Origin of the sequence: Desulfomonile tiedjei DSM 6799, from assembly GCF_000266945.1 — a bacterium.
Classification (GTDB): Bacteria; Desulfobacterota; Desulfomonilia; order Desulfomonilales; family Desulfomonilaceae; genus Desulfomonile; species Desulfomonile tiedjei.
On the sequence record NC_018025.1, the window covers coordinates 3,520,687 to 3,636,029 of the forward strand.

Sequence of the window (115,343 nt, forward strand, 5' to 3'; positions counted from 1 at the left end):
CAACCTCCTTCTTCGGTGAAGTTTTTTGTTTTGTCGGGCCACCCTTGTCCTGCGGAGTAGTCTCTAGAATCGTGCCGGTTTTCACTGCAGGATCGCTTGCACCGTCTGTCGCTTCAGCAACGGCAACTGTCGGTTCCGGAACGCGAGCCTCCACTGATGGACCTTCTTCTGTTTTGAGAGTCGGTTCCCGGTCGCTCGGCAGAATAGGAGCTTCGGCCGTCCTATCATCTGCATGTTGTGTTTCCGAAACGGTTGATGCGCCTGCCGAAACTCCGGGCGGACACGTCTTCGCTTTCGTGGGTCCGTTCGGATCCAAAGTTTTTTCCATAGAAGGGAAAAGGACTTTGGAGGGATCTACGGGACTCTGTCCGACTCCCTTCAGGAGTTTACCGGAAGAAAAAAGGTTGTCAGATTGACTCCGACCGAAGGAAGGCTCCGTTTTCGGGGAGACCGAAGAAGGCGCCCTCATATCTGAACCGATTTTGTAGGCGACGACCACGGCCGCAACAGCGAATCCGACGGTCAGCAGCAGTTTCAGGAGTGAGCGTTTCCTGGAACCGCCTGCCTGGTCCTTTTGGCTCTGCAGATCAGATTTCTCTTGCATGGCGGGCCTCGTGTTGAGTCCGGGGGGACAATAAGCCGAATTCTGTTCCCGAAGAACGGGCGGCGATCATTCCTCTGGGACGACGGTCACCCGTCGCCTCAAGCGACCTACCCGGAAGCATCGGACGGGCCATCCTCAAGCGCTTCCCTATTTGGTCTTGCTCCGAATGGGGTTTTCCAGGCTCTCGTGTTACCACGAAAACCGGTGAGCTCTTACCTCGCCTTTTCACCCTTACCTCCCGTTCGAGAGGCGGTATCTTTTCTGTGGCACTTTCCTTGGGGTTACCCCCACCGGGCGTTACCCGGCATTCTGCCCTATGGAGTTCGGACTTTCCTCCAACATTTTCATGTCAGCGATCGCCTCGTCCCCCCAGACACTGCCGTATATATGATAACGAAGAAGAAAATGCAAGAGATTCGACGTGTTCTATAAAATCCTTGAAATCCGTATCATTATGTTATAGCATCGAAAATCAATTTCGCAGGCTTCTCATCAAGGAAGCGTCTCATGTTTCATCGAAAGCTCTTTATATTCTGTATGATCCTGTCCTTAGGCACGGTCACAGGTACAGCTATCGGATCACGCGGTCCGGATCGGATTTCCAACATTCACATATTTTCCAGACCTGACCCTGCCAGAGAAATGCAGTTGCAGGATATACACGGCAAGTCCGTTGCGCTATCAAGACTCCGAGGAAAAATCGTTATCCTCAATTTTTGGAAAATTGATTGTCCTCCTTGTTCCATGGAAAAACCGGTTCTCGAACGGATTTATCGAAAATATGCATCTCGTGGCCTCGAAATCGTTGCAGTGAACCTTTTCGATCATAAGGACGATCTTCGAGCGTATGGGCAAAGGGGCCGCTTCAGCTTTACTCTGGCATACGATCCTGCTCAACAATTCACGACCAAGAGATTTGCCGTCGGATCCGGGACGCAGACAACGTTTATTGTGAATCAGCATTCACAGGCTATTTATGAAGTGTCCGGAGTGCCGACCACTTATGTAATTGACCGAAACGGAAAAGTTGTAGCCAATGCCGTAGGAATGGTGAACTGGGAAGATCCCGAGGAGAGCGCTTTTCTGGAATCATTGTTACAACCGGGAGCCACAACTGTTGCCGCTGAATCTGTTCAGTCTCCGGAGCTCCCGGGCAGGCATCTTTCCGGAGATGAAGTCACGTACCCGGAGCGACTTGCGCAAATGGAGTCGGATAATGCCGACGTGTTCCAGCAAACGCAGTATCGTGATTCGGAACCCTTTCCACCGGTTATGGCCCAACAGGGTCCGGTGCAGAATCCCACGATGCCATCCGTTACCGGCATACAGCCGCCCCAATCTCCACCCCCTGTCAGAGTTGCTCCTCCTCAGCAAGATACTGAAAAAGCGCAGGGAACGAAGCGCAGGTTGAGCACAAAACAGGCAAAAACTCCTGCTCCGGTGCCGTCCGGATCGAGGAAACCCGTGCCTTATCAGCCGGGAACTGCTCAGAATCAGCCTCCGGTGCAGACAGGGGTTCAGAGCGGATCGTTACCACCGCTGCCAGCCGCAATACCGTACACACCTCCACGAGGCCAAAGACCTCCAGCCCCTCCCCTTGTCCCGGATGCTAATGGAACAGTAACGGCACGAATTCCCGGTGGTTCCGGAACTCCGGAATATGGATCTTCTCTGCCTCCCGCTCAGCCATTAGGCGGAAATCCCATAGGGAACTTCATTCTGGACTCGTTCGGCCATCCCTCCCAGACGTCTCAATCAGCTTCTCCAAGACCTATAGGCGTTGCGCAGCCACCAGCTCAAGAACGTACTCAGCAGCCTGCCAGTCAGCAGCCTGCTGGAGTTATTCAACAGATAGGACAGGATTTTCAGAACCTTGGCGCAGGCATCAGAGATACGTTTTCACGCATATGGCCGGGTCGTTGATTCTGCAATTGCTGTACTGAAAAAAGTAGGCTGACAAATGTGTCTACCCTCATTTGGGCGGACACGCAGGTCCGTCCCCTACAGTTAGGCCGGAAAGCTGATGAGAAAATCGTGCCACGATTCACCATCCGAGTAGGGGCAGGTCTCGTGCCTGCCCTCCCGCGAATGACCGGCACGGAAGCCGGTCACTACCGGGCACCCACGAGGGGCGCCCCTACAATCAGGATGTCAGGATCGACAAGAATTCGTGTCACGATCTGGATGAATTTCGACTTTTGAGACAGTTTCTCTGTGCCGGTACATTTTTAACATGATCCATGATATCAGTATGACGCTACCGATACCCTGTATCGGAGCGTGGGACAAACCTCAGAATTCTCGGCAATCGCTCCAAAAAAAGTGCAATTCATCTAAATCAGCTCCAATTGAGTAGAGCTATCAAGCGTCACAATCACGCTCTGATTGAACATTTGCACTGACAGAGCAAACTGTCGCTCAGTTCGCCCTCTCTTGATCACCCCTTCAATCCCCTCGAGAGGACCTGATAAAATACGGACCCTCTTCCCGGGAACCAACCCCGGTTTCACAATGAGTTCCTCTCCTGAGGCTATTGCCTTGGCCACAGCATCCAGTTCTCCCACAAAGGCCGACTGATCTTCCACTTTGATAATTCTTACGAATTTTTGCGTATCGTACAGCAATACGTGTTTTTCTCGATCCAGAGCGAAACAGATGTAACCGCTGAACAGCGGGACCTCTACTTCTCTGATGCGTTTCAGGCCGCCAACTCTTGTCCTGCGTTTGTAGAGAGGGAGATAATAACTAATGTTTCTGCTCAGAAAATACGATGCGATTTTTTTCTCACAATTCGGTTTGATGTGCATCACCCACCAGGAGCCAAGATCTTCATCAAGGGGTCTCTCCTCCGGGTAACGTGACAGCAGAACGTCTCGAGTCATGCCATTCCCCGATTCGTCGACAATTTTCGTTACATTCAATTTCGTACATAGACTAACAACATGGAAAGCTCGCTGTCAATGTACTGAAAGACGGCCGGCTTTGCACCGACTCCTCCTTTCAGTCTTCGATAGTTTCCAATATTGTATCGATCAGTGAGTTCAGTCCGGAAAAAATTCGAGGGGAGACGGGAAGGTCGCTCCCCTCGTATGATGAGAAATGGGGGACTGGAAGGTCACCGGTGCCCATCAGCACCGGTCGGGGGTTGCTGGTTTAAACAGCGGGGTCATATTTCCAAAGCTCATATCCGTGTCCTGCCCCTGTGCTACCATCGGTAGCCAAGAAGTAGAGATCGCCATTATATGCATAGAAATTCGGGGCAAGGCTGAGGCCATTGTTCGGATTGGCTCCCGGCCAAATATCCTGGAGCAGGGAAGCGGTTCCGGTTGTGTCATCGTATTTCCAAAGCTCATATCCTTGAGCCGCTGAATAGCCCTGGAAATAAAGATCGTTGTTGAAGGCATAGAGGTACTTCACTGCACCCGACGCAGTCCCAGCCCAGGCAAGAGATGAGAATGTTTCGTCAGGTGTCATCATCCAAATTTTCACGCCAGTACCATCATTACCCGCAAAATACAGGTTGCCGTTGAGTACTGTAAGATAACTCGTATCACCGTTGCCTCCCACCCAGAGATCCTTCGCAAGACTTACTGTGCCATTGATGTCTACTTTCCAGAGCTCCGAGTTGGCTGGAGATATGATACTGGAAGCGCTATTGGCCCTAAAATAAAGCGAATCATTGAATACAGTCAAAAACATAGGAGAGCTACTCGCGGTTCCGGCAGCGATATTTGAGATTCTGGTGCCTGTTCCGACAATCTGACCCGGATCCGCATGATATCGCCAGAGCTCATTTCCATTATTGCTGGCAGTATCATAAGCAGCAAAGTACAGATCGCCGTTAAACACAGTCAGGTTTGAGGGATAACCGCTACTCGAACCGACCCAACAGTCGGCAGCGAGTTGTGCCGTGCCGATTCCGCTGACCGGGTCAATGTGATACACCCAGAGTTCAGTGTTAGGGTTAGGAAAAGCCGCGGTATTCGCAGCGAAATACAGATCGTTATTGTACACTACAAGGGAAGACGGATAACTGCTGCCGGTGCCACCATAGATGTCCGTGCACCTGGTGAATGCGCCGCTAGCGCCGTCCATCTTCCAAAGCTCGGTGCCGTACGTGGCGTCGTTTCCAGCAAAGTACAAGTCACCGTCAAATATGACTAGCCCACCCCCGGCTGTGGGACTCCCTGGGACAACGGACGCCAGACCGATGGCCGGGTCAATTTTAAAGAGGTGACCGCCAGTGGCATCTGATGCGGTAAAGTAGAGTTCACCCTGAAATTCAAGGAAATTGCCCGGATTGCTGGCAGCGGTTCCCGGGTTAATATCCTGGAGGAGTGCGGCGCCTGACACTGAGATGCTGAAGGTTCCGTCTACCGGGCTATTACCCTGAGCATCAATTATGTGAGTGGTGACGGTAACATAACCTGCTGTGCTTGGTGTGAAGACCAAGGCATTCAGAGCGCCTTGCACATTCGCCACTGTATCTGTCATGGTCCAGGTGCCGGCTGCAAAGGCTCCCCCAAGACTGGATGCCAGTGTACCCGAGCTCACCTGAACATTCACCGTCACGTTTTCCAGGTCAGCGTCTGTTATGATGATGCCAGTGAACGCAAGAGTCTCGGTGGGACTCCCTAAACTGTAGCTGGAGAGAAATCCCGTCAGGCTCGGGATGTCGTTCACTACGATCTGGAATGCCCCGTCTACGGGACTATTTCCGGAAGCATCCACGATGTGAGTCGTCGCATTCACGGTTCCACCAGGGCCCACTTGACTGTACGTCAAATTGTCCAAGACGGTTTGCACGTTTGCCACGGTATCGGTAATGCTCCAGGTACCGGCGGCGAACGTGCCTGCCGTCGACGCCAAGGTGCCGCTATCGACGAAGATGCTCACCGTCACCCATGGGCTATCCATGTCGCTGACTACAAGATTCTGAATCAAGCTGAATTGCAGGATATCAGTTGGATGGTTGAGATTATACGTATCGGCAAAGCCTGTCAGACTCGGGACGTCAGCTACATCGATCTGGATTGACTGAGTGCTGATGAGTTGCCCGCCCGTGCCGGTGTTTCCGAGATCGTTGATGGTGACATCGAGGTTGTCTGTACCTGCAAAGGCCGGATCACCGGTATACGTCAGATTGGCGAGTGCAGCGTTTATTGCGTCCTGGCTACCGGTGAACACCATAGTTGTATCGTGATTTCCCGTGCCGGTTGTAAACGTCAATCCCGTGACACTGCCAAAAGTGAGTGTGCCATGAGCGACTGAAAGAGTCGCCTCAACATCGTTCAAACCGGCATCAATATCGAGTACTGCAATACCGGAAATGAGCGTGTCAGTATTTTCGGTTGCTGTCTGAGTTCCGGAAACTCCGATTTGAGGAGCATCATTCTCCCCTGCCACCAAATGGTTCTGAACGTACGTATACAATCCATTTCCATAAGTGTAAGTCGTTGTATCCCAGGTGTTGTACTGAAGGATTCCATTCGGGTCGGTAAACGATGTTTGGTACGGTTCCCACGTTTGACTCTCTACCCAGTCAAACCATGTCCATGTGGTGGTAGCGTGGTCTTGCTGCAAATAAAAATGAGTGCCTCCGCTGGGATCGTAGAAACTTGCATTCAAGTCGTTGTACACCTGACCGCCCAGACCATCGGCGAACCATGTCTGGTAAAGTTCCCAGACATTGTCAGTTACGGCATCAAACCACCACATCTGGCCGCCATTGTGATCCTGGTACATGTTATGAAGATCGTCAGTGTAGTAGAAACTTCCATTCCAGTCGTTATAGACCCATGCCCATTCTGTGTTGACCTGATCGGCAAACCATGTGAATGCCGGCTCCCAAATCTGATCCGTCACATCATCCCACCAGAACCAGGCGCCTGTGGAGATTTCGTTGGCCCAATACTGATGGTCGCCATGATACCAGTAGGAAAAATCCCCTGAATTGAGCACCCACCAGCCAGTGTTCTCGTTCCAATACCACCCGGTTGCTTCTTCCCACCACCAGCCGCTGCCGTTGTCTTCATACCACCAACCATTTCCGGTGGAGATCCAGCCGAGGCTATCAACCTGACCTCCGTCGGCTTGTTGAGCAACGACATCCTGAGTGTCGGCGACTGCACCGTCGAGTACAATCCTCTCCTCAAGTTGCTCCAGTACCAGCTCGCGATTGGGAACTCCCAAATCTGTACAGACGTATCGCGTACCCATCTTTGCTGCCTCCAAAAACTGTGATTTATGGTCTGGTAGATTCCGCTATTTGTAGTTAGTTATTAAATAATCCAATACATATTGTTGTTTAATATTATAGCAACCTGAAATATCAGGATAATATTTGGGTTAATGACAGCCTCTCCTGAAGGGGACATCGCAAACATTGTCCAACACAGCGTGATAAAATTGCAGGTCCATATCCGCTCACAACCAAAGATTCAATCGACAGAATCTACACAAGAGGCTGCTTCTAAAGTTTGCAGGACCAGCCGTTTGCCCATTCTTTTGGTCGAGAATTGACCCTTCCAACATCGGATCGATGTCGTTAGCAAGAAAAGGGCCAACCCATTCATACTCTTCCAACACGGCGCTATCACAACCTAATTTAGTTTTTTGCCGACAAGTCGAATCATGATGAATTCAATCAGCTATCTGTCGATCTCTCGGACACTCCAGGTAAATTACTTTTATATTGAGATGTTACCGCGTGTCGTAATATCGGACAGACCACAACAAAAGTGCATAATCTACCCGTTCAACCAGTTTCGACAGAGATATACCCCTGCCTTGCGCGCCAAAAGACACAGTAAAATCCTTCGTCCCACCTTTTTCATTTTGACTTCATCACAGAAGCTGTCATAAGTAAGACTTAGTCGAAATAAGTCCGCTTCGGTAGGGTTATAGTGACTCTCGAACATTATCCAAGACACATGGACATGGGTGAAGAGGAGCAGCAAAGATCTTTATGGTTAAATGCCGTCTTTGCTGTCTCACTCTTCGTGGCTCTATACCTGACGAGCGTTTACAATTATCTCCTGTTCCACAGTCTAGCCGAACTATTTAGTATCGTGGTCGCTTTCGGCATTTTCGTCGTAGCGTGGAACTCCCGTACATTCATCAACAACAATTATCTACTTTTCCTCGGCATTGCATACCTTTTCGTCGGCGGCCTGGATTTGCTCCACATGCTTGACTACAAGGGAATGGACCTTTTCACAACAAATGACGCGGAATCGCCGACCCAACTCTGGATAGCCGCCAGATACCTCCAGAGCATCTGTCTTCTCTCGGCTCCGATGCTTTTCGGCCGCAGACTGCGAATTGACACGACCATAGGACTGTTTACTCTCGTTTTCGCTCTATTGCTTGCCTCTATCTACACCTGGGAGGTTTTCCCGACATGCTGGGAACAGGGTATCGGTCTTACCGTTTTCAAAAAAGCCAGCGAATACATCATCTGTTTCATATTGCTCGGTGCCATAGCAGCTCTTTACACGCAGCGGAGCCAATTCGATAGTGGCGTATTTCGGTTGATCGTGTCCTCTATTGCCGTTACCATTATTTCGGAATTCACCTTTACCCTCTATACGAGCGTTGAGGGGCTCACCAATCTCCTTGGCCACTGTTTCAAAATAATGGCTTTTTACTTGATGTACCGGGCCATTGTTGAGACTGGTTTCAGAAAACCTTATGAGCTTTTGTTTCTTGAGATTAAACGGGAACAAGAAGCATTGAGACGGAGTGCTCGACGATATCGTTCCCTGTACAGCAAGACCCCGGCAATGCTGCACTCCATAGATCATAATGCCCGCATTGTGAGTGTGAGCGATTACTGGCTCGAAAAGCTCGGGTACACAACGAGCGAGGTTCTCGGCAAGAGTGCCGCAGACTTTTTATCCGAGGAATCCCGTCGAGAGGCATTGGAAGTCCACCTGCCCAATTTCTTTGAGCAAGGCTTACTCAAAGATATTCCTTACCAGTATGTGAAGAAGAACGGCCAACTCATCGATGTGCTTTTCTCAGCAATCAAGGTCGATGACTTTGGTGAAAATCCCGAGCGATCTCTAGCCGTCGCAGTGGACGTGACGGAACGAAACAAAGCTGTGGCGGCTCTCGCAAAAGCCCATGCAGAGTTGGAGATGAGAGTCGAGGCTCGTACGTCGGATTTGAAAAAGGCCAATGACATGCTCCTCGAGGAAATCGCCGAGCGCCAACGCACTGAAGAAAACCTGATTCGTCTCTCTCGCAGGCTCGAAGCGTTGCGCCAATTCGATCAAGTCCTGGCCCGCACTAAAGACGAGACCGTTCTTCTTGATGAAGCTTGTAGAATCATTGTGGAGACAGGCCAATATTCCATGGCGTGGATCGCATTCATGAAACATGATGCCCCCAGCACAATCAACTTGGCAGCACATGCCGGTTTGCACGAGAAGAGCGTTCCCGATTTCGGTGAACTCCTGCATGGTACGGATGCAACTCACGATCCTGTCATCAATGCAATGCGCTCAGGCACCACACTTATCTTGAAGGATATCGGCAATGACGCGTCCCTCAAGCATTGGAGTGGATCCATCCTGGAGGAAGACTTTCTGTCGCTGATTATTCTTCCGCTCACGATCGAGCACCGGACTATAGGCGGATTAGCAATCTACTCAAGCCATCCCGATGCTTATAGCAATGAGGAAGTGGATCATTTATGTCACTTGGCAGGAGACCTAGTATTCGGCCTGACGTCGATACGAGCTCGAATGCTCCACGAGATCGCGGAACGGGAGTTAATTGCCAGTGAAGCACGATATCGTGCTGTTGTGGAAGACCAGACGGAGTTAATCTGCCGTTACGCTCCGAATTACGTTATTACTTTTGTAAATGAGTCCTTTTGCAGACAATTTTCGAAAGATCGCCAGGACCTGATCGGGACAAAAGTGTTTGAACTCGTTGCAGAGATTGACCGGGATCAACTCAGGAGTCATCTGGAATCTTTAAACATTGACTCTCTTATCCGTACTCAGGAGCATCGAGTCATGTTGCCGGACGGAGAGATCCGCTGGCACCGGTGGACCAACCGGGCGATACTGGATGAAGAAGGAACTGTTGTCGAGTATCAGTCAGTAGGATTTGATATTACCGATCGAAAGCTGGCGGAAGAAGGATTGGCTCAGCGAACGCGCGAACTCGGAGAGAAGGTGAGACAACTGAATTGTCTCTACGGCTTGACCAAGCTTCTTGAGACTCCCGGGATTTCCGAGGAAATCTTTTTTCAAGTGATTGTCCAGATGATTCCAACAGCCTTAAGGGACCCGCAAAATAGCTGGGCTCGCGTCGTTCTCAACGGTCGTGAATTCCAGAGTCACCACTTCGGAACAGACGGTCACAGGCTTGCCAGAGACATCCTGGTCTCCGGTGCCAAGGCCGGTTCTCTGGAACTTTATTGTATTTCAGATGAAAACCAGAACGATGGGGAAAGGTTCCTTGCGGGGGAGCATGTACTCGCCGACGAGCTGGCACATAGGCTGGGCCGGATTCTGGAACGTTCCGAGGCTGAGGAAGCTCTCAGAGCGAGTGAGGAGCGCTTTAGAACCATATTCGAAGGCGCTGTAGATTTTGTATTCTGTAAAGATGCCAGTCTGAGGTACACGCATGTGAACCCTGCCGTGGAACGATTGTTCGGAATCCCGGCTTCAGAATTTATCGGAAAGAAAATCGAGGATATCTTTGAGCCTCAGGACGCGGCTCACATTCAGGATGCGGATGCTCGAGTTCTTCAGGGGGAATCGGTTGAGGGAGAATACGCCATTAAAGTGAACGACGAGCTTATGATTTTTCACGAAATACGCGCTCCCATGCGAAACCGCTCGGGAGACGTTGTCGGCCTTTGCGGCATATCCCGCGATGTCACCGATTGGAGAGTGAGCGAGTCTACCTCCGTACCCCTCGCCCGGCAATATCCGTCCGAAGCAATGAAAGCGACACTTATGAACGCTCGTGTCGCTGCTGCAAAAGATGCAACCATAGTTCTCCTGGGCGAAAGCGGGAGTGGCAAGGATTATCTTGCTCGTTACATTCACGACCACTCGAAACGAGCCGGGGGTCCGTTCTTTGGCGTTAACTGCGCTGCGGTTGCCCATGAACTTGCGGAATCGGAATTGTTCGGATATGAGCGAGGAGCATTCACAGGGGCTCACGGTCGAAAACGCGGACTTCTGGAGCTTGCTGAAGGTGGAACACTTCTGCTCAACGAAATTGGAGAGCTTTCTATGGCGCTACAAGCTAAGCTCCTCACCTTTCTTGACACGAGGCAATTCACTCGGGTGGGAGGAGAAAAGAGTATCACCGTGAATGCTCGCATTATTGCCGCTACGAACAGAGATTTGGCCAAAGAAGTCTCTGCAGGACGTTTTCGAAAGGATCTCTATTACCGACTCAGCGTGATATCAATAGTCGTTCCGCCTCTGAGGGAGAGACGTGATGACATTCCCATACTTGCTGGGGAGATTCTTTCCCAACTGGCTGTAGAAATGCAACTTGCTCAAATTCCGATGCTGCGCTCATCGCTTGTTGCTTCCCTCGCCGAATACGATTGGCCCGGTAATGTAAGAGAATTGCGGAATGTTTTGGAACGGGCATTAATACTATGGGACGGAAGGCGCTTTGATATCGATATTCCGGCTGAAAACTCACAGAGTCAGGATCTGGCGCTAAAATTGAACTATCACGGGCGAACTCTTCACGATGTCACCGAGGAAATCACTCGCATCATGTGCATACACGCTTTGAAGCAATCCCGTGGAAATAAAAAGGATGCGGCAAAACTCCTTGGGATTGCGCGCGACTCACTGTATCGATATCTCAAGCAGTTTGGAATCCGGTCCGATGTCGAAGAAGGGAAGAGTCATGACTGGAATTGAGAAGTAATCGTTCAGTTACGCGGGGTAGAGAAGATCTTCTCCTGTGATCGCGATACCACTGACTTTCTAAATCCCCCCTAAACCCCCCTTTATTAAGGGGGGAATTGCACGTGCCTTCTTTACCCCCCTTTTCTAAAGGGGGGACGGGGGGATTTTTCCCCCGATATGACTGAATGCTTACATTGAGAAGCAATTAAGAATTCCCTGAGTTACAGCAAGTGTATAAAATAGCGTCCGATTGTGAAAAGCACTGCTCGACAATTGGTGGGTGCCGTGCCCCCGTGCCGGCACGCTTTTCAAGTACAAATCAGCCAGTTCGGGGCGGCAGGGACGCCGGCCCCTACCGTCCTTTCAAGGAACAATGTTGGTCAAAAGGTCAGAAATTATGTCAACGGCTATATATAGTCTGCCGAATCCGTCTTCGGGGGAAACTATTCTTCAATCTATTTTCATTCCGGCCAAGCGCTTGACGATATTCTTCCTGGAAGTGATATCGAATTGTGAAGTAATGGCTATCTGTTCCATAATCGGTGAACCTCCTCCATGAACGCCGGCATAATTGAAAACCGCTCCGGCTGCAGAGCAAGCAAAATCTGTAAAGAATAGCCAGAACTTGATTTGCTCCTCTACGGGAATGTTCGGGTTGCGCCTTATGTACTTATCCAGAAGAGGTTTGAGATCTTCATTGAACAGATCCTGCTCGAAGGGAAATGTCGCGGGCATTCCTCCTGCAAGTTTGCACAGGATTTCCTGCTCATGGTAGACAGAATCTCCTGTCAGGCATCGCCCCACGTTTGCATATATGGAATTGGGGATGTACGAACCTGGACCGTACCGACGCACACCGACGCCCGGAATGAACAGCTCGGGTTTTCCCAACGAGGAAGCGGTGTACCCGGCAGCATATCCTAATTCGGCAATCGTTATGAGTTCCGCGAGATGTTCCCGGACATGGTCGGCTTTTTCAATGCCATTGACTTCGGAAACAAGAGAGGCGAGCCCCAGGAGGATGTCACCGACCGCAGGTTTGCATCCGGAATAGCTGTGGCGATGAAATAAGGCAAACAGCAGCGCACAGATGCCCCCGTGCTGATGCTCTCCACAGAGAAATACTCGCTCCCAGGGAACAAGGACATCGTCAAAAATCACGTACGAATCGGCAGCCCCCCAGTTGAAACCTCGGGCTAGGCGCTGACGCTTCCGGAAATTGTGCGGATGGACTACTTGTTTGACGCCCTCGTGATCCCCGGGAACAGCAAACGCTACTGCATAATCCCCTTCTTCCGGAGTGAGCGCCCGCGTAGGGAGAACAAGAATCTCGTCAGCCACGGCCGCAAAGGTGATGTGCACCTTGCAACCCCTGACCACAATGCCGTCTCTCTTCTTCTCCACAACCCGCAGGTAAGCATCAGGGTCGATCTGCTTGGAAGGCCGTTTCAAACGCTCGCCTTTGGCATCGGTCTGAGCACAGGATCCGACAAGGTCGTTCTTCTGAAAATATTCCAGCCATTTCAGAAAATTCCCGTGATAGCCTGTCTCTCCTTTGTTGCCTCGATCCGCTTCATAGGAAACTGCGTTAATAGCATTCAGAGCATCAACTCCCATGCATCTGCCCACGCAGTAGCCCGTTCTCTGGCATAAAGCGCGAGTCATATCCTGCTTCTTATGAAGATCGTTTGTGTCTTGATGCACATGGCAGAAGCGGTTGATCTTGTCGCCTGTGAGGTGAGAGACTGCGGTGCACAGATCTTCGATCTCGGGATTCCGAGCCGCTTCAAATGTGGCCCCGATAACGTCTACAGAGGGGATGAGGTCTTCGTGATCGCGACCGATCTTCTCTCCCTTGTAGTACAGGTTCCTCCCCAGTTTGTTCAGCCCTGCTATGTACTGCTCCTTGGTTCGCATATCATTTCTCCAATCGTTTCGATTCCGCTGGCGCGGTGATGATGAGAAAGAGCATTCGAGATTTTCATTATCATATACGCGATATGGCGCCCGCCACTTTCCAATGTCCTTGGATCCAGCAGAATCAGACTGACTCAGAAGAAGCGTTTCGCATCTTCCTGTTTCTGAGAAAACTTCACGGCTCCTTGTTCGCTCTCTCCACTCTCGATCACCTGTAATCCCAAACGGAATTCAAGATCCATGGCCTGGTCGAATGGTAAATCGAAGCCACGATACGCTGCCTCCCGGTCGCTTCTGAGGCACCGGTTCGGGTACCGAGCAATCCTGTTGGCAAGATTTTCAGCCTCTTCACGGGATTTCCCCGTTTCCACCACGTAATTAGCCAATCCCATTGACAGGGCCTCTTCAGCGCTCACGGATCTGCCTGTGAGAATCATGTCCATAGCCCGACTCAGTCCAATGAGACGAGGAAGTCTTTGAGTGCCCCCATCTATCAAAGGAACGCCAAACCTGCGACAGTACACTCCCAGAACAGCGTCCTTTTCCAGGACCCTCAGATCGCACCAACACGCAAGCTCCAAACCACCGGCCACGGCAAAACCGGATACGGCTGCAATGACCGGTTTGGAAAGACGCATACGGGTCGGCCCCATAGGGCCGTCTGCAGTCATATCAGTATTCAGCCGATTCCTATCGCCACGAGCCAGAGCTTTTAGATCGGCTCCAGCGCAAAAACAGCCTCCTGCTCCCCAGAGAACCGATACCAGTGCATGGCTGTCGGCTTCAAACGACCGAAAAGCATCTGCAAGCCGATCTGCCATGTTTCTGTCCACAGCATTCTTACGATCCGGACGGTTCATTATAATGGTCCAAACGGACCCGTTCTTTTCGATCACAACATCCATGAAATCTCCTTATACTCATCCTGCCATCACATATAGCAGATGTCAGAATTATTGTCCGATTGCGAAGAGAGGTTCTCTAAAATCGGTAGGTGCCGTGCCTCCGTGCCGGCACATTTTTCATAATGAACCGACCAGTTCGGTCCGGCAGAGACGCCGGACTCTACCGTTCCTTGTAAAAGAAAGGGTGTTCAAAAGGTCAGAAATTATGTCAACTACTATAAAGGAGAAGACCGTCAGTTTTTCCCAGACATTGGCTTATGTCGATTCAAGGACTTTGCGTGAAGAACGATCGAGAAGATTCCTAACGCAATCGGCGTCATACTGTCGGTCTTCTCCTATTCAGTTTTGGCACACCATCATTCATTACGAACCGCTCTTCTATCATACGTATCGGGAGTAACGCCTTGTTCTCGCAACCTGAATTTCTCGATGCGACCGGTTGCAGTCGCAGGGAGAGCGTCCATGAACCTGATGTACCTGGGAACCCAGAAGTGGGGCATGTTTTCTTTTGCATAGGACACGATGGCGTCCGGGCTGACATTCCGGTCAGATGCCGGGACGATCACCGCCATGACCTCTTCGTCTCCAAAGTCTGACTTGGCCGGAACCACCGCTGCTTGGGCAATATCATGATATTTCAACAGAATTTGCTCAACTTCGTATGAAGATATGTTTTCGCCTTTTCTTCGAATGGCATCTTTCAACCGATCCACGAAAAACAAGTATCCTTGTTCGTCAAAATAACCTGCATCACCCGTGTGAAACCAGAGTCCTCTGAAGGCATTTGTCGTAACCTCCGGCATTCCATAGTACTCCATGAAAATCGCCCAAGGCATCTTGGGTCGAACCACAATTTCTCCAGTACGTCCTGTAGGCAACAGTTCTCCACATTCGTTCATGACGCCAACTTCTACATGAGGGCCTACCATTCCACAGGCTCCAGGAGGATTCGCTTTGGTTCTCACGATGTGGTTCGGTGCACTTATCGGGATGCCTACTTCCGTACTGCCGTACCCGCCAGTGATGTTAATATTGAACCGTTCACCGGCAATAACCCAGATTTCTTTTGAGGAATATGCCAATGCCGTAATTGGCCCGTGGTCTTTCTCGAGGGGTGACGGAGGCATTTTCACCAGCATCTCCAAAATGGGACCGACCGCGGCAAAATGAGTAATACCGTATTTTTTCACGTGTTCCCAAAAAACCGCGGGGTCGAATTTCTCCACCAGAACTATCTTGGCGTTAGCGAGCATGGAGAGCAACATTGCCATGTCGAGAGCCATGATATGAAAAAGAGGCAGATACGAATAGTATACGCTCTCACTCGTCACCCCACCCGCATCGATCAAGAACAATGCAGTCGTGATGAATTGAGCGTTGGTATCATATACCACTTTGGACGGGCCTGTGGTGCCTGAAGTAAGAATCATGGCGCTTGGATCGGAAATTTTTCGTGGCACCCTGTGTGCGGGATCGGGCTCAAGGGAGAGAAGATCGTCCACGAACGTATACGCATGGCTCGGAGCATTCTCTGAAACAAAATTATCTTTTCCTATGATGAAGACATGCTTCAGTTCGGGCAAAGACTCTTCAACTGCTTTCAACCTGTCCAGGAGCCTGGAATCAACGATCAGGTACTCGGATGCGGAGGCAGTTAAGTTATAAATAAGGGGCTGCTTCATGAATCCGGTGTTCACCGTCACAGGCACTGCACCAAGCTTCAGAATTCCAAAATAGGAAAAGGCCCACAATGGTGAATTCAGAGCAAACAGGGCCACATGATCGTCCGCTCGTACTCCCAGTTGATAGAATCCCGTGGCCAGGCGGTTACCTAAGTCGTCTGCATCCTCATAGCTGAACGCTCTTCCATCCTGGAATTCCATCCAGATCTTCTTCCCGTTCTCCTTCGCTTTCGTCGCGACGAGATCTGCAACGGTAGGGTAACGCGACAGTGCTTCCTCATACACGGACTGTGCAAAAAATCCAGCATCTTCGTTGATCGGCGGAAATCTGCGGACACTCATGGGTTCCCTCCTCTTTGAAGTTGTGAATCATTCGTTTAACACGCGCCTCAAACGCCTATTTTATATTGAACGTTCAATATAATTCGATGCAAAAAAAAAAGAGGAGGAGCCTTGAAGAAACTTATTCGACGTGCCTTCGCACGAACTCTTTATAAGATTCACCAAGAGCTTCGTGGTTAAATGTATCCGGCGCCAACGTGCACATGATGCCCAACCCCATACCTAACGCTATGAGCAGAGTGTGCAGATCCTTGATCTTATTCTCGGAGAACTGATTGTGAGCAACTCCGTCTTCCAGATATCGGCCCGCATAAGATGTCAAATTGGACAAAAATTTCGTCATGATTCTCTTGATCTCATCGTTATAGGGGGCCTGTCCGAGGAAATTCAGCAGAACTGTGTAAAATTCAGGGTTATCAACTACTACCGCATGAATACTCTCCAGGTGTTTGAACAGCTTGTCTCGTTCAGAGGTTAACGGTTCCACTACCTGCATGACATTTTCGTGGGACCGAGAAAAAGCTTCTTTGATAACATTTAGAAGGAGATCTTCCTTATTCTTGAAATAATGATAGATGATACCGGTGCTCACCCCAGCTTCTTCAGCAATTGCCTTCACGGAAAGCTTGGAGAATCCGTTCTTCGCGAGACAGCGCTTCGTGGCGGATATCACCTCTTCTCTCCTGATTTGTTCCATTCCGATTTTGGGCATGGTGCACCTTTTTTATTATGAACGTTCAGTATAATATAACTGACCTTCATTCACGTCAAGAAAAACATTGGACCGGTGCAACCATTCAGTAATGAGCGGGCACGCCCTGGAAGGGCGGCCCAATAGTAGCCACGGGTGTCAGAAACTGTCTCAAAATTCTCGAATGCAGAACAACTCGTGCCACGATTCCCCATCTGAGTAGGGGCAGGTCTCGTGCCTGCCCTCCCGCAATGACCGGCACGGAGGCCGGTCACTACCGGGCACCCACGAGGGGCGCCCCTACAATCAGGCCGTGAAGATGATGAGAATTTCGTGCCACGATCTGGGATAAATTTCGAGTTCTGACAGTCTCTTGCACCCACGGCTACTGTTGCGTAGCCCCTATGGGGCTGTAGAAACCTCTTTCACGCTTAACTGGATGGATACGTAGCGGTTCCAGGCCCGGATTATTCATAGGAACCGGCCATCCGGTCATAAATTGGAACCTGTGTAGCGAAGCGGATCTGATTACCCGTTTCCATAGGTTCTTTTGGCTCCGTGATTCATGGACAAGTGTTGCAAGATGATGCGCATGATTGTTTTCTATAGAAACATTTCGGGCGGCACGTAAGCCGCCCGCTCCTGGTATACAGCGAATTCCATCGACTCTGCCGGACCACTCGGTGGAATCACATTATTGGCGAAGTGTGACTCAAAATACTTTCTTGAATTCACAAGTACATCAGCCCACTCGTCGCATGTTTGCCAGTCCCGATTCTGCTCCCAAGGACTCTTGCATTTCCGACTGCTCATCTCTCCCGGATATGATCTTCTTCTGAACCAGAGCATCAGCCACGAGGCCTGAGACAAACTGCACCTTCGTATCCAACTTGTAATGATCCATCAAATCCGTGAGTTGTGTGTGGCAATTTTCGCACGCGGTAGCGAGAATGTCCGCGCCGGAGACCTTCACTTGGTCGGCTTTGACTTTGGCGGATTTCATCCGAAAATCCTTATCACCCATTATCACCAAACCGCCACCGCCGCCACAGCACCAACTAGCACGTCGATTCGGCTGAAGATCGACAAAGTCGTCGGTCAGCGCATTTAGAATATAACGGGGCTCTTCATAGATGCCGCCCTGGCGAGCTATCTGGCAAGGGTCATGGTACGTTATACGACCTTTGATTCTTGACTTGTCAAGTTTGATGCGGCCTTCACGAAGGTACTCGGCGATCAATTCCATGAAGGTGATCACCTTGAAGGGGTGGCTGCCCGTCATATGTCTCATGACGCGATAAGCCGTTCCGCACTCGCATATGACGACCTGTTCGACATTCAAGCGTTCGGCTTCATCGATAATGCGCCTGGCAATCTGTTTGGTCGATTCAGGGTTTCCCACGAAAGCGCCAAAATTGACCGCCTCGAAGTAGCTCAGCGACCAATGCTCCTTGGCAGCGTTCATGATCGCGGCAGCCGGAATGATCGAATGCTTTCCCGCAAGCGCGACGTAGAGCACCCTCGCGCCTTTCACCTCCAAGGGAATCACCCCTTCGCCGGCTTCGGTTTGCCACTGTTGGATTACCTCTGACTCCAGACCTCGAACCGCTTCGGCAAAATTTGCCTTGGTGGCTTCAATGTTCTTGCCTTTGGATATAGAGACGTTTGCAAGCATTGTGAGCACCTTCGGCTCCATGTCCGCTCCAATCAGCAAGAGCTTTGCAATCCCTTGGATGAGTTGCGTGTCTATACCGAACGGGCAATACGTCATGCAGCGTCTGCATCCTGTGCACGTGAACGCTGTCTCGTAGATCTTTTCCATCCATGCATCGTCCAGTTCAACGGCTTCGTTCCACCATGAAGCGAATTTGCCCGACGCCTTAAAGTACTTCTCGTAAACTCGGCGGACATTTTGGGCCCGAGCAACCGCGGTGTACCTCGTCTCCGGCATGGATGCGTACACGTGACATGCTTCTATACACACCCCACAGCGAGTGCAGTTGTCCAGGTACAGGCGGGCAGCGCGAGTTAATTTCTCGGAGAACATTTCCAACAGTCTCTTCTTGAGGTTTTCATCCATTGCTAGATTCTCCTGAGCGCAGTTAAGGGTAGTGCGAAGAAACTGTGCATAATTTTGCTGAACGGCAGAACCATGAGAAACAGGTTGGCCAACAGTATATGCACTACGACTACGCTGTAGTGGCCGCCGGAGAGAAGATCACGGGGATCCTGGAAGGTAAACCCGACCAATCCGTTCAGATAGGCCCCAAAGTCCTGTTTGGTGAGCACGAATCCGGATTCGCTCCACGAATTGGCCCAACTGATCACGTCTCCGGTAACGAACACGCAGAAAAGGAGAGCAAGGAGAATGTAGTCGGAAGGCACCGAGAATTCCCTCACAGGAGACCGAAATCTCCGTAACATGAGATAGGCCACGGAAATGGTAAGAATCACACCGACAGCACCATGACCGATCATGTGTGGTGAATCCTTCGCCGTTATTCTCAACTGAGGGATCAAATCCAGGTGAGCGACAATCAAGAAAGCAAATGCTATATGGAACAGCATAAGGAAGAACCAGAGGACCGGCCGATGTTCCCTCACAGTGGGCAAGGTAAGAGCATCGAATACGGCAGCAAGTACAGGACGTTTGGATTCAGGAAAAATCTTTAAGGTGTTGGGATGTCTCGGGGCTTTGAGTATGCCCGCAATTTTTAGACCGATGCCGATGATGCACCACACAAAGGCCAGGTACACCATCGGCACCGTAACGAAATAGTAAATCTTGTCAAGCATTCCTGACCCCCGTACTCTATTTGAGGCGCTTCACAAATATCTGTATCGAGCCGTTTCCCTGTTTTGTCTCGAGAACTTCGTTGCCGGTTGTATCCGCCCATGCAGGAAAGTCGGAAAGAGAACCAGGATCGGTGGTATGCACTTCGATTATCTCCCCGACTGATACGGAGCCAATCTCCTGGCTCATCTTGACTACGGGCATGGGACAGGGGAGTCCTTTGAGATCCAACACTTTAGCTACTTTATGGTCAGACATCGTCATCTCCTTAGATAAAAAGCTGATTGATCGATTTCCTGGAATGGTTCAAGTAGGTGGCCACTCCAACGAATTCCATGTTCGGGTAGTCGATGATTTCTTCGCGCTTGAATCCCATGAGATCCATGGACATCTCGCAGACTTTGATTTCCACGCCGAGTTGAGCCGCCATTTCGAAAAGCTGATCGAGATTGGGGGCGTTCTTCTTTTTCATCAGGCCCTTCATCATTGCCGTGCCCATTCCGCCCATGTTCATCTTGGAGAGTTTCAAGCTGTTGCGGCCTTTGGGCAGCATCCAGCCAAACATCTTGGACATGAAATCCTTACCTTCCACATTGGCTTCCGGTTTGCGGAGTGCAGCGGTTCCCCAGAATGTAAAGAACAGGACCACTTTCATGCCCATGGCAGCCGCTCCTGTGGCAATAATCATTGATGCAAGCAGTTTGTCCATGTCGCCGGAAAAGACGATCATCGACAACTTGTTCTCCTGGGCGGGGCCCAATTCTTCGACTTTCTTTCGCAAATCTGCGATCTGTGATTCGAGGTCCTCCAGATTCGGTGTCCGAGCCTCAGCGGGTAAGCTCATATACGTTCTCCTTTCTTAGCTTCTTCTCACGTTTATGACGCGGTGATGATTGATTCATGAGATTGTCTCCCGTCTTGATTTTCGGGAGCCTGTCTACTGTCAAGATAGATCTATTGCTATATTAAAATACTCTTATAATTTTATACAGGGCTCAGCCGTGAATGTCAACAGAATCTGTCAAGAATTTGTTCGAGCCGATACGTGTTTCCCGATATACTATTATCATAGTAATATTCTGCTGTTGACCACATTTTCACGATACGGGGTTTCGTGAGATCGTGTTCAGACCGTTCGGTCATTACCGCTCAACTCGGTCAAAAGCTGAGTATTTCAGTTAAGAAAAAACCGGTGAGTGACCTTTCCGATTTTGGGAAGCAGATCTCTTAATGGTAGTACCAAAAATTCTGTCGTTTATCCCTCGTGTGAATTACAGGATATTGGATAGGGACCGGCGTCCCTGCCGGTCCATTATAGCGATATCATTGATCATATTGAAGATGTGCCGGCACGGAGGCCGGCACCCACCAATACTCCTATCCTCAACGGACATTAATTCTGGCAATCACTATAATGGCCCGGGAAAGCGTCTTCTAACGACACGTATACATTGCCAATGAGTTGTGTCACCAGTTTTCCCTTAATACCTGAGCCCTATTTTGATGGCCTGAAAAATCTTCTTGACGTTCTCTCTGCCATGGGCGTACCGTTAGTTAGAAGATCTGCCACAAGCCGCGCAAAATAGTTGCAATTAGGGGGGCTCCTCCATGATTAAAGAAGTCGGAAATTCTGCTGCCGTAAGAATCCTGATCTGTGAAGACGAGCTACTATTTGCAGAAAATCTTGCCGCTACGCTCAGGGATCTCGGATACGAAATTATCGGGACAGTTATGACCGGACAACATGCTATTGACATGGTCGAAGAAGTCCAGCCCGACCTGATCTTAATGGATATCGGTTTGTCCGGAGAGATAGACGGAGTAGAGGCAGCGCGGTGCATCCGGGCGCAATTTGACATTCCTCTGGTCTATCTCACGGCTTATGCCGAGGAAAATGTCTTTGACCGAGCCAAGAATACGGAACCTTACGGATATTTGGGCAAGCCATTCAGTCTGGTCGAACTTAAGTGCACGCTTGAGACAACGTTGTGCAAACACCAAATAGACAGAAAAATGAGAGAAAGCGAAGCACGAAGAGCCAAGGCAGAAGAACTGGCAGGCCTTTATAGTTGGGAATGGGATTTTCAGACGGGACGTTTTGTGTGGTCAGAACAATCATATCGCATCTTCGGCCTGAATCCCGATGAAACGAAGCTTGTCTTTGAAACGTTCATCAACTTAGTTCGTCCGGAGGACAGGGATCGTCTCAAAGATGCTCTCCGGGATGCGAAAGACGGGAAACGCCCCTATGAAATTGAGTTCCGTATCGTGCAACCGAACGGTCAAGAACGGATACTCCATAGCCGGGGCGAAATTCGCAATGATAGGAGAGGACGTGCGGTCCGAATGCAGGGAATGACCCTGGACATCACCGATCGCAAGAAAGCCGAGCAAGCCCTTCGAGAGAGTAAGAATCGATATCGCCAGGCCGTGGAAAACTCTCCTAATGCAATCCTCGCGGTTGATGCCGAGGGAACGGTACTGTCATGGAATGACTCCTGTGAGCGGCTCACCGGCTACACCAAAGAGCGAGCCATAGGGAGCAGCGTTTTTGATCTTATTTTGCACCTTGAACGGACCAAAGTTGCGGATATCATCCATAAGGTCTTCGACGGACATTCCTTCAATGAAATCCCGCTGGATTTCTGTGCTGATAACGGCACGGCCCGGAAGATGATATCGCGTGCTTATCCGCTGATGGATGTAAACGGCAGGGTTCTGGAATGCATGCTCGCTAACACGGATATTACGGATCTGCACAACTCTCGGGAAGAATTGCGCAGGAGCGAAGAGCGATACAGAAGAATTGTAGAGACGGCAAATGAAGGTATCTGGGCCATGGACAGCGAATTTCGGACAACCTTCGTAAATCGGCGTATGGCTGATATGCTTGGATATTCTGTACCAGAGATGCTTGGCCGTACGGTTGATTCCTTCATATTCCAGGAAGATCTTGGGGATCATGAAACCAAAATGGAAATGCTTCGTCGCGGGAGAAACCAGGTTTATGAGAGACGCTTCCGATGCAAGGACAATGCAGCTCTGTTGACAACGGTTTCGGCCACTGCGCTTCTGGATGACGAGGGTGCTTTCGCCGGCTCATTCGCGATGTTCACCGATATAACCGAACGTAAGGATACTGAGAAGGCGCTCAGACAAAGTGAAAGCCGCTACAGAGATCTGTTCGACAATGCTCTGGATGTGATCTACACACACGACCTGGACGGAAACTATACTTCGGTAAATGAGGCAGCAAAGCGGTTGCTCGGCTATTCTGAACAGGAATTCTTGAAACTCAATTTCAGAGATCTGGTCACTCCGGAGCATCTGCCGATAACACTAGCCCACTTTCGACGAAAGCTCCAAAACAACCAGGACAGGACCGAACCTTACGAGCTTCGCGTGCGCACAAAGGACGGCTCGCATCGGTGGTTCGAAGTCGTTTCAAGATTGATCAGAGAGGACGGACAGCCGGTTGCCGTTCACGGAATTGCCAGAGATATCACGGATCGGAAGCAGGCTGAAGAGGCTCTCAAAACGAGTGAACAAATACTGGATCGTATTCTCGCGGCTTCACCTGTGGGCATAGGCCTCAGTCACATGAGAAAGATGCGATGGGTGAACGACGCCTGGACACGACTATTCGGATTTGAGAATCGATCTGATTGCAAAGGCCAAGATGCAATGCAACTCTACCCGTCTCGTGAAGACTTCCTGCGAGCAGGAGCCATCCTGTACAAGAATCTTGAAAGCGGAGTTATCAACGCAACTGATGCGAAAATGAGAAGAAGAGACGGCTCCGTGTTTGACGCGTTCATACGAATGGCCGCTCTCGATCCCTTCGATCTGAGTGCAGGACAGATCGCGATGATAACGGATATTTCCGATAGAAAGGCTGCGGAACAGGCTTTAGAAAAAAGTGAGGCAATGCTGAGCAGCATATTACAGGCAGCTCAAATAGGTATCGGCGTCTCGGTCAATCGAACGCTCTCCTGGACTAACCCGATGATTTCTCGCATGACCGGGTACTCGGCCGCTGAGCTTAGCGGTCAATACGCAAGAATGTTGTACCCGAGTGACGAAAAATTTGAGCGTGTAGGTAAGATACAATATCGGGATATTGCGGAACTAGGGATCGGACAAATTGAAACGCAGTGGAAGCGTAAGGACGGAGAAATAATAGATGTTTTTCTGAGTTCGGTTCCGATGGTACCGGAAGATGTTTCCAAAGGAGTTGTTTTCACGGTGCAAGATATAACCGACCGTAAGCGCGCAGAGCGAGCTCTGAGGGAAAGCGAAGAAAAATATAGAGCCACTTTCAACAATGTTGCCGTGGGAATCGATGTGGTGGATCGGGACGGACGATTCCAAAAAGTGAACGGCACCCTGTCCTCTTTGCTGGGCTACAGTGAGGAGGAGCTTCTCGACCTTACATTTTTCGATGTGACCCATCCCAGCGATGTGGAAGAATCTTCACATAGGCATGAAACGTTAATGCGGGGGGAACTGGATACCTATCGCTACGACAAACGATATATCCATAAAGATGGTTCGGTTATCTGGGCAGATACCAGCGTATCGGTAATTCGGGACTGCAAAGGGAAACCGGTTGCCGCTGTCGCGGTGATTTCGGATATCACCAGACGGAGAAATTCAGAGGCAATCAGACTCCGTTTAGCCACAGCCGTGGAACAGGCTGCGGAAACAATCGAAATCACCGATCCCGATGGCACGATTGTCTACATTAATCCTGCATTTGAGCGAATTACCGGGTATACACGTGAAGAAGCAATAGGAAAGAATCCGAGCATCCTCAAGAGTGGACACCATGACGACCGATTCTACCGCACTATGTGGGAGACTATTACTGCCGGTAAAGTCTGGAGAGGTCACTTCATCAACAAAAAGAAGGACGGGACATTATTTGAAGAAGAGGTCTCCATTTCTCCTATTACCGACAAGACGGGAAAAATAATCAACTATGTGGCTGTAAAACGAGACGTTACCAGAGAAAAATCGTTACAGGCACAGCTCTTACAGGCGCAAAAAATGGAGGCCATCGGGACCTTAGCAGGAGGCATCGCTCACGATTTCAACAACTTGCTTCAGATCACTTTAGGTTACTCGGAGATGCTGCTTTCTGAGAAAAAGAAAACCGACCCGGAATATGCCGATTTGGAGAAAATATTTCATGCAGCGTCAAGTGGGGCCGAGCTCGTGAAAGGTCTACTCACTTTCAGCAGGAAAGTCGGACCAAAACCTATCACGCTGAATCTCAATCGGCAGATAACGCAAGTAGAGAAACTGTTACGACGGACTATACCCAGGATGATAGATATTGAGATGAAATTAGCGGACGATCTTGCAGAAATCAACGCTGACCCCGCTCAAATTCAGCAAATGCTGATGAATCTCGTGGTTAACGCCCGTGATGCCATGGCTGACAGTGGTAGACTGAGACTGGCGACGAAGAATGTCATATTGGATGAGGGATTCTGCAGTACTCATGTGGGCATAAACCCCGGAGCATTTGTATTATTGCAGGTGTCCGACACCGGCCATGGAATGGACAGAGCGACCATCGAGCATATCTTTGAACCGTTTTATACTACCAAAGAGGTCGGAAGGGGAACGGGCCTCGGACTTGCTACAGTGTACGGAATTGTGAACCAGCATGGAGGAATCATAACCTGTGAAAGTGAAATTGGACGAGGTACTGCGTTTAGCATTTATTTTCCGGCTATCGCAGCGTATGGGAAATTCGGGATAAATGGGTTCGAATCGGCGGCTGAATCCGGTACAGAAACAATACTGCTTGTTGATGATGAAGACATGGTGAGAGATTTGGGAGCCCGGATTCTGAGAAGAGCCGGGTACACGGTCCTGACAGCCAATAACGGTCAAAATGCTTTGGAGGTGTTCAAGGAAGAATCATCTCTGATCTCTCTCGTGATTCTCGATCTGATCATGCCCGAACTGGGCGGCAAGGACTGTCTTCCGGAACTCCTGAAGATCGATCCGGCGGTCAAGGTGCTAATCGCGAGCGGTTATGCTGCTGACGCAGCAACGCAGGAGTGTATTCGGCTCGGCGCAAAGGGATTCGTGGCAAAACCTTTCAGGTTAAAAGAACTTCTGCAAAATGTTCGCAAGACATTGGATTATGTCTGAATACAAATTTGCATTCAAAATTCCCTCATTCTTCCCTTCAGTAAAGGGGGATTAGGGGCATAGGGGTTAACATAAGAATCCGGCGTAGGATGTCATGACCAAAGCAAACCACATCATTTTTGCCAAGTCGCCTGAATGACTGTCATTGCGAGCGAAGCAAAGCAATCGCCTGAAATTAAGCGCCTGATTCCCAGGCGATTGTCCCGAGAGAAGCGGGATCGCTACGCTCCTCGCAATGACAAGGATTAAGTTAGTTGCTGAATGGTGGATTCCTCGCTGTTCGCGGACGTTCTCCATCAACATGGGTCGGCAGAGACGCCGACCCCCACCAGGAAAGCCGGGAGTGTATGCTCCTATTTTAACGCTTATGGGAATTAGAGAACATTGTGCCACATAATCAGAAAATCCTTGCGAGTTTTGCGGCCGAGCGTCATACGTGGAGCGACCATACACGCAAGATTGCGAGTTTTCTTACGGAGCGCAGCAGGTGAGCCTTCGCGATAGAGTCATCCATTACGGCCCAAAAGCTATGACGTTACCGCTGCGTGTTCTCGCCCGGAAAGTGTGGAGAAAGGCTCTCACCGTCTTTTCGGCTGCATGGCAGCGCAGGCGCGATTTGAACCACCCTCCATATTCTACAGCGGCAAGTCTTAGCACACGCCCCATAGTGCCGCTCGCTTCCCTGGACCTCACCCATGCTGCTTTGCAGGATTTACCTGAAATAGCGGTCTTCTATATGGAGCACCGTTTTGACCTCCTGGGATCGGGTTGGGTTCGTTGGGGCTACGCTGAACCCTCACCCGGTCTGGAAGGCCATACTTACGACATGCGTGTAATGGGGGACCCCATATCTACTCTGCGCCCGGCCCACCGCAAGGAGGCCGAACGACTCAAGGCGCTTATTGACGACCCGAATTATCAACCTATCGACTGGCAAAAGGATGTAAAGTCCGGCTTCCGTTTCGACGAATCACAGTGGTATCGCGATCAGCCCATAGGTACGCATCCAGGCGCTGACATCAAGATGCCCTGGGAGTTGGGCCGTCTGCAGCATTTGCCCCAGATGGCTCTGACTGCAGCTCTCCTTCGCGAAATGAATCCGGAAATGACCCATGCGCTTGCACGGGAGTTTCGCTGCCAGGTCCTGGATTTCCTGGCTATGAATCCCCCATGCAACGGGAGCCAGTGGACATGTACCATGGACGTAGGGATCAGAGCAGCCAATCTTGTCCTAGCCTATGACATTTTCAATCAGTTGGAATGCGCAGATGAAATTGATGATGTTTTCCGCGCGGAGCTGGCTCAGGCTTTGCGCAGGCACGGACAACACATTGTGGCGAATCTCGAATGGACCGAAACCCTCACGTCCAATCATTATCTTGCTAATCTCTGCGGGATGCTGTTTGTCGCTGCGACTCTCGAATCCACGCCCGAAACTGACGCTTGGCTCGCTTTTGCAGCTCAGCAACTGGACAGGGAGTTCTTTCGACAGTTTTGCCCGGACGGAGTTAATTTCGAAGCGTCCACGAACTACCATCGACTCAGCCTTGAAATGATAGTCTTTTCCACAGCGCTGCTGCTTGGGTTGCCTCAGGAACGCCTGCTCGGCCTGATTTCTCCGGACAGTCGTTATCTCCCCAAAGAGCCGCATCTGGCGACAGACTGGCCCGAGAGAGCCGGTGCTGCTGCTCGGGCGAATGACCCCGCTCTTTTGCTGGGAGAAGGTTTTCTCGAGCGACTGACTCGGGCCGCTTGCTTCATCGTAGATATCACTAAACATAGCGGTGAAATCCCTCAGATCGGCGATAACGATTCGGGCCGCTTTTTCAGGCTTACACCGCTTGGAGAATGGATGACCCCAGAGGAGGCCGAGACTCGCTACCTCAATCTGGCAGGGTATACGACTCTCATCTCGACGTACAGGAGGGCGGGGGAACGCTATTTCGACGACAATATACTGAGGCATCATGCTGTAATAGGTGCAGCAGCCGGTATCATAGACCACCCTTCCCTTTCTTCTGGTAGTTCGCTGGAAAAAAGCATCTGTGCTGCGCTGGCACGCGGGCGACATTTCGCCTGTGAAGTATCTCCACTATGGCCCACGGTGCGGCCGAGTTTGTATGTTCCCGAGCACAAGACAACCCGAATAATCTACGAAGACACAGATACTTCCATGCCGTCTCTGACGGAAGAAGGCAGTTGGACACACTATCCGGATGCAGGCATCCACATCTACCGTTCCGGAAGGGTGCACCTGACGGTCAGCGCCGGGCCCAACGGACAGAACGGGAATGGCGGACATGCGCACAATGACAAATTATCCTTTGAATTACAGATAGATGGTGTGGACCTTGTGCAAGATCCCGGGACGTACCTCTATACGGCTGCAGTAGACCAGCGCAATCTTTACCGCTCGACCGCCGCACACAATGCTCCTTGCCTCGCGGGACACGAGCAAAACCGGTGGGAGCCGGGGATCATGGGCCTGTTCTGGATGCACGAAGACAGTTCGGCATGGGTCTCCCACGTATCGGGTGGGACCATCACCCTTGACCTTCGCTTGTCACAAGGATATATTTTTCGCCGGCTTGCAGTGGAAGATCGACGAGTCATCATAGAGGATTTCTCTGATTGGCCTGACCTGCAAGCACGTCACTGCCTACCTTTTTCGAACGGCTACGGCAGAATACTGCGAAGTAAATGATTGGGGAATCCAAATCCCGATTCCGGCTGTCGCATTATCCTTCAACAAAGCTGCCGTGCACCCGGTTATCGACGCTGCATTCGAGCTTTGTTATCTCATGCCGATTTGCATTCAAAATCCCCCCATTCCCCCCTTTAATAAAGGGGGGTTAGAGGAGATTTTCGTTTGACTTTGAACACAAATTGGTGTCAGTCCGTATCTGGGCAGAGAATCGTTGAAATGTCGATTTTCGGGAAATAAACGACTTAGGATCGATCATGCTACAGGTCTTGATAAAGAGCGGTAAGGCAGCACCATCCGAAGTCCCTGCTCCGGTGGTTAATCCTGGCTGCGTTCTCATCAAAGTAGTGAATTCATGTATTTCCGCGGGGACCGAGCTCACAGGCGTGCAGGACAGCGGCAAATCTATAATCCGACAAGCCCTGGAACAGCCTCAGAAAGTTGCAAAGGCACTCAACATGATGCGCTCAGAGGGCATCACACGCACGCTGGCCAGAATAAAAGGACATTTTGAGGCCGGCAGTCCCACGGGTTACTCCGCAGCGGGGTTCGTAATTGGAGCTGGAAAAGGTGTAACGGACCTGCGGCCCGGAGACCGGGTGACCGCGGCCGGTGCGGGATACGCGAATCATGCGGAATTCATCGATGTACCGCGTAATCTTGTGATGCGAATTCCCGATAGCCTGAATTTTCCCGAGGCATCTACCGTGACTCTTGGCGGTATCGCCATGCAGGGAGTCCGTCGAGCGGCTCCAGCACTTGGTGAACTCGTCGTCGTTTATGGTGTGGGCATTATCGGCATGCTTGCCCTGCGTATGCTGGTACTGTGCGGAGCACGTGTCATTGCAGTGGATCTCGATGAGAAGCGTCTGGAGTTGGCCCGAACCATGGGTGCAGAGCTTGTTCTCAATCCGTCGAAAGACAATGTTCTGACTGCAGTCAAGAACTGTACGGATGGACGCCTGGCAGACATCGTTATCTTTTGTGCCTCCACCGGTAATTCGAAGATACTTACGCAAGCGTTTGCCCTGACTCGGCGCAAGGGTCGGCTTGTCATGGTGGGCGTATGGGGTAAGGAACTGGACCGTGACGACATTTACAAGAAGGAAATCGATTTCCTCATCTCCACCTCCTATGGTCCCGGCCGTTATGACGCGGATTACGAAGAAAGCGGCCATGATTATCCCTACGATTACGTCCGCTGGACGGAGAACCGCAACATGACTGAATATTTGCGGCTCATGGCATCCGGGAGACTCGATGTAAAGCCGCTCATTCATGGTGTTTACGATATAGATCGTGCGTCAGAAGCCTATGACGCTCTGCAATCACCAACCAAGCCCATGATGGTGCTCCTGGATTACGGCAAAGATTTACCCGAACTGCCCTTTGAGCTTCCACGTAAGGTGTTTGTGCATGCACCGATGCATTCCCGATCGAAAGGCTCGCCTGTGCGGGTGGCCGTCGTTGGAGCTGGCAGCTATGCTCAGAGTATGCACCTGCCAAATCTCAAAGAACTGAATAAGCTGTTTACCTTGCGTGCCGTATGCAGCCGCACAGGATCCAATGCCAAGGCTGTGGCCGCCCAGTACATGGCCGATTATGCCACTACCGATTACGACGAGGTGTTAGCGGATAAGGAGGTGGATCTCGTTATTTTGTGCACTCGCCATCACTTGCATGGACCGCAGGCTTTGGTAGCTCTTGCAGCAGGCAAACACGTTCTGGTGGAAAAGCCTCTCTGCCTCACGCAGACCCAATTGAACTCCCTGACGGATTTTTATGCCGATAGCGCTAGCGGCAAAGAAAAACCTATGTTGACTGTCGGCTTCAATCGGCGTTTCTCCAGGTATGCCGATGAGATCCGTCGATGCATCGCAAGCCGCAACACGCCTTTGTTCTTGCATTATCGCATGAATGCCGGATATCTTCCTCCTGACCATTGGACTCACGGAATTGAAGGCGGAGGCCGTATTGTGGGAGAAGCCTGTCACATTATCGATCTTTTTCGCAGCTTGACTGGTTCTCCAGTACTGTCGGTATCTGCTGCTTCGCTCCATCCCGACGGGCACAATTTCAGCGGTGCAGACAATAAAATCATCTCGCTGGAGTACGAAGACGGGTCTGTGGGCAGCATAGAATATATGGCTGTGGGAGCAAAGCAGATTCCCAAGGAGTTCATGGAAATCCATTTCGACAGCAAAACAATCGTTATGGAAAACTATCAGTCCATCAAGGGCTTCGGCGTGAGAGTCCGGAATCTAACGGATTCCATTCCCGACAAAGGGCAATTGCCCATGATGAAACGGATCGGCTCATATCTCACAGGCACCGAGGATACCTGGCCTATTTCGTTGCTGGAACTCATCGAAACCACCTCCATTACTTTTGCCGTGAAATAGGAAGATTATGCATACAGACTCGAATACCGGCAATCCGATCTTCTTTTGGTTCTTCGGCAGTCTCATAGGGAATATTGAGAGATCTCTCTTTGGCCGGTCCCGCCAAATCTCCTTCGCTACGAACGGCACGCCCCTACTTCGCTTCGGAGACATGCCGGGACCGGATTTGCTCCCGCCGGTGGGGGGGATTACTTCTTTGAACGCACATTCGTATCAGTCACATGCAAAATCGTTCATTTCATCAATGACTTATCGTTGGGTATTTTTACTTTTCTCGAAAAAACTTTGACTTGTCTCAGCGTATTACGTACTATCAAACACGGGGTGAAGACCCATTTTTTCGAACTGGACCGTCAGGATTATTAAGCTTCGGAGAAGATTTCGCGGAGGGATCGTCACATGGTCAGATCGTTGAGCACGAAGGCATATCTGGCTTTGGCGCTCGGTCTCTTGTTTGTCGTCCTATCGGTTGTCGTGGTGATGCTGGTAAATTCCAGCATGAAACGACTTGCGCTCAACGATGCCGAACATGCGGCCGGCATGCTCCTCGATCACAATCTTGCCATCCACTCTTATTTTTCCCAAGATCTTAAGCCCCGGCTTTTCCATGATTTCAGTGCGCATTTTCCAGAAAATTACTTCGATCCGATCTGGATGTCTTCCACCTATGCCGTCAGAAAAGTTGACAAGTATTTTCATCAATTAAATAAAAACCCCTATTATTATAAAGAATGCGCCATAAATGCCCGGTCTCCTGAAAATGAAGCCGATGATTACGAAAAAGCATTCCTTGCCGATCTCCAGAACGATCCCACACTGATGACGAAAACAGCGATTCGGGTTTTTGACGACAAACCGTTCTTCACCCTCTTACGTCGCGGTGAAGTGATGGAGGAGTCTTGTCTTCGCTGTCATAGTTCCCCGGAAAAGGCGCCCGGAGACATGGTCGCACAATATGGTCCAGAGCGCAGTTTTCACAAGAAGATTGATGAAGTGGCTCAGGCGATCTCCATACGAATTCCGCTTTCGGAGGCTTTTTCGAGTGCTGCAGCATTCTCTTCCAAGCTATCGGGATTATTACTATTGGCCATGGGAAGTGGCGTATTTTTCATGTGGTTAGGTCACAGAAAGCTCATCATAAACCCCTTGTCAGAGATTCAGGAACAGGCGGTACGGATAGCGTCCGAGCACGAACATCTGGGGGACACTATTCCGGAGCCGAAAATCAGGGAACTGCGCGATCTTGTAGCAGCTTTCAACCAGATGTCCAAGGAGCTGCAAAAGACTTACCAGCAGCAAGAACAAACTATTCAAGAGCGCATGGCGGAGCTGACGAGAACAAACTTACGGCTTACTCAAGAAATTATCGAGCGCAAAACTGCTCAAGAAGCACTAAGAAATAGTGAGGAACGCTTTCGGAAGATTTTTGAACAAGGTCCAACTGGTATTGCGATTCTCGATCTGGATTTCAGGTGGGTCTCGGTCAATGCAAAACTCTGTGAAATGGTACAATATACGGAAGAGCAACTTACTGAACTCACCCTTATTGACATTACCCATCCTGACGATACTGAGATTTTTTTCCGAGAGAACAAGAAATTATTATCAGGTGAAATTACATGCAACAAAATGGCAAAACGCTGCATAAGGAAAGATGGGAAAATTCTATGGATTAACCTGACTGAGTCAATTCTTCGTGACGACCAAGGAAAGCCGCTCTACTTCTTGATCATGCTGGAAGACATCTCACACCGCAAAATGGTGGAAGAAGCATTGATCGAAAGCGAAGAAAAGTATCGTCGCTTACATGAAACACTCATAGATGCTTTCGTTTGTGTTGACATGAAAGGCCGCATTCTGGAAACGAATCAAGCGTACCAGAACATGCTGGGCTACTCTGAGGAGGAACTCTGCACACTCAATAATATAGACCTTACTCCTTCCAAATGGCACGCTTTCGAAGCGAATATAGTTCAAGAACAAATCCTGGTGAAGGGATATTCAGATGTTTATGAAAAGGAGTATCGCAAGAAAGACGGCACCGTTTTTCCTATTGAGTTGCGGAGATTCCTGATTCGAGACGACCTGGGTCATCCTTTAGCCATGTGGGCTATTGTTCGCGATATCACCGAACGAAAATTGGCTGAGAAAGCATTACGCGAAAGCGAAGGACGCTATCGCTCTCTTTTTGAAAACATGCTCGAAGGTTTTGCCTATTGCCGAATGCTATTCGAGAATGAAAAGCCCCAAGATTTTGTATATCTCGACGTAAACGATGCATTCGAAAAATTGACCGGTTTGAAAGATGTGATTGGGAAAAAAGTTAGCGAAGTCATTCCGGGAATCTGTGAATCTAATCCTGAATTGTTTGAAATTTATGGCAGAGTCTCTCTCACGGCTACTCCTGAGAAATTCGAAACATATGTGGATGCTCTGGGAATCTGGTTTTCCATTTCTGTATACAGTACAGAAAAAGGTACATTTGTCGCTGTCTTTGACAATATTACCGAGCGAAAACAGGCGGAGGCTGCATTAAAGGAAAGCGAAGAGCATAATCGTTTCCTAGCGGAGGTCATCGAGTTTTCCTCGCAACCGTTTGCATCCGGGAACTCCGATGGTAGCCTGGTATTCTTCAACCGGGCCTATTACGATTTGATCGGATACAGTAGAGAGGAAGCGTGTCGCATCGACTGGATCGAAGACGTCACTCCACCGGAGTACCGGGACATGGAGTATAGTAAGCTTGCACATCTTGCTGAAACAGGTGAGCCTGTTCGATACGAAAAGGAGTACATACGTAAGGACGGCAGCCGTATTCCGGTAGAATTACTGGCTCACGTCACAAAAGATTGTAATGCAAAGCGTCCCCAATTCTATGCTTTCATCACGGATCTCAGCGGACACAAAGCTGTCGAGAATGCACTTCGTACCAGTGAAGCACAATTGTCCAATGCACTGGCAATGGCTCAACTCGGGCACTGGGAATACGACTTCGCTACCGATTTGTTCACGTTCAATGACAATTTTTACCGGCTATTTCGCACCACAGCCGATCAAGTCGGTGGATATACAATGTCCTCAGCCGAATACGTACGTCGCTTTGTCCATCCCGACGATTCACATGTGATTGCTGACGAAATACGAAAGTGCGCAGAAATCTGTGATTTCAGCCCGGACGATCTGGAGCATCGCACTATCTTCGCTAACGGAGAAATCGGCTATATTGTCGTTCGATGCTTTGTGACCAGAGACAATAATGGCAGAGCTGTCAAAACATATGGCGTGAGTCAAGACGTAACAGAGCGAAAGAAAGCACAAGAGAGCATCGAGCGAGAGAAAAACAGGCTCAAGGTGATTCTCGATGTTTTCAATGACGGCGTGTACATCGTCAACGCTCAACGCACTATTGAATACGTTAATCCGGTAATCGAATCCACTTTCGGTCTTGTTAACGGCAAAAAGTGTCACGAGTACATTCATCAATCTCCTAAACCGTGCCCATCTTGCTGGACTCCGGAAATTTTGGCGGGTCAATCAGCGAAGAGAGAACTTCACGTAGAAAGAATCGGAAAAACATTCGAAGTCTTTGAGACCCCTATCAAGAATGACGACGGCTCTGTCTTGAAACTGGTGTTTTTCCACGATATAACAGACCGCAAGCGAGCGGAGGAAGATCGGGTCCGCCTGGTTACAGCAATTGAGCAGGCTGCGGAAACGGTTGTCATGACTGATACCAAAGGAACAATTCTCTATGTGAACCCTGCTTTTGAACGGACCACGGGATATTCAAGCCTCGAAGCAATAGGGAATAATCCTCGCATACTCAAAAGCGGTCAACATGACGCACCCTTCTATGAGAACTTGTGGAAAACGATTTCCAGTGGCGCCGTATGGAGCGGCCATTTCATAACCAAGAAGAAAGACGGCACCTTATTCGAGGAAGAGGCGACTATTTCACCGGTAAAGGATGATTCCGGCAAGATTGTCAACTACGTCGCGGTTAAAAGAGACGTTACGACGGAAGTCTCACTGCAGAAACAGCTTCTGCAAGCTCAAAAAATGGAAGCTATTGGAACTCTGGCAGGAGGCATTGCACACGATTTCAACAACCTGCTTCAGGTAATCTTGGGTTATTCTGAATTGTTACTGCAAGATAAGAGAGAACAGGAACCCGATTATTCGGATCTGAAGAAGATCTTCCAATCAGCCCAGAACGGCGCCGAATTGGTCCGGAGACTGCTCACGTTCAGCAGAAAAGTGGAGCCACAGTTCGCTGTCATGAATCTGAACAGACAGATCATGCAAATTGATAGGCTTCTCCAAAGAACCATTCCCAAGATGATCTGCATCAATCTTCAGTTATCTAATGATATCAACGAAATCTATGCCGATGCGACACAAATGGAACAGATTCTCATGAATCTAGCCGTTAATGCCCGAGATGCCATGCCGGACGGAGGAAAGCTCACCATTACCACAACCAACATCACACTCGATGATGAATACTGTAAGTCTTATACTTCAGCTGTTCCCGGAGATTATGTTTTACTGACAGTTGCGGATACCGGCCACGGAATGGATAAGAAAACCATCGAACACATGTTCGAACCGTTTTATACTACGAAAGAGCTTGGACGCGGAACAGGCCTGGGACTTGCAATAGTGTACGGAATAGTGAGTCAACATGGCGGGCACATAACCTGTTACAGCGAAGTGGGAAGAGGTACGGAGTTCAAAGTCTATCTTCCGGCAATACCTGCGGAAATCCAGCCTAGCACGGAATTGTCGGGAGAAATGCCCGCCTTTGGAACTGAGACCGTTTTGTTGGTGGATGATGAAGAATTCGTGCGTGAACTAGGAGATCGCATTCTGAGCAAGAATGGCTACAAAGTGCTCACGGCCGCCAACGGAATGGAAGCCTTGAAGGCTTACTCTCAACACAAGGATGCCATAGCCATGATCATTCTCGATCTTGTCATGCCGACAATGGGAGGCAAAGATTGTCTCCACGAGCTGCGCAAGATCGATCCGCGAGTAAAGGTTCTGGTTGCGAGTGGTTATTCTGCTGATGCAACTGTACAGGAGGTTCTCGATCTCGGTGTAAAAGGATTCGTCTCCAAGCCGTTTCGGTTCAAGGATCTCTTGAGACAGGTGCGCAAGGCGTTAGACGAACCTTGACAAGATGATAAAAGAGCCGAGCCCTTTCTCCTACAAGAATTGCACCACAATGTCAGGACGCTGCGTATGTCGGCTGATTTAGCCGATGCTTTTCTAGCAAGTGTATAAAATAGCGTCCGATGCGAAAAGTACTGCTTGACAATTGGTGGGTGCCGTGCCTCCGTGCCGTCACGTTTTTCAAATACAAATCAACCAGTTCGGGGCGGCAGAGACACCGGCACCTACCGTCCTTCAAAAGAACGTTGTGATCAAAACGTCAGAAATTATGTCAACTACTACAATTCGGGCCTCGGCTAGCGGCACACCCTATAGAAAAAAAGGCGATAATGAAATTGGCACCTGTGAGCAGTCCGTATCTAATTGGTTGAAAAGTGGCTGTAGAGTGCCATGAGTTTCTTTTCTTCAGTATCCCAATTGTACAGCTTCTCGAAAGCTGTTCGCCCATTCTTTCCCATCTCGAGACATAACTCCCGGTGGTGAACCAAAAAGGCTATCTTCTCTGCGAAAGAATGAGGATCGTCGGGAGTGGCTAACAGACCCGCTTTGGATTCATCAACATACCTTCTGATGGGCGGTAAGTCGCTTCCGATAATGGGAAGTCCGCACGCCATATAGTCAAACATTTTGGTGGGGATATTCTTGTAAAATTTGGGCACCGGCTGCAACGGCACGAGTCCGATATCCGAAGCCATCAGCCAAGGCCCGATCTCTGCTTGAGACAATACTCCGGACCAGGTAACCCTGTCCGTAAGGACGCTGTCTTTTTCTACCACACGCAAGAATTGGGAACAGTCCTCTTCCGAATCGAACCACCCCGCAAGCCTGAGGCGAACGTCAATCCCCTTCTCACTCAGAAGAATTCGCATGATGTCGAGCATAAGCAGATAACCGCGATCTTCATTAAGGTCGCCGATATAGACAAGAGACAGAGGTCCATTATGAAGCGTACTCTCTTTTTTTTGGCTGTTACAAAAATCTATTCTGGGATAATTGTAAAGAGTCAAAACATGAGCATGTATCTTGCGGAATCTCTCCGACACCGCTTCATCAGCGGTGATAATCGCGCTGAACAATGGGGCGACAGTGCGCTCGATCCAGTCAAATAAACGTGCAACGATCTCGCGTGCCCATGGGGGAAGCCATTTCCTGATCCGTATTGTGTCCGGATAATGTTCGTGTACATCGTAGATTACTGTTTTACGTGTTATCAGCCTTAATAGAAGACCTATAGGGATCAGATCGGGATCGTGAAAGTGATAAACATCAGCTCTCTCTTTAAGAGCTAACATCAGAAGACGCCACAGGGAAAAGAGTCGATGAAATCTGGATGCCGGCTTGGGGAGGGACTTTACTTCTATTCCCTGAATGGGCCCGTCCGTTCCATCGTGAGGAATAATGAGGGTTACATGAAAGCCGTTCTTGACGAGCGATGCCGCTTCACGGTGAAAAATGCGAGCATCGAAGACGGGATGAACAGAACTGAGAAAACAGATTTTGATAGTCGAGTGAGATAACATCCTAACAAACCTTATCAATTAAAGTGCGAGTTGCCCACTTCATCGGGCACATACTACTAATCGCAAAAGAGTCTGAAGCAATGCCCCTATTATTTACCTTTACAGGATGTCCTCTGATACCCCCCTCTGTCAAGCCCAAAAGTCTTGTCCTTGTGATCGGAGAAAACTATGTAACCGAGCATTCTCACTCATTTTAACAGAATATCGACAAATATCGTACAGAAATATATTCCGAGTGAAATATTCTGTGTACGGACTGCACACCGATTCATCACACTCTTGTGACTTTTCGGGGGGCGTGTGGAAGATGGCCCCAGTTTCGCTTGACCGACACTGAGGAGATAGATACCTTCCGGGAATGCCTCAAATTCACAGTTCTCCCAGAGCCGCTCCTCGAAGAATGGCATAAACGATTCCACCGCGATACTATAGAAATATGATCAGAGCCGAAGCATGTGCGATTGTTCGCGATTGTCCTTTGCGATATGTGGAGAGCGGATGCCCGGCATAGAATCTGGGGGGAGATATGAAAGCAATCAGAGTTCACGAGTTCGGCGGCCCGGAAGTCATGCGCCTGGAAGAAGTAACGGATCTTACACCAGGTCCGGACCAACTGCTGATTCGAATAAAAGCAGTAGGAGTAAACCCGGTCGATACGTATGTACGATCAGGACAATATGCCAATCTGTCTCCATTACCTTACACTCCTGGAACGGATGCGGCTGGAATCATCGAATCAATCGGCAAAGAAGTACCACGTTTTGCTGTCGGCGACAGGGTCTATGTCGCTGGCACCGTTACGGGAGCATACGCTGAACAGGCACTTTGCCTCAAATCGCAGGTGCACATGCTGCCCGAGGGGGTCTCTTATTCCCAGGGTGCAGCAATAGGCATTCCGTACGGGATCGCTTATCGAGCTCTGTTCAATCGAGCGGTTGCAAAGCCCGGAGAAATCGTTCTGGTGCATGGCGCTACGGGGGGAGTAGGGTTGGCAGCGCTCCAGTTGGCAAGAAATGCGGGAATGATCGTCATCGGAACCGGAGGCTCGGATGAAGGACGACAACTGGTTCTCCAACACGGAGCACATCACGTGATAGATCACCATGCCGCGGACCACTTTAAGCACATCATGGATATAACCGAGGGGCGCGGCGTTGACGTGATCCTTGAGATGCTCGCCAACGTAAATCTGGGGAATGACTTGAAGGTGTTGAGCCGAGGAGGTCGTGTCGTGGTAATAGGCTCTCGAGGAACAGTGGAGATTGATCCTCGTGACGCCATGTCTCGCGATGCTGCAATCCTTGGGGTCCTGATCTTCAATGCTTCGGATCAGGAACTCACCAGCATTCATGCAGCGTTGGGAGCCGGATTGCGGAATAATACAATCCGACCGTTCATAGGTGCGGAAATCCCGCTGGCAGAAGCTCCTCGAGCCCATGAGAAAGTCATGGAGTCTCGCACGTACGGAAAAGTGGTTCTGGTTACATAAATTCCGTTATTGGGCCCAACAAAGAGGGAAGAGATTCCTTTATGTATGTGACAAAATATTAGGAGCCTTTACGGAGGATTCCCGAGGAACCCTTTCGCGCCAAGAAAGATTCCCGCGAAATTCTCTCCAATCACCGCCTCTGTGGTCTCCGATTCTTCTGGTTCAGCTTGCTGCGCTTGCGGCATGTGAATACAGAAATGCTTTTACACAATCGAGAGTCTGCAAGAGAGAATTCTCCTCTCGTAATTCCAGAACCCACCAGTCGCAGAGAGGCAGTCTTTGGAGCAGAAGCAGCCTGTCTTCGAGATCGGAGTCGTTGCTCGGAGGAATGTGACCGGTTGCAGTTTCTTTATGATAGATGTGAGCACTGAGGATTCGTTCAGGATGAGGTAGCGCAAAGTCCTGGACATCGTACACTTGACTTCGCACGGACGGACACACCTGCGCGTGTCCGATATCGAGTGTTCCCCAGCAGTTCGTCTTCCGGATCAATTTTTCGTACAGTTCCGGTCTGGCTGTCCAACCCCAGGCAAGATTTTCAAGACAAAGACGAATACCCGCGGCCCGAGCCTTTACTCTTAAATCGCTTAAGCCGCTGATAGTCCTTTCCCAGGAGACGTCTTCCATGGATTCTCTGCCGAGACCGACATGGAGTGTCGCAAAACGGCCGGCCAGCTTGGAAATCAATGCAAGTGCAGCGGAAAAAACATTGGCAGCCGACAGCGACTTTTCGACGTCAGAATCGCCAACTTCGTTGTCCGGAAAGAACAGATGAAATCGTACTTCCAGAGGCGCAAGTTTCGAAATTGCATGAATGAATCGCTCCTCTTCCTGACGATTTCTCGGCATGTCTTCAAGCCGCAAGGTCCAGTCGATTCCATGAAAACCATGATCAAGAGCGAATGATCTCAGGTGGACTACGTTCGGAAGGAAGTTAGGACACGCCAGTTTTGGACCGTTCATCAATGAACTCTCCTGCAAATACGTTGGCTTGCATATTACATCGTCACCCCCGATATGTCAAATAGAAGTTAACAATATGCGTTTGTTGAAATATGAGGGGCTGAGTTTCGGTCCCTGAGAGAGGACGACGGGCATGCTGCCCTTGCAACACCAAGGAGGCGGACGAAATGTCTGATTCATTCTGTCCCCTCTTAACTAATCGGCATCCATAGCAATTTTTTCCGGGTGAGGTCATCACCGTTCCAGGAGATCGCGTAAACGATTAGAAGACTCAATCAAAGGGTCTTCAGGCCACACTTTCACGTGTTTCAACATTCTCCAGATAATCTGATTGTCAGAAACATGCTCGCCGGGCTGATCAATACCTTGAGGAGGCCAGTCGAGAAATTTCGGGTCTCCGGACGTGCCTTCATCTTGGAGGTTGCGAAGCCGTACGAAAATACGGTCTGTGAACCCGTTCTTTCCGTTGGCATAAAATGTAACTTCTCCCTTTCCGAAGGACACCAAAGCCGACGACGGATCGAACGTTATATCCGGTTTTGAACGTTCATAGCGCTCTGCGAACGTGACGTCGATTACACCTCGAGGAAAAGGGCAACTATAGCGCACATGGAGAGCAAGCCAATGCTTTGACTCCGCGGCAATCTTGCATTTTAGCCAGTTGCCTTGAGACAGAAAAGCAGGGAATTGCATCGGCTCAGATAAGTCGTTTCTTATTGTGTAATTGTGCCGAAATTCGATGGAGCTCCACCTAGTGAACTCCCAGGCGCGTGCTGAGAGTGGTATGCCGAGCACTGCCAGCATCGCACCCGCAACTTTTCCGAGGAACGCTCGGCGGTGCTCACCGGGGACGCTGACATTTTCGATGATTTGTTGGATTTGAGTCTTCGGAATAGCATTGAGCAAGACGGTTTCAGTGTTGGACAATTCAAGCTCAATCTCGACGGCAGCCCCTGAACGCTTTGCAAGCAGGACGGAGCGGAATTCGGGATCGACAGAGGCTTTCTTTATGAGCACTTCAATACCGCGCGGAATGCCCTTGAATAATTCACTCTTTGTTACTGATCGTTCGTCTACGATGGTCGGATCGATTTGAGTGCCCCCAGGAAAATTCCGGTCAGTATCCCGGGAAGAAGAATCCGCCATGGTGGATCTCCTTTTCACAAGGCCGGAAAAGCCTCTCACACATAAACGATCGGAGAAAGAATCATTCTCCTCTTACCACGATATCTTGCAGTACGTGCAGGGGTCAAGGTAATTCCATAAGCCGGCAAAATCACAGAGTCGAACCTTACTCAAGGCAGTCTTCCTACGGATTGGTGATTACATGTCCCTCCAAATTCTTCCACATCATCATCGGTATATTTGATTTGACATATCGGTCTTCCCTTGGTATAGATATTTATGACTTCTTATCACTTGACAGGAGTTCATCCGTGTACCGTTCTTTCGGCTTTACCTGAAGTAGCTCGAATCAAGCGACCCGTGTTTGGTTGGCTCTGAGCTAGGCCGAAAGACTCCCGTCCCCTGCCGCTTTCCCAAATATCAATCGAGGACCTCTTTCAGGCAAGCTCATCGACCTTCTTGATACTGATCGGCAAGCAAAGAAGTAGATCTGGGAGACTCTTTTGAAAGAAACGTTTCCTGAAATCCTTCCGAGACCTTGTAGAATTCCTCTGAATCGCCGTTCTTGCGATGCAAAACCGATGATTCAGAAGAAATGTTAAAAGTTTTTGGAAGGGTTTGGGGAACCTTTTTACAAAAAGGTTCCCCAGCTCTTACTCCTTTCTTACGGGGGCAATGGTGCTGGGCGCCCCGCGGGCTGCAAACCCGTTGGCCCGGTCTCGTAAACCGGGAGGAGGTTCGATTCCCCTTGCCCCCTCCAAAGAATGGACCTGTTCTCAAGCGGACATTACCGGCTAGCAAAGATCTCTCTGACTCTCTGACAGACAAGTCTTCCGGAGAGCTTCTCAAGGATAGCGAAACAGCCATGAATACATTTCTTACCGCAGGTGTTGCAGGACATGTCGATCACGGCAAGACCAGCCTTGTGCGGTTTCTGACCGGAATCGATACGGATCGTCTGAAAGAGGAAAAGCGACGGGGTCTTTCGATTGAACCCAGCGTTGCTCCTCTGAAGCTTCCGTCAGGCAACCGGATCGCTTTGATGGACGTACCGGGTCATAGCGATTTCCTGAAGAATACTATTCGGGGATTGAGCGCTGTGGATATGGCCATTTTGGTGGTGGCAGCGGATGATGGAGTCATGCCGCAGACCAGGGATCACTTGGCGGTGTTGAATTTCGTGAATGCAAAAGGCGGCTTCATTGTGCTCAGTAAGGCAGATCTGGTCGATCGCGAGACCGTAGAACTCGCTGAAATGGAAATCCGGGACATTATACAGGGCTCTTTTTTGGAGAATAAACCGGTAATTCCCTTCTCTGCCTTGGAAGGCAGCGGTCTGGAAGAAGTCTTGATGGCCACGGAAGACGAAGCCGAGCAGGTGCATGGCAAGGCGATTCAAGCTCCATTTCGCCTCTGGATCGATCAGGTCCGGAGTTTCCCCGGTTTCGGAACTGTGGCAAGCGGCACCGTGATGTCAGGGAGTATCACGCGGGATAATACCGTTGAGCTGTTGCCTTCGGGCAAGCAGGCGAAGGTGCGGTTTATTGAAGTTCATCATGAGCGGGTAGACCGGGCAGTGGCCGGACAACGGGTCGGTCTCAATCTGCAAGGCATCCCTCTTGAGGATCTCAAACTGGGAACGGTACTTGCCGCCCCGGGGGTTCTCACCCCTGCAAGCCTGTTCAATGCAGAGTTATCCCTCCTTCCAGGAACTCGGCGTCCGATCATGAATCGTCAGAGGGTCAAATTATATATCGGCACGTACTGTACAACGGCTCGCCTGGTGATGATGGGTCACGAGCGGCTTCATCCGGGAGAAACGGGATTGGTACAACTGAGGCTCAGTGAACCGTTAGCTGTTCTCCCGAGAGACCCCTTTGTAATCTCACCGATGAATCTGCATGCGGTTATTGGAGGCGGCAGGATTCTCGAGACACCAAAGGAGAAGTTCCGATCTGGGAATTCGGAAAAAACCATGACCTATTTGCACCTCTTGCAGGAAGACAATGTGAAAAGCATTGTCAACCTGTACCTTGCCAAGTTCTCCAGCCGCCCGGTAACAGCGGATGAGATTGTGGTAGCGACAGGTTTGGAGCTCGAACGTATCCAGGCAGAGATCAACGCAAGAATGAAGTTAGGAAAACTGCTTCACCTGAACGGACGGGGATACTTCGATAAGAGTCATTACGAGCTTCTGAAAAGACGCCTCGTGGATGTCACGAAGAATATCCTCTCAAAGGATGCCTTTAAGCCCACGGCAAGCGCAGACGAAATCCGGTTTCGCCTGGACCCGAATCTGAATATTGCGATATTTGACCGAATGATCGGGGATCTGTGCAAAGACGGGAAGCTCACAAGAACTGAAAAAGGGTATAAAGTCACCAACTTTGTGGTCAAGCTCCCTTTGTCCAGAGAAAGACTCATAGAGCGGCTCATCGATTTTGCCGCAAAACAGGGCTATTGGACTTTTTCTGCAGGAACATATTGGAAGCGTCACGGAGAAGGCATTGCTCATAGGGACGTGGAGAAAGTCCTCGATCATCTCCATGCTCAGAAGAAGCTCGTTCGACTCAATGACGGCCGTTTCTTAACCGTTGAAGCATTACATGACATCAAAGAACACGTGAGAACCCTGATCCTGCAGAAAGGGAACCTGACCATTGAAGATGGTAAGAGAATCCTGGGGTACGGAAGAAACAGAGCCGTGCCGGTGCTCGATTATCTGGACACGATCGGATATACGAAGCGGAATGGCGATAAACGAGTGCTCAATCGGGAAGTCACTCATGGTGTGAGCATGATGTTATAAGCACTTGACACAAGTTCTGACCTTTTGAACGCATAGTTTATCAAAAGATCGGTATGCTCGGCGTCGGGCCGAACTGGTTGATTTGTACTTAAAAAATGTGCCGGCACGGAGGCACGGCACCCACCAATTTTCGAGAGACTGCTGCTAGACAACCTGAATCGAGAGAGCAGTCGTTCACCGGCCACTCACTATTCTGCGCTCAGAAAAATCGTTGCGATCTCGACGTAGAAATCCGGTCTTGCCTTGCAACCGACTTTGAATTCGTTCATCTCTGAGCCGCATAAAGTGCAGCTCCGAGTGCTCCTACCATGTCAGGTTCGGATGCCACTAGTATCCCCGATCTGGTTTCCCGTTCGATGAGTTCTCTTATGCAGGGATTCAGGGCAACCCCTCCGGAAAAGACCAGAGGACCGTCCACGGAAACCCTCCTTAACATGGAGAGTGAGCGTTTGACTACTGAGTGGTGAAGAGCAAGGGCTATATCTTGAGGTCTATGTCCTCGTGCCATCAAGGATGTTGCCTCCGACTCGGCAAAAACCGTGCACATGCTGTTAATGGAAAGCCCGAGTGTCCCCTCCAATGCAAAATCTCCAAACTCTTCGATAGGGATTTGGAAGCTTGTAGCCATGAATTCGAGGAACTTGCCCGTTCCTGCCGCACAACGGTCGTTCATCTCGAATTTTGCCACCCGTCCGGCCGAATCCAGCGAGATCGCTTTCGTATCCTGTCCGCCGATATCCAGGACGGAACGGCCCGCGGGAAAGAGGTGTTTCGCGCCAAGAGCATGTGCGAAGATCTCCGTAATGCTCTCGGCCTTCACATGGTCTTTGAAGAGCTTTCTCCCGTAACCTGTAGTGACGGTATGTTCGGCGGAAAAGCCGTTCAGAATCTTATGGCATTGTTCCAAGGGTGTGAACGTAGTCTCTGCTTTTCTGAATGCCAGGATCCGTTTTGAGTCCGGATCCAGGAAAACAACTTTGATTGTCCGGGACCCTACATCTATGCCGCATACCGCCATATTACTCACCATGCCCAATTCGCAATTTTTCTTGATCACTCGATCTTGAAAGTCACAGAGAGAGTTCCAAGAAAGTTCCTCCTTCTGTGACGCAATCATTATCAGTTTATGAACATCGACAGGTGCTGCAGCCGGCCATTTTTATCCTCTCGCTAAATGCTTCAACACGTGTCTTGATCTGTTCCACATCTTCCATGCTGTAGTCGGTATCGATTCTCAAGGTCGGTATTCCTGCCTCTTCAAGAGCTTTCTCCACCGGTAGCGATTCAATCTGATACGGCTGGCAGAACTGCAGGCCGTAATGGATAACTCCATCTGCCTTATAATCGTTGAACATCTGCTTGACGTGATTGAGTCGATCCGAATTCGGAGTGAAGATAGCGCAGTCCACTTTGAAATATCTGTCCACTATGGACTCCATCAGCTCATCAACAGTGCTGCCTGAGGCATCAGTCTGATTGCGTGTGCCCCGCTCTCCTACACACGATTCTTCTCCCACGATTACTGCTCCCGATGATTCAATAACCCACGGAAGCTTCCAGTTAGGCACGGCCATGGGGCAACCGGACAACAGAATGCGAGGCGCTCCTTTTTTATCGAGGCCTTTCCCTTCGCGAATTCTCCCCTCAAGCTCATCACAGAGCTTGTTGACTGAATCCGTGAACCGAATGGGATCGTCATAGAAAAATACCTGGTTGATCAAGAGCGCATCCAAGCCGGAAATGGGCAGAGGATCGGCTTTCCTCAATTGGGAAAGGCGATGAACAGCTTTGCGCTTGTTATTCACTATCTCAATGCCTTTCTTGAGACGATCGGCATCTATGGTTACCCCGGTAAGCTCTTCCACGGTCTTCTTGAATTTGTCGTATTCGGCCCTCAAAACAGATCTGCCTTCGTTCGATTTGGTCTGAGGCAAGTCCATCACGTAGAGGTTTGGAACCAGGGCGTCCAACACCTCATAAGACTTCTTCTTGCCGTCACAGGTATTTTCTCCCACGATCATATCGGACGACTCGATATAAGGGCATACCTTGCCGAGCTTGAACCCGAATGCGGACTTAATGAGAGAGCATGTATTGCGGGGAAGCAGCTTTTCCACTTCTTCCGTGGCGAAATCCGCGCCTGTGCACAATCCCACGAGGGTGGCATCAGCAGCTCTGATGATTTCTTCGGGCACGAAAACACAGAAAGAGCCGATAACCTTGTGCCCTTCTTTCTTGCCATCGACAAGCTCTTTGACTCGCAAGCCATGGACCTCGCTCATGACGAAGTTGAAGTAATCCATCCCTTGCGGTCGATCGGTTTGGCTCAAGAAGATGTCCTGATAACCTTTTCCCAGCACCTGGAGAAGAGCGTCATGCGATGCCAAATCCAATCCGAGATCTTTCCACATCTGCTCGTACGTGGCAGCCATAGTGCCTCCTTTTCTGTCAGCCGGAATAACCCCGCGAAGCGGCGTTTATTATAATTACCTATACTTTCAATCGGCATAGTCTATCGTCATGGCGCTGCCGTTGTCAAGCCCGTACGGAGCAATGAATGCATCGAGAATGACAGGACGCTGACCTCATTGAATGCTTGGGATGACCACATTTTCATAGACAAGAAATGCGCAGTTGGGTTACGTCAACAGATGGTACGCTTAAATCCGGTACGGAGGAGAAGAATGAAGCTTCCGGCTGACAACGACGGTTTTACCTACTCGCATCTCGACGAGAAGGATCTGGAAGACGTGGCGGAAACGATGTCATTGTCTTTTACGGACGGTTCGGAACCGACAGCGCGTGCTCTGGGGCTTGCAAAAGAGGATTTCAAACAATTCTCGGATGCCGTGTTGCCCAAATTACTTTGCCAGGATCTTTCTTTTGTCGCTCGGGATTCGCAATCCGGTGAAATCGCAGGCACCCTATTGAACGAAAAGATGTCGCTTGACTTGCCGGTGAGCCCGATTCAGTTTCCATGGTCAGCTCCTGTGATTGCACTCGCTGCTCATCTTTATAATATCTATTATCAGAGAATTGCGCAGAGCCCGCCTGACTCGCTGCACATATTTATGCTTGCAATCCAAGGACCTTTTCGCGGAAAAGGAATTGGTCACCAGCTTTTGAAACTGTCTCTGGAGCACGCTCGTAGCTGGGGATACAGTCGGGCGGTCGTGGAAGCCACGGGACTCGTATCGCAGCATATCTTTCGGAAAGCCGGATTCTTTCCTTGCGTGGAAGTGCCCTATGCGAGGTTTGAATGCGATGGAAAGAGGCCCTTTGCAAACACAGGAGAGCATCCCAGCATCATGTTAATGGACATGGACCTTTGATTAAGGATTGTCGAACCCTCAAGCCAGGCCCGAAAACTTTCCCAGGATTGGTCGTGCATGCCGATTGGAGTTCAGCTCCTGCCAAACGATGGATGACCGTTGCGGAGCTTGAAGGGTCAAGCTACCTCGTGAACACCCCTGAACCGGCCGGAGATGTGCATACATTTCTTCCTCGGCTTCTCTCACGTGCAGAAGGCGCCAAGATTGTAGTCGGCTTTGATTTTCCCATCGGATTACCCATGGCCTATGCTGAGAAGGCTGGCATAACAGATTTCGTCCGGGCGCTTCTGCAATTCGGCACTGGAGTATGGAGTCGTTTCTACGATCCGGCCGAGACTGCATCGGACATCAGCATATACAGGCCGTTCTATCCAGCCCGTCCCGGCGGTACGACGCATGCGCACCTGGTCCAGGGTTTGGGAGTCGCCACTATAAACGATCTCCGGAGAGTATGCGAACGGTCACAACCGGGTCGGAATGCGGCATGTCCGCTCTTCTGGACTCTGGGAGCTAACCAAGTCGGTCGAGCTGCTATCATCGGGTGGCGCGATGTCCTTGCACCTGCAATTCGTGATGGGCGAGACGTTGCCCTCTGGCCTTTTCAAGGCAGTCTGCAGCAGCTCATTGAAGATCATGACTGCGTGGTGGCAGAGACGTATCCCGCAGAAGCATGCCTGCATGTAGGGTTCACTCCTCCGGGAAGAGGTTGGAGCAAGCGACTTCAGGAGCATCGAAAGAATAAAGCGACGTTTGTGCTGGACTGGCTGAGCAGGCGTCCGGTCCGGTTCACCACGGAACTCTTGAATCAGGTAGTGGATGGGTTCGGATCGACTCCGAATGGGGAGGATCGATTCGATTCCTTTATGGGGCTACTCTCTGTAATAGAGGTTACAGCGGGTGGACGTTCGGAAGGTGCTCCCGACGATCCGGTCATGCGACAGATAGAAGGCTGGATATTGGGGCAGGACGGCTCCGCTAATACGCTGGTTTGGTGACGCAACAGCTTGTTACCATGCAAAGCGTAGATGAAACACTGCAAAACTTCCCTCGACAGTGTCTCAGGAAAGCATATAATATGGTCATGGAGGCACACTGATGATCCGAACCGTTGAAGCCACAATTGACGAACAGGGAAATGTCACACTCCTGGAGCCCGTGCAATTGACCTCCGTACGACGTGCACTTGTGACCATACTTGAAGACGAACCCGCTGTAGCAGCAAATGAAACATCTATTCTGAGCGAACCGGCCCTTGCCAAGGATTGGAATCGGCCGGAGGAGGATGCTGCGTGGCAACACCTTCAGCCGGAGCGGTAGTACTTGTCTCTTTTCCGTTCTCCGATCTGTCAAGGAGTATCCATTTGTATGAAAAGAAGGGGCATCTATATAGATATCAGCTACTTGTTTGACTAAGTTTACATAATATCCCCTGCGATTGTAAGCTACTCTTTTCATTGCTGGTTGTGGCCGCTCTGGCCATGGATGTTCAGTTATTCGTGGGTAAAATCCCCCCTACCCCCCTTTATGAAAGGGGGGTAAAGAAGCAACGTGCAATTCCCTCCTTAGTAAAGGGGGTTAGTGGCATAGGCGTCAAAATAAGAATCAGGCATAGGATGTGATGACCACAGCGAACCGCATCGTTTTTGCCAAGGTGTCTGAATGACTGTCATTGCGAGGAGCGCAGCGACGTGGCAATCGCCTGGGATCAGGCGCTTAATTTCAGGCGGTTGTTTCGCTCGCAATGACATGCTCAATGAAAGGAATTCATATAGCGAACAATCTTCATATATGTAGCCATAATATTGAGAGTTTTTGGGGAGGGGTCCGGGGAACCCTTTTTTGCAAAAAAGGGTTCCCCGGAAATTCTTCCCAATAATCGCTATATTGGGCTACAGGGATGAAAACAGCGCATCGAATTCTTCTGCTGTGGAATCCCAACTCACACCGGACTTGACGAGAAAATCATGGCCGGCTGCTCCCATACGTGCCCGCAAGTCCGGGTCGGAGACAAGACGGATGAGGCACTTCCGCAGTTCTTCCACATCACCGGGTTCCACCAGGAAGGCAGTCTCCCCTTCCCTCACCATGTCAGGTATTCCGCCGATGCGAGTGGAAATCACCGGGAGCCCCGAAGCCATTGCCTCGTTCACCACATTCGGGCGTCCTTCCATGTAACTGGGCAAGCACAATAAATCCGTGTGGCGCATCAACCTTGCCACTGCTTCAGGAGGGAGTAATCCTCTCCACTCCGTGTTGTCGGCAAGTCCGAGCCGCTTGGACAAAGCTTTTAGCACCTCCAGGTCAGGGCCGTCTCCCACAATCGTGAGGTGAGCTTTCTCAAGCTCCGGGTCCGCAAGCGCATCCAGCAAATCGTGAAGTCCTTTTCGAGCAATCAGGCTGCCGACGAATAGTATCCGGACATGTTCCCGTATTCGTCTCGGTTCCGATGGCGGATGGAACATCTCCACATCCACCCCGAACCGCGGCACGCGACATTTTTCGCGGTCGATCCCGAGATCGAGCATGATGTCTCTTAGTTCGCGGCTGACGGGAACGATCAGAGATGCCCTTTTGGTGACGAATTTCGTGAGTTTGCGCCAGATGTAGCGATCACGTGCCAGGTACCCGTCATCGCCTCTGAAGGAAATAACCAGCGGCTTTCGCGTCAACATGCCTGCGACCGCACCGACAATTCCCGCGCCAAGCCAATTCGCATAGATAAGATCCATGTGACGGGCTTCCGATATGGCTTTCAGGAGAAATACCAGCATCATCGGAAAGACCTGCAACTTCGCGAGGAAACTCTTTGCCATGTTTTCGGGAATACCACCCGCACCGATCGTTAGCCTTTCCAGGAATCTCGGGAAAAAATAGCCGAAACGCACAGTTTCAATGCCGCTCAAGAAACGCCTGCCGTAAAACTGCCCGTTTGACGGAGCAACCACTCGAAGCTCGTACCCGCGGCGCTTCAGTGCACCCAACAATTTGGCAATGAAGATTCCTGAAGGATCTTTTTCATCAGATGGATACGAAGTCGTGAGAACCAGAACCTTGGGTTTTCGCTGCCTCTTTTCGGGCTTACGATGCGTGGATTGTTTGGGTTTCTTCACTGTTTCACCCGTTGTACGATCTCCATAGCGCCTGGCGGTTTCTTACCAGAGGATCCGGATTTTGTCACCTGTCTCTATATGGAGCTCTGCTGAAGCATTTCCTCGGTTGACGGCCACTTCGAGCAATCCGAAACTGTTGATCAGTGCGACCGGTTCGTGAAAGGGGACTTCTGCGAAATATCTGCTGAGCCGTGGAATACGTGTCCCGGCAATACGGATCTCTCGAACCGTGCGGTCCAGCAAATCAGCCGGAATGTTGGTTGTAACATTGCCGAAGCGATCTGTGTAAATGGCTTCTCCTTCAATTGCGCTCGCACTCCTGACGGGCTTCGGAACCGTCAACGTTACCGGTTTCTCCACGACCGGACCGATGCTCTCGAACATTTTCCCTGCACTCAGATGAGCAGCAGCGGGAGCAAAAATGTCACGTCCGTGAAAAGTCGCATACGGCTCCGGAAGCATGAATTCGGGATTGCGAATCTCTCGGACTTCCACGTCTGCTGACTCGTTCAAAATGAAGGTGAACAGGCCGTTATCAGGACCCACGTAATAGCCTGTTCTTGTTCTGACAGCTAAACCTCGCCTTTGACTGCCGACTCCAGGATCGATTACTCCGACATGCACGGCAGTCGGCGGGAAGTACTTGCGGATTCCGTTGAGGACAAGCGCACCCTCCAGTATGGAGAAAGGTTCTATGTCATGGGTTACGTCCACGATCCGTGCTTCGGGGAAGATCCCGAGAATAACCCCTTTCATCTGGGCCGTGAAACCGTCTCTTGTGCCGAAATCCGTAGTGAGAGTCACGATGGAAATCACGATATCTCCTGCAATACGCGTTGACAAGCTGTATAATACTTGATTAAGTCTTGGCATCAAGAGAACAGTGCTTCACAATTCCTCTCGGTATCCCTCGTACGAGCAAGGGACAAACAATGCTGAAAGACGGGATTACGGATTTCATCCAAACGCTTTCGGATCTAGTCTTTCCTCCTGCCTGCCATTTCTGCGATTCTCCGGAGGTTGAGTCGGGCTTTGAGATCTGCGCGGATTGTGCGGAATCCATCACCCGCATAGAGCCGCCGATTTGTGCCCAATGCGGCCTGCCGCTGGCTCACAATACCACACATGAGATGCTGTTTTGCGGAACATGTCTAACAGATCCGCCTGCGTACGGAACGGCCCGTTTTGGCACAGCTTATGAAGGCGATTTGAGGCAAGCTCTCAAGAATTTCAAGTACAACGGTCAATTACGTCTTTCATCGGCTCTTGGACAACTCTTGTCGGAAGCCTTCTTCCGATATTACGATCCCGCTCAATTCGACGTCATAGTGCCGGTTCCGATTCACCGCAAGAAATTACTGGAACGGGGATTCAATCAGGCGGTAATACTCGCTCGAAAACTTTCGAAGAATACCGGGATTCCGCTCGATAGAAATAGTTTCAAGAAGATCCGCGATACACCTGCGCAAGCCCGGCTCTCCAAGAAGGAAAGGCAGCGTAACCTGAAGGGTTCTTTTCAAGTTTCTCGCCTGAATGCTATAAAGGATAAACGTATTTTGCTCGTGGACGATGTCGCAACCACCGGTTCAACCATCACAGAGGCTTCACGGACACTACACAAGGCGGGAGCCGCACAGGTAAGCGTTCTCGTCCTCGCTCTTACGCTTCCCGGCAAAAGCGAGCCGGAGGGGAGTACCAATGCGCATTCAAAGAGATAAGATCTGGGAAACCCTTCTTGTAAGAAGTGTTTCCCAGACCCTTCCCAAGAACTTTTAATATTCGCCTAACACCAGAGTTTTTCTAACGAAAAACTCTGGTGTTAGGCGAGTGCTAAAAGTTTTTTGGAGGGTTCGGGGACCTTTTTTACAAAAAGGTCCCCGGATATTACTGCTTTGAAAGCGAATCCGAAACAAGGGACTGCAGGCTCGCTGCGGTCATGTTTTAGCCGAAAGGAGAAGCAATGGCTTTGAAGACTCCCGAGCAGTTCGAAGAGAGCTTGAAGCAATTCAAGCCTGTCGTATTCATGAACGGCAAACGTGTGGAGGATGTGCTTTCGAATCCTAATACTCGAACCGTGGTTGAGGCCAATAAAGCGAGTTACCAGTGGGCACTCGATCCGCGATACAGTCAAACCATGACGTGTTTCTCACCTCTTATCCAGGGCACGGTGAACAGGTACACGCATATCAGCGGGAGCAACGAGGATCTTCTTTCCAAAGCCAAGGCTGGAACCTTCACCGCAGAAATGCTGGGCACATGTATTTACCGGTGCGTGGGGTACGACGCATTCCATGCCCTTGCCGCCACAACCTGGGAAATGGACAAGACTATCGGCACCGAGTACTACCCGCGATTTGTCAATTACTTGAAAATGGTGCAAGAGAACGATCTTTCTGCCGCTGGAGCGCTGACAGAACCCCGCGGGAGCAGGAAGAAGAGGACTCTGGATTGGCCGGATCCTTTCCTCTCGTTAAAGGTAGTGGAGAAGAACAGCGACGGCATTGTTGTCAGAGGCGCGAAAGTGAACATTTCAGGGGCTTTCGCCAGTCATGAGCTTGTGGTTTTGCCTCAATCATCCCACGGAGAAGGTGAGGAGGACTATGCTGTAGCCTTTGCCGTTCCCGTTGATACGAAGGGTATAACTTACATCTGCCAATATTCGCCCTATTCCGCGGAACGCGACCAGGCTGAAGATATTTACGAACTGGGAAATCCCGTATTCGGCCAACGGGAAACCTCAATGGTCGTTTTCGACAATGTTTTCGTGCCCTGGGAACGGGTATTCCATTGCGGAGAAGTGAAATATTCCGGCAAACTTGTCGCACGGTTTGCACGAACTCACCGTATGACGTGCGGCGGCACGTGCAAAGTGGGGTTCATGAATCAAATCATAGGAGCCTGCAAGCTTATTCAAGAGTATAAGGGCCTGGACAATATCTCCCACATAAACGATCAAATCACGGAAATGGTGGTGCTCCGAGAGACCGGTCGAGCATGCGGCATGGCCGCGGCTCAGTTGGGGTCAGAAGATCCTCCGGGTTCCGGCGTCTTTCTTCCTGACGAAGTCATGGGCAATGTGGCCAAACTGAATATCTGTAACGCTTTTTGGCGCACTATGGCTCTGGCGGGCGATATAGGCGGAGGATTGATCGTCACCATGCCGTCACTAAAAGAATTGAAAAATCCCGAAACCAAAGCGTACGTCGAGGAGTTCTTCAGTTTCGGATCGGACGAACCGACGGAAAACATTCTCAAGGTGCATAAGCTGCTCCAGCACTGGACTGCCGGACAACACGGAGTGGGGACCTGGCACGGAGCCGGGCCGGTGATGGCACAGAAGATTATGCTCCAGAGGATCGTGAAATTCGATCATGAAAAAGAACTCGTGAAGAAAACGCTAAATCTGAAGGAGAAATAAGAGAAATCGGGGAGGAACTTCTTGTAATCCCGCTTGGCGGGACTCCCAACCCACCTCAAGAACTTTCAATATTCGCCCAAAAGCCTGGGAGGGAGTCTTGGGGAGATATGCGCTAACTTGGCGTGGTTTTGGTCGTTTGTTCCGGAGGAACAGCCGACAATAGGCCGGCGATTCATCGCCGGTTAAGGAAAAACCTAATGATTTTCGAGTCCCGGAGCGACGATTGATACACAAATTCCCGGCAATGAATTACCGGGCTATTTTCTTTAGTCCCTCTGGGACAAAGAATTACAGCAAAGTCAAGATCGACCTTCGGAAGATTAACGTTGGGGGCATTCAGAGTGGGATGGCAAAAGCTCGAGTCGTCGTCTTAAACGAAGATGTGGCAGAATGGTTTGAGGAGTCATCATGGTGAGTTAACGAAGACTCCTCACACCTTACTCGCGAAGCATTAGAAATTGTACAGCTCTTCGCCGTAAAGTTTGATCCATTCTTTGGAGAGAGCATCATGAGCCGCCTGGATATTGTCTACGCCCAGGAGGATTATCGTGCGATCGCCCGCGCCGTGGAAACTGATGCAGGAATACAGGTATCGCACATTCACTCCCGCAAGCTTCAAAGGTTTTAGCAAAGCATTTAGTCCGCCCGGATGATGCGGAGCTTCTGCAGCCAATATTTCCCTGATTTCGGGTTTGAGACCGGCGCTTTCAAGGACGTTGGTGACTCGAGCAGGGTTTGTGGCAACAAAACTCAGTATTCCCTCAGATCCTTCGGCTTGTACAGTCAAAGCCAAGATATTGATTCCGTTGGCTCCAAGAAGTTCGCTGACCTGGGATAAAACGCCGGGTTTGTTTTCGAGCCGAACGGCAATTTCTTTCACCGTCTTCATGAGAAAACCTCCGATATGAACAACAACATAATGAGAATGAACTATGCAGCAGAACTGGTATTGATGAACTTCGCCCCCTCGAAGAGCGCTTTCTGATTCATGTCAATGAGCGTTTGTTTCTTGCCTTTCAAGACCGTGTCAATCGCGCCCAGAAGTGCTTCTTGTGAGACGATTCCGGCAACGGCATTAACAGCTCCCAGCATAACCATGTTCAATGCGCGGTCGTTTCCCATGTCGCGTGCCAGCGAGTTCGCAGGTATTTTGACAATTCGGAGATCGCTTCGCGCAGGATCTTCGGAAATGAGATCGCTGTTAAGGAACATGGTGCCACCGGATTTCACGGCATTTGAATACTTGATCATAGAAGGATAATTCATGGCCACCACGTATTCCGGAGAAGCAGCAGTGGGCGAGGCTATTTCACTATCGGACACCACCACCGTGCAATTGGCTGTGCCGCCGCGAACTTCGGCGCCGTACGCGGGCAGAAAGGTGACGTGTTTGTCTTCGTTCATCCCCGCTACTGCCAGGACATAACCCATCATGAGGACTCCCTGTCCTCCGAATCCTGAGAACACTATTTTAAGCAACATCCTTGATCACCTTGACCGGGAATATTTTGGTCATGACTTCGTCCACCCACCGTATAGCCTCGGCTGGAGAAAGCTTCCAGTTTGTGGGACAGGGCGACAGAATTTCAACCATGGAATAACCTTTGTCTTCCAACTGAACTGTAAATGCCTTTTTCAGAGCTTTTTTCGTTCGCATAACGCCCTTGGGAGACGTCACGGCAGTGCGTTCGATATAAACGCTTCCGGCAGCGAGTCCGAGCATTTCGCTAAGGTCCAGGGGATTGCCGTCGCGAAGAGGTATTCTGCCGCCGGGAGACGTGGTGGTGACCTGACCCGGAATGGTGGTTGGCGCCATTTGTCCGCCGGTCATTCCGTACACTGCATTATTGATGAACACTGCAGTGATCCGTTCCCCTCTGTTTGCAGCATGTATTGTCTCCGCAGTACCAATAGCGGCTATATCGCCGTCGCCCTGGTATGTGAAAACGATGCGATCCGGCAAGACCCTCTTGATGCCTGTTGCAACAGCCGCTGCACGGCCATGCGGAGCCTCGGCCATATCAACATCAAAGTAGTTGTACGCCAAGACGGCGCATCCCGCGGGAGGAACTCCGATGGTCTTGTCTCGTATTCCCAATTCGTCGATCACTTCCGCAACGAGCCGGTGAACGATACTGTGACCGCAACCCGGACAGTAGTGAAAAGGGGTCTCTTTGAGAGACTGGGGCCTGGAAAATACTTTTTTCACGTTTGTCGCTCCCTTGAACTGACATAGCCGACGCCGGCGGAAATTTGTTCAGCGAACAGTGTTAATAGAGAGTAGAGTTAGACTCGGCCATGCACTCAGATTTCTGGAATAACTCGATCAAGCGATTCCCAGGACTCGATAACTGGAACCCGCTTCAGAACCGTTCTGGCGTCCGGAATTTACCCTGTGGTACGTTGCAGACAGAACCCGAGCTATTTCCTCACCGGTGGGGACAACCCCTCCGGGCCGGCCGTAGAATGATACGTCGCAACGTCCTTCAACTGCCAAACGTACGTCTTCAACCATCTGACCGGTGCTCAATTCAAATACTACGATGTGCTTGACCTTGCGGCTCAGTTGAGCGAGCGGCTCGTTGGGATACGGCCACAGCGTTTTCGGTCGAAATAATCCAATCTTCTTACCGGCCTCTCGGACACGTTGCACAGCGCCTTTTGCGATACGCGCAGCCGTTCCGTAAGCGACGATAATTATCTCCGCATCTTCGTGCTGGTACATTTCCGCATCGGGAATTTCTTCGGAAATGATCTCGTACTTGCGTGCAAGCCGCCAATTAAGCTCTTCTTCCAGATTGGGGTCCAACCAGAGCGAACGTATGATACGGCTGGAACGTTCTTTGCACCCGTCGAGAATCCAATCCTTCTTCGGAAGAGATGCGAGATCGATGGGTTCCGGGAAGATTACCGGCTCCATCATTTGCCCCATCATGCCGTCGCCCAGGATCATAACAGGAGTTCTGAATCGGTCAGCCAGATCGAAGGCATCTCTGGTCATATTGGCTATTTCCTGGCCGTAAGCAGGAGCCAGTACGATAAGGCGGTAATCGCCGTGTCCTCCACCTCTGGTCGCCTGGAAATAATCACCCTGAGACGGGGCGATATTGCCGAGACCGGGGCCGCCTCGCATCATATTTACGATGACTGCAGGTAATTCCATGGCTGCCAGATAGGAGATGCCTTCCTGTTTCAGGCTGATTCCCGGGCTGGACGATGATGTCATCACCCGCGCTCCCGCAATACTTGCTCCCATGACCATGTTGATGGATGCGAGTTCACTTTCGGCCTGAACGAATATTCCGTCTTTCATCTTTGCGAACTGTGCTGCCATGTACTCGGGAAGCTCGTTCTGAGGCGTAATCGGATATCCGAAATAGGCGCGGCAGCCTGCACGAATAGCTGCTTCGCCCAGCACGTGAGTGCCGCGCATAAGGACCTTGCCAGCCATATTCAGTCTTCCTCTGCTTTGTCTTTGGATTCGCTTTTGTCTTGACGGTAGACTTCGATTGCCACATCCGGACACATGGTACCACAGAGCGCACATCCAGTGCACTCGACCATTTCAGGGTCTTCCGCGGATTCTTCTGCGAAGGCCGCAGGATAATAGCCTTTCTTGTTCAGCTCATCGGAAATGGAAATCTGCTTCTTGGGACAGAAAATGATGCACAAGCCGCAGCCTTTGCACCGCTCTTTGTCGATTACGATGCGGCCTTTCACGTTTCATCTTCCTTTCATGTTGTAGGAAAAGTACTAAGTTAGACCTCGCAAGCCGCTCTGTCAATAGAAAAGAATCGCCGGCAAGTAAGCATTCAGTTAGACGGGGAAGAGGTTTCAAGCTGTCTCAAAATCGAAATTTATCCGGGATCGTGGCACGTATTTCTAACCATCTTCCCGGCCTGATTGTAGGGGCGCCCCTCGTGGGTGCCCAGTAGTGACCGGCCTCAGTGCCGGTCATTCCGGGAAGGGCAGGCACGAGACCTGCCCCTACGAGGGGTGAATCGTGGCACGATTTGTTGTGCATTCGAGAATTTTGAGACAGTCTCGTTTCTTCAGCTTCATGGGGGCCATCCAACAGTAATCCAGCGGGACGTGGGCAATTCCCCGGAATTCCCGGAATTCCGGCCCGGAATTCCCGAATTCCGGGGACACCATACTTAATTAGTGCACAGAATGTAGTCTGTGGTATAGTGAAGCATGGCCAGACTAGCTCGATTGGTAGGTCCTGGTGTTCCTCACCATATAACGCAACGTGGTAATCGCCGACAAAGGACTTTCTTCTGTGATGAGGACTATCTGGTTTATCTGGAAATTATGGCTGACTGGTGTTCCCGTTTCGACGTGGAAGTATGGACCTATTGTCTGATGCCGAACCACGTTCACTTGATTGCAGTACCGAGTTCAGAAGATGGATTGCGCCGCGCTATTGGCGAAGCTCATCGAAGATATTCCCGGCGAATCAACTTTCGTGAGGGGTGGCGAGGGCATTTGTGGCAGGGTCGGTTTGCCTCATATCCCATGGATGAAAGGTATCTCCTTGCTGCAGCCAGATATGTCGAACTGAATCCTGTGCGGGCTGGTCTCGTGCAGTCACCCGGAATCTATCCCTGGAGCAGTGCGGCTGCTCATCTGACGGGCCGGGACGACATATTGGTGAAGGTAGCACCTCTGATCGAGCTTGTGGAAGACTGGGTAAAATTTCTTGCCGAAGCATGTTCGGATACCGAGGCAGAGGCGCTTCGTCGTCACGAGCGCACCGGTAGGCCTCTGGGCAATGATGACTTTCTCTCGAGACTCGAGCTTGCCCTGGATAGATCCGTCCGACCACGAAAACCTGGCCCGAAAGGGTTCAAGAAGAAAGGCTCCGGGAATTAAGTATGGTGTCCGGGGAATTGCCCGGAATTGTACCGGAATTCCCACAGAATCACTGAGGAGACCCCCCGTTGTTGTCCAGCGTCCATTACTCCTGATGGTGATGTCCTTGACCGATGTGGCCTAGATGAGAGAGCTGATCATTCACTTAACCAAATACGCACAAATGGCTTGCTTGAGTGGCATATTGGTTCTTTCTAGTTCCTGTTCGGATTACGGAATTAGTCGGAAAATCAACACATTCTTCAAGGAAATAAGTGTGAGTGAACCGTCAAGTCACTATGATTTGAGAGACGTTGTGCCTGGAGACTGGGAAGAAGTATGTATCGTTTATTTTCCATATATAAGCCGCTCAGATATCGAGAAGAAATTTCAGGGAAAGGTCGTTGGCCGTGAAAAATTCGTTTCGGAAGCCCATTGGATGCTTCTTGGCATAAACGGGAAAAGGGAGATTACTCAAGTTGTACTTGACGTCGACGTTGGTCGTTTCTTGGCCGACAATTTCAAAGGAGCCTCATGGCAGCGGAATTGCGTATCCAGTCAAGAGGCTGTGCTCACATGGATAACTCAGAACGGACAACGTTACCTTAAACTCGGGAATTATTAGAGGTTCACATGCCCTCCAACTTTTGAACACGTGCGGGAATTCCGAATTCCGCGAATCAATTCCCAATTCCGCCAATTCCGGGGACACCACCAATTCCGCCAATTCCGGGGACACCATACTTAATTAGTGCACAGAATGTAGTCTGTGGTACAGTGAAGCATGGCCAGACTAGCTCGATTGGTAGTCCTGGTGTTCCTCACCATACAACGCAATGTGGGCGTGCCCGGCTATGACTAAATGGTTACCGCCTGCAGTCCTTCCACAGAAAAAGCTTGACTCCGACCGCAATTGGACTACACATAAAATTCCTACAAATAATTGAGCGCGTCCCCGAAAACGGTGCTTCATGCCGCTCATGCTTCTCAGCTTGGCATGATCAGGGCATCGGCTTCCAAGAAATCCGTGGTGGAGGTTCCCCGGAGTCTGCGAGGTCTCCTTCTCGGGTTCTGGCGTGATGCGAACGGTCGAGTATTAAGGATTAGGAGGTAGGGATGAAAAAATCCGCATACATTGTCTGTGCATTGATGATCCTATCGTGTCTGCTTTTTCTGCCCCAAATCGTCGCAGCTCAGGCTGGGAAACCAATAAAGATCGGGGTCATCGCCGACAAAACCGGTGGACTCGCCGCTTACGGATACTCCCACGAGAAAGTGCTCAGGACCGCAGCAAAACTCACCAATGAAAAGGGCGGCATCAACGGCCGGCCGGTGGAACTCTTCGTCGAAGATACAGAGACCAAACCATCAGTTGGGGCCTTGAAATTCAGGAAACTCGTCGAGACAGACGGCGTGGATTTCGTGATCGACTCCAACATGTCCGGCGTGGCCGTGGCATGCGCTCCTATCGCCAAAGAGCTGAAGACGCCATATTTCCCGTCCGCTTCTGCAACGGAGATATCAGGTGACAAGGGCAACCGGTACGTTTTTCAGATGTGCACTAATATCCGCGAAGAGGTTAAAGGCACTGCGAAATGGGCAGTCGAAAACCTCGGCAAGAAATGGGTTGTCGTAGTTGTCAACTATGCATGGGGATGGTCGAATCAGGAGGACTTCACAAAGTATATCACGGAAAACGGAGGCCAGGTGCTCGAGGCGATCAGGGTGCCGCTGGGCACTAGCGACTGGCTGCCGTATCTGAAAGGCAAGATCCCCAAGGAAGCGGATGCAGTCTACCTGGCCGCCTTCGGTTCTGATTTTCTGTCGGCGCTCCGCGACATTCACGCTGTGCGCCCGGACATCAAGAAACTCGGTGCGGTCTATGCGCTCGCCTCGCACGATCCGGCTAAACTGGGACCCGCCGCCGAAGGAACTTACTGCATCACCTCATATCCCACTTATCTGTCCGGATTGGACACGCCCTTCAACAAACAGTACAGGGAGTTGATTGGAGTGGACCCCGAAGGCATCGAGAAAGGCACAGGGACTCGCTTCGTACTGGCTTACAACTGGGCGGTCTGGGAAGCCTTCTTTGCACTGAAAAACGCTATAGAGAAAGTTAAATGGCAAGACAAGAAGGATACCCCTAAGGTAATCGAGGCACTCGAAGGAATGGAATTGAAGGAAAGCCTTGAATTTCCCCAGGGCAGCGCCACGATCAGGGCTCAGGATCACCTGATTCAGACGGGACTATACATCGAGCAGGTGGACAAAGGCGTAATCAAGGTGGTGGCGAGAATTCCCGCTGCCGACGCTGTCTATCCGCCAATCGCCGATTTCCTGAAAGAACCGTTTTAGGGTAACCGTTCAGTTACGCGGGGTAGAGAAGATCTTTTCCTGCGATCATGATACCACTGACTTTCAAAATCCCCCCTAGCCCCCCTTTATTAAGGGGGGAATTGTACGTGCCTTCTTTACCCCCCTTTTATAAAGGGGGGAAGGGGATTTTCCCCACGCATAACTGAATGGATACGTTCTAGTAGACGACGTAACATGCTGTTCCGGTCGGGTCCCGTCTCGGTCGGAACGGTGGTGGAGGATCCCCGGTCATGCCAGAATCGGCAGTCACGGTATTGTTTCTGCTCATGAACGGCCTCATCTGGGGTCTGATCATTGCTCTGATCGCCTTGGGCCTCACGCTCATATTCGGCGTCATGGGCATCGTGAACATGGCCCACGGCGACCTGTACATGCTCGGAGCGGTGCTGGCGTTTTATATTCTCCCCGTTTTCGACAGTTTTTGGGTCGCGCTGGCCGCGGTGCCAATAATTGCCGCGATCGTTGCGGCACCTATGGAACGTTTCATCCTGCGACCTTACGAAGGGCATCCGTCGGTGACGATGATTGCAACGGTGGGCATTTCTTTCATCCTTCAGCAGGTTGTTCTGGCAACGTACGGCGGCATACCCAAGAAGATTGCTGCGCCCGTGGATTGGTCCTTCAATCTGCTTGGCGTGGATTATCCCGGGTACAGGCTGATTGTTGCAGGTATCGCCATCTTGATCATCATCTGTCTTTATCTTTTCCTGTATCGCACAAATTACGGGATTCTCATCAGGGCTTCGATCCAGGACAGGCAGATGGCTGCGGCTATGGGAATTAACGTCAGCAGGGTGTTGATCTCGACATTTGTCATAGGCTCAGGGCTGGCAGCGATCGCTGGAGTGCTTGCAGCGCCCATATCCCAGGTTTTCTATCTTATGGGGAATGATGTGGTCCTGCTCTGCTTCATAGTTGTTATAATCGGCGGCATGGGGAGTCTGGGCGGCACTCTGATCGCTGCACTGACGATTTGTGCGCTCGAAGGGGTCCTGGCGTCGGTGCTCACGCCCACTCAGGCCAAGGCAGCGATTTTCGTGGTCATGGTTGCCGTGCTCATGGTGCGACCGCGCGGCCTTTTCGCTGAAAGAGAGGGCTGAGACGGTGCAAAGGGAATGGGTATTACGATATTTCGCGCTGGGCTTCCTGGTCCTCCTCGGCCTGCTGGGTGCTGTACTGCCACCCGGAGCAAGGTCTCTGGTAATCCAGATCATGATTTTCAGCATATTCGCTATGGGATACGACGTATGTCTGGGGTATACGGCGCAATGCAGCCTCGGCCATGCCCTATTCTTCGGAGCCGGCGCGTACGGATGCGTTCTGTCGTTGATGCACTTGAAAGTCGGCATTGTAGTTTCCCTCGGGATCGGTGTGGTCACCGGTCTCGTGATGGGAATCTTGCTGGGTCTTATCTGCGTGAGACTGTCCGAGGCGTATTTTGTAATCGTCACCGCGATCATTGCGGCGGTCTTCCACCTGTTAGCCATGGATTTGGTCTGGCTTACGGGTGGGGATGACGGTCTGAGCATAAGTCTCCCGCCCATAAAACTGGGATTCGCCGAAATCTCGCTTTACAAACCGATTGCAAATTACTACTTCATTCTTTTTTTTCTGGCCTTGAGCTACTTCGTACTGGCACGGATTCTCCATGCTCCTCTCGGCAAGATCTTCGTGTCGATCCGCGAGAACCCCAAGCGGGCTCAATTCCTTGGCTATAACGTGACCCGTTACAAGCTCATAGCCTTTGTGTTGTCGGGTATGTTTGCCGCATTGGCGGGCGCTTTGTATTCCTTGACCCTGCGATACGCATCCGCCGACTATCTCGGGTTTTATTGGTGCGTACTGCCCGTGGTTTGGTGCCTGGTCGGAGGCCTGGGCACACTGGTCGGCCCGTGGATCGGCGTGGCCCTCATGTCCCTGTTCCAGTATTACGTTAGCGCGTGGTTCACCTATTACCTGCTGTTGTTTGGGGTTTTGATACTCATCATCTTGGCCGTGTCGCGCCGGGGTATCCTCGGATATGTGGCAAGCAAAGGGGAGCGCTAAGGCTATGGCATTAATTTATCAGAATATTCCCCCCCTTTATAAAGGGGGGCAGGGGGGATTTTGATCTAAACCCCTGAAATCCCCCTGAATCCCCCTTTAGAAAAGGGGGATATTGCCTTCTTGGCACCAGGGGGTGCCCATTTAAGCAACTGCGACCCTAAGTTAACGCATACGGGAGTGATAAGGCTATGGCTGAAGACGGATATCTGCTGGAACTGAAAGACGTGTCAAAGCATTTCGGTGGGCTGGTCGCAGTTAACGGGGTGTCGTACGGAGTGCGGAAGGGAGAAATCAGGGGCATTATCGGTCCCAATGGAGCCGGGAAAACGACTCTTTTCAATGTTATTACAGGAGAGTTGAAGCCTTCGGGAGGAAAGGTGTACCTCAACGGTGAGGACGTTACCGGCCTTCCACCCGATATTCTTTGCCGGAAAGGCATGAGTCGCACATTTCAGCTTACGTTCATTTTCCCTGAAATGACGGTTTTCGAATGCGTATGGGTAGGGGTCTACTCCCGTGCTCGAAGTCCCTGGAGCCTCTTCTTCTCCAGGATTGACCGCAACGGACCCGTGGCAGAAAAGGCGTTGCACATAATACGCTCGGTGGGTCTCGAGGACAAAATGGACGAGATCGCATCGAATCTCTCCTACGGGGACCAGAAGGTGCTCGAGATAGCAATGGCCCTGTCCACCGATCCGGTGATCCTCCTGTTGGACGAACCGACTCAAGGCGTGGGGCCGGGAGAAGTGGACACAATAATCAATCTTGTGGAGAGCCTTTCGCAAGACATGTCCATAGTGCTTATCGAGCATGATATGGACATAATCTCGCGTCTTTGTCATTACGTTACCGTGTTGAGCTTCGGCACGGTAATTGCCGGAGGTTCCTGCGAAGTGGTGAGCCAGGATGAAGAGGTGCAACGCATATACCTCGGGGAGAAGATAGTATGCTCTTGAGACTCGAGGATATCCACACTCACTATGGGAAGAGCCACATCCTGCAGGGCGTTTCCATGGAGATCCGCAAGGGTGAAATAGTCGGACTCCTGGGCAGGAACGGCGTTGGAAAGACGACAACCCTGAACACGGTAGTGGGGTTCGTTAAACCGAGCAAAGGCCGACTCATCTTCAATGACCGCGATTTTACTTCCTATCCCTGCCATAAGATCTCGCGGATGGGGATCGCCTACGTGCCTCAGGGGAGGCACCTGTTTCCGCAGATGACGGTCCTCGAGAATCTCAAGACAGGCATGCTCTACGCTACCGGCGGTGATGGACTGGACCGGGTGTTCGATCTCTTCCCTAATCTCAAGAGGTTGCTCGACCAAAAGGCTGGTTCTCTGTCCGGAGGCGAACAGCAGGCGGTAGCCATCTCGAGGGCAATCCTCAAGAACCCGGAGATACTCTTGCTGGACGAGCCGACCACGGGCCTGATGCCGCTTTTCGTAAACAGCCTCCTTGAAATAGTGCGGCGCCTCAATGAAGAAGGCATGACTATACTGCTGGTGGAAGAGAAGGTTCCTTTCGTGCTCTCGCTTTCACATCGGATCTACTTCATGGTTAAAGGCAGAATAGAACATGGGGCAGCCAAAGAGGATCTGGTCGAGCGACCGGAAGTTTTCGTAGATTATCTGGGAGTACGGCCGTAACGTCTGACCGTGAGATCGGCACGGGTTTTCGTAATTGCCAAAATTAATGTCCGATGGAGGATAGGAGTATTGGTGGGTGCCGGCCTCCGCGCCGGCACATCTTCAATATAATCAATGATATCGCCAGAATGGACCGGCAGGGACGCCGGTCCCTACCAACATACTGTAATTCACACGCGGGATAAACGACAGAATTCTTGGCGCTGACCATAGCACAGGCTGCGGGAGAGGTCCACTGCGGGCTTGGCCTCCTCCTTACCTCACTCCATCCGAGCGGATTCAACGGATGAGGCCCAATGGTCCAGATAACTCTTGAGGAGCGGATTCGTAGTAAGTTCAATAGACTTACGATACATCTCGGCAGCCTTGTCTGATCTTCCCACATCCAAGTAGGTCACTGCAGTCATAAATACTGAAGCCAAATAGTTAGGGTCCAGCTCCAACGGTGCGGCGAAATTAATGAGACGATTTTCCGAACTCGCAGGAATAAAGTCGCCGGTGAATGCTGCATAAGCAAAAGCAGGTGCCAATTCGTTGGCCTTGTGCCAGTCCAGGATTGCGGCAAGCACCCTGCCGCTGCGAATGTATGCATTACCTCGGTTCACGTGAGCAGCATAGGATTTCGGATTCTTTCGTATCATTTTCGACCAGTGCTGCACAGCAAGTTCGAGATCTCCCGAATACGCAGCCGCTACACCATGATCGAAATCACCTGCCGCAAATCCAACGCAGGAACCATATGCAGTTAGAAGCAAGGCCAGAAGCACTACAGCGAAACGCCAGAACCGACGTTGAGAGTGAAACCGAAAAAACATTCCCAAATCCGATACGTTGCAGAATTTTGTGTATGTCAGATTTTTCATGATAACACAGGGAAAAGATCTCTGCCAGGAATTAACGATTCACGGCAAACATGCGGATATTTAATTGACTTTTCGATTACCACCATGATATCATAAGAAACCCTGAAAAATACAGGGCTGATGCAAGGTCGAGAGCCCGGCCATTCACCTGGATTCAGATTAGAAAGCCGGGCTTTCGTTTGTTCTGATTTTGTAAAAAGGAGGTTGGGGATGCCAGCATCCAAAAAGATCATGGAATTCATGCAGAGATCCTCCTGGATCAGGAAGATGTTCGAGGAAGGCGCTCGCTTGAAAAAAGAGCATGGAGCGCAAAACGTCTTTGATTTCAGCCTTGGAAACCCAAACCTTGATCCAGTTAAAGAAGTAAATGATGCAATCGTCCAGGCAGCAATGGACTTTACTCCCGGAGTTCACGGGTACATGCCGAATGCAGGCTTTCCTGCAGTCAGGGCTGCAGTGGCTCAAAAGATTCGAGAAGCCGAAGGAGTCGAAATAAACGAGAATTCCATCGTGATGACCGTCGGAGCAGGCGGCGGGCTCAATGTGACCCTGAAAACCATTCTGAATCCAGGTGATGAAGTTATCGTTCCCAAGCCGTATTTTGTGGAATATGTTTTCTATATCGATAACCACGGCGGGAAAACTGTTCTGGTGCCTACACTATCCGACTTTTCCCTGGATCTCGACGCTATTGCGCAGGCAGTCACTCCGAATACCGCGGCGTTGTTGATCAATTCTCCCAACAATCCCACCGGCAAGGTATATACAGAGCAGCAGATCAATGACCTGGCTCGGTTGCTCGAGAAGAAGAGCGCAGAAATCGGTCGAGCCATCGTGCTTATTTCCGATGAACCGTACAGAGGCATTATTTATGACAATATTGCGGTACCCAGCATTTTGAAAGCGTATTCCAACAGCATCGTCGTGACTTCGTTTTCAAAAGATCTTTCTCTCCCCGGCGAGCGACTCGGTTATATTGCCATGAATCCCAAAATGGACGATGCAGCATCGACCATTGACGGCCTGGTCCTTGCGAACCGTATTCTTGGATTCGTAAATGCTCCTTCGTTGATCCAACGGGCAGTGAAGGGAGTTCTGACGAATCTGGTGGACGTTTCGGTGTACCGTCGGCGACGAGATCGGCTTTACAGTTCCCTTGTCGATGCCGGATATGACTGTGTGAAACCCGAGGGGGCTTTCTATCTTTTTCCGAAGTCGCCCATAAGCGATGATGTGCAATTTGTAGCTAATCTGCAGAAGAAGCTGATATTGACTGTTCCCGGTACGGGATTCGGAGCTCCCGGGTATTTCCGCATAGCGTACTGCGTGTCTGACGAGACTATCGAAGGCTCACTCAAGGGATTTCGAGAAGCGATTAAAGAAATCTGATCACTGCCGGGCCGGAACTGCCTAACGCCTCAGTTGCAGTTCCAGCTCGTGCACCTTGGATCCTACCTCCAAAAGATATGCTTTTTGCGTCGTGAGTATTTCTTCCAGCTCTTTAATTCGTTTATTGAGTGCCTGCACTTCTTTACCGGATTCTGGTTGCGGTTGGGGCTGCGCTTGAGGTTGGGGTTGTGTTTTCATGGCCGCTATGGCTTGACGATCCGATTCCACTCCGGTCTTGAGATTTGACAGACCCTGCTCCAGCGGAGTCAACTGATCTTTGAGTTCCGCGACAGCCGCTTCTTTCAATTTGGGCAATGTCTTCTTCACGGCATTGACGATCTTGGAATTGTTCTCCTGGATATCTTTGCGGACATCCGCAAGTCCTTTAGCCAGATCGTCTACATTCTTGGACACTCCAGCCATGTGCTTCTTCAAAGCCGGGACTTCTCGCGCTGCTGCGCCTGCCTGCCGTGATTCTGCATCCAGTTTCTTGTTGAACTCTGAAATAGACCCTTCCAGGCTCTTGATCTTCTTGCCCACTTCTTCGCGTTCTTTTTGCGCTTCCTGAGCCCAGTCGCGGAATTCTTCAAGCTTGTTGTTGACCGGGTCCACCTTGGTCTTTATAGCTTGCTGCATACGATCTTGCTGGTCTTCGATCCTCTGGATATCGGCGCTGAAGTCTTTTGGTGGCGAGAATTTCCCGGCCATTTCCTTCAGGTCTTTTTCCTGTTTCTGCATTCTTTTTTCCAGGTCAGCTATCTTTTGTGCGAGCCCGGCGGTATCTTCCGAACAGCCCAGCAACAGCAGAGAAGCAATTATTACCAAGACATATAAAGCACTTCGGCGGGCGCTCATGGGAGACCTCCCAACGCGTTTTTTGGGGCATCATACCAGATTGAGCACGAAACGCAAGAATTTACAGACTATTAAATTCAAAAGATAACATCCGGCTTCGGCAAGATATTCCATCCTATTAGAAATTTAGTCATTGAATTGCTTCTCTAGACGATCCAAGGGAAAATTTCCTCGACCCGGAATGCTCCGGACCGGACACTACCTGAGGGTTAGAGCGCCTCCGGACTCCAAGTTGACAGCCAATTTAGGCTGTGCTAGAGATTTCCATGTTCAGCGGACTTGTGTCCCCTTTCGCGTGAAGAAGGTCACTTTTTCATATCTTGATAACTTTCAACGAGAACTCGGGGCCCGGTTTTTTGTCTTGTAGGAAAGATGAGCGTACGATTCGATTCCATGCTCCGATCATATTATTACCCAATTCGTATAAGGAATGAACATGTTTGCGGCAATCGCGAGAAAGCTGTTCGGCAGCAAGAACGAGCGGGATCTTAAGAGACTGGATCCGCTGGTTCGGGCTATTAATGAACTTGAGCCTCAGATGAAGAGTCTCTCTTCTGAAGACATGAAGGCCAAGACCAGTGAATTCAGGGAGCGGCTTGACCGTGGAGAAGAACTGGACGAATTGATTCCCGAGGCCTTTGCATTGGTGCGGGAGACGTCCGTACGGACGCTGGGAATGAGGCATTTTGACGTTCAGCTCATTGGAGGCATTGTTCTTCATCAAGGGAAAATTGCCGAAATGAAGACAGGTGAAGGTAAGACCCTCGCTGCAACGCTGCCGGTTTATTTGAATGCTCTCACCGGCAAAGGTGTGCACGTGGTCACGGTGAACGATTACCTTGCCCGCCGTGACGCGGAATGGATGTCGGCTATTTATCATTTTCTGGGATTGTCCGTCGGCGTGATCGTGCACGATTTGAGTGATGAGGAGCGAAGGATTTCCTACAATTCTGATGTTACCTATGGCACGAACAATGAATTCGGATTCGATTATCTCCGTGACAACATGAAATTCGCGCTCCAGGATTATGTTCAGCGCGATCTCCACTATGCAATCGTAGACGAGGTGGATAGCATTCTCGTTGACGAGGCCCGGACGCCGCTCATTATTTCCGGTCCGACCCATGAGAATACTGACCGGTATTACCGGATCAATCGGGTAATTCCGGGGCTTCACAAGGAGAGTCACTACACGATAGACGAAAAGGCACGCAGCGTGGTCCTCACGGAAGAAGGCGTTGCCAAAGTTGAAAAAGCTCTCAATGTAACCAATTTATACGATCCGGGTAACATGGAAACGCTCCATCACGTGAACCAGGCATTGAAAGCTCATACACTTTTCAAGAAAGACGTGGATTACATCGTCAAGGACGGGCAGGTCATCATCGTTGATGAATTCACCGGTCGTCTTATGCCCGGTAGACGTTATTCAGACGGCCTTCATCAGGCACTTGAAGCAAAAGAAGACGTACGCATCGAAAACGAAAACCAGACGCTTGCTACGATAACCTTCCAGAATTATTTCCGTATGTACGACAAGCTGGCCGGCATGACAGGAACAGCGGATACGGAAGCAGCCGAATTCAAGAAGATCTACAATTTGGATGTGGTCGTCATTCCTACAAATCTTCCCATGATTCGCCAGGACAATCCGGATCTCATCTATAAAACCGAGCAAGAGAAATTCGATGCAGTTATCGAAGAAATCCGGGATTTGTACCAAAGGGGACAGCCTGTACTGGTTGGCACCATTTCCATCGAGAAATCGGAGTATCTCGCGCGAAGGTTGAAGAAGCTCGGCATTCCCCACAATGTGCTCAACGCGAAAAACCATGCCTTGGAAGCTGAAATAGTAGCTCAAGCCGGAAGATACAAAGGGGTCACCATATCCACGAACATGGCCGGTAGAGGTACGGACATTATCCTCGGCGGTAATCCCCGCTTCCTTGCGTTAGCCCGAAGCAAGAATCCTCAAGATTCCGAGGAGTTCTCCAAATTACTGGGGGAATTCAAGAATCAATGCGAAGATGAAAAACGAAATGTTATAGCCGAAGGCGGGCTCCACATTCTCGGCACGGAACGTCACGAATCGCGTCGAATCGATAACCAGCTACGGGGTCGGTCGGGAAGACAGGGCGATCCGGGCTCTAGCCGCTTTTATTTGAGCCTGGAAGACGATCTCATGCGTATTTTCGGTGGGGATCGCGTGAAAATGATCATGGAACGCGTGGGAATGGAAGAAGGGGAACCCATCGAACACCGCTATACCACCAAAGCCATAGAAAACGCCCAGAAAAAGGTGGAGGCACACAACTTCGATATCCGTAAACATCTCCTGGATTTTGACGACGTCATGAACAAACAACGTGAAGTCGTCTATTCTCAACGCCGTTTCATTCTTGGCGGACAGGATCTGAAAGAGACTATCCAGGATATGATTCAGGATATCGCAGAAGATCTGGTGGATCGATTCTGCGATCCGAAAACCCATTATGAGGAATGGGACATTGCTGCCCTCAAAGAGGCGCTTTGGGGCCAATTCGGCATACGCTTCGATTTTGAAGAGCTTCCTTCCACTCAGGACACTATTGCAGGAATAAGAGATGTTGTGGTCGAAGGCGCTCTCAAAGGTTATGTGCGTAAAACCGAGGAAATCACTCCGGAGATCATGCAGCAACTGGAAAAGTTCATTATGCTTCAAGCCGTTGACAATCAGTGGAAAGACCATTTGCTCAGCATGGATCACCTGAAGGACGGTATCGGACTGCGAGGATACGGTCAAAGAGATCCCTTGAAAGAGTATCAGCGCGAAGGATACGAATTGTTCCTGGACATGAGTCAGCGCATAAAGGAGGAGACAATCCGCAATCTGTTCCTGGTAAGGATCGCCTCTTCCGATGAAGTAGAAGAGCTCGCGCCCCAAAAAGAGCAGGAAATCGTCCTGTCCCACGGCGGAGATTCCTCCGGTGAGTCAAAGGCAAAGCCGGTGCGAAGGCAGGCTGAGAAGATTGGTAGAAATACCCCGTGTCCGTGCGGTTCTGGAAAAAAATACAAAAAGTGTTGCGGTAAAGCTGCTTAGTTCATATTCTCCCGGCCGGAATCCCTCCGGCCGCATTGCCTTTCCTTCCTTTTTCGGTTATAGACTCAATCCTGTTCCCGGCAGTGGAACGTGAATTCCCCGAGCGAGGTGATTACCATTATCTCCTATCAACGAGACCGGTTCGTTACCACAGAGGAACTCTGTTTTCCGTTCATCGGAGATGTTGGCGGTACAATCCGAGGCTACAGGATCTTCACCGCCTGCCGTACGTGTGGCGACAAAATTTTCAGGATTGAAGATCATCTTGATCGTCTGTATTACTCGGCGGCGTCTATCTACATGAAACCTCCCATGAATCGGGATTCTCTGAGAACGCTTCTGTACGCATTGATTCAAGAAAACAGGAAAGCCGGATTCAAGGACGACCTGCTGATAGATATCATTTTTAGCGGTGGACTCGAAGATCACACCATGGCTCAGTCCGGCAGCAGCGCATACCTGTATATTGCCGTCAGAGAATTGATTGTTCCCCCTTCGGAATACTATGAAAAAGGCGTGGCGCTCGCAACGTGCTCCTATATGAGGATGTATCCGGATGTGAAATTGCTCAATTACATGGGCGCTATAATGGCACATCAGACAGTTGTGCCGCTCCACAATGCGTACGATGTAATATTCATCTATCCGCCTGATGGGGTTACCATCCTTGAAGGTTCCACCTTTACGGTATTCTTTGTGAACGCTGAAGGAACAGTCGTAACCCCCCCTTTGGATGGTAAAATCCTGGACAGCGTCACCAGAAGAGTAGTACTTCAAGTCCTGCAACAGAGCGGGAAAATCCGGCTCAAGGAAGATCGGGTGCGGTTGGACGAACTTGAAACCTATCCCGAAGCTTTCATGGTTTCCACAACTCGAAACGTGCTCCCGGTAGTTCGCATCGATGACCGCATTATAGGATCCGGGCAGCCGGGACCAGTGACGCGGGAGATCATGCATCTGGTCGAACAGTATGTAACAACCTTTTCTCTGCAACAATAATAGGAGGCGTGTCGCGCATTGGCAGTACAGTCATGCGAAATCCATATAGTTCACCATACTGAACTTGAATTTACCTTCTGATTCCGTCGCTATGGTCAATTCACATCTGAAATTGTTGTCCTAACTGTAGCGATGTCTTAAGTGTGGTTATTCACAATTTCTCTTGACAGAAGACCGTATACCGCAATATGCTGATGCTACCATTATTTTGCTTGTCCCAAATTCCACCACAAGAACTGTTATTCTCCCGTTCGGGCTGAATACTGATTCCCAACCATTCTTAGGAGGGATCGCATGAGCATTCCAGACAAGATCCAGACTTGGCAAATGATAAAAGGTCCGGTCTTTGATAAAGAGGCCGGAAAGATTACTGCTCCCGGTGTTATGGAGCGGACCGAAATTCCCGTTCCCGAACTCGATAAAGGCGAGGTCCTGGTGGAAATCGCAGGATGCGGAGTTTGCCACACGGACATGTCCTATTTTTACGACGGAGTCCCAACCGTTACGAAGCCCCCTTTGACGCTGGGCCATGAGATTTCGGGTACGGTTGTTGCCGCGGGTCCAGGGGGAGAGTCCTGGATGGGCAAGAACGTCATCGTCCCTGCAGTTATGCCCTGCAATAATTGCGATATTTGCGCAAAGGGTAGAGGCAATCGATGTCTCGCTCAGAAGATGCCGGGCAGTTCGCTGGGGATATACGGCGGTTTTGCAAGCCACATTCCCGTTCCCTCGGAAGATCTGTGCGTGATTGAAGATTTGAAAGGCCGCCCTCTCGAGAATTATGCCGTTGTAGCAGATGCGGTTACGACTCCTTATCAGGCGGCAATCAGGGCCGAAATCTCGGCAGGCGATCCTGTTCTCGTTACAGGCCTCGGCGGAGTGGGCATGTACATGGCTCAGATGGCCAAAGGTTTTGGCGGGAAGCCTGTTATAGGTATCGACATCAATGACGAGAAGCTCCAGAGAGCTCTTAAACTTGGCGCGGTGGACTACGTCATCAACAGCAAAGGTAAGGACTTCAAAGCGATACAGGAAGAATTCCGGGCAATTGCGAAAGAAGTTGGAATCAAACCGAATATCGGCTGGAAGATTTTCGAGTGCACCGGAGTAGGCGCCGCTCAAGAGTTGGCTTTAGGGTTTCTGGGATTTATCGGCAAGCTGGTGATTGTGGGGTTCGGCACCCAGAAGACTTCCTACATGATGAGCAGACTCATGGCTTTCGATGCTGAGGTGATCGGCACGTGGGGATGTTTGCCGAAGTACTATCCTCAGGTACTCGAGATGGTACAGTCCGGAAAAGTTCAGATCGATCCTCTACTCGAGACAAGGCCCATGTCCACAATAGGTAAGGCATTTGAGGAAGCCCATAGTGGGACGAATATGAACAGAATCGTACTGATGCCCGATTTCTGATACAAGCAATACTTGTTTGCGATCAAAGAAACGAACGGGGAACCGTCTCACAGAGAGAGGTTCCCCGTTTTTCTTGCAAAACGGAGAGCGCTACAACCAACTCAAGCCCGCCATCAAAAAACGTGGGGTGAAAGAGAGGATAGGCGCTTGTCTCGGCCATCTTCTCTCGGATATTCGGAGATTGATTCATAGTGATTCTAAAAAGTAATAGCGAATTATCCAGAGCCAATCATCGGAATTGACTGCAACCGGCCTCCGTGCCGGTCATTCAGAGACGCCGGACGCTACTACACAATTGCCAAAGAAATGTCCGATTGAAGATTAAGGACAATTCAGAATATTGGTGGGTGCCGTGCCTCCGTGCCGGCACATCCTCAATATTATAATGATATCGATAGAATGGACCGGCAGGGACGCCGGTCCCCACCAATATAATGTACTAGGGGTGCGGGATAGACATTAAAACTTTCGCAAGCGCCTCAAGTATGGATGTACTTATTTCAACGCCCGTGAGAGTTCCTGTTACATCTTGCGGTTAATTCAGGCAAGTATGGGGCTGCCAAAATGAGGATATTCTCGCTCACAGATGGCAATCCCTCTCGACTGATGAGGGGTTGAAATGCAATCGGCCGGCAGAGACGCCGGCCGTTACCGAAAGATTTCTTTATCCCACCGGATTATTTGTTGAGGGGGCGTTTTGCCAGGGCTATTCTGTAGATGTCGTACACGTCGTACAGGACTATATCTTTAAAACCTGCTCTGGTGAGATTGTTTTCAATTACTTCCGTGGTCTCGTACACATCGCATACTTCTCCCCTGGAGCCGAAAAGACCGACAGTTCCCCCAGGTTTCAGGAAATTGTACATACATGCGTAAATTGCCGGACGAAGATGCGGTTTCACGTGGGGTATCATAAAAGAACTTATCACTTTGTCGAATGGCGTATCCGGGACGTAGTCTTCAACAGATGTAGTGTGCAGCGTGATGTTGGAGAGACCTGCTTTCAAAACCTTTTCTTCACCCAGTTCGATCATGTCGGGCGATAGATCGATTCCCGTCACCTGCTTGGCCTTATGAGCCGCCAAAACCGTAGCTGAACCCGTTCCACATCCGACATCCAGTACCATGTCATTTTCTTCAATTACAAGTTCCATCAACCGCTTGAGTCCTTTTCTGTAACCCGGGTCCATTGACCACTGCAGATCGTAACTCTTGCGTCGATATTTGTAGTAGAGTTGGATGGCTCTTTCCGACGGCATGAGTTTTACAACTGAGGTCCCCTGAATATAGGCGGTTCTCAGGACCTTAATTATCGGCCGAAGCAGCCGTCGGAATGGAGCATTATCCTCACTCACTATTGTCTGATTCATGTACATACCCCCTGGGTAAGAATTCTCGGTCAAAGAAACGATTAGTTTAATATAGCACTATCCAACACGCAAGCAAAAACCCCGAATCATAATGCAGCAGCCGAATCAACCGGTACGTCCTTTATAGAGTGGAGCATCTGTTGTGCACGTTCGACGCCATAAGCTACAACAAACTGTACGGCCCGACAACCACCTGACACCAGATGAGCCGCGGCGGTTTCATCTTGCGGGTCGAATGCACTCAACACGAATGTCTCCGGCGGAACACCCACTGGTGGGCGTCCGACACCCAGCCGCACCCTGATAAAATTGGAAAACCGCAACGAGTCCATAATGGATCGTACACCTTTATGACCGCCGTCACCTCCCCCGAGCTTGATTCTGACCCTGCCGAATGCAATGTCCATATCGTCATGGATCACCATCAGCCGTGACGGATCGGCATACAGACGATTCATTATGGGTGCAACAGCTTTACCGCTCAAATTCATGTAAGTCTGAGGTTTAATGAGGGTGATGGAATGCCCTTCAATCAAGGCCTTGCATATTTCGGCATCGACCCGATCCTTTTTCCAGGAGCTGTTTGAAATCCGGGCCAATTCATCAACGACCATGAAACCGACGTTGTGTCTGTGACGAGCGTACGCCCTTCCCGGGTTTCCCAGCCCCACAATGACAATGTCGCGTTTTGAATCGCTGAAAGGCACCTTTCCAAGTCTCCTGTTTTCTGGTACAAAGTGTCTTATGCGCGCAGAATCCTGAAAGTGTCAAGCTTTCAGAGCAGCGGCATCCATCACAGTAATTGAGACCACCGTGACTCCGGAACTGTTCAACAAGGCCGTGGCCAAAGCCATAGAGGAACTCCCCGCCATATTTCAGGAAAAAATGGAGAACGTGGAGGTGATCGTAGAAGACTTTCCGGACCGGGAGACAATGGAATCTCTGCAATTGGCTTCCCGCTGGGAACTCCTCGGTCTGTATGTGGGTGTTCCCATATCCCAGAGAAGCGTATTCGCTGCAACATATCTTCCGGATCGCATTTATCTGTACCGACGGCCCATTATTGCCGCTGCAGGGTCCTCGCATATGATAGTGACGGCAGTCCGTGACGTTTTGCTCCACGAAATCGGTCATCATTTCGGATTCGATGATGAGGAACTGGGGAAGATGACGGGAGAAGATCGATAATGAGGCAGCCCCTTTCACCCGATGAGGAACAAAAGAAAAGGCGCAGAGAACTCTATGTTGCACTGTTCGCAGCCGTACTTGTGGGAGCGATTTTTCTTGCGGAATCGTACCTGGTCAGGTCCGCGGAAGACATACCGTTTGCGGGACATCTGCTGCTCTTTGGGCTGCTTTCGATTGTAACTCTTCTTCTCATCGTTATCATTTTCTTTCTTATTCGTAATCTGTTCAAACTTGTTTTCGAACGGCGTCGACGGGTTCTGGGATCTCATCTCAAAACTCGGCTCACTTCGGCATTTGTAGCATTGACCCTGGTCCCTACGGTGGTGCTCTTCATTGCGAGTGCAGGGGTACTCCACACCACCATTGAAAGCTGGTTCAAAGCTCAGGTGGAAGAGTCTCTTCAATCGTCGCTGGTTGTAGCGCAGGCGTTCTACCAGACTGCCTCGGAGAAGGTCCTGAATACCGGTGCCCGCCTTGCAGCATTCATTCATGACAATGATTTGTTGAATCCGAGTGAACGAACGAGACTGGTCAAAGCAATGGATGCCTGGAGAGCAGCGGAAGGTATCAGCTCCATTCAACTCTATTTCAGTGACGGCGCAAATCCGGAACTCCTCAAAGATCCGGCACTGAAGGATATTCCCATTCCCCCACCTGTGCCGAGCTTTCTGAAGATTGCTTTTCAGGGCGATGCAACATCCAAGATTATGCCGCTGGAGGGCGGGAGCGATCTCATACAGGGATTGGCACCGATTAAAGAAACCAACGGGGAGCGTGTCTCTGCAGTCCTCGTCATAGATTATTTCATCCCCAATTCATTGGCGGGCAGGCTGTTTTCCATTTCCAGCGCATTCGGAGACTATCAGGAAGCAAAACGTATGAAAGGTCCGGTGAAGACCATGTACGTGCTGATCCTGCTCATGGTTGCTCTCCTGGCTATTTTCATCGGATTTTGGTTCGGTGCGACCATGGCCCGGGACATAACCGAGCCGATCCAGAGGCTCGCTGAAGGAACCCAGAAGATTGCGCAAGGGGACCTGAACGTACACATAGATCCCACTGCGGACGATGAACTCGGGATTCTCGTGCGATCCTTCAATAAAATGACGGATGATTTACGCGAAAATCGGGACGAACTGGTCCGGGTCAACACGGACCTGGAAAGCCGCCGAAAATATACCGAAACGGTGCTGAAAAACATAGCAGCGGGGGTTGTTTCGCTGGATTCCGCAGCCCGAATCACCACAGCAAACAATTCTGCCCGGCGACTTCTCGGAATTGCCGCACGCGATATTCTCAACAAGCCGTGCGCAGACGTACTCCCCGAAGAATCTGCAGCGGCCATCACCAGCATACTCGAAGATGTTGCCGATTCCGATTCGGAAGCATTGGAGCGACAGATCACGCTGTCTTTTCCGGAGCGAGTGACTTCTCTGCTCTGTTTCGCGAACAAACTCAGGGACGAGGAGGGCAATAATCTTGGATTCGTTCTGGTCTTCGAGGATATGACCTATCTGGTGAAGGCCCAGAGAATGGCTGCCTGGAGAGAGGTGGCTCGTCGTATTGCTCACGAGATCAAGAACCCCCTGACCCCCATTCAACTCAATGCTCAGCGGCTTCGACGAAAATATATGCCGGTGCTTGCGGAAGATGGCGCAATTCTGGACCAGTGTACGGACGCTATTATCGATCAGGTGGAACAGTTGAAACACATGGTCAACGAGTTCTCCCAATTCGCGCGCATGCCCGCAGCCAACCCGGTTCCAAATGATCTGAACGCAATGATCTCTGAAGTGGTTAATCTTTATTATCAGGCGAACGATCAGGTGAACATTGTGTTCAAACCCGATCAATCAGTTCCGATTTTCAACCTGGATAAAGAACAGATGAAACGCGCTGTGATGAATCTCCTGGACAATGCCGTTTCTGCAATAGAAAAAAAAGGAATCGTAAAAATAATGACAAGCTACGACAAAGATCTTGCCATTGCATCCGTAGAAGTTGCGGATAACGGAGCCGGAGTAAATCCACACGATCGGGATAGGCTGTTTGAACCATACTTTTCCAGAAGACCTGGAGGAACGGGTCTCGGATTGACCATCGTCAGCACCATCGTCTCGGACCATAACGGATTCATAAGGGTCAAAGACAATCCCGGAGGAGGTGCTCGGTTTATTCTGGAACTACCGGTCCGGAAGACGTGAAGAGTTTCCGGGGAACCCTTTTTTGCAAAAAAGTGTTCCCCGGACCCCTCCCCAAAAGCTCTTAATGTTATCCGGAACCTCAATTTCCTTGCAGGAAATTGAGGTTCCGGCAAGCGTTGGAAGTTCTTGAGATGGAGATCGGGCAGTCTCAGTTTCACCCGGATTACAGGAGGTCTTGCGTAGGATGCTGGTGAGCGAAGCGAACCGCATCGCTCGAGGACGTTTGACGCTCTCATGCGAGCGTACGAAGTAATCCTCTGCGGTTTATTAGGCGTTTCTCCCGCTAGGCGCAGGATCACTTCGCTCCACGCAACAACAAGTATTGAGTTAATTGGTGAATGGTTGATTCCTGTGCCGTTGGTGCGGGTATTCCATTAAACATGGATCGGCAGGGACGCCGATCCCCACCGGGAAGGTTGAGAGTGGATGTCCTTTTCGCGGCGCCTATGCCCCTGGGCCCTCTCCAAGAATCCTAGATCTTATTTCTGTCGCGCAAGGACTTACTGCGAGAATGCCCCAGAGACCTTCTGCGACTCCGAATCGTGAAAAGATGAACTTAGATGCTCAAGATATCTTTGCCAAAGCTCGGGATGTGATCCGCTCCGGCGGTGTCGTCATCGTACCCACCGAAACGTTTTACGGTCTTGCCGTGGCCCCATTCAATGATGAGGCAGTACGGAGAGTATTCAGCATCAAGTCCAGGCCAATCGGCAGTCCGCTGCCGCTTATTGCGTCAGATCGTAAGACTGTTGAAAAGTCTCTGATTTCATCCGATTCTCGTATCTCTATTTTGATGGATCGATTCTGGCCTGGAAGCCTGACGCTGGTGCTGCAATTGGCAGCCCAATTTGCAGAACCCATTTTTGGAGCATCCGGTAAAGTGGGAGTGAGAGTGCCGCCGGATTCGGCTGCTCGCAAGCTTGCTGAACTTGCAGGGGGATTTATTACCGCTACGAGCGCCAACTTTGCAGGAGATCCACCACCCGGCGATGTTCGAAAAATACCAGCAGCATTGATTTCTCTAGTGGATCTGGTGATCGATCTCGGCCCCACACCGGGAGGCAAACCTTCCACGGTGATCGAAATAGATCGGGGTGTGCTCAAGGTGATTCGTGAAGGAGCGGTTCCGATTGCTGCAATCAGATCCGTCCTCGAAGCTTCACCGTAAAATGACATTCAGCTTGACAGGGCCGACCCTAAACGGTACTATGTCTGGATCGGTTGGGGGATCGTCTAGCGGCAGGACGGCGGGTTCTGGCCCCGTTAACCGAGGTTCGAATCCTCGTCCCCCAGCCAGCACCAATCGATTCGGACTCTTCGCATTTTCACTTCCGAGTTTGCCTTTATTTCCCTGAACCGGCCGAATGAGATATCATTATTGCGTCAGATCGCGGATTCGCTTCGGATTAGTTCGTCCACGGTCCGACACTGGGTTCTTGGAGACGTTTCTCGAATGTCCCTGCCTCACAGACAATCGATCCCTACACGATTCCCTCAGGAAGATAACCCCGGCGGGATATACGTGCACGTGCCTTTCTGTAGAACTCGCTGCTCTTATTGTGGATTTACTTCTGGAATATACGACCCGGATGCGAAAGTACGCTACATTCGTTCGATTCTGAGAGAAATCGAGCTTTATGCACATCTTGCGAAAAGGACCGCTCGGGAGTTCTTCTTCAATACCGTGTATTTCGGCGGTGGCACCCCTTCCCTCCTCGATCCGGAGGATGTGTCGCGAATTCTGGTGCAAATTCGATCACATTTAAATGTTGTCCCGGAGGAAATCACTCTGGAGATGAATCCCGGCACCGTGGATAGAGCCCGTCTCAGCAGTCTAAGAAGAATCGGGATAAACCGCGTGAGTTTGGGTATCCAATCTCTTTTGGATTCCGAGCTGTTACTCATGGGCCGAAGTCATGCTGTTGCGGATGCATATGCTGCTTTTCGGGATCTTCGGGCAGCGGGATTCGACAATGTTTCGCTCGATCTCATTGCAGGATTTCCGAGTCAGACATTGGAATCGTTGAAGAGGAGTCTCGACTCCATTCTGGATTTGAGACCGGAACATGTGTCCGTGTACCTCCTTGAAGTGAAGCCTGGAACCCGCCTTCACCGTCTGATCGATGCAGGGGAATTACCTGGTCCTGACGAAGATCTGGCCGCAGACATGTATGAGACGCTCTGCCGCGATGCAAAAGAAGCCGGGTACGAACATTATGAAATATCCAATTTTGCGTTACCGGGCAAGCAGTCCATCCATAACCTGAAATATTGGACTGATTGCGTTTATATCGGATTCGGCCCCGGCGCTCACAGCATGGATGGCCGTACGAGGTACGCGAATTTCCGAGATCTGACTGATTTTGAAAAAGCCGTTGAAGCCGGAGACCTGCCCATTGAGATCAAGACGAAATTGACCCCCGAGATGCGATTCAAAGATGCGCTCATCATGGGCCTGAGACTTGTGGGAGGCCTGAATCTCGAACTGATATCGGAGCGGTACAACGTGGATGCACTTCAATTCATCAAGAAGACTGTTGGAGACTTATTGGACCAAGGTCTCCTCCGTATGCAGGGCGAAATTCTTCTGCTTACAGACAGGGGGCGTTTGCTGTCCAATATGGTGTTTTCTCGATGGGTGTGACAGTACCCCGATGCTCCTGAAATTCTCCAGGCTTGACCGCATCCTCTCGAAGGTTTAAACATTCTAAGACTCGCTATAGGTGAACAGCCATATGATGAGGCCAAGAGAGTGATAGATCTTCATGTACACACAAATATGTCTGACGGGACTTTTTCTCCCGCTGAGGTGGTAAAGCGAGCAGCAAGTCTCGGATTGAGAGCCATAGCGATTACCGATCACGATACTGTTTCGGGAGTCGAGCAGGCGACCGAACAGGGACAGATAAGCGGCGTCGAGATAGTCCCCGGACTGGAAATCAGCGCGGATTGGGATAAGGGAATTCTCCATGTTCTCGGTTATTTCATGGACCAGGAGAATGAGGCACTGGTTTCGGCTCTGGATTTTCTCCAGACAGGACGTCGAGAACGGATTCCTCGTATATTGGCCAAGCTCAAAGAGAACAGCGATATACTTGTCTCCCAAGAAGCTATTGACCGGGAGGCCGCAGGAGGCGTTCCGGGCCGACCTCACGTGGCGAAAGTCATGGTTCGTGAAGGCCTTGTCGAGACAATGCAGGAAGCTTTCGACAGATATTTAGGGAAAGGCACGCCTGCATACGTGAAAAAGGCGAAACTGCCGGCATCCACGGCAATCAGGGTCATTTGCGAAGCAGGTGGCATTCCGGTCCTCGCGCATCCGTATTCGCTCGGATCCGAGAACGAAGCCAGCCTGATCGAGACTGTCACCGTTCTTATGGACAGCGGGTTACAGGGAATAGAAGCGTTCTATCCAAAACACACTCTTCGTCAGACAGAAATCTACCTCAGCGTGGCATCCCGATTTGGGCTCACCGTTACCGGGGGCACCGACTTTCACGGAGAAGTCAAACCGGATATTGAATTAGGACAGTTTCCGCAGTACCCACCCATGGATTATTCGATTCTTGAATCATTGAAATCCAGGCTTCTTTCCCGAGAAAATTCCTGACAGGAGAACTGATTACGTGCTTGGCGGAATAAAAGGAAATGGCCCGCAGAGAGTGGCTGTTCTCGGTCTGGATGGAGTGCCGTTTTCACTTCTCAAGCAGCTCATGGGTTGGGGCGTCATGCCACGCATGGCAGATGCAGCTTCATCGGGAACCTTCGTTCCGATGCGGACCGATCTGCCTGCCATTTCCGCTGTTGCATGGACTTCTTTCATGACCGGCTCAAGCCCCGGAGAACACGGCATTTTCGGATTTACCGATCTAAAACCGGGTGAAATTGGACTTCATCTCCCCTCGTTCGACGATATCCGCAGGCCTGCGATTTGGCACGAGTTACCGTCAAAACGAAGCGTTATCGTGAATCTGCCCTTTACTTATCCGGCTCGATCGCTCAATGGCGTGCTTGTTTCGGGTTTTGTGGCTCCCATATTTGAACGGGCTGTTTATCCCGAGCATTTGATAAAGAAGTTGCGCTCGCTGAATTACCGTATTGATGTAGATGCCGACAAGGGTAGACAAAATCGCCGATTTCTCGTGACCGATCTGTTCGAAACCTTCAATGCCCATACCCATTGCATGGAGGATCTCCTGGTTTCTGAACCCTGGGATCTCTTTATAGGGGTGATTACCGGCACTGACAGGCTCCATCATTTCCTTTTTGACGCGGCTCTTGATCCCGGACATCCCTTTCATAAGGATTTTCTGGAATACTATCGCAGCATTGACGTATTCATCGGAAAATTCATGGATCTCGTGGGGAGTTCGACACGGCTAGTACTCTTGTCAGACCACGGATTCACCGGTCTAAAGATCCAGATCTATCTCAACTCCATTCTCCGAACCCTTGGATATTTGTCTTTTCACAATCCCGGTGCGGGATCGCTGGAGAATTTCAGTTCTGAATCGAAAGCTTTTGCTCTCGACCCCACCCGCATATACATCAACCGCAAGGAACGATTCAGAAATGGGTTGCTCGGGACAACCGAAGCCGAAGAAATCAAAGGGCGCATAAAGCACCAGTTGGAAAATCTGCGCCTCAGAGATATCGGTATAGGACTGTTCGAAGGTTTGGGAGATCTCGATGAACACGTCTTCGAAGCTGTTCTCACGAACGAAGAAGTCTATTCAGGGGAAAATGCACATCTCGGGCCGGACCTCGTCATTGTTCCACGGCGAGGTTTCGATGTAAAAGCTTCTCTCAATGTCCTTTCCATGACAGCGAGAGACATCTTCACCGGCATGCACACGCACGATGATGCATTTCTGTTGATAAATGAGAAGTCGATGCACGGAGAGCTCGATTCTGTGCAGATAAGAGATGTCATGAAACTTGTACGTGAGGTACTCCACTGAGCGGCAACGAGCGTCAGGATTCTCGGCTGTTGAATGTGGTGCTCGTGCATCCGGAGATACCCCCGAACACGGGCAATATCGGTAGGCTATGCTGCGCGGTGGGAGCCACACTGCACCTTGTAAAGCCCCTGGGGTTCAGCATTGACGACCGGAATTTGAAACGCGCGGGACTGGATTACTGGAAGAAACTCAGGGTGCTTGAATGGCCTGATCTGGAAGCCTACCTGTCAGCGGTAGATCATGGGAAAATTGTGCTTACCAGTAGCAAGAGAGGTGATGTGTATCATCGGATACACTTCGAGCCGGGAGACCACATTCTATTCGGTCCGGAAACAACGGGGCTTTCGCAGGATATGTTTCTTCGTTTTCCGAACCGGATTGCCAGGATTCCCATCGATCTCAGCAAAGTCCGAAGTCTCAACCTGTCAACTGCAGCCGGAATCGTCGTATATGAAGCATTGAAACAGATCGGGGCGCTACCTGCCCTGGACACATGAATCGTCGTAAGCGGGATTAAGGGGCTGCTCAGTCCGGTTTTCCAAGGAGATTCCGAATACTGTCCAAAAGCTCGGTCATATCTCCGGATTTGACGACGTAAGCATCGGCTTTCAGCGCAGTCGGATCTCCCTGAAAATAGGGATATGCGGTGCTGATTACCACCGGTATTTTGGTATTCATCTTGTGGAATTTGTCCAAAAAGCGCTTACCGCCCATTCCAGGCATTTTGAGATCCAATACGATGATGTCGGGACGATTTCCTCGCAGGAATTTGAGTGCTTCTTCGGCATCGACTGCCTGGATCACTTTGTATCCAAGCTCTTCGAAAACCTCTTTGTATAAGAGACGCACAGAATGCTCGTCTTCAACGTGCAGGATCACGCTCATGCCGGGGAACCTCCTAATTTTTTATTCTAACACCGTGTGCCTATACAGACAATCAAAAGTTCCTATAGCTTTGATACATGTTTGCAGGCAGAGAAACAGCCGATTATCTCCCGTCGATGTTTTACAAACGTACTGGCGTGTGGTATAGAATCGCTAAAATTGCTGTCCGGCTGAAGATAGGGGATATTGGTGGGTGCCGTGCCTCCGTGCCGGCACATATTCAATATAATCAATAATATCCATGGAATAGACCGGCAGGGACGCCGGCTTCCACTAGTATCTTGTATTGGAGCATGGGATAACACGTCAGAATTTTTGAAATCGCCATAAACCGCACTGGTGTTGAATTCTTTTCGTTGTAAGAAACCCACATGAAAAATCCACGATCTCTCCTTCCAAATCCTTTGAAACCCGGTGACTGCATTGCTGTGATAGCCCCGGCCGGACCGGCTTCCGTTGAACTCCTGAAAGCCGGGATCAGATTCCTTGAGTTGAAGGGATTCCGAGTGCTCGAGGGATGTTATGTGCTTGAACAAGACGGATATTGTGCAGGAACGGATCGTCAGAGGTGTGACGATCTCAATGCAATGCTCGCCAACAGAGACGTGCGAGGAATCCTGTTCGCTCGAGGCGGATATGGAACAATGCATTTGCTCGATTCCATTCACATGCATTTGCTTGTTTCGGATCCCATCATTCTGGTCGGCATGAGCGATGTGACGGCGCTTCAGCTCTCCCTTTACAAGAGGTGCAATCTTGTCACGTTCTCGGGTCCCATGATTGCAGGCCAGGTCGCGCAGGGTCTGGATAGCATTTCAGAGACTTCGTTCATGGCTGCCCTGACTCAGCCTCTTGAAAAACGAAACCTCTGGCCGGACGAGAGCGGCGGAATTCGTGTGTTGCGGCCCGGACGAGCCTCAGGAGTGCTCCTGGGCGGCTGCCTTTCTCTGGTTACGGCATTACTGGGAACCCCTCACCTGCCTGATTTCGACGGAGCAATCCTATTTCTGGAAGACGTGAACGAACCAGCGTACAGACTGGACCGCATGCTCACACAGCTACATCTTTCCGGAATCCTGAAGAGAATACACGGCGTGCTTCTCGGGTATTTTCTGGATTCGCAAAATGGCGACCTGAGTGAGATAGTAGAGCGCATCATTCTGAAATATGTCGATGATGAGACTGTTCCCGTCGTCTCGGGAATTCCTCACGGGCACGCATTGCCGAATATCACTTTGCCCTTGGGAGCGCCAGTAACACTTGACACCTATTCCGGATCTCTTGTGGCAGATTTGCGATGGTGAGCAAAATCGTAGTGGCGGGAATTGATGCGTTCGGCTGGACGAATCTCACTTTGTCATACGGGTTCACCTGCAGGTAATTTGGTCGGTACGGAGGCCGGCCGCCACCTGCTGAACCGGGCCCGATGCCTCCAGGGAGTTCGGCATTGTTCCCGTAATGGAGAAATGGTATCACGAGCCGAGAAATGGAAAGCGTCTTGACAGGATGCTTGCCTGTGGGCTAGCATCTTCGGACACGGAGAGATGGCCGAGTGGTTTAAGGCGGCGGTCTTGAAAACCGTTGACCGAAAGGTCCGGGGGTTCGAATCCCTCTCTCTCCGCCAGTAACCCGTCTAGTCAGCAAAATCATTGCTAAGGTTGATCGCGTCGAACGCTGCTTCTCACGGAAAATCGTGTTCGATTGCAGGCCTCGGAGAGAGTGCCTGTAATATCTTTACCACACCTGCATAGATCCACACGGCGATTATAATCAGACTGAGTCCCCACGACAGAAACAACAGAGGCAGATAAGCCCAGGGCGAATATGTCATCTCGATCACGTGCTCCCCTGCCGAGACTCTGAGCGCTCGAAAACAAAAATTGGCTTTGAAGAGCTTTTGAGGTTCGTCATCTACAAAAGATTTCCAACTTCCATTATATCTTTCAGTCGCAAATAACCAGCAATCGTCAGGAGCAGTCACCTTCAGCCTTATTTTTTCGTGTTCGTACAAAAGCACTCGGACCGAGCCGTAGCTCCCGGGCCTCACCCCGTGCGTCACCTTTTGTTCATCAAGAATTCCCGAGGCCTGAGCATCGTGAATAAACAAAGGCACAGGATCGTTCATTCCGGTGGACTTGAGAGTTGTCAGGGCAGCCGTATCCGTTTCTTTCGCGAATGCAGCTTCAGGGACAAGCCAAAATCTGGGGGCCGTTTTCAGTACCTCAAGGAATCTAGAGTATTCATACGGAGGCAGACTATTGCCCACCAGAGTCTCATAAGATCTGTTGGTCATGGGAAGGTAGGCCCTGCAATACGATTTGCCATCAAATGCCCAGTAGTTGCCGGAGAAATTGGGATCGGTGTTTCTCACCCCATTGGGATCAGGCGCTGTCAGTGACTTGCTCTGCGCTTCATGTTCGATTGCCTGAATTTGTTTGAATGCTCGGGAGCCCCAGCAAATGCTTTCTTGACTTGAAATCTTGTACGCTGCAGCATCTCCTATGATGATGAGGAGAAGAAACCCCACAAGCAGTCGCTGCGATAATTGTGTTTTGAAAAGCTGAACGGAGAACCAGAACAGTGCAACAGTCACCAGAGAATAGCTCGTGCAGACAAATGCAGTCCAAAACGTGTTAGGCTCCCTGGGTATTGGAATTGCGCTGCGAACCAAGTATGTGTCAGGTACTAGCCAGGCCCATGTCAATAAGGCAATCACCGCCAAAAAGGTTGCGAGAAGGATTTTTTCCGAGCTTCCAAGTAACGTTGTTCCCTTACTTTTTTCAGAGCACGTCAGGCTATCGAAATAAGCGCCCGCGAGCACTGCTCCTCCAAACATCCAGAAAGCTTTGAACAGAGCGGTGTGTCGCCCGAATCGCAGCGCAGGAATAATATAATACGCCGGAATTCCGATTAACCCTGACGTTCCGAGTGAGAGGAGAAAGGCCACGACAATGAATACAAGCACCCATTTCCAGCGTTGTCTTAATTCCCGATTCAGTGAAACACCAATTACCGATAACACCCCGAATACACCGAAGTACCCATTGATCATAGTCAATTCCTGATTCTGGAAGTAATGCGAGTACTTGGCGATCAGAGCGGGAGCGATCAAAGACACAAGCGCATCCCAGGAAAACCTATCATGATCGAGCGCTTCGACAATCGGCAGCAGATCCACTCGGTCAGTAAAGTCCCTGCCTTCAACGAGAAACGAGACATAGGAGGGTGAAAGAATAATCCCGGCGACCAGAAACGTTATGAACAACGTGCGCACGACCATGGAAATCGGTCTGAGTCGAAGCAGACTCCACAAACAAATCATTGGCACCATGTAAATCGTGATTACAGGGTTCCCGCCCAGGGCAGAGAAGCCGGTCAATAATCCAGCAGTACAGGGATACAGAAATGTGTTCCGATTGGAATAGTCCAATAGCAACAGTATCCACGGAAAATAGCTCATCGCCACGATGCACGTAGTGTGTTCCGCATTTCCAATGAAAAAACCGTTAAATCCGAAAATTGTCGCACCGGCGATTGCCGCCAGGGGACTCATCCCGAATCTTTTCAAGAGAAAAAACAATCCCAGCATCCCCGACAGCCAGTGCCCCAACCACAATAGCTGGAAAACCTTGTACCCTCCCCCGAACAAAAGACCTGTCACGATTGAGACCGGATAATACAGCGACGTGTTTAGTTCGGCATGGAACGGAAAACCGCAATTCGGACCGGGATCCCATAACGGCCATCTACCGGATTTCAGACTTATGACGAAATAGTGAAACCAGGGCCAGTATGCATCCCAAGCATCCCACTTGAAAATACAGGTCATTGAGATCAAATCTAGATTCAAGAGGCAAGATATCGATATCAGACCGACTGCCGCACCCGCCCACTTTCCAGTGTCGTTATCCTTCTGCAATTCCAACCCCAGTGAAATTCACCGTTAGTACTTCAATACCATGCAACTGAACAGGCGACTGGAAAACCAGCATGGTTTAGCCATGCGGCACTTTTCGACTCTTCATACCATTTTGCATTCAAAAACAGGATATTGGGAGGAACTATCTTTGTAAAGAATGTCCCCCCAAAACCATTCGAGAGACTTCAATTATTCCACCGGAACCAGCATCTTTCTCACCGAACTGCTTCTTCCGGGGAGTAAGCCGAAGGCCTCACAGTGGGGATGGGAATCCCCTGAAGACGGGATTGCAAGAAGTTTTCCCGATCTTTCTTCTTCGATGGCGACCTCGAAACACGATCGCATTAGAATGTAAGCCAATGAATCGATTTCTCGGAATACCTGTTAATCTCATACTGCAGAGAAGTCATTCTCGTCAAGATATCAATTGCTCCATCAGATTTAAAACGTCCACACTCAGAGCTGGAAATCGGAAATAGCTAATATCATTTCATCAAGACAAGCATGAGATCAGGATCTCGAAAATTCATGAGAAGAGCATTTGAAAATCCCAATCGAGTGAGGCGGCGTAATTACACTTTTGCATCTGAAGATTATCGAAGTGATTTCCTTTACTTTCAGCAGCCCGGTATATGTCCCCTCGCCGTATCCGTCGTACCAGATCAAACAACCGCCTCACGCCTTTTTTAGATGCAATTGACGTGCCTGTTGTCAAAAACTGCATACATATTGGTTCTGCCGTGAATTTAATTAGAAAACAAGAACTTACATGGGGCAGAAAAGGCCCTCGCGCAAATCGCTGAATCGCAAATTTACAGTAATTGCAGCGAAGACTGCTGTTTCAACAATCTACAAGCGGGGGTAGAAACTGCACCTTACATTTGCTCCTGCATCTACGTCTTGATAGGCAACATGTTCGAGACACCAGTCTCCATAGCTACCTCCGAAAGCGGTAGTATCGTAGCCCGCCGCCACATGTGCATTCATGTATAGAGAAAGGATGCTGACCAGAGAATTGCCATATAACCCCGGAGGATTATCGCAATGAGAATTCAGTCATCGCTCAAAACGCGTCACCATTTTCGCGTCCTTCATATTCCCTGTAGAAACGCAGGAAATAATCCATTCCAGACCAGATGGTGAGGAAAAGAGCTATGTACAACAGCACAGTCCCTATAAAATGAAAATTCACCGTAACAAAGAAGAAGGTATAGTCGTAATGGATGATGAGCGGCACAATTGCTGCAAACTGAAATACAGCTTTAAGTTTGCCGACCGGACTCGGCTGAAGCGTCGTATCCCACGATTTGGTTATCGCTCGAAGCGCACTCACAGCAACTTCCCGCGTGATAATCAGCATAACGATCCACGCGGGCACTCGATCCAGCGCTATAAGCATGACGAGCGCGGAGGTTACGAGCACTTTATCCGCTATAGGATCGAGAAAACGACCAAAGGAAGATTCTAGAGAAAAACGTCTTGCAATGAATCCATCGAAGAAATCGGTTAAGGATGCCACGAAGAAAAGAAGGCCCGCCGTTGCGGAAGCAACCTTTCCGGGAAAAAACAGAAACAGGATGATAGGCGGCACCAGAACCAGTCTGCCAAGCGTGAGAAAATTGGGCAAATGCTTTTTCATTCAAATATCCCGTATTAGACCAATTTGCTTTCAAAATTAGACGAAAATCCCCTCTCCCCCCTTTATTAAAGAGGGGAATGGGGGGATTTTGAATTCAAATTGGCATTAATTGACCGACAGTTTCAAAGTCGGATCACTCTTGAATTTGAGATAATATCCCATCACCTTGTCCACATAATTGATGGTCTCGCGGTAAGGCGGGATACCGGCATATTTTTCGACTGTTCCAGGGCCGGCGTTATATGCAGCCAGAGCAAGTTTCAGATTGCCATAGGAAGCAAGAAGCCCTTTGATGTATTTCACTCCCCCGAGAATATTGTCATGCGGATCGAAAGGCTTTGTCACATTCATATCCTTCGCTGTGGACGGCATCAACTGCATGAGTCCCTGTGCGCCTTTACGTGATACCGCGTTGGGATTGCAGTTGGATTCTGCCATAATTATCGCTTTGACGAGACTTGATTCTATGTTGAACTTTTCGGCTATTTCCGACACAATTTCATCTATACTGCGCATTTTTCCTGCTTTGGAGAATTCTATCACCGGGATTTCGCCGGATTCGCTCATGTGAAAGATCCAACCGGGCCCGGATGGACGGTTGGTGAATTCTTTGGTGCCATCCTTGTGAGTCCTCATGTAGATGTCTGCATATGAAACTGTCGGAAATACCATGATCGTGCAGATCACGAGTAATCTCACCCAAACACCATGCATCGTGTTCTCCCGAATGAAAGCAAGTGTCACACGCATTCGATTTTGTCAACCCAATCGGTCTGGCCGTTTACCAGCCGGCGATAAGATCCGGCGTACTCTGCGGGTTGAGGGTTTGTCCATATGGCAAATGACATCACACTTCCCGCCGGTATACGTCACGAAAACCCGTTACCGGATCTCTCAATGGGCAAGGTCAGTTTGAAAACGGCTCCTTTGTGCGGCTGGGAGGAAACCTTCAGGGTTCCTCCATGCTCTTCAACCAATAGCAGAGCTTTGCTGAGTCCCATACCTGCGCCGCTTGTTTTTGAGGTCACAAACGGATTGAAGATCTCAGTTAGATCTTCGTTTTCTATCCCGATTCCAGTATCGGTAAACGAAACGTTGATGGAGGAACCGACACGCTTCATATCAACCTTCAGACGTCCGCCTTTTGGCATTGCCTCATAACTATTGAGAATAATATTGTAAAAGACTTCCTCCAGTGCTTCGGGATCGGCACTGATTTTCGGAATATTCGCCTCATCATTCAGCACGAAGATCACTCGATCCATCTCGGAGGAGAGCTTTTGCAGAACTCGTTGCCGCGCTTGCCGAGCAATCTCGATCAAATCTACATTACGTGCACGAAACCGGTGAAACTTCGAGAACCGTACATAGTCCTCAATGTCTTTCACCATTTTTTCCAGGCGTTTCACGTCCTTGAGAATAATATCGACGTACTCGTTTCCGGTTGGATTATCGTTCATTGTCTTTCGTAATCTCAGAGCAAATCCTCCCAGAGAGGTAAGGCAGTTTCGTACTTCGTGAGCGACCCCTTCGACGACTTTTCCCAATGAAGCCATTTTCTCCGAGTGTTTCAAGCGCCTCTCCACTTCATGGAGACGGGTCAGATCTGCAACGACTATCACAACATCCGGATTACGTCCCTGTTCTTGAATAAGGGAACTGGACAGGTATCCGGGAAAGGTTCCTCTATCCTTCTTCCGGAATATGAACTCTCCTTCGGTTTTCCCATCGCGCAACGTGTCTTTGATGAGGTTCCGGGAAAGCAGTGTCCGGGATTCGGCCTGAATGAGAAAATGAACATCGTTGTTCATGAGTTCTTCGAGAGAATAGCCCCACATCTCCGAAGCTGCACGGTTCGCGAACCGGATGTTTCCTTCCGAATCGGTGGTGAGAAGCGCCTCGTTTATGCTGCTCGCAAGCTGCGCCGCATATTTTTCATTTCGCTGGATCCGCTTCTTGAGCCTGATGTTTTCTTCCAGCGCTTTGCGGCCCGCAAGAAGCTTTTCTGCAATGGCCGCGACGCTATCCATTTCAAAGGGTTTCGACAGGTACTCGTCGGCACCGAGCTTCATTGCTTTGACAGCGATCTCCTGACTGCCGACCCCTGTCATGAGAATCACTATAGCGCGTGAAGATTTGTCCTTTATATAGCGGAGCACCTCAAATCCATCAAGTTTCGGCAATTGAAGATCAACGAGGACGAGATCGGGCTGATTCTTCAGAAAGGCGGCTTTTGCCTCTAAACCGTTGAAAGACTGAAAGACCTCATAGCCATGATCCTCAAAAACATCTTTCAGCATATTATTGAGAATCTCCGAATCATCGGCGATGAGGACTTTTCTCTGAAGGGGCCGGTTTGCCATCCCATTATCCTTGGTTCTGAAGGAATTTGTTCAGGCACTCCCGGGAGCAAAACGAAATGTACGTTCCCTTGTGTATTATGGTCACAGCATCAGCGGGTGAAATGAACAATCCGCACACCGGATCTTGGACCATGTCGTTTGCACCCGGGATCTTTTGCTCTTCACCTGGATCCGGGTCGGAACCCAGCCCAAGACTCTTCACCACTATCTTGGCAGCTTGATATCCGACGTACGCCACTGCGGACAGGACTATTAATTGCGCGATCATATTACTGCCGATTCGATTCTGCGCCCAGCGCTCTGATTGTTCCGAGTTCTTCGGGAGCAATGAAAGCGGCAAGTTCGCGAATAGTGAGCTTGGAAACGGGATGCACCGTTTCCGGGGCTATTTCGGCCAAGGGTACGAGCACGAACCCTCGTTTGTGCATCCGGGGATGAGGAATATTCAAATTGTCCTCCCGGATAACGAGATCGCCGTACAGGAGAAGGTCCAAATCGATATGACGGGATTGATCGCTCCGATGCCGGGGAGATTTGCCAAGTTTTATTTCCACGGCTTTCAATGATTCCATCAGTTCTCTCGGACTCAACGAGGTCTCTAGTTCAATCACAGCATTAAGGAACTTCGGTCCATCGTCCGACAAATCCACAGGATCGGTCTCGTACAATCGGGAATACGTCTTGATTGCAATTCCATGAGCACGATTTAGTTCGTGCAGTGCCTCTTCGAATTTCAACTCCCGGATTCCTAAATTCGAACCGAATCCGATGTAAACCTTATCCGTCATTTTTCACTATCGGGTTTACCAGGGAACCTATTCCTTCGATCCGCACTTCCACGTTGTCTCCGTGCTTCATCGGCCCTATACCGGAAGGAGTTCCCGTTGCGATGACATCTCCCGGCTGAAGCGTCATGACTCCCGAGATAAACGCGACCAGTTCCGCAGGGCTGAAAATAAGGTTCGAAGTGCGTGATCGCTGCTTCCGCTCGCCGTTGAGATATAATTCGATGCCCAGATCGGTCGGGTCTATTTCCGTGTCAATCCACGGTCCGATGGGGCAGAATGTATCAAATCCTTTTGCTCTGGTCCACTGGCCGTCTTTGGTTTGAAGATCCCGGGCAGTGACATCATTGAGACACGTGTATCCGAGAATGTAATCTCGTGCTTCGTCCAATCCGACGCGACGAGCAGTTTTTGCGATTACGATTCCCAGTTCTGCCTCATAATCCACCCGTTGGCTCTGAGGAGGCAACGATACGGAGTCGCCCGGTCCAATGACACTCGTGGAGGGCTTCATGAACAGTAAAGGTTCTTCTGGAAGAGTGAGATGCAATTCTTCCGCATGATCGCGATAATTCAATCCCACTGCTACGATCTTGGAGGGAACACACGGGGGAAGAAGCTTCACCTGATTCAACTGGAACCTTCTCGGAAACTGCTGACCGGCGGCAGGAAGAATTTCTTCGCCTTCCAGAATTCCTTCAAAGACCTGATTGTCTACACGGAATCTCAGTAGCCTCATTTTCCTGCTTTTAACCCCAGTACGTCCTGCATGTCGTACAATCCGGGAGGTTGAGAATAGATCCAGAGCGCTGCACGAACAGCTCCTTTGGCGAGCGCATCCCTGCTGTGTGCCCTGTGGATAAGCTCTATCCGCTCACCACCAGTGACGAACATCACCGTATGTTCACCGACGATATCCCCGCCGCGGACTGCCATGACGCCGATTTCATGGTTCTTTCGCTCGCCTACGATTCCCTTTCGGCCGTAGACTCCAACCTCTTCCAGGTCTCGATCCAATGCCTGTGCGGCAAGTTGCGCCAGTTTGACTGCAGTCCCGCTGGGGGCATCCTTCTTCAAATTGTGGTGAGCTTCAATTATTTCCACATCGTAAGCATCCCCCAGAGCTCGGGCTACCGTTTCCGTGAGGTTGAAAAGGAGATTGACCCCCACGCTCATATTGGGAGCCACCAGACAGCGGGTGGTAGGACCTATTTTCTCGATTTCCTTTCTCTGGGATTCGGAAAAGCCCGTGGTCCCAACCACAATTGCTTTTCCTGACTCTGTCGCTGCTTTTATATTCCTAAGAGAAGTGTCGGGTGAAGAAAAATCGACCAACACATCGCATTTTTTCAGTATTTCATCGAGATCGGAAGTAATGGGCACTGCAATGTGCCCGATGCCTGCGATTTCTCCGGCATCATTTCCCAGTGCGGGATGCTTCGGAAATTCCAGAGCACCTACTATTTGCATTTCAGGATGCTCGTGAGCAAGAGCGACAATTCTCCTGCCCATTCGACCCGCTGCACCGCAAACCGCTATTTTCATGGGATTCCCCTTTCTCAAACAAGTCCGTACCGTTCCAGAACCGTTTTGAGCTTTTCCTGGTTGGCCTGGGACATAGGACAGAGAGGTAATCTAAATTCGTTGCGGATCATGCCCATCATGCTGAGTGCGGTCTTTATCGGAATTGGATTGGTCTCAATGAACATTGCCTGACAGAGTTCGTAAATCTCGAAGTGTATTGCCCGAGCAGCCGCAATGTCCCCTTTGAGCATATGTTTCACGAGCAAGGACATCTTATCCGGAACGATGTTCGTGACCACGGAGATGACCCCTTTCCCGCCGAGAGCCATAAGCGGAAAAGTCATCTGATCGTCTCCGGAAAGCACGTCAAAATCGGAGTCGGTCAGCCGGATGACTTCGCTCATCTGAAGAATGCTTCCCGAAGCTTCTTTTACAGCAACGATATTCGGAATCCGTGAGAGCTTTGCCACGGTACTGTTCTCGATATTGACGGCGGTGCGTCCCTGTATGTTGTACAACACGATGGGGATATCCACTGCTTCCGCCACGGTCTTGAAATGCTGGAACAAGCCTTCCTGTGTAGGCTTGTTATAATAGGGAGATACCATAAGACATGCATCGGCACCGACCGACTTCGCATGCTCTGTAAGCGCAAGAGCTTCCTCCGTGCTATTCGATCCCGTACCAGCAATCACCTTCACCTGGCCCGCAACTTCCTTAACCGTAAGTTCAATAACCCGGTTGTGTTCTTCGTGGCTCAAGGTTGGTGATTCGCCCGTCGTTCCGCACGGGACGATTCCGCTAACCCCTCCGTCAATGCCGAACCGGATCAGGCGTCTCAATGCATCCTCATCCACGTGCCCGTCTTTGAAGGGGGTGACTACTGCGGTAAAAGCTCCTGAAAACATCCTTTGCTCCTTTAGCTAGTCTGGAGAATCGCGGGAGGGATGTGTTCCCCCCGGATAAGATCCTGATAACTCTCGCGGTCCCTGATGACAAAGTATCGATCTCCGTCCACGAGCACTTCGGCAGCACGGGGGCGGGAATTGTAATTCGAAGACATGGAAAAACCGTACGCACCTGCACTCATGAGTGCAAGGAGATCGCCGGTTTCAACGGCTTCCATTTCCCTGGATTGTGCCAGAAAATCGCTGGATTCACATATGGGGCCCACAAGATCGGCAACAATGCGTCCGTTCACACCATTCGTCTTGCGCGCCACTTTCCACACTGCGTGATGAGCGTTGTACAGGCTCGGCCTGATCAGATCGTTCATTGCAGCGTCTACTATGATAAAAGATTTCTCGGGACCTTGCTTTCTGAATAGGACCTGGGTCACGAGAATACCCGCATTGCCTACAAGAAGTCTTCCGGGTTCCAATATGAGCTTCACGTTGAGGTTTGCAATGCGGTCAACAATCGCCGTTCCGTACAGCGATGGAGCCGGAGGCTCTTCCTGGTCGTACGGAATTCCCAACCCTCCGCCTATGTCGAGATACTGGATGGATATACCGCGGGAGCGTAGAATGCCGATCATCTCCTTCAGACGATCGATTGCCTCCAGGAATGGCGACAGCTCTGTCAATTGGCTGCCGATGTGGCAATCCACTCCGATTGCTTCTATGCCTTCCATATCTGCGGCTCTTCCATAGAGCTCAAGGGAGCGCTCCACATCGATGCCGAATTTATTTTTCTTCAAACCCGTGGAGATGTACGGATGTGTCAGAGGATCTACATTGGGATTGACTCTGAGGGCTATTCGGGCTCGTTTTCCCAGTGCAACCGCCCGCTGATTCACAAGGTGAAGTTCCTCTTCGGATTCCACATTGAACATCAGAATTTCGGCTTTTAAAGCCTCATCGATTTCAGAGGCCTTTTTGCCTACTCCGGAGTACACGATGCGAGAAGCATCTACTCCAGCGGCCAGAGCCCGGAAAAGTTCCCCTCCGGAGACGATGTCCGTGCCGGACCCCAGGTTTGCAAAAACCCGCAGGATGGCGATATTGGAACATGCTTTCATCGAATAGCACACAATGTGGTCCACAGGGAGAAAGGGTTCCTCAAAGATCCTGAAATGACGTTCCAGTGTCCCTCGGCTGTAGATAAAAGCGGGAGTGCCCACGGCTTCACAGATTTGTCGAACAGGAACGTTTTCGCAGAAAAGTTCATCGTTTATGTACTGAAAATGATGCATGACCTTTAACCACTAGCGATTATATCTCACAGCCTCAGTAACGGCACGGCTGGACTCATATTCAGGCCTATCTTCAAAATATGCTGTTACAGCATAGCGATATGTCGCACCTCTTCGCACTTTCCTGTCGAGAAACCACGAGTCCCGTATCGGTGCGATATTGATCCTTTGGAACGCGCCATTGCCTTCCGAACGATACAGATTGTAGAAAACCCTTTTCCCGGTAATCGTAGACTGCTCCCAGGATACCCGTATTCCCGTCGTCGTGACATTAGTCCGGACATTGATAGGTGTTTCCACTTCCCCCGGCACGGTTACTCGTACGGCGGTAGAAGGCCGAGACTCTATGGAAACTTCATTCGCGACGCGAAGCGATCTTACCACATAGTAATAGGTTTTATCCTTTTCAACTGTTTTGTCCGTAAAGGACACCTCATCGGATTTCGTCGTTCCGACCTTTTTCATCTGATCCAAAGCATCGGTAGAGCCGCGATAAATCCGATATCCCTGAACAGCTTCCTTTTCACCGGGCGCAGTCCATATCAGGGTAACTGCGTTCGGGGTTGCATGTGCGTTCACGTTTTCAGGAGCCGGAGGCGGTTCCTGGAAAGTGACCGGCACCTGAGGGCTCGGTTTTCCTTCCCGCCCCTTGAGATTATAAGCGGCTACAATGTACGTGTAGACGTTTCCATGAGCTACATTCCTGTCATTGTACATGACTTTGCCGTCCACAATCTCGGCGTTCACAGGCTTTTGAAAGTCCACATTAGCGTAAGGTTTACCTTCGAATCGGCAATTCTCGCATTCTTCTCCTATTTTGCGAGACAACCGATAAATCTTGAATCCTGACAAATCCTTGAGCGGAGAACCGTCTGCATTCATCGCAGGGACTTCCCAGCGAAGCATTATACGATCCGGATACGCGAAAGCATCCACGAGTCCCATGTCTCCCGGAACGGTCGCTGTTGCCGGCCGCGGACTTGTTTTATATCCACATCCGACAAAGAGGCACACGACGAGAGCAATGCACGCAAATACACGGCCTGACGCCCTCAACCTTTCCTCTTTCTGCGGGACTTCGGCTTGTCGCCGGTTTCAGTTATCTGCTCCAGGAACAGCCTGGCAGTTCGGATCTGCTCCAAGACACTACGTCGGGAAGTTCCGCCCACATGATCGCGAGCATCCACCATTTCTTCGGGTGTGGGCAATTCCGATGAATCCTTCTTCCCCTCTTCCGAACCTGCCCGAACCAGTGCTCCAATTCGTTCGTGAGCTTCTCTGAAGGGGACCCCTTCGCGGGCGAGCCGGTCGGCAAGATCCGTAGCAGTGAGTGAAGGATCGGAAGCGGCCTCGAGCATGCGGTTCCGATTGAATTTTATCCCCGGAATCAACCCTGCCATAATGCGCAGACATCCCTGGACCGTATCTGCAGCATCGAAAACGGGCTCTTTGTCTTCCTGCAGGTCCTTATTATACGTAAGAGGCAGCGCCTTCATAGTGGTCAGGAGTGCAATCAGATCTCCGTAAACCCGACCTGTTTTGCCTCTCATCAGTTCACATGCGTCCGGATTCTTCTTCTGCGGCATAATGCTCGAACCCGAACAATAAGCATCGGGCAACTCGCAAAAACCGAATTCAGGCCCGGACCACAGGATCAATTCTTCCGAAAGCCTGGACAGGTGCATCATGACAACTGAAGCATTGAACAGGAATTCGAGAACAAAATCACGGTCCGAAACCGCATCCATTGAATTGGCGCTCACCTTGGAGAACCCCAACATAGTCGCAACGAGAACCCGATCGATGGGGAAAGTAGTCCCTGCCAGCGCCGCAGACCCCAGGGGCATCTCGTGATTCCATACCCAAGAGCTTTCAAACCTGACAAAATCTCTTAGCATCATCTGATAATACGCCATGAGATGATGTCCGAGACGAACGGGTTGCGCTCTCTGAAGATGCGTGTACCCGGGCAAAATGTAATCGACGGTTTCTTCCGCTTTGGCAACGAGAGCGGACATAAGCGCGACTATATCGTTCTTGACTACCTGGCACGTTTCAAGAACAAAGAGTCGCAAGTCGAGAATTACCTGATCGTTGCGGCTCCGTGCGGTGTGCAGTTTACCTGCTACGTCCCCGATTTTTGCCCTGAGCGTCTCTTCCACATTGATGTGCACGTCTTCCAGATCTTCCCGAAAAACGAAGCAACCTTTCTTATAATCCTCGAGGATCTCTTGAAGACCTTTTTCGATCTTCCTTGCATCCTTCGCAGGGATGATCTTTTGCGCGGCAAGCATGAGCACGTGTGCAATGCTACCCTTTACATCCTGCTCGAAAAGTCGCTTATCGAATCCTATGGAAGCATTGAAAGCTGCGAACTCGGGAGCCATCCCTTCCTTGAAGCGGCCTTTTCGTATTCCGGCAGCTTGAGGATTTTGTTTTTTCGAGTCTGATCGGTCGCGTGTAGCCATTTCGGTTCCCCAAAAAGGGTGTCCGCCCTAGGTGGACGATTTTTCCATCATTGAGCGGATTCTCAGCCTCAGAGCATTGAGCCGAATGAACCCCTCTGCGTCGGATTGGGTGTACACCCGGTCCTCTTCAAACGTCGCAAACCTGGGGTCATAGAGTGATTTATCGGAGCGTCTGCCTGTTACGGTGACATTCCCTTTGTACAACTTCAGTCGAACATCGCCCGTTACCGCACCGGCCGCTTCATCGATTGCCGCCTGGAGCATCCTTCTTTCCGGGGCAAACCAGTAGCCGTTGTATACGAGAGATGCGTATCGAGGTATCCATTCATCCTTGAGGAACATTACTTCCCGATCCAGGGTTATGGATTCCAGGGCTCTTCGTGCAGCATGGAGGACCGTTCCTCCCGGAGTCTCGTACACGCCGCGACTCTTCATCCCGACGTACCGGTTTTCCACCATATCAACCCTGCCCACTCCATTGCGACCTGCGACGGTATTGAGCGACGAAAGCAATTCCGCAGGACTTAACACTTTGCCATCAACGGCGACAGGGTCACCAGCCTTGAACGATACGGTAATCTCTTCCGGCGTATCAGGAGCCTTTCGGGGGTCCACCGTAAGCACGAACATTGTCTCCGGCGGTTCGGCCCAGGGATCTTCCAGAATGCCTCCCTCGAAACTGAGATGAAGCATGTTTCTATCCATGCTGTAGGGTTTTTCCGCGGAAGACGTTACGGGAATTCCTCTTTTTTGTGCATACGCGAGGAGATCTGTTCTGGAGCGCATATCCCATATTCGCCAGGGCGCAATTACTATGATTTCCGGGTTCATGGAAAGATACGTCAGCTCGAAACGTACCTGGTCGTTTCCCTTACCCGTGGCTCCGTGACTTACCGCATCTGCATTTGTTCTGGCAGCGAGCTCCATCTGAGACTTCGCGATACAGGGCCGTGCAATGGATGTTCCGAGAAGATAGGATCCCTCGTACACGGCGTTTGCCCGCAACATGGGGAATACAAAGTCTCTGACGAATTCTTCCCGGAGATCTTTAATTTCTATGGACTCGGCTCCCGTGGCTTTTGCCTTTTCCACCAGCGGTTCCAGCTCCTCACCCTGCCCCAGGTCCGCTGCAAAAGCCACCACAGGGCATTCGTAAGTGTCTACGAGCCATCGAAGAATAACGGAAGTATCCAGACCTCCCGAGTAAGCCAGCACAATTTTGTTTATCTTTTGTTTCACGAAACCTCCAGTGGTCTCCTGCAGAGTCTCAATCCGTCTAACCGGAATTGTGGCGTTTTGCCGTCAGGGAAGATTCTCGAAGAGCATTTCAAGAATCGCCTTTTGTACGTGAAGCCTATTTTCGGCCTGATCCCATACCAGCGACCTATCGGATTCCATCACCTCATCGGTAATTTCCTCGCCTCTATGGGCGGGCAGGCAATGGAGAACGTACACTATTCCCGCAGCGTGTCGCAATAATTCATCATTCACCTGGTATCCACGAAAAGCATGCTGACGAACAGCCGCTTCTTCTTCCTGGCCCATGGAAGCCCACACATCGGTAGATACGGCATTTGCTCCTTTGACTGCAACCACAGGATCTCTCGTTAAACTGATCTTGCCGGAATTGAAAGACACCTGCGGATCGTATCCTTCAGGGCACGCAAGTTTAAGGGAGAATCCCAATTTCTCGGCCGCATCGATCCAGGAGTTTGCCATATTGTTCCCATCACCTATCCAGCATGCATTCATGGAGCATATGTCCAATCCGGCTTCCTGAAGTGTCAGGAGGTCAGCCAGAATTTGGCAGGGATGATGGAGATCCGAAAGCCCGTTTATGATAGGGACCGAACCCCAGTGCACAAACTCTTCGAGCACCTCGTGGCCATAGCACCGAATTACCAGGGCATCAACATAACGCGAGAGAACCCGTGCAGTGTCGCGAATCGGTTCTCCCCGACCTATCTGAATATCTCGGGGGCTCAGGAATATCGATCGGCCACCCAACTGGTAGATGCCCACTTCGAACGATACACGAGTTCGAGTCGAAGGTTTCTCGAAGATCATGCCTATAGTGCGGCCTTCGAGCGGGCGTGACATGCCTTTGCCTGAAATGCTGTGTTTCAGTTCATGGGATCGTTTCAGTAGAGTGAGGATTTCGTCCCGCGAGTAATCTTGAAAGGTGAGAAAGTGCCTTATGCCTGCCATTTAGGAACCTCCACACCTGGACAGTACGCCATCCAAGGCTTTCACTGCTACATCAATCTCTTTCTCAGAAATTATCAGTGGTGGAAGAAACCTGAGAACCGTCTCCGCTGTACAGTTCACGAGCACTCCTCTTTCTCTCAACTCCGTTGCTACCGCCGCTCCGGGGATTTTTAGGTCGAGTGCCTGCATCAGCCCCAGACCGCGCACCTCTCGGACTACTTCATGCCTGGAAGCGAGCGCCTCGAGACGGTTGCGCAAGTAATTGCCCGTCTCGTTTACGTGCTCCAGAAATCCCGGAGAAAGGATTTGACCGATTACATAAAGAGCCGCAGCGGAAGCAAGCGGGTTTCCGCCGAATGTCGAAGCATGCGTTCCGGGGACGAACGCCTCCGCAACGTGATTCACCGCCAACAGCGCTCCCATGGGAACTCCACCTGCAATACCTTTCGCGAGGGTCATAATATCGGGGTTCGCCCCAAAATGCTCATGAGCGAAGAGCTTGCCGGTTCGTCCCATACCCGTCTGCACTTCATCCAGGATGAGCAGGCAGCCTCTTCGATTGCACAGTTCCCGCACTTCCCCGAGGAAATTCATAGAGGGGACTTTGACGCCACCCTCACCCTGAATGGGCTCAAGCATTACCGCAGCGGTTTGAGAAGTCATTGCCGCATCCAAAGCGTTCAGATCGCCGAAAGGTACATGGGAGAATCCCTGAACGACCGGTTCGAATCCTTGCCTGTATTTTGTCTGTCCTGTCGCGGCAAGAGTAGCAAGAGTCCTGCCGTGAAAAGAGCCTTCCATGGTAATGATGTGAAATCGTTCGTGCTCTCCCCTGTCGTGAAAGTATTTTCGGGCGAGCTTGATTGCTCCTTCGTTAGCCTCGGCTCCGGAATTGCAGAAGAACGCCTTGTCCGCGAAAGAGTGCCCGGCCAACAGCTCGGCAAGTTCGATCTGAGGCAGAATATGAAAAATATTGGACACATGGATCAATTTTCGCGTCTGGTTGTACAGTGCTTCGGCAAGCCCGAGATGTCCATGCCCGAGAGGACAAGCAGCCAGGCCGGCTATGAAATCGAGGTATTCGCGTCCGTCGCTGTCGCGTACAGTACATCCGTTACCTTCGGTCAACATGATGGGGGTGCGTCCATACGTATTAAAAACGTATTCTTTATTGAGAACAATGAAATCGTCCGATCTCATGGCTTTCCTTTTCCTGCTGATGATAGTTATCTGTGAATTCCCGGAGCCACATCCGGATTCGGAGAGCAGCTTCCGGGAAAAATTAAATACCCGGAGCCTTTTCCCGCACTATTTCGGTTCCGATGCCTTCGTCGGTGAGCATTTCCAAGAGAAGGGCGTGAGGTACCCGGCCATCGATGACATGAGCTTTGGGGACACCACCCCTTAGCGCGTTCAAGCAGCATCCGATCTTCGGGATCATCCCCCCTGAGACAACCCCTTTTGTGATGAGGTCTTCAGCCTGCTCTTCGGAGAGGCTCGAAATCATCACACCATCCGAATCAAGCACTCCCGGCACATCGGTCAGGAGAATGAACTTCTCCGTTTTCAACGATGCCGACAAAGCACCGGCTGCGGTATCTGCGTTGATATTAAACGGCTTTTCACCCGGACCCGCTCCCACAGGAGCCACGACCGGGATAAAAGCTGAAGATTCCAGACAACTGATTATCTCCGGATTGATTTTATCCACGTCACCCACGAGTCCCAGGTCTTCATCGACTCCTGCGATCCGCTTTGCCTTTTTTGCTTTTATGAGACCGCCATCGCGACCGGAGATTCCAACCGCTTTTCCGCCGAAAGAATTGATGAGGGAAACGACATCTTTATTCACTTTGGCCACGAGCACCATTTCCACCACATCCATGGTTTCGGCATCGGTTACACGTAATCCGCTTACAAAACGACTTTCTTTCCCTATCTTCTTAAGAAGCGCACCAATCTGAGGACCGCCTCCATGGACAATGATGGGTTTCACACCAATAAAGCTCAGGAGCGCGATATCTTCGGCAAAGAATCTTTTCAGGTTCTCCTGAGTCATAGCGCTTCCCCCGTACTTTATGAGGATGCGCTTACCGTGAAACGCCCTGATATAGGGAAGTGCTTCGGCAAGAATTTTCGCCCGTTGTTCGGAAGACAGCTCTTCAGGTAATTGAGCTTCCATTGTTCCAGTCCGTTTATTATAGCTCTTCCGGCATTCCGTTACGGGGTACTGAAGGTCTTGCGGCTATGAGCCGAACCCGGTAGCCCCACAGTATTGCTAAAGCAGGTGATAATACCACGCATTGTCTCGCGATCCAAGCGGTTTTTAGTTTGCACGGGAATGGATACAAAAAATGATATGTTTTGTTGATCCCAAAGGCTCCTCTGATTATAATCAGCGCCCATGTGTTTCGGATGGATTCAAAAGAAAATGCATAAGACTTTCAGCTTCGGGTGGATAATCGTAGTATGCCTTTTAATGCTTCTCTCGGATTATCTGCCGGTAAGAGCGGATTTCAACACGTCTGCCTGGAAACACTATCGAAACATACGGATATCTCCCGAATACTCCGAAAAAGTCGCAGCAGTCGCACTCGAGGCTGGAGTTCTCGAAAAGTGCAGACTGGATAACGGTGACCTTCGGATAATTGCTTCCGATGGAGAACTCGTCCCTTTTACTCTGCTGGAATATCCTACGGATGAAGAATTGACTCCATTCCCTGTACGCGTTTTTCGCGTCGCAAAATCAGGGGATGGCTCGACGGAAATCTGGGTTGATAAATCCGCCAAAACTCTAACTAACGGCATTCTCGTTCGAACTACATCGCGGGACTTTATCCGGAAAGTGGAGATACGCGGCTCGGACTCTTTGAAGGAAGGATACATCGTCCGCATGGATGGATTATTGCTGGAGACATCGCAACCAATTGCGGTGAGCAGTTTAAAGATACGCCATCCTGTCAATAATTTCCAATACTTACAGATTCGTCTACTCGAAGACGAGAAACAGCCCCTCAAAATCGAAAGAGTCGAATGTTTTCCGCCTTCTCCGGCGAATCCTGTGTCCAGGTCGATTCAATATCGGTTAATTGAAAAGAGAACAGATCCTGTCACGAAATCGACAACGATCGTGACCGATCTTGGAGAGCGCAGGCTGCCTCTGGCTAAAGTGAAAGTAGCGACCGTGTCGGGCAACTTCACAGCCAAACTGGTGCTGTCGGAAACCGACCACCTGTCTGGACCTTGGCGGCAATTCTACGAGGGTACCGTGTTCCGCATTCGGAAGGACGACGCTCACGCGGAGGAGCTCTCAGTGACGATGAAGCCTCACTATTCGAGATTCGTGAAGGCCGAATTCACACCTGTCGGTGCATCCGTTCCCCTGGAAACTGTAGAATTCACTGCCGCCCCGCGTCTGGCAGTATTCGAGTATCATCGCGAAATGAGCTATCGACTCTTTTATGATAATCCGAGTGCAGTGTCGATCACACAGCCCGAACGCTTTGTATCAATGAACTTGAATCACTTGGCTGCGGCATCTTTAAGAGCCTCATTGGAAGATGAGCAGAAGAATATACAAATTCCCGCGGTCCCGAAGGCAACCACCATTCCGGAACCGGCCAAGACGTGGGGGATTGAACGTATTTTGGGGATAATTATGCTGTCGGCCGGGCTCTTGCTGCTCTTCATACTGATGCTGAGAGCCCGATCCTTGAGAAAAGCCCAAAGGGGAAATAACGCCAGAATAGTATATACGCGGTATGAGTGAGCGATTTAATTCAGGACTTCTTCCCGCAAGTTGAAGGTCAACCGTGTGCCCCCGATGCTGATTTCATCACCATCCTGGAGTTGAACCTGCGTTGTTATGGTTTCTCCATTGACTTCAGGCTTCTTAAGACCTTCGGCATAAGCCAGGAAAAATCCGTTCGGCCGTTTGTTGATCAATGCGGCTGTCTTGCCTACCAGAAGACCTGAGCATCTTACATCTGCTTCATTCGACTTACCCAAGGTGGTAAGCCTTTTTGTGAGATCTATGATCTGAGGAGTTCCTCCGGAGATAAGCGTGAGCGAACCATGAAACTCTATTCGTTTTGGCCTTTCCGGTGAGTTTTCCGTGCTCCCTTGTTCTGCTGCATGTTTTGCAAGCAATTCCTGCTGAGCCTTGGTATCGAGTATAACAGTCTCTCTGAATGTCGGTTTGTCCTTTGCCACCTCGGCTTCCCGCGATGGTCGTTCATCCTGAGGCCGCAAATCGATAAAGCTGAGAATGTGTTTTCCGACTATAAGTGTGTCGTTGTCGAAAATCTTTTCTCTGGCGATCTTTTTTTCATTCACGAATGTACCATTGAGAGATTCCAGATCGGCCAACACGTAATAGTTAGGGTCTTCTTCTTCGATAATCGCGTGGTGTCCCGAAACGGCCATATTGTCTATCACCACATCGTTGTCTTCACGTCTGCCTATGGTAACCGGAGTCTTCTCGAAAGTGTACTCTTCGAGAACGGCATCCTGAAATTTCAGGACCAGCTTAAACATCGGCTTCCTCCATTTTCCTGCAGCCCTGGCTATCGGATCTCAGCTATTCCTTCGTATGCGATTCCCACGAGATAGCAGTGCCATTCTCCTGTTGGGAATCTTCACAGAAGACCGTCATTGCCAGAGTGGTATTATCCGGTCCACCTCTTTCGTTAACCGTGAAAATCAAGCGTTCCAAGGTTTCTGGTCCAGGTTTGTCCTTTAGGATTTCTTCGAGAATCTCTTTGTCGGTCATTACCGCGGTGACTCCGTCAGTACACAAAAGGAACATGTCTCCCGGAAAAACGGCCAATTCATCCATATGAATGCGGATTCTCGGATCGACCCCGATGACGGAGGAGAGAATATGCCTCAATTGAGAATCCCGGGCTTCTTCCCGGCTCATGACACCTCTTTCCACCTGATCCTCGGCGAGGGTATGATCTTTTGAAATCTGCTCGATATCCCCGTTCCTGATGAGATAAATCCGCGAGTCGCCAACGTTGATTGTCGATACAGTATGATCGTGAATGGCCATACCGGTCATGGTACTTCCCATGCCGACGAATTCTTCGCTTTCCAAAGACTTTTCCAGGACCACCCTGTTTGCGACGAAGATTGCCTGCCGCAATAAGTTCGCCTGAAAGGTGAATGAATTGTCATAATCTTCGAATATATCGAGTTTTTCGTTTTGAAATCTTGAGTACCTTTTGTAAAAGGGTGCGATTGTCTCCATTGCTAAACGTGAGGCCACTTCTCCAGCGCGGTGACCGCCCATGCCATCGAGAACGAGCACAAGCTCATGTTCCGGATCGACATAGAAACAATCTTCATTTGTGGTGCGTTGCTTGCCCACATCGGTTTCGGCCCAACACTCAACGATCACTTTGCCTCCCTTATCAAAAACAAGACGCAACGGGCAAGTATCCCTGCCTGAGTATGCATAAGAGAATCGTTCAGATTCGGATCGTTTGAAATGTAATAGATTTCAGATGCCAAATCAAGATTTATCGTTGGAATGTGCTGAAATCATTATTGCTCAAAAAATGGGGTTAAAAAGTATCCAAAACGACATTGGCCATGCAATGAATTACGGCTGATGATGAAACAACAAAGTGGACCCATTTCATTGGGCAATGGGCTATGGCGTGACCAGAACAGGTGGGATTGTCCGGACAAGACTACCTACAAACCGCTCCCTCGGAACCGACCTCGGAAGAATTTTTGCACGAGAGAATGGCAGAATGGGTACATCATTGCCGATAAGTGAAAGCCCCGAGAACCTTTCAGAGAAGATGTTCCCGGAACTTTAACACTCATCCGAACTATCCGACACTAAGCCCCCTTCTACTCGTTATCCGGAAGAGACACTCTTACCTTCAGCTTCTTGGGGTCGGCATCCACGATGCCCCTGACTTTAAAATCCAAAACTGACGGTTCCCCGGAAACGCACTGCCGTAATTTTTCGATATTAACTTCCGACTTTGAGCCTTCAACCAGCAGATCGACGGTTACAATAGCCATGGACGGCTTTGCTACGGCCTTTTCTACTGGAGCTGCTTTTGCCGCTCTCGCCGCTCTTGGGGCTCTCGTTGCTTTCACGGCTGGAGCTGCCGCCGGTTTCTGAGGCACGGGCTTCGGTGAGATAGCCGCTTCCTTCTTACTCATGTAATAACCTTTTTCGGGTCGCTCTACTCGACCACCCTTATGCAATCTCCCCAGAGCTGCGGTTGTCCTCTTACTATTCGATCCGATTTCTTTGGCAATTTCAGCAACCGAAAAGCGTTTGCCTGGGTTCTCATCAAGAATTCTGATGATCTTGTCCCGAACGTCCATCATTCTCATGATTGTTCTCCTTATCCTTTTGTGCCGATTTCATCCTCTGTTGGACTGACAAACAGAATCACATTTCACATCACAAAACAGTTATTCCCTATCCAGCAAATCGTTTGGCTCAAGTAGTTACAAACTATCCGCCCTCTTTGGAACCTGCCACCGACGTCAATCAATTCAGTAAGTATACCAAAGTAGCGATGATTACGCTAGGTTATTTTCGTGCTCATATTGAAATTTAGGCGTTTTCAAGTCGCCTTTGCATGAATATGTCTCTTCATTGCGCCTGAGTCAAGAAAGGCACAAGGAAAAGTAACGACAAATGCGCGCCAGTTACTATCGTTTATCGATGACAGTTCCTCATGTATCTCTCAATTCTTGCGACATGCAATTCTGGGGTTGTGATCCCTACACACCTGTGATAATCGTTTCCCATTCGATGCGATTTCTTCAGTGTGTCGGTCGTCTTACCTCAGCTTTCGTGGAGAAGAGAAACTTTCTTGGAAGGAAGTGTCCGAGCCATTTTGTTGGCGCAGAATTAAGAGGGAAGGTTCCATGCACCAATACAGTGTGAACCTGAACACATGGAAAAAGGAATTGAAATGAGCACAAAGTATGAATCATCTACTCCGATCGAACATCACCTGAGGGCAGTTCTGCCAAGAAACATCTCTCTCCGCCCGGATCGATGGAGAAGGGGGTGGCTGAAATCGCCTGTTAGTATGTTGTTTGTGCTTCTCGCAGGGTTGCTGGTGTCAGGTTGCGGGATGCAGCAGGAACTAGAAACAGCGAAACAGAATGTGGAGAGGCTGACTGCCGAAAACAAGAAGTTTTCCGAGATAATCGCCGATCTGACGCAAAGCAAGAACAAGCTCACTGAAGAGATAGCTGCTTTGGAAACTAAGAATCGTAGCCTCACGGACGAAGTCGCTCGCACACAAAAGGCGGAACAGGCCGTCTTAAAAGAGAATAGTGAATTAAAAAGAAAGCAGAACGAGTGCCGCAACGAGTTGGCGAATCTCGAAAAAGACAAAGCCAGCCTGAACGATCAACTCGATCAGTTAAAGAAACAGATTGAAACCACTGACCGAACTTCAATCGGCGACTCGGCAGGTCAACAACCGCCTGAGGTAGGTCGACAGTCTCCAAAGCCGCGGGAAGCACTGAGTCCCTGTGACGCCGTACTGGAATTCATGCGAAAGACCGAAGAGATCGTGAGACGCGTCAAGGGGGGAGAGAGAGCAAAGCAACTCAAAGACCTGAAGCAGGAGTACGCTGCACGATTGAATGCTGCTCCGGAGAAAGCCAGAAAAGCATCGCTTCAATGGGTTGCCGAACTGGAAAGATCCTGGGATAAGCCTGATGACAACACAGTGTTCAATCTGCTTTCCAGGAGAAATGCCGTACTGGAAGCATGCGAGAAGGATCCTTCATCTCTGGGGTTTTAGACTGATTGTCAAAAGTTCTGACGTTTATGTCACGCTCCAATTCAAGGTATCAGTGGGGACCGGCGTCCTTGCCGGTCCATTCTATCAATATCATTGATCATATTGAAGATGTGCCGGCACGGAGGCCGGCACCCACCAATACTCCTATCATTAGGTATCGGACATTAATTTTGGCAATTGCTAATAATGCCGATTCGCTTTTCTTTTCGTAATCTGGGAGGCTGGAGGTATCCTTCGCTCCGGACGACGCAAAGCCGTCTAATCACTCCCTCAGGACACACTCCAGCCTTTGCTGTCTTATGAGCATGACTGGGAAACAGTATAATGCATTATCGGTCTGGGAATTAGTCTTGATTCGGGAAAGAAACAGGGAAGATCGCTTACAAAAGACAGTCTTCCCTGTTCTCTTTTTTACAGGCTCACTGCGGGATCATAGTACCACAATTCTTGTCCATGGGTTTTATCACTGGCAGTAAAGAATACTCGATTATTGAAGATGAACAAATCATCGATCCAGGATGAGTCAATTCCCGAGTTGATTTCGCTCAGTCTTTGCACGTCATGAGTGTTCGGGTTATAACTCCACAATTCCCATCCGTGAGTAGCATCCCAGCCAGGCATGTACATCATGTCATTTAACACGACCAAAGATTCCGTGAGGAAATTCGTGTAGTTCGTCGGCGGAGTGCTCATATCGAGGTACAGATTTCCGTCCACAGGATCGAATCGCCAGATATCGAATCCAGGAGTGCCAAAATACAACTGATCGTTATAAAGCACCGGATTGCTGCCCAGGTGCGATGCTCCGGCTGGATGGGACGGCGATTCAATATCGTCATTATACGACATCATCGTAGGAACTTCTGTGATTGTGTCTGTATATGCATCATATGTGACAAGCTGTATCACTCGATATGGGTGTTCGGGGTCTTTTGACACAAGGAACGCAAGCTCATCAACATCTGATGTTTGAAGATGATATAATTGAAAAATGGGCGTTTCCGACAGCCCGGACACGATATCAACCGACATCGTTTCCAAATCTATGCTCTCAACCCACCATACGATTGGATTCGCTTTCTCGGCATATACCACGTAGTAAAGGTCTCCGTTGTAGAGAGTTAACCAATCGAGTTCCGTATCACACGACCCGGAAGATGGTAATATTGATACCCAATTAGTAAGCTCATTGTATTTCCAAATTTGATTTCCGCTGCACCCATGGGTGGCTGAAAAGTAAAGCTCCTCAGTGACTCCATTGTCCACCGCCAGAAGCCATTTTGGTGCGCTGCCGTCGGAATCTCCCAAATCCATGACATATGAGATTTTATTGGTCGCAGGATCGTACCGCATTATTTCCTCTCCATACAGAGTACTCGTTGCGGCAAAATAGATCTTGTCATTGCATTCACAGAGCCAATGGGCGTTTTGATACATGTTCGCTTTTACTGCTGAGAGATCTGCAACCTTGATGATATTGGTCTCAGGATCGTACTGGTGCAGGATTCCCTTGGAGATGAAATACAGATCTTCGTTGAATTCGATGAAATACTCGTCCGGATCGAACCCCACAGGCGCCCACGCTTCGAAACTCCCCCCACTTCCAGACGTGAGGTCCTTGACCATAACCAAGGGGTCATATGTACCCCAGGTGGCCGATATTGGGTCCCATTTCCACCAGTCGCCCGTCATGTGGTCGTGGTAAAAGTAGCTGTCGTCACTGGAATAGTAAGAGCTCCCGAACGTATCGTTTGCCACCCAATTCTGGGAGTCGGTCGCATAATACCAGGTGTAAGCGGGTTCCCACGTGTTATCGATCAGAGTGTCGTACCAGAACCAGAGTGAAGTTGACAGTTCAAATGCAAAGTAGCGGTTCGCATCATAATAGTAATAATCAAAACCATCCCAGCGTTTGAACCACCAGCCATTCTCCATTTGATGCCAGTCGCCATCAAACCAGTCTACCAGTACCGGGGCAACCGTGTCTCCACTGTCTGCTGCAGCAGCCCCTTCTTCAACTACAGTATCTGTGTGTGTGTCTTGATACTCGCCGACGTTCCCGTCGAGCACGATACGTCTTTCGAGTTCTTCGAGAACCAGTGAACGTGCGAAAGGATGCGCTTCGATGAGCGTATCTTGCATCGCATCTAGATAAGACATTTTCCCTACCCCCTTAAAATGTTCACAATCATCTCTCCGGAGACAGAGATGATTTACCATTTCTCACAATAATGAAGGAATACAGAGCCTGCACAAATCCGTCATTATTCGATGGAAGCGTGCAGGCCCGCCAGATCAAACCGAGGTTACTGTAAAGGATATGGTGCGGTCTCGGATTCCCAAGCTTCACCCTTCCACAGCCACCAATTGTAGGCTATTCGATGATCTTGATAGATCAAGTGGTTCATGGGGATTACGTCCGGATTAGATACACCAGGGATGATTGCATCGTCTATTTGGATCATTACGGAATACTGCGAGCCGTGCCAGTCGTTATAGCAGTATGCGCCGTATCTCGTTCCTGCATTATCCACGACTTTGATGGTTGGATCCCAGAACCAGTAGAATGCGTCTTCCCAGGTTTGGCTATCAAGCGTATCGAACCATTCCCAGGCCAGCGACTCGTGGAAACGCTGGAATTGCCTGTACTCGGCCCAATAGTAGTTGGTTACATCCTTCTGGTTGTATTCATATGCATTTGTGTAAGAGCTGTAAAACCATTCAAACGCAGGCTCCCATTTCTTGCTGTCGATGGAATCATAATAGTACCATTTTCCGGTCGTGAAATCTTCATACATATACTGGGTTTCACTCCAGTAGTAGGACTTAAATGTCACTCCCGAATAAATCCACACCTGACCGACACTGTCGTAATACCAGCCGTTCACGTAATCCCAGGTGCTAGTATTCCAATTGTAGTAATACCAGGTACCGTCAGTAGCATTCTGAACGTAGTACGTGTCGCTGTTATCGTAAAACCACCAGTACCAACCATTTTCGTACTTGAACCACGTGTCGCTTCCGTACCAATGCCACTGCCCGTCAAACCAATCATCCAGAGTGGGAGCCACATCGGCTGTGGCAACCATCGAATGATCGATTGCATCAGTGTGGCCTTCTTCGACCCCTTGGTCCACTGCGCCATCGAGCACCAGGCGATCTTCGAGCCTCTCGAGACAAATGTCCCTCCCTGAAACCACATTCTCCAAAAGGTAGTCTCTCATTACCTTTGCCTCCCGAATAGATGATACGCCAGTTTTGCAGGCTCATATTGAAGCCGATCTCCTGGACATATACTGAGTTGAGTGAAACAGTAGATTTACGAAAAGAGTGTATCATAACCATATAACAGTTAAACCTCACAGGTTACCCATATCACACTCTATATCGAAGAGCAATGTTTTTATTGGCAAATTTCGTAAAGATTCAATTAGGGGCTTTTAATGTGGCATTGTCACAAACGCTATCCAGCATAACACCTCTGATACCGATTCACTTTTCTTCTCATATAATCCGGGAGGCTGGAGGTATCCTTCGCTCCGGACGACGCAAAGCCGTCTTATCACTCCGCTCAGAACACCCCCAGCCTTCGCTATCTCATACGAATTCGCTTTCCAATATATAATACGGTTTGAAATTTCCTTTTCGCACTGACCTGATCCCCAGGTCAGTGGCACCCGTTTGATTTCAGCGTTTCCGTGTCCTGGGTGCCACTGACCTGCGAAACGCAGGTCAGTGCTTTTTCATTTTCAATGTTACACGCCTGAAAGCGAAACAGTATCATATGCATGACTGCGAAAACTACCTGTTCACATTAGTCTCTTCGCTCACAATTAAAGCTACTATTATTTGTGAGGTCAGTATTAACGGCTGAATCCATCAGGAGTCTTCATGTACAAAATTCCATATTTATTCTGAATCTCCCGGTCAAGAGTTTCTGCATTGTCCAAATCGAGAGGGATCTGCAGATTTCGATCTATCTGGATCAATGCTTTCTTTTTTCCACTCTTTTTTGCCGATTGTAGGTAATTATAGAGATCTTCCACATTCAATACTTCCTTACCATCTACTTTTTCCACCCTCTTCAGGTATTCTGAACTGTCAGTCAGGCCATATTCGGGAAATATCTCCGAGATAATTACAACTTTTTGGTAAGGATGCTCCGGGTATTCATCCAGGTATTTTGCCCTGAATGTGTCACCCGATTTGCCGAGGTTCTCGATACAGTTCAAGGTGAGGTCGACAAATCCCACTCCACCGAAGATGAAATAATTCGCTCCGGTAAAGAGTTTCGGGACAAGTCTCGGCAAGCCTCTCGTCAACACTCCTTTTATTATGAGGGTCTTCCCGTCACGGATCACTTTGACTACAAGGGGGTCGCCAACTCTCTTGCGATTCAAGACCTCGATAAACAAGACTCTCTGCTCCAGGTCCGGGCAATATACTTCGCCGAAATTGTCGATCTCGTTATCGTCAATATGCGTCAGTATGTCATTCTCTCTGAGACCGAATTCAAACGGCCCCCCTCCGGGAATTATGTGTGCAACGAGAACACCGCCCTGATCATGATCGAGGTGGTAGTACTCCTTGAGACGAGGAAACATGTGCTGTACGGACAACTGCCAGGTGCATATGAGACCGGGATTCTGCAGGCTTGGAAAGAGATGCTTAACAAGATTGATCGGAATGAAGAAATTAATGCGATCGCTGTCACGCATCCCCTGAAAAGACACTCCGATCACTTTGTCTTCTTTGAGGACCGGTCCACCGGAGTTCCCGCGATTCTGTTGGAGAGAAGCCTGCACCATGAGCCACATATCCCGGGAATGCGCATAGGCTTTTACTTCTATACGGCTTATTTCCCCCTGATCCGACTTGCTGATGCCTTCTCCTCCCAGGGGATAACCCCATCCCAGCACCTTGTCGCCTACTCTCAATTTATCGCTGTCACCAAGCTCGAGGGGTTCAACCTTACCGTTTATTCTTTCGTATATCTCCAGTTCTGCGGGTTCCATCTGGAGCACTGCAAAATCCGCAGTATCGCACACCCCGAGAATTCGTACATTGTATCGTCGTTTTTCACGGCCGTTTGACACTCTTATGCTTTGAGCCATAGACACGGCATGGGCATTGGTCAGAATCAGCCCTTTCTGGTGGGGAAAACTGCGATCGTCCTTAAAGAAGAACCCACTACTCCGTAGTTCGTTGAAATCGGGACTCTTCCAGGGTTTGTGATAGTATGAAGCCTTTTTTGCGGTGAACACCCGCAATACTTTGGTTTCTATTGCATTGTTCCGGTCGCCGAAGCAGGGACCTGCCGCAACCAGAATCCCCATCGCGACGACCAGGAAGAAGCGAATTGTCATAACCATGGAATCCTGTGATGTACTGGGAGTATTCTTGCAGAGTATAGAAAATTACCGTTCTCAATGGAAGATCATGGAAGCAAAACTGACAAAGGAGTTCTTGTCGTCCACCTGTGCATAGTCAAGTGCGAGAAGACGTCCTTCTGTCGCGTCCATGCAATGAAACATGGCAGCAATAGGAGAGAAGCCGCAGATTCTCGTTGTTTCCTGATCTGAAGAAACATGCCGTACGAATCCGGGGAGATCCAGAGCCTCAAGATATCCGAGCATACGCCTGTCATTTTCCAGGGTCTGGTTTACGGTTCCTTTATGCGGGATAAAGCCGTCTCCATAACGAGGGCCGATGTGGTCCAGATCGGCACTCGCGATAAAGCAAACAGATTTACCGATGCGCTGACATGCACTCCTTACAGCACTGCAAAATGCATCGAATTTTCTTTTCCGATCCTGAAAGGGGCCGGTCTCATGAAGCATCTCGGGAGAAAGCGAGCAGAGAATGGGCACAATGGTAAATGGATGCCGAGCGGCAAAAATATGCTGCAGAAAGATGACTTGAAATTCTATCACATGTTCTGTTGCATGAAGGATTTCTTCGGCAGCAGGATCGTGTCCGAGCCGGTCGGTCAGATGCCCCAGAAATTCACGATCGGTTCGGACCACACCGAGAGGAGTCTCAAAATCGAGATTCGTCGCAGTAAAAATCCCTTCCACCCCCGAGTGGCCCGTCCCGAAAATTACATAAATATCGGATGGTTGCCCAGCGGCAAGTGCATGATACGCGCTGGCAAAGCACTTTCCGCCCGAGCGCACATCGATATGTGGCGCAATCAGCCCGAGCGGGCGCCGCGGATCGGTACCGCTTTGGATTGATCCAGGACCTCCGTCTCCCGAGAAGAAAGA

Annotated in this window: 85 protein-coding genes, 2 tRNA genes and 1 other RNA gene (2 of these 88 only partly in view); 36 read left to right on the plus strand and 52 right to left on the minus strand. The window is 50.2% G+C overall.

Going from position 1 to position 115,343, the window contains the following annotated elements:
* Together DESTI_RS14925 and rnpB are read right to left on the minus strand one after the other, a co-directional pair.
* On the minus strand, positions 1-604 hold the start of the coding sequence (locus DESTI_RS14925) for a vWA domain-containing protein (RefSeq protein ID WP_014810805.1). 953 nt of this gene lie to the left of the window's left edge; 604 of the gene's 1,557 nt are visible here — the first part of the coding sequence; it begins with the start codon at positions 602-604; the stop codon falls past the left edge of the window.
* Positions 605-619: 15 nt separating this feature from the next.
* Positions 620-977, minus strand: an RNA gene (rnpB, locus tag DESTI_RS29610) — RNase P RNA component class A.
* A 134-nt stretch (positions 978-1,111) separates the two neighbouring features.
* Between rnpB and DESTI_RS14930 the strand changes: the two genes are divergently transcribed.
* Positions 1,112-2,527 carry a TlpA family protein disulfide reductase gene (locus tag DESTI_RS14930; protein WP_014810806.1) on the plus strand — a complete coding sequence of 472 codons (1,416 nt, stop codon included), beginning with the start codon at positions 1,112-1,114 and terminating at the stop codon, positions 2,525-2,527.
* 410 nt (positions 2,528-2,937) lie between these two features.
* Here DESTI_RS14930 and nusG read toward each other — a convergent pair whose 3' ends face one another.
* A complete protein-coding gene (nusG, locus tag DESTI_RS14935; RefSeq protein ID WP_014810808.1) occupies positions 2,938-3,486 on the minus strand; it encodes a transcription termination/antitermination protein NusG in 549 nt (182 codons plus the stop codon).
* A gap of 271 nt (positions 3,487-3,757) precedes the next feature.
* On the minus strand, positions 3,758-6,823 hold the full coding sequence (locus DESTI_RS14940) for a hypothetical protein (protein WP_014810809.1): 3,066 nt from the start codon (positions 6,821-6,823) through the stop codon (positions 3,758-3,760).
* A gap of 686 nt (positions 6,824-7,509) precedes the next feature.
* Here DESTI_RS14940 and DESTI_RS28960 point away from each other — a divergent pair.
* Complete coding sequence (locus tag DESTI_RS28960; protein WP_014810810.1) at positions 7,510-11,514, plus strand: MASE3 domain-containing protein; 4,005 nt, start codon at positions 7,510-7,512, stop codon at positions 11,512-11,514.
* Between the two features lie 438 nt (positions 11,515-11,952).
* Here DESTI_RS28960 and DESTI_RS14955 read toward each other — a convergent pair whose 3' ends face one another.
* The 8 genes from DESTI_RS14955 to DESTI_RS14990 all read right to left on the minus strand — a co-directional run bounded on the left by DESTI_RS14955 (position 11,953) and on the right by DESTI_RS14990 (position 20,677).
* Entirely contained in the window at positions 11,953-13,419 is a 1,467-nt protein-coding gene (locus DESTI_RS14955; RefSeq protein ID WP_014810811.1) for a 4-hydroxyphenylacetate 3-hydroxylase family protein, read from the minus strand.
* Between the two features lie 134 nt (positions 13,420-13,553).
* Complete coding sequence (locus DESTI_RS14960; RefSeq protein WP_014810812.1) at positions 13,554-14,324, minus strand: crotonase/enoyl-CoA hydratase family protein; 771 nt, start codon at positions 14,322-14,324, stop codon at positions 13,554-13,556.
* Positions 14,325-14,680: 356 nt separating this feature from the next.
* Entirely contained in the window at positions 14,681-16,348 is a 1,668-nt protein-coding gene (locus DESTI_RS14965) for an AMP-binding protein (RefSeq protein WP_014810813.1), read from the minus strand.
* Positions 16,349-16,469: 121 nt separating this feature from the next.
* The gene (locus DESTI_RS14970) at positions 16,470-17,060 is read right to left on the minus strand and encodes a TetR/AcrR family transcriptional regulator (protein ID WP_014810814.1); all 591 of its coding nucleotides are present in this window, start codon (positions 17,058-17,060) and stop codon (positions 16,470-16,472) included.
* Positions 17,061-17,781: 721 nt separating this feature from the next.
* Positions 17,782-19,119: a (Fe-S)-binding protein gene (locus DESTI_RS14975; protein ID WP_014810815.1), complete on the minus strand. Its 1,338-nt coding sequence runs from the start codon at positions 19,117-19,119 to the stop codon at positions 17,782-17,784.
* A gap of 2 nt (positions 19,120-19,121) precedes the next feature.
* Positions 19,122-19,835 (minus strand): respiratory nitrate reductase subunit gamma, encoded by a 714-nt coding sequence (locus tag DESTI_RS14980; RefSeq protein ID WP_041286228.1) that lies wholly within the window; start codon positions 19,833-19,835, stop codon positions 19,122-19,124.
* Between the two features lie 16 nt (positions 19,836-19,851).
* A complete protein-coding gene (locus DESTI_RS14985; RefSeq protein ID WP_014810816.1) occupies positions 19,852-20,091 on the minus strand; it encodes a sulfurtransferase TusA family protein in 240 nt (79 codons plus the stop codon).
* A 10-nt stretch (positions 20,092-20,101) separates the two neighbouring features.
* Positions 20,102-20,677, minus strand: a complete 576-nt coding sequence (locus DESTI_RS14990; RefSeq protein WP_014810817.1) for a DsrE/DsrF/DrsH-like family protein — start codon at positions 20,675-20,677, stop codon at positions 20,102-20,104.
* A 764-nt stretch (positions 20,678-21,441) separates the two neighbouring features.
* Here DESTI_RS14990 and DESTI_RS28965 point away from each other — a divergent pair.
* From DESTI_RS28965 to DESTI_RS28970, 4 genes are all read left to right on the plus strand, one after another.
* Positions 21,442-26,001: a PAS domain S-box protein gene (locus tag DESTI_RS28965; RefSeq protein WP_014810818.1), complete on the plus strand. Its 4,560-nt coding sequence runs from the start codon at positions 21,442-21,444 to the stop codon at positions 25,999-26,001.
* A 487-nt stretch (positions 26,002-26,488) separates the two neighbouring features.
* Positions 26,489-28,705 (plus strand): alginate lyase family protein, encoded by a 2,217-nt coding sequence (locus tag DESTI_RS15000; protein WP_014810819.1) that lies wholly within the window; start codon positions 26,489-26,491, stop codon positions 28,703-28,705.
* 257 nt (positions 28,706-28,962) lie between these two features.
* Positions 28,963-31,107, plus strand: a complete 2,145-nt coding sequence (locus DESTI_RS15005) for a bi-domain-containing oxidoreductase (RefSeq protein WP_014810820.1) — start codon at positions 28,963-28,965, stop codon at positions 31,105-31,107.
* A gap of 399 nt (positions 31,108-31,506) precedes the next feature.
* Positions 31,507-36,285 carry a PAS domain S-box protein gene (locus DESTI_RS28970; RefSeq protein WP_014810822.1) on the plus strand — a complete coding sequence of 1,593 codons (4,779 nt, stop codon included), beginning with the start codon at positions 31,507-31,509 and terminating at the stop codon, positions 36,283-36,285.
* 356 nt (positions 36,286-36,641) lie between these two features.
* Here DESTI_RS28970 and DESTI_RS15020 read toward each other — a convergent pair whose 3' ends face one another.
* Positions 36,642-37,802, minus strand: coding sequence for a glycosyltransferase family 4 protein (locus DESTI_RS15020; RefSeq protein ID WP_014810823.1), 1,161 nt, complete (start codon positions 37,800-37,802; stop codon positions 36,642-36,644).
* A gap of 526 nt (positions 37,803-38,328) precedes the next feature.
* On the opposite strand from DESTI_RS15020, the gene DESTI_RS15030 reads away from it, so the two are divergent.
* Positions 38,329-39,291: an NADPH:quinone reductase gene (locus DESTI_RS15030; protein ID WP_014810825.1), complete on the plus strand. Its 963-nt coding sequence runs from the start codon at positions 38,329-38,331 to the stop codon at positions 39,289-39,291.
* Between the two features lie 162 nt (positions 39,292-39,453).
* Here DESTI_RS15030 and DESTI_RS15035 read toward each other — a convergent pair whose 3' ends face one another.
* Positions 39,454-40,254 (minus strand): TIM barrel protein, encoded by an 801-nt coding sequence (locus tag DESTI_RS15035; protein ID WP_014810826.1) that lies wholly within the window; start codon positions 40,252-40,254, stop codon positions 39,454-39,456.
* Between the two features lie 234 nt (positions 40,255-40,488).
* Positions 40,489-41,400: a hypothetical protein gene (locus DESTI_RS15040; RefSeq protein WP_014810827.1), complete on the minus strand. Its 912-nt coding sequence runs from the start codon at positions 41,398-41,400 to the stop codon at positions 40,489-40,491.
* A 727-nt stretch (positions 41,401-42,127) separates the two neighbouring features.
* Here DESTI_RS15040 and selB point away from each other — a divergent pair.
* Positions 42,128-44,188, plus strand: coding sequence for a selenocysteine-specific translation elongation factor (gene selB, locus DESTI_RS30010; RefSeq protein WP_014810828.1), 2,061 nt, complete (start codon positions 42,128-42,130; stop codon positions 44,186-44,188).
* A 265-nt stretch (positions 44,189-44,453) separates the two neighbouring features.
* Here selB and DESTI_RS15060 read toward each other — a convergent pair whose 3' ends face one another.
* Both DESTI_RS15060 and DESTI_RS15065 read right to left on the minus strand, forming a co-directional pair.
* A complete protein-coding gene (locus DESTI_RS15060; RefSeq protein WP_041287192.1) occupies positions 44,454-45,206 on the minus strand; it encodes an acyl-CoA dehydratase activase in 753 nt (250 codons plus the stop codon).
* A gap of 106 nt (positions 45,207-45,312) precedes the next feature.
* Entirely contained in the window at positions 45,313-46,620 is a 1,308-nt protein-coding gene (locus DESTI_RS15065; protein WP_014810830.1) for a double-cubane-cluster-containing anaerobic reductase, read from the minus strand.
* A 252-nt stretch (positions 46,621-46,872) separates the two neighbouring features.
* Between DESTI_RS15065 and DESTI_RS15070 the strand changes: the two genes are divergently transcribed.
* The 3 genes from DESTI_RS15070 to DESTI_RS15080 all read left to right on the plus strand — a co-directional run bounded on the left by DESTI_RS15070 (position 46,873) and on the right by DESTI_RS15080 (position 48,837).
* The gene (locus DESTI_RS15070; RefSeq protein WP_014810831.1) at positions 46,873-47,520 is read left to right on the plus strand and encodes a GNAT family N-acetyltransferase; all 648 of its coding nucleotides are present in this window, start codon (positions 46,873-46,875) and stop codon (positions 47,518-47,520) included.
* 53 nt (positions 47,521-47,573) lie between these two features.
* Entirely contained in the window at positions 47,574-48,515 is a 942-nt protein-coding gene (locus DESTI_RS15075) for a hypothetical protein (protein ID WP_211213683.1), read from the plus strand.
* Positions 48,516-48,615: 100 nt separating this feature from the next.
* Complete coding sequence (locus tag DESTI_RS15080; RefSeq protein ID WP_014810833.1) at positions 48,616-48,837, plus strand: hypothetical protein; 222 nt, start codon at positions 48,616-48,618, stop codon at positions 48,835-48,837.
* Between the two features lie 572 nt (positions 48,838-49,409).
* On the opposite strand, the gene DESTI_RS28975 is transcribed toward DESTI_RS15080, so the two are convergent.
* Both DESTI_RS28975 and DESTI_RS15090 read right to left on the minus strand, forming a co-directional pair.
* Positions 49,410-50,630, minus strand: coding sequence for a glycosyltransferase (locus tag DESTI_RS28975; RefSeq protein ID WP_014810834.1), 1,221 nt, complete (start codon positions 50,628-50,630; stop codon positions 49,410-49,412).
* Between the two features lie 42 nt (positions 50,631-50,672).
* A complete protein-coding gene (locus DESTI_RS15090; protein WP_014810835.1) occupies positions 50,673-51,446 on the minus strand; it encodes an SAM hydrolase/SAM-dependent halogenase family protein in 774 nt (257 codons plus the stop codon).
* Between the two features lie 116 nt (positions 51,447-51,562).
* On the opposite strand from DESTI_RS15090, the gene DESTI_RS15095 reads away from it, so the two are divergent.
* Both DESTI_RS15095 and DESTI_RS15100 read left to right on the plus strand, forming a co-directional pair.
* A complete protein-coding gene (locus DESTI_RS15095) occupies positions 51,563-52,348 on the plus strand; it encodes a ComF family protein (protein WP_014810836.1) in 786 nt (261 codons plus the stop codon).
* Between the two features lie 242 nt (positions 52,349-52,590).
* Positions 52,591-54,048 carry a 4-hydroxyphenylacetate 3-hydroxylase N-terminal domain-containing protein gene (locus DESTI_RS15100; protein WP_014810837.1) on the plus strand — a complete coding sequence of 486 codons (1,458 nt, stop codon included), beginning with the start codon at positions 52,591-52,593 and terminating at the stop codon, positions 54,046-54,048.
* Positions 54,049-54,499: 451 nt separating this feature from the next.
* Here DESTI_RS15100 and DESTI_RS15110 read toward each other — a convergent pair whose 3' ends face one another.
* The 5 genes from DESTI_RS15110 to DESTI_RS15130 form a co-directional block, all read right to left on the minus strand.
* Complete coding sequence (locus DESTI_RS15110; protein ID WP_014810838.1) at positions 54,500-54,937, minus strand: ACT domain-containing protein; 438 nt, start codon at positions 54,935-54,937, stop codon at positions 54,500-54,502.
* A gap of 41 nt (positions 54,938-54,978) precedes the next feature.
* Positions 54,979-55,530, minus strand: coding sequence for a 2-oxoacid:ferredoxin oxidoreductase subunit gamma family protein (locus tag DESTI_RS15115; RefSeq protein ID WP_014810839.1), 552 nt, complete (start codon positions 55,528-55,530; stop codon positions 54,979-54,981).
* Positions 55,520-56,257 (minus strand): thiamine pyrophosphate-dependent enzyme, encoded by a 738-nt coding sequence (locus tag DESTI_RS15120; RefSeq protein WP_014810840.1) that lies wholly within the window; start codon positions 56,255-56,257, stop codon positions 55,520-55,522. Before DESTI_RS15120 ends, DESTI_RS15115 begins: the two co-directional genes overlap by 11 nt.
* Before the next feature lie 117 nt (positions 56,258-56,374).
* Positions 56,375-57,499 (minus strand): 3-methyl-2-oxobutanoate dehydrogenase subunit VorB, encoded by a 1,125-nt coding sequence (gene vorB, locus DESTI_RS15125; RefSeq protein ID WP_014810841.1) that lies wholly within the window; start codon positions 57,497-57,499, stop codon positions 56,375-56,377.
* Positions 57,500-57,501: 2 nt separating this feature from the next.
* Positions 57,502-57,768: a 4Fe-4S dicluster domain-containing protein gene (locus DESTI_RS15130; RefSeq protein ID WP_014810842.1), complete on the minus strand. Its 267-nt coding sequence runs from the start codon at positions 57,766-57,768 to the stop codon at positions 57,502-57,504.
* Positions 57,769-58,245: 477 nt separating this feature from the next.
* On the opposite strand from DESTI_RS15130, the gene DESTI_RS15135 reads away from it, so the two are divergent.
* The 7 genes from DESTI_RS15135 to DESTI_RS15165 all read left to right on the plus strand — a co-directional run bounded on the left by DESTI_RS15135 (position 58,246) and on the right by DESTI_RS15165 (position 64,975).
* The gene (locus DESTI_RS15135) at positions 58,246-58,923 is read left to right on the plus strand and encodes a transposase (RefSeq protein ID WP_014810843.1); all 678 of its coding nucleotides are present in this window, start codon (positions 58,246-58,248) and stop codon (positions 58,921-58,923) included.
* A 256-nt stretch (positions 58,924-59,179) separates the two neighbouring features.
* Positions 59,180-59,527, plus strand: a complete 348-nt coding sequence (locus DESTI_RS15140) for a hypothetical protein (RefSeq protein ID WP_157212172.1) — start codon at positions 59,180-59,182, stop codon at positions 59,525-59,527.
* Between the two features lie 491 nt (positions 59,528-60,018).
* Positions 60,019-61,260, plus strand: a complete 1,242-nt coding sequence (locus DESTI_RS15145) for an ABC transporter substrate-binding protein (protein ID WP_014810845.1) — start codon at positions 60,019-60,021, stop codon at positions 61,258-61,260.
* A 251-nt stretch (positions 61,261-61,511) separates the two neighbouring features.
* On the plus strand, positions 61,512-62,381 hold the full coding sequence (locus tag DESTI_RS15150) for a branched-chain amino acid ABC transporter permease (protein WP_014810846.1): 870 nt from the start codon (positions 61,512-61,514) through the stop codon (positions 62,379-62,381).
* Positions 62,382-62,385: 4 nt separating this feature from the next.
* Positions 62,386-63,327: a branched-chain amino acid ABC transporter permease gene (locus DESTI_RS15155; protein ID WP_014810847.1), complete on the plus strand. Its 942-nt coding sequence runs from the start codon at positions 62,386-62,388 to the stop codon at positions 63,325-63,327.
* 188 nt (positions 63,328-63,515) lie between these two features.
* Positions 63,516-64,283, plus strand: coding sequence for an ABC transporter ATP-binding protein (locus DESTI_RS15160; RefSeq protein WP_014810848.1), 768 nt, complete (start codon positions 63,516-63,518; stop codon positions 64,281-64,283).
* Positions 64,274-64,975: an ABC transporter ATP-binding protein gene (locus DESTI_RS15165; protein ID WP_014810849.1), complete on the plus strand. Its 702-nt coding sequence runs from the start codon at positions 64,274-64,276 to the stop codon at positions 64,973-64,975. Before DESTI_RS15160 ends, DESTI_RS15165 begins: the two co-directional genes overlap by 10 nt.
* Before the next feature lie 260 nt (positions 64,976-65,235).
* Here DESTI_RS15165 and DESTI_RS15170 read toward each other — a convergent pair whose 3' ends face one another.
* Entirely contained in the window at positions 65,236-65,838 is a 603-nt protein-coding gene (locus tag DESTI_RS15170; protein ID WP_014810850.1) for a tetratricopeptide repeat protein, read from the minus strand.
* A gap of 210 nt (positions 65,839-66,048) precedes the next feature.
* Between DESTI_RS15170 and DESTI_RS15180 the strand changes: the two genes are divergently transcribed.
* Complete coding sequence (locus DESTI_RS15180; protein WP_014810852.1) at positions 66,049-67,227, plus strand: pyridoxal phosphate-dependent aminotransferase; 1,179 nt, start codon at positions 66,049-66,051, stop codon at positions 67,225-67,227.
* 21 nt (positions 67,228-67,248) lie between these two features.
* Here DESTI_RS15180 and DESTI_RS15185 read toward each other — a convergent pair whose 3' ends face one another.
* Positions 67,249-68,082, minus strand: coding sequence for a coiled-coil domain-containing protein (locus DESTI_RS15185; protein WP_014810853.1), 834 nt, complete (start codon positions 68,080-68,082; stop codon positions 67,249-67,251).
* Between the two features lie 436 nt (positions 68,083-68,518).
* Here DESTI_RS15185 and secA point away from each other — a divergent pair, with 436 nt between their 5' ends.
* The 3 genes from secA to had all read left to right on the plus strand — a co-directional run bounded on the left by secA (position 68,519) and on the right by had (position 73,573).
* Positions 68,519-71,161 carry a preprotein translocase subunit SecA gene (gene secA, locus DESTI_RS31395; RefSeq protein WP_014810854.1) on the plus strand — a complete coding sequence of 881 codons (2,643 nt, stop codon included), beginning with the start codon at positions 68,519-68,521 and terminating at the stop codon, positions 71,159-71,161.
* A gap of 90 nt (positions 71,162-71,251) precedes the next feature.
* Positions 71,252-72,160 carry an aminotransferase class IV gene (locus DESTI_RS15195; RefSeq protein WP_014810855.1) on the plus strand — a complete coding sequence of 303 codons (909 nt, stop codon included), beginning with the start codon at positions 71,252-71,254 and terminating at the stop codon, positions 72,158-72,160.
* A 294-nt stretch (positions 72,161-72,454) separates the two neighbouring features.
* Complete coding sequence (gene had, locus DESTI_RS15200; protein ID WP_014810856.1) at positions 72,455-73,573, plus strand: 6-hydroxycyclohex-1-ene-1-carbonyl-CoA dehydrogenase; 1,119 nt, start codon at positions 72,455-72,457, stop codon at positions 73,571-73,573.
* Positions 73,574-74,250: 677 nt separating this feature from the next.
* Here the strand turns inward: had and DESTI_RS15205 are convergent.
* Together DESTI_RS15205 and pth are read right to left on the minus strand one after the other, a co-directional pair.
* Positions 74,251-74,943, minus strand: a complete 693-nt coding sequence (locus DESTI_RS15205; protein ID WP_014810857.1) for a class I SAM-dependent methyltransferase — start codon at positions 74,941-74,943, stop codon at positions 74,251-74,253.
* Between the two features lie 86 nt (positions 74,944-75,029).
* Positions 75,030-75,650 (minus strand): aminoacyl-tRNA hydrolase, encoded by a 621-nt coding sequence (gene pth, locus DESTI_RS15210; RefSeq protein ID WP_014810858.1) that lies wholly within the window; start codon positions 75,648-75,650, stop codon positions 75,030-75,032.
* 106 nt (positions 75,651-75,756) lie between these two features.
* Between pth and DESTI_RS15215 the strand changes: the two genes are divergently transcribed.
* The 8 genes from DESTI_RS15215 to DESTI_RS15250 all read left to right on the plus strand — a co-directional run bounded on the left by DESTI_RS15215 (position 75,757) and on the right by DESTI_RS15250 (position 83,793).
* Positions 75,757-76,131 (plus strand): metallopeptidase family protein, encoded by a 375-nt coding sequence (locus tag DESTI_RS15215; RefSeq protein ID WP_014810859.1) that lies wholly within the window; start codon positions 75,757-75,759, stop codon positions 76,129-76,131.
* Positions 76,131-78,335, plus strand: a complete 2,205-nt coding sequence (locus DESTI_RS15220) for a sensor histidine kinase (RefSeq protein WP_014810860.1) — start codon at positions 76,131-76,133, stop codon at positions 78,333-78,335. Before DESTI_RS15215 ends, DESTI_RS15220 begins: the two co-directional genes overlap by 1 nt.
* A gap of 511 nt (positions 78,336-78,846) precedes the next feature.
* Entirely contained in the window at positions 78,847-79,503 is a 657-nt protein-coding gene (locus DESTI_RS15225; protein WP_014810861.1) for an L-threonylcarbamoyladenylate synthase, read from the plus strand.
* 54 nt (positions 79,504-79,557) lie between these two features.
* Positions 79,558-79,631, plus strand: a tRNA-Gln gene (locus DESTI_RS15230).
* Between the two features lie 157 nt (positions 79,632-79,788).
* On the plus strand, positions 79,789-80,979 hold the full coding sequence (gene hemW / locus DESTI_RS15235; protein ID WP_014810862.1) for a radical SAM family heme chaperone HemW: 1,191 nt from the start codon (positions 79,789-79,791) through the stop codon (positions 80,977-80,979).
* A 108-nt stretch (positions 80,980-81,087) separates the two neighbouring features.
* Positions 81,088-81,945, plus strand: coding sequence for a PHP domain-containing protein (locus DESTI_RS15240; protein WP_014810863.1), 858 nt, complete (start codon positions 81,088-81,090; stop codon positions 81,943-81,945).
* 16 nt (positions 81,946-81,961) lie between these two features.
* Entirely contained in the window at positions 81,962-83,296 is a 1,335-nt protein-coding gene (locus DESTI_RS15245) for an alkaline phosphatase family protein (RefSeq protein WP_014810864.1), read from the plus strand.
* A gap of 29 nt (positions 83,297-83,325) precedes the next feature.
* Positions 83,326-83,793, plus strand: coding sequence for a tRNA (cytidine(34)-2'-O)-methyltransferase (locus tag DESTI_RS15250; RefSeq protein WP_014810865.1), 468 nt, complete (start codon positions 83,326-83,328; stop codon positions 83,791-83,793).
* A 28-nt stretch (positions 83,794-83,821) separates the two neighbouring features.
* On the opposite strand, the gene DESTI_RS15255 is transcribed toward DESTI_RS15250, so the two are convergent.
* Positions 83,822-84,181: a response regulator gene (locus DESTI_RS15255; RefSeq protein WP_014810866.1), complete on the minus strand. Its 360-nt coding sequence runs from the start codon at positions 84,179-84,181 to the stop codon at positions 83,822-83,824.
* Positions 84,182-84,552: 371 nt separating this feature from the next.
* Here DESTI_RS15255 and DESTI_RS15260 point away from each other — a divergent pair, with 371 nt between their 5' ends.
* Positions 84,553-85,485, plus strand: coding sequence for a S66 peptidase family protein (locus DESTI_RS15260; protein ID WP_014810867.1), 933 nt, complete (start codon positions 84,553-84,555; stop codon positions 85,483-85,485).
* 234 nt (positions 85,486-85,719) lie between these two features.
* Positions 85,720-85,805, plus strand: a tRNA-Ser gene (locus DESTI_RS15265).
* Between the two features lie 57 nt (positions 85,806-85,862).
* Here the strand turns inward: DESTI_RS15265 and DESTI_RS15270 are convergent.
* The 16 genes from DESTI_RS15270 to argB all read right to left on the minus strand — a co-directional run bounded on the left by DESTI_RS15270 (position 85,863) and on the right by argB (position 103,463).
* Positions 85,863-88,010, minus strand: coding sequence for a glycosyltransferase family protein (locus DESTI_RS15270; protein ID WP_014810868.1), 2,148 nt, complete (start codon positions 88,008-88,010; stop codon positions 85,863-85,865).
* A 1,153-nt stretch (positions 88,011-89,163) separates the two neighbouring features.
* Positions 89,164-89,739, minus strand: coding sequence for a CDP-diacylglycerol--glycerol-3-phosphate 3-phosphatidyltransferase (gene pgsA, locus DESTI_RS15280; RefSeq protein WP_014810869.1), 576 nt, complete (start codon positions 89,737-89,739; stop codon positions 89,164-89,166).
* A 105-nt stretch (positions 89,740-89,844) separates the two neighbouring features.
* Positions 89,845-90,453 (minus strand): lytic transglycosylase domain-containing protein, encoded by a 609-nt coding sequence (locus DESTI_RS15285; RefSeq protein WP_014810870.1) that lies wholly within the window; start codon positions 90,451-90,453, stop codon positions 89,845-89,847.
* Positions 90,454-90,608: 155 nt separating this feature from the next.
* The gene (locus tag DESTI_RS15290; protein WP_014810871.1) at positions 90,609-92,102 is read right to left on the minus strand and encodes a hybrid sensor histidine kinase/response regulator; all 1,494 of its coding nucleotides are present in this window, start codon (positions 92,100-92,102) and stop codon (positions 90,609-90,611) included.
* Between the two features lie 4 nt (positions 92,103-92,106).
* Positions 92,107-92,370, minus strand: a complete 264-nt coding sequence (locus DESTI_RS15295) for a YHS domain-containing protein (RefSeq protein ID WP_014810872.1) — start codon at positions 92,368-92,370, stop codon at positions 92,107-92,109.
* Position 92,371: 1 nt separating this feature from the next.
* Positions 92,372-92,890, minus strand: coding sequence for a 2-amino-4-hydroxy-6-hydroxymethyldihydropteridine diphosphokinase (folK, locus tag DESTI_RS15300; protein ID WP_014810873.1), 519 nt, complete (start codon positions 92,888-92,890; stop codon positions 92,372-92,374).
* Positions 92,880-93,626: a fumarylacetoacetate hydrolase family protein gene (locus tag DESTI_RS15305; RefSeq protein WP_014810874.1), complete on the minus strand. Its 747-nt coding sequence runs from the start codon at positions 93,624-93,626 to the stop codon at positions 92,880-92,882. Before DESTI_RS15305 ends, folK begins: the two co-directional genes overlap by 11 nt.
* Positions 93,623-94,432: a 4-hydroxy-tetrahydrodipicolinate reductase gene (gene dapB, locus DESTI_RS15310; protein ID WP_014810875.1), complete on the minus strand. Its 810-nt coding sequence runs from the start codon at positions 94,430-94,432 to the stop codon at positions 93,623-93,625. The genes DESTI_RS15305 and dapB overlap by 4 nt, the downstream gene beginning before the upstream one ends.
* A 14-nt stretch (positions 94,433-94,446) precedes the next feature.
* Positions 94,447-95,319 carry a 4-hydroxy-tetrahydrodipicolinate synthase gene (gene dapA / locus DESTI_RS15315; RefSeq protein WP_014810876.1) on the minus strand — a complete coding sequence of 291 codons (873 nt, stop codon included), beginning with the start codon at positions 95,317-95,319 and terminating at the stop codon, positions 94,447-94,449.
* An 11-nt stretch (positions 95,320-95,330) separates the two neighbouring features.
* Positions 95,331-96,605, minus strand: coding sequence for a diaminopimelate decarboxylase (gene lysA, locus DESTI_RS15320; protein WP_014810877.1), 1,275 nt, complete (start codon positions 96,603-96,605; stop codon positions 95,331-95,333).
* Between the two features lie 12 nt (positions 96,606-96,617).
* Positions 96,618-97,550, minus strand: a complete 933-nt coding sequence (locus DESTI_RS15325; protein ID WP_157212174.1) for a fibronectin type III domain-containing protein — start codon at positions 97,548-97,550, stop codon at positions 96,618-96,620.
* Positions 97,551-97,657: 107 nt separating this feature from the next.
* Positions 97,658-99,073, minus strand: coding sequence for an argininosuccinate lyase (gene argH / locus DESTI_RS15330; protein ID WP_014810879.1), 1,416 nt, complete (start codon positions 99,071-99,073; stop codon positions 97,658-97,660).
* 27 nt (positions 99,074-99,100) lie between these two features.
* On the minus strand, positions 99,101-100,312 hold the full coding sequence (locus DESTI_RS15335) for an argininosuccinate synthase (RefSeq protein WP_014810880.1): 1,212 nt from the start codon (positions 100,310-100,312) through the stop codon (positions 99,101-99,103).
* Positions 100,313-100,375: 63 nt separating this feature from the next.
* The gene (argF, locus tag DESTI_RS15340; protein WP_014810881.1) at positions 100,376-101,281 is read right to left on the minus strand and encodes an ornithine carbamoyltransferase; all 906 of its coding nucleotides are present in this window, start codon (positions 101,279-101,281) and stop codon (positions 100,376-100,378) included.
* Positions 101,282-102,481 (minus strand): aspartate aminotransferase family protein, encoded by a 1,200-nt coding sequence (locus DESTI_RS15345; protein ID WP_014810882.1) that lies wholly within the window; start codon positions 102,479-102,481, stop codon positions 101,282-101,284.
* 82 nt (positions 102,482-102,563) lie between these two features.
* On the minus strand, positions 102,564-103,463 hold the full coding sequence (gene argB / locus DESTI_RS15350; RefSeq protein ID WP_014810883.1) for an acetylglutamate kinase: 900 nt from the start codon (positions 103,461-103,463) through the stop codon (positions 102,564-102,566).
* Between the two features lie 249 nt (positions 103,464-103,712).
* Here argB and DESTI_RS15355 point away from each other — a divergent pair, with 249 nt between their 5' ends.
* Complete coding sequence (locus tag DESTI_RS15355) at positions 103,713-105,050, plus strand: DUF3999 family protein (RefSeq protein ID WP_014810884.1); 1,338 nt, start codon at positions 103,713-103,715, stop codon at positions 105,048-105,050.
* Between the two features lie 5 nt (positions 105,051-105,055).
* Here the strand turns inward: DESTI_RS15355 and DESTI_RS15360 are convergent, their stop codons facing one another.
* The 3 genes from DESTI_RS15360 to DESTI_RS15370 all read right to left on the minus strand — a co-directional run bounded on the left by DESTI_RS15360 (position 105,056) and on the right by DESTI_RS15370 (position 107,641).
* A complete protein-coding gene (locus DESTI_RS15360; protein WP_014810885.1) occupies positions 105,056-105,817 on the minus strand; it encodes an FHA domain-containing protein in 762 nt (253 codons plus the stop codon).
* Positions 105,818-105,860: 43 nt separating this feature from the next.
* Positions 105,861-106,682: a PP2C family protein-serine/threonine phosphatase gene (locus DESTI_RS15365; protein WP_014810886.1), complete on the minus strand. Its 822-nt coding sequence runs from the start codon at positions 106,680-106,682 to the stop codon at positions 105,861-105,863.
* A 461-nt stretch (positions 106,683-107,143) separates the two neighbouring features.
* Positions 107,144-107,641 (minus strand): hypothetical protein, encoded by a 498-nt coding sequence (locus DESTI_RS15370; RefSeq protein WP_014810887.1) that lies wholly within the window; start codon positions 107,639-107,641, stop codon positions 107,144-107,146.
* A gap of 590 nt (positions 107,642-108,231) precedes the next feature.
* On the opposite strand from DESTI_RS15370, the gene DESTI_RS15375 reads away from it, so the two are divergent.
* On the plus strand, positions 108,232-109,077 hold the full coding sequence (locus DESTI_RS15375) for a hypothetical protein (protein WP_014810888.1): 846 nt from the start codon (positions 108,232-108,234) through the stop codon (positions 109,075-109,077).
* Positions 109,078-109,488: 411 nt separating this feature from the next.
* On the opposite strand, the gene DESTI_RS15380 is transcribed toward DESTI_RS15375, so the two are convergent.
* The 4 genes from DESTI_RS15380 to amrB all read right to left on the minus strand — a co-directional run.
* On the minus strand, positions 109,489-111,237 hold the full coding sequence (locus DESTI_RS15380; RefSeq protein WP_014810889.1) for a hypothetical protein: 1,749 nt from the start codon (positions 111,235-111,237) through the stop codon (positions 109,489-109,491).
* Positions 111,238-111,383: 146 nt separating this feature from the next.
* Positions 111,384-112,301: a hypothetical protein gene (locus DESTI_RS15385; RefSeq protein WP_014810890.1), complete on the minus strand. Its 918-nt coding sequence runs from the start codon at positions 112,299-112,301 to the stop codon at positions 111,384-111,386.
* Between the two features lie 639 nt (positions 112,302-112,940).
* Positions 112,941-114,443, minus strand: coding sequence for a S1C family serine protease (locus tag DESTI_RS15390; protein WP_014810891.1), 1,503 nt, complete (start codon positions 114,441-114,443; stop codon positions 112,941-112,943).
* A 60-nt stretch (positions 114,444-114,503) separates the two neighbouring features.
* Positions 114,504-115,343 carry the 3' portion of an AmmeMemoRadiSam system protein B gene (gene amrB / locus DESTI_RS15395; protein ID WP_014810892.1) on the minus strand. Its footprint extends 402 nt past the window's final position, so 840 of the gene's 1,242 nt are visible here — the last part of the coding sequence; its start codon lies off the right edge, out of view; it ends in the stop codon at positions 114,504-114,506.

Bases quoted from the DNA above. Each gene is read 5' to 3' on its own strand.
- DESTI_RS14930 (WP_014810806.1), top strand. From the start codon at position 1,112: ATGTTTCATCGAAAGCTCTTTATATTCTGTATGATCCTGTCCTTAGGC.
- nusG (WP_014810808.1), bottom strand. From the start codon at position 3,486: ATGACTCGAGACGTTCTGCTGTCACGTTACCCGGAGGAGAGACCCCTT.
- DESTI_RS14940 (WP_014810809.1), bottom strand. From the start codon at position 6,823: ATGGGTACGCGATACGTCTGTACAGATTTGGGAGTTCCCAATCGCGAG.
- DESTI_RS14955 (WP_014810811.1), bottom strand. From the start codon at position 13,419: ATGCGAACCAAGGAGCAGTACATAGCAGGGCTGAACAAACTGGGGAGG.
- DESTI_RS14960 (WP_014810812.1), bottom strand. From the start codon at position 14,324: ATGGATGTTGTGATCGAAAAGAACGGGTCCGTTTGGACCATTATAATG.
- DESTI_RS14965 (WP_014810813.1), bottom strand. From the start codon at position 16,348: ATGAGTGTCCGCAGATTTCCGCCGATCAACGAAGATGCTGGATTTTTT.
- DESTI_RS14970 (WP_014810814.1), bottom strand. From the start codon at position 17,060: ATGCCCAAAATCGGAATGGAACAAATCAGGAGAGAAGAGGTGATATCC.
- DESTI_RS14975 (WP_014810815.1), bottom strand. From the start codon at position 19,119: ATGGATGAAAACCTCAAGAAGAGACTGTTGGAAATGTTCTCCGAGAAA.
- DESTI_RS14980 (WP_041286228.1), bottom strand. From the start codon at position 19,835: ATGCTTGACAAGATTTACTATTTCGTTACGGTGCCGATGGTGTACCTG.
- DESTI_RS14985 (WP_014810816.1), bottom strand. From the start codon at position 20,091: ATGTCTGACCATAAAGTAGCTAAAGTGTTGGATCTCAAAGGACTCCCC.
- DESTI_RS14990 (WP_014810817.1), bottom strand. From the start codon at position 20,677: ATGAGCTTACCCGCTGAGGCTCGGACACCGAATCTGGAGGACCTCGAA.
- DESTI_RS28965 (WP_014810818.1), top strand. From the start codon at position 21,442: ATGATTAAAGAAGTCGGAAATTCTGCTGCCGTAAGAATCCTGATCTGT.
- DESTI_RS15005 (WP_014810820.1), top strand. From the start codon at position 28,963: ATGCTACAGGTCTTGATAAAGAGCGGTAAGGCAGCACCATCCGAAGTC.
- DESTI_RS28970 (WP_014810822.1), top strand. From the start codon at position 31,507: ATGGTCAGATCGTTGAGCACGAAGGCATATCTGGCTTTGGCGCTCGGT.
- DESTI_RS15020 (WP_014810823.1), bottom strand. From the start codon at position 37,802: ATGTTATCTCACTCGACTATCAAAATCTGTTTTCTCAGTTCTGTTCAT.
- DESTI_RS15030 (WP_014810825.1), top strand. From the start codon at position 38,329: ATGAAAGCAATCAGAGTTCACGAGTTCGGCGGCCCGGAAGTCATGCGC.
- DESTI_RS15035 (WP_014810826.1), bottom strand. From the start codon at position 40,254: ATGAACGGTCCAAAACTGGCGTGTCCTAACTTCCTTCCGAACGTAGTC.
- DESTI_RS15040 (WP_014810827.1), bottom strand. From the start codon at position 41,400: ATGGCGGATTCTTCTTCCCGGGATACTGACCGGAATTTTCCTGGGGGC.
- DESTI_RS15060 (WP_041287192.1), bottom strand. From the start codon at position 45,206: ATGGCGGTATGCGGCATAGATGTAGGGTCCCGGACAATCAAAGTTGTT.
- DESTI_RS15065 (WP_014810830.1), bottom strand. From the start codon at position 46,620: ATGGCTGCCACGTACGAGCAGATGTGGAAAGATCTCGGATTGGATTTG.
- DESTI_RS15070 (WP_014810831.1), top strand. From the start codon at position 46,873: ATGAAGCTTCCGGCTGACAACGACGGTTTTACCTACTCGCATCTCGAC.
- DESTI_RS15080 (WP_014810833.1), top strand. From the start codon at position 48,616: ATGATCCGAACCGTTGAAGCCACAATTGACGAACAGGGAAATGTCACA.
- DESTI_RS15095 (WP_014810836.1), top strand. From the start codon at position 51,563: ATGCTGAAAGACGGGATTACGGATTTCATCCAAACGCTTTCGGATCTA.
- DESTI_RS15100 (WP_014810837.1), top strand. From the start codon at position 52,591: ATGGCTTTGAAGACTCCCGAGCAGTTCGAAGAGAGCTTGAAGCAATTC.
- DESTI_RS15110 (WP_014810838.1), bottom strand. From the start codon at position 54,937: ATGAAGACGGTGAAAGAAATTGCCGTTCGGCTCGAAAACAAACCCGGC.
- DESTI_RS15115 (WP_014810839.1), bottom strand. From the start codon at position 55,530: ATGTTGCTTAAAATAGTGTTCTCAGGATTCGGAGGACAGGGAGTCCTC.
- vorB (WP_014810841.1), bottom strand. From the start codon at position 57,499: ATGGCTGGCAAGGTCCTTATGCGCGGCACTCACGTGCTGGGCGAAGCA.
- DESTI_RS15135 (WP_014810843.1), top strand. From the start codon at position 58,246: ATGGCCAGACTAGCTCGATTGGTAGGTCCTGGTGTTCCTCACCATATA.
- DESTI_RS15145 (WP_014810845.1), top strand. From the start codon at position 60,019: ATGAAAAAATCCGCATACATTGTCTGTGCATTGATGATCCTATCGTGT.
- DESTI_RS15150 (WP_014810846.1), top strand. From the start codon at position 61,512: ATGCCAGAATCGGCAGTCACGGTATTGTTTCTGCTCATGAACGGCCTC.
- DESTI_RS15160 (WP_014810848.1), top strand. From the start codon at position 63,516: ATGGCTGAAGACGGATATCTGCTGGAACTGAAAGACGTGTCAAAGCAT.
- DESTI_RS15165 (WP_014810849.1), top strand. From the start codon at position 64,274: ATGCTCTTGAGACTCGAGGATATCCACACTCACTATGGGAAGAGCCAC.
- DESTI_RS15170 (WP_014810850.1), bottom strand. From the start codon at position 65,838: ATGAAAAATCTGACATACACAAAATTCTGCAACGTATCGGATTTGGGA.
- DESTI_RS15180 (WP_014810852.1), top strand. From the start codon at position 66,049: ATGCCAGCATCCAAAAAGATCATGGAATTCATGCAGAGATCCTCCTGG.
- DESTI_RS15185 (WP_014810853.1), bottom strand. From the start codon at position 68,082: ATGAGCGCCCGCCGAAGTGCTTTATATGTCTTGGTAATAATTGCTTCT.
- secA (WP_014810854.1), top strand. From the start codon at position 68,519: ATGTTTGCGGCAATCGCGAGAAAGCTGTTCGGCAGCAAGAACGAGCGG.
- had (WP_014810856.1), top strand. From the start codon at position 72,455: ATGAGCATTCCAGACAAGATCCAGACTTGGCAAATGATAAAAGGTCCG.
- DESTI_RS15205 (WP_014810857.1), bottom strand. From the start codon at position 74,943: ATGAATCAGACAATAGTGAGTGAGGATAATGCTCCATTCCGACGGCTG.
- DESTI_RS15220 (WP_014810860.1), top strand. From the start codon at position 76,131: ATGAGGCAGCCCCTTTCACCCGATGAGGAACAAAAGAAAAGGCGCAGA.
- DESTI_RS15225 (WP_014810861.1), top strand. From the start codon at position 78,847: ATGCCCCAGAGACCTTCTGCGACTCCGAATCGTGAAAAGATGAACTTA.
- hemW (WP_014810862.1), top strand. From the start codon at position 79,789: ATGTCCCTGCCTCACAGACAATCGATCCCTACACGATTCCCTCAGGAA.
- DESTI_RS15255 (WP_014810866.1), bottom strand. From the start codon at position 84,181: ATGAGCGTGATCCTGCACGTTGAAGACGAGCATTCTGTGCGTCTCTTA.
- DESTI_RS15260 (WP_014810867.1), top strand. From the start codon at position 84,553: ATGAAAAATCCACGATCTCTCCTTCCAAATCCTTTGAAACCCGGTGAC.
- DESTI_RS15270 (WP_014810868.1), bottom strand. From the start codon at position 88,010: ATGACCTGTATTTTCAAGTGGGATGCTTGGGATGCATACTGGCCCTGG.
- pgsA (WP_014810869.1), bottom strand. From the start codon at position 89,739: ATGAAAAAGCATTTGCCCAATTTTCTCACGCTTGGCAGACTGGTTCTG.
- DESTI_RS15285 (WP_014810870.1), bottom strand. From the start codon at position 90,453: ATGCATGGTGTTTGGGTGAGATTACTCGTGATCTGCACGATCATGGTA.
- DESTI_RS15290 (WP_014810871.1), bottom strand. From the start codon at position 92,102: ATGGCAAACCGGCCCCTTCAGAGAAAAGTCCTCATCGCCGATGATTCG.
- DESTI_RS15295 (WP_014810872.1), bottom strand. From the start codon at position 92,370: ATGATCGCGCAATTAATAGTCCTGTCCGCAGTGGCGTACGTCGGATAT.
- folK (WP_014810873.1), bottom strand. From the start codon at position 92,890: ATGACGGATAAGGTTTACATCGGATTCGGTTCGAATTTAGGAATCCGG.
- DESTI_RS15305 (WP_014810874.1), bottom strand. From the start codon at position 93,626: ATGAGGCTACTGAGATTCCGTGTAGACAATCAGGTCTTTGAAGGAATT.
- dapB (WP_014810875.1), bottom strand. From the start codon at position 94,432: ATGAAAATAGCGGTTTGCGGTGCAGCGGGTCGAATGGGCAGGAGAATT.
- dapA (WP_014810876.1), bottom strand. From the start codon at position 95,319: ATGTTTTCAGGAGCTTTTACCGCAGTAGTCACCCCCTTCAAAGACGGG.
- lysA (WP_014810877.1), bottom strand. From the start codon at position 96,605: ATGCATCATTTTCAGTACATAAACGATGAACTTTTCTGCGAAAACGTT.
- DESTI_RS15325 (WP_157212174.1), bottom strand. From the start codon at position 97,550: ATGGGACTCGTGGATGCTTTCGCGTATCCGGATCGTATAATGCTTCGC.
- argH (WP_014810879.1), bottom strand. From the start codon at position 99,073: ATGGCTACACGCGACCGATCAGACTCGAAAAAACAAAATCCTCAAGCT.
- argF (WP_014810881.1), bottom strand. From the start codon at position 101,281: ATGGCAGGCATAAGGCACTTTCTCACCTTTCAAGATTACTCGCGGGAC.
- DESTI_RS15345 (WP_014810882.1), bottom strand. From the start codon at position 102,481: ATGAGATCGGACGATTTCATTGTTCTCAATAAAGAATACGTTTTTAAT.
- argB (WP_014810883.1), bottom strand. From the start codon at position 103,463: ATGGAAGCTCAATTACCTGAAGAGCTGTCTTCCGAACAACGGGCGAAA.
- DESTI_RS15355 (WP_014810884.1), top strand. From the start codon at position 103,713: ATGCATAAGACTTTCAGCTTCGGGTGGATAATCGTAGTATGCCTTTTA.
- DESTI_RS15360 (WP_014810885.1), bottom strand. From the start codon at position 105,817: ATGTTTAAGCTGGTCCTGAAATTTCAGGATGCCGTTCTCGAAGAGTAC.
- DESTI_RS15370 (WP_014810887.1), bottom strand. From the start codon at position 107,641: ATGAGAATGATGGACGTTCGGGACAAGATCATCAGAATTCTTGATGAG.
- DESTI_RS15375 (WP_014810888.1), top strand. From the start codon at position 108,232: ATGAGCACAAAGTATGAATCATCTACTCCGATCGAACATCACCTGAGG.
- DESTI_RS15380 (WP_014810889.1), bottom strand. From the start codon at position 111,237: ATGTCTTATCTAGATGCGATGCAAGATACGCTCATCGAAGCGCATCCT.
- DESTI_RS15385 (WP_014810890.1), bottom strand. From the start codon at position 112,301: ATGAGAGACTACCTTTTGGAGAATGTGGTTTCAGGGAGGGACATTTGT.
- DESTI_RS15390 (WP_014810891.1), bottom strand. From the start codon at position 114,443: ATGACAATTCGCTTCTTCCTGGTCGTCGCGATGGGGATTCTGGTTGCG.